Source organism: Arcticibacterium sp. SM2516, from assembly GCF_057914865.1.
The window spans coordinates 5,708,493-5,823,835 of sequence record NZ_CP195290.1 but is presented as its reverse complement, the minus strand read 5'-3'; the positions used below and the strand labels follow the sequence as shown (position 1 = coordinate 5,823,835).

Annotated in this window: 87 protein-coding genes, 1 tRNA gene and 1 pseudogene (2 of these 89 cut by a window edge); 49 read left to right on the top strand and 40 right to left on the bottom strand. The window is 37.6% G+C overall.

The annotated features are described in order from the left end of the window. From eboE to ACSBFT_RS23725, 5 genes and pseudogenes are all read right to left on the bottom strand, one after another. Positions 1 to 149, bottom strand: the beginning of a protein-coding gene (gene eboE / locus ACSBFT_RS23745) for a metabolite traffic protein EboE (protein ID WP_489602706.1). It extends 1,066 nt beyond the left edge of the window; the window shows 149 of its 1,215 coding nt (coding positions 1-149); its start codon is at positions 147 to 149; its stop codon lies beyond the left edge, outside the window. After that, a pseudogene (locus tag ACSBFT_RS23740) lies at positions 139 to 1,314 on the bottom strand (3-dehydroquinate synthase); the annotation flags it as partial. The pseudogene ACSBFT_RS23740 and the gene eboE, both read right to left, overlap by 11 nt. Before the next feature lie 48 nt (positions 1,315 to 1,362). Beyond that, complete coding sequence (gene eboC / locus ACSBFT_RS23735; protein ID WP_489602705.1) at positions 1,363 to 2,247, bottom strand: UbiA-like protein EboC; 885 nt, start codon at positions 2,245 to 2,247, stop codon at positions 1,363 to 1,365. Continuing rightward, positions 2,247 to 3,158: a TatD family hydrolase gene (locus ACSBFT_RS23730; RefSeq protein ID WP_489602704.1), complete on the bottom strand. Its 912-nt coding sequence runs from the start codon at positions 3,156 to 3,158 to the stop codon at positions 2,247 to 2,249. The genes eboC and ACSBFT_RS23730 overlap by 1 nt, the downstream gene beginning before the upstream one ends. A gap of 27 nt (positions 3,159 to 3,185) precedes the next feature. After that, complete coding sequence (locus tag ACSBFT_RS23725) at positions 3,186 to 4,046, bottom strand: EboA domain-containing protein (RefSeq protein WP_489602703.1); 861 nt, start codon at positions 4,044 to 4,046, stop codon at positions 3,186 to 3,188. A gap of 253 nt (positions 4,047 to 4,299) precedes the next feature. Between ACSBFT_RS23725 and ACSBFT_RS23720 the strand changes: the two genes are divergently transcribed. Then, a complete protein-coding gene (locus ACSBFT_RS23720; RefSeq protein WP_463048501.1) occupies positions 4,300 to 5,304 on the top strand; it encodes an NADP-dependent oxidoreductase in 1,005 nt (334 codons plus the stop codon). A 207-nt stretch (positions 5,305 to 5,511) separates the two neighbouring features. Then, a complete protein-coding gene (locus ACSBFT_RS23715; protein ID WP_489602702.1) occupies positions 5,512 to 6,048 on the top strand; it encodes a TlpA family protein disulfide reductase in 537 nt (178 codons plus the stop codon). Positions 6,049 to 6,160: 112 nt separating this feature from the next. Here ACSBFT_RS23715 and ACSBFT_RS23710 read toward each other — a convergent pair whose 3' ends face one another. The 6 genes from ACSBFT_RS23710 to ACSBFT_RS23685 form a co-directional block, all read right to left on the bottom strand. Then, the gene (locus ACSBFT_RS23710; protein ID WP_463048503.1) at positions 6,161 to 7,537 is read right to left on the bottom strand and encodes a Gfo/Idh/MocA family protein; all 1,377 of its coding nucleotides are present in this window, start codon (positions 7,535 to 7,537) and stop codon (positions 6,161 to 6,163) included. A 38-nt stretch (positions 7,538 to 7,575) separates the two neighbouring features. Next, the gene (locus ACSBFT_RS23705) at positions 7,576 to 8,652 is read right to left on the bottom strand and encodes a DUF6807 domain-containing protein (protein ID WP_489602701.1); all 1,077 of its coding nucleotides are present in this window, start codon (positions 8,650 to 8,652) and stop codon (positions 7,576 to 7,578) included. Between the two features lie 276 nt (positions 8,653 to 8,928). Then, positions 8,929 to 9,699, bottom strand: coding sequence for a glutamate 5-kinase (gene proB, locus ACSBFT_RS23700; protein ID WP_489602700.1), 771 nt, complete (start codon positions 9,697 to 9,699; stop codon positions 8,929 to 8,931). Positions 9,700 to 9,898: 199 nt separating this feature from the next. Beyond that, positions 9,899 to 9,985: transfer RNA gene (locus ACSBFT_RS23695), tRNA-Ser, on the bottom strand. A gap of 141 nt (positions 9,986 to 10,126) precedes the next feature. Then, a complete protein-coding gene (locus tag ACSBFT_RS23690; RefSeq protein WP_489602699.1) occupies positions 10,127 to 11,185 on the bottom strand; it encodes an asparaginase in 1,059 nt (352 codons plus the stop codon). Positions 11,186 to 11,290: 105 nt separating this feature from the next. Further along, positions 11,291 to 11,620: a tetratricopeptide repeat protein gene (locus tag ACSBFT_RS23685; RefSeq protein WP_463048507.1), complete on the bottom strand. Its 330-nt coding sequence runs from the start codon at positions 11,618 to 11,620 to the stop codon at positions 11,291 to 11,293. Between the two features lie 102 nt (positions 11,621 to 11,722). On the opposite strand from ACSBFT_RS23685, the gene ACSBFT_RS23680 reads away from it, so the two are divergent. From ACSBFT_RS23680 to ACSBFT_RS23665, 4 genes are all read left to right on the top strand, one after another. Continuing rightward, a complete protein-coding gene (locus ACSBFT_RS23680) occupies positions 11,723 to 12,457 on the top strand; it encodes an electron transfer flavoprotein subunit beta/FixA family protein (RefSeq protein ID WP_489602698.1) in 735 nt (244 codons plus the stop codon). Positions 12,458 to 12,715: 258 nt separating this feature from the next. Beyond that, entirely contained in the window at positions 12,716 to 13,678 is a 963-nt protein-coding gene (locus ACSBFT_RS23675; protein ID WP_489602697.1) for an electron transfer flavoprotein subunit alpha/FixB family protein, read from the top strand. Between the two features lie 133 nt (positions 13,679 to 13,811). Beyond that, the gene (locus ACSBFT_RS23670; protein ID WP_489602696.1) at positions 13,812 to 14,201 is read left to right on the top strand and encodes a hypothetical protein; all 390 of its coding nucleotides are present in this window, start codon (positions 13,812 to 13,814) and stop codon (positions 14,199 to 14,201) included. A 549-nt stretch (positions 14,202 to 14,750) separates the two neighbouring features. Next, complete coding sequence (locus tag ACSBFT_RS23665) at positions 14,751 to 15,080, top strand: hypothetical protein (protein ID WP_489602695.1); 330 nt, start codon at positions 14,751 to 14,753, stop codon at positions 15,078 to 15,080. A 9-nt stretch (positions 15,081 to 15,089) separates the two neighbouring features. Here ACSBFT_RS23665 and ACSBFT_RS23660 read toward each other — a convergent pair whose 3' ends face one another. Next, positions 15,090 to 16,076: a zinc dependent phospholipase C family protein gene (locus tag ACSBFT_RS23660; RefSeq protein ID WP_489602694.1), complete on the bottom strand. Its 987-nt coding sequence runs from the start codon at positions 16,074 to 16,076 to the stop codon at positions 15,090 to 15,092. Positions 16,077 to 16,248: 172 nt separating this feature from the next. Between ACSBFT_RS23660 and rpsT the strand changes: the two genes are divergently transcribed. The 6 genes from rpsT to ACSBFT_RS23630 all read left to right on the top strand — a co-directional run bounded on the left by rpsT (position 16,249) and on the right by ACSBFT_RS23630 (position 23,454). Beyond that, entirely contained in the window at positions 16,249 to 16,506 is a 258-nt protein-coding gene (gene rpsT / locus ACSBFT_RS23655; protein ID WP_463048512.1) for a 30S ribosomal protein S20, read from the top strand. 87 nt (positions 16,507 to 16,593) lie between these two features. Continuing rightward, positions 16,594 to 17,289 (top strand): RadC family protein, encoded by a 696-nt coding sequence (gene radC / locus ACSBFT_RS23650; protein ID WP_489602693.1) that lies wholly within the window; start codon positions 16,594 to 16,596, stop codon positions 17,287 to 17,289. Positions 17,290 to 17,294: 5 nt separating this feature from the next. Further along, on the top strand, positions 17,295 to 17,570 hold the full coding sequence (locus tag ACSBFT_RS23645; RefSeq protein ID WP_463048514.1) for a rhodanese-like domain-containing protein: 276 nt from the start codon (positions 17,295 to 17,297) through the stop codon (positions 17,568 to 17,570). Between the two features lie 356 nt (positions 17,571 to 17,926). Then, positions 17,927 to 18,970 (top strand): efflux RND transporter periplasmic adaptor subunit, encoded by a 1,044-nt coding sequence (locus ACSBFT_RS23640; protein WP_463048515.1) that lies wholly within the window; start codon positions 17,927 to 17,929, stop codon positions 18,968 to 18,970. Positions 18,971 to 18,977: 7 nt separating this feature from the next. After that, positions 18,978 to 22,070 (top strand): efflux RND transporter permease subunit, encoded by a 3,093-nt coding sequence (locus tag ACSBFT_RS23635; RefSeq protein WP_463048516.1) that lies wholly within the window; start codon positions 18,978 to 18,980, stop codon positions 22,068 to 22,070. Positions 22,071 to 22,122: 52 nt separating this feature from the next. Further along, on the top strand, positions 22,123 to 23,454 hold the full coding sequence (locus ACSBFT_RS23630; protein WP_489602692.1) for a TolC family protein: 1,332 nt from the start codon (positions 22,123 to 22,125) through the stop codon (positions 23,452 to 23,454). 876 nt (positions 23,455 to 24,330) lie between these two features. Here ACSBFT_RS23630 and ACSBFT_RS23625 read toward each other — a convergent pair. Next, positions 24,331 to 24,723, bottom strand: coding sequence for a GxxExxY protein (locus ACSBFT_RS23625; RefSeq protein ID WP_489602691.1), 393 nt, complete (start codon positions 24,721 to 24,723; stop codon positions 24,331 to 24,333). A 5-nt stretch (positions 24,724 to 24,728) separates the two neighbouring features. Next, positions 24,729 to 25,058 carry a single-stranded DNA-binding protein gene (locus ACSBFT_RS23620; protein ID WP_489602690.1) on the bottom strand — a complete coding sequence of 110 codons (330 nt, stop codon included), beginning with the start codon at positions 25,056 to 25,058 and terminating at the stop codon, positions 24,729 to 24,731. 249 nt (positions 25,059 to 25,307) lie between these two features. On the opposite strand from ACSBFT_RS23620, the gene ACSBFT_RS23615 reads away from it, so the two are divergent. From ACSBFT_RS23615 to ACSBFT_RS23605, 3 genes are all read left to right on the top strand, one after another. Continuing rightward, on the top strand, positions 25,308 to 25,805 hold the full coding sequence (locus ACSBFT_RS23615) for an RDD family protein (protein WP_489602689.1): 498 nt from the start codon (positions 25,308 to 25,310) through the stop codon (positions 25,803 to 25,805). 387 nt (positions 25,806 to 26,192) lie between these two features. After that, positions 26,193 to 26,879 (top strand): NAD(P)H-binding protein, encoded by a 687-nt coding sequence (locus ACSBFT_RS23610; protein ID WP_489602688.1) that lies wholly within the window; start codon positions 26,193 to 26,195, stop codon positions 26,877 to 26,879. A gap of 82 nt (positions 26,880 to 26,961) precedes the next feature. Beyond that, positions 26,962 to 27,342, top strand: coding sequence for a nuclear transport factor 2 family protein (locus ACSBFT_RS23605; RefSeq protein ID WP_489602687.1), 381 nt, complete (start codon positions 26,962 to 26,964; stop codon positions 27,340 to 27,342). Between the two features lie 263 nt (positions 27,343 to 27,605). Here the strand turns inward: ACSBFT_RS23605 and ACSBFT_RS23600 are convergent, their stop codons facing one another. Continuing rightward, the gene (locus ACSBFT_RS23600; RefSeq protein WP_463048523.1) at positions 27,606 to 27,935 is read right to left on the bottom strand and encodes a single-stranded DNA-binding protein; all 330 of its coding nucleotides are present in this window, start codon (positions 27,933 to 27,935) and stop codon (positions 27,606 to 27,608) included. 240 nt (positions 27,936 to 28,175) lie between these two features. Between ACSBFT_RS23600 and ACSBFT_RS23595 the strand changes: the two genes are divergently transcribed. After that, positions 28,176 to 29,021, top strand: a complete 846-nt coding sequence (locus ACSBFT_RS23595) for a hypothetical protein (RefSeq protein ID WP_463048524.1) — start codon at positions 28,176 to 28,178, stop codon at positions 29,019 to 29,021. A gap of 119 nt (positions 29,022 to 29,140) precedes the next feature. Continuing rightward, a complete protein-coding gene (locus ACSBFT_RS23590) occupies positions 29,141 to 29,500 on the top strand; it encodes a hypothetical protein (RefSeq protein WP_463048525.1) in 360 nt (119 codons plus the stop codon). Between the two features lie 72 nt (positions 29,501 to 29,572). On the opposite strand, the gene ACSBFT_RS23585 is transcribed toward ACSBFT_RS23590, so the two are convergent. The 4 genes from ACSBFT_RS23585 to ACSBFT_RS23570 all read right to left on the bottom strand — a co-directional run bounded on the left by ACSBFT_RS23585 (position 29,573) and on the right by ACSBFT_RS23570 (position 32,915). After that, a complete protein-coding gene (locus ACSBFT_RS23585) occupies positions 29,573 to 30,148 on the bottom strand; it encodes a hypothetical protein (protein WP_463048526.1) in 576 nt (191 codons plus the stop codon). 72 nt (positions 30,149 to 30,220) lie between these two features. Beyond that, positions 30,221 to 30,805 carry a DUF4126 domain-containing protein gene (locus tag ACSBFT_RS23580; RefSeq protein ID WP_463048527.1) on the bottom strand — a complete coding sequence of 195 codons (585 nt, stop codon included), beginning with the start codon at positions 30,803 to 30,805 and terminating at the stop codon, positions 30,221 to 30,223. Between the two features lie 56 nt (positions 30,806 to 30,861). Continuing rightward, entirely contained in the window at positions 30,862 to 31,746 is an 885-nt protein-coding gene (locus ACSBFT_RS23575) for a YicC/YloC family endoribonuclease (protein WP_463048528.1), read from the bottom strand. A gap of 134 nt (positions 31,747 to 31,880) precedes the next feature. Further along, positions 31,881 to 32,915, bottom strand: coding sequence for an NHL repeat-containing protein (locus ACSBFT_RS23570; protein WP_463048529.1), 1,035 nt, complete (start codon positions 32,913 to 32,915; stop codon positions 31,881 to 31,883). Positions 32,916 to 33,028: 113 nt separating this feature from the next. Between ACSBFT_RS23570 and argS the strand changes: the two genes are divergently transcribed. Beyond that, complete coding sequence (argS, locus tag ACSBFT_RS23565) at positions 33,029 to 34,804, top strand: arginine--tRNA ligase (RefSeq protein ID WP_489604857.1); 1,776 nt, start codon at positions 33,029 to 33,031, stop codon at positions 34,802 to 34,804. 24 nt (positions 34,805 to 34,828) lie between these two features. Here the strand turns inward: argS and ACSBFT_RS23560 are convergent, their stop codons facing one another. Continuing rightward, positions 34,829 to 35,347 (bottom strand): hypothetical protein, encoded by a 519-nt coding sequence (locus ACSBFT_RS23560; protein WP_463048530.1) that lies wholly within the window; start codon positions 35,345 to 35,347, stop codon positions 34,829 to 34,831. Between the two features lie 183 nt (positions 35,348 to 35,530). Here ACSBFT_RS23560 and ACSBFT_RS23555 point away from each other — a divergent pair, with 183 nt between their 5' ends. Continuing rightward, positions 35,531 to 36,496, top strand: a complete 966-nt coding sequence (locus ACSBFT_RS23555) for a glycosyl hydrolase family 18 protein (protein ID WP_489602686.1) — start codon at positions 35,531 to 35,533, stop codon at positions 36,494 to 36,496. Positions 36,497 to 36,500: 4 nt separating this feature from the next. Here ACSBFT_RS23555 and ACSBFT_RS23550 read toward each other — a convergent pair whose 3' ends face one another. Continuing rightward, on the bottom strand, positions 36,501 to 39,260 hold the full coding sequence (locus ACSBFT_RS23550; RefSeq protein ID WP_489602685.1) for a T9SS type A sorting domain-containing protein: 2,760 nt from the start codon (positions 39,258 to 39,260) through the stop codon (positions 36,501 to 36,503). A gap of 235 nt (positions 39,261 to 39,495) precedes the next feature. On the opposite strand from ACSBFT_RS23550, the gene ACSBFT_RS23545 reads away from it, so the two are divergent. Further along, positions 39,496 to 42,483 (top strand): CHAT domain-containing protein, encoded by a 2,988-nt coding sequence (locus ACSBFT_RS23545; RefSeq protein WP_489602684.1) that lies wholly within the window; start codon positions 39,496 to 39,498, stop codon positions 42,481 to 42,483. Here the strand turns inward: ACSBFT_RS23545 and ACSBFT_RS23540 are convergent. Together ACSBFT_RS23540 and ACSBFT_RS23535 are read right to left on the bottom strand one after the other, a co-directional pair. Further along, positions 42,466 to 43,191 carry a hypothetical protein gene (locus tag ACSBFT_RS23540; protein ID WP_489602683.1) on the bottom strand — a complete coding sequence of 242 codons (726 nt, stop codon included), beginning with the start codon at positions 43,189 to 43,191 and terminating at the stop codon, positions 42,466 to 42,468. The genes ACSBFT_RS23545 and ACSBFT_RS23540 overlap by 18 nt on opposite strands. Next, positions 43,188 to 43,706 (bottom strand): RNA polymerase sigma factor, encoded by a 519-nt coding sequence (locus ACSBFT_RS23535; protein WP_489602682.1) that lies wholly within the window; start codon positions 43,704 to 43,706, stop codon positions 43,188 to 43,190. The genes ACSBFT_RS23540 and ACSBFT_RS23535 overlap by 4 nt, the downstream gene beginning before the upstream one ends. Before the next feature lie 110 nt (positions 43,707 to 43,816). Between ACSBFT_RS23535 and ACSBFT_RS23530 the strand changes: the two genes are divergently transcribed. The 7 genes from ACSBFT_RS23530 (at position 43,817) to ACSBFT_RS23500 (ending at position 50,479) form a co-directional block, all read left to right on the top strand. Further along, positions 43,817 to 45,178, top strand: coding sequence for an OmpA family protein (locus tag ACSBFT_RS23530; protein ID WP_489602681.1), 1,362 nt, complete (start codon positions 43,817 to 43,819; stop codon positions 45,176 to 45,178). A 6-nt stretch (positions 45,179 to 45,184) separates the two neighbouring features. Next, positions 45,185 to 45,865 carry a hypothetical protein gene (locus ACSBFT_RS23525; protein ID WP_489602680.1) on the top strand — a complete coding sequence of 227 codons (681 nt, stop codon included), beginning with the start codon at positions 45,185 to 45,187 and terminating at the stop codon, positions 45,863 to 45,865. Between the two features lie 4 nt (positions 45,866 to 45,869). Further along, the gene (locus ACSBFT_RS23520; RefSeq protein ID WP_489602679.1) at positions 45,870 to 47,294 is read left to right on the top strand and encodes a hypothetical protein; all 1,425 of its coding nucleotides are present in this window, start codon (positions 45,870 to 45,872) and stop codon (positions 47,292 to 47,294) included. 1 nt (position 47,295) lies between these two features. Next, entirely contained in the window at positions 47,296 to 47,982 is a 687-nt protein-coding gene (locus ACSBFT_RS23515) for a TapB family protein (RefSeq protein ID WP_489602678.1), read from the top strand. 29 nt (positions 47,983 to 48,011) lie between these two features. Continuing rightward, complete coding sequence (locus ACSBFT_RS23510) at positions 48,012 to 48,650, top strand: hypothetical protein (RefSeq protein ID WP_489602677.1); 639 nt, start codon at positions 48,012 to 48,014, stop codon at positions 48,648 to 48,650. Between the two features lie 15 nt (positions 48,651 to 48,665). Continuing rightward, a complete protein-coding gene (locus ACSBFT_RS23505) occupies positions 48,666 to 49,400 on the top strand; it encodes a hypothetical protein (RefSeq protein WP_489602676.1) in 735 nt (244 codons plus the stop codon). A gap of 95 nt (positions 49,401 to 49,495) precedes the next feature. After that, positions 49,496 to 50,479 carry a polysaccharide deacetylase family protein gene (locus ACSBFT_RS23500; protein WP_463048543.1) on the top strand — a complete coding sequence of 328 codons (984 nt, stop codon included), beginning with the start codon at positions 49,496 to 49,498 and terminating at the stop codon, positions 50,477 to 50,479. Between the two features lie 87 nt (positions 50,480 to 50,566). On the opposite strand, the gene ACSBFT_RS23495 is transcribed toward ACSBFT_RS23500, so the two are convergent. Beyond that, positions 50,567 to 51,202 (bottom strand): DUF4230 domain-containing protein, encoded by a 636-nt coding sequence (locus ACSBFT_RS23495; RefSeq protein WP_463048544.1) that lies wholly within the window; start codon positions 51,200 to 51,202, stop codon positions 50,567 to 50,569. 65 nt (positions 51,203 to 51,267) lie between these two features. Between ACSBFT_RS23495 and miaA the strand changes: the two genes are divergently transcribed. From miaA to lpdA, 12 genes are all read left to right on the top strand, one after another. Then, a complete protein-coding gene (gene miaA, locus ACSBFT_RS23490; RefSeq protein WP_489602675.1) occupies positions 51,268 to 52,191 on the top strand; it encodes a tRNA (adenosine(37)-N6)-dimethylallyltransferase MiaA in 924 nt (307 codons plus the stop codon). Between the two features lie 69 nt (positions 52,192 to 52,260). Beyond that, positions 52,261 to 52,881 (top strand): YceI family protein, encoded by a 621-nt coding sequence (locus ACSBFT_RS23485; RefSeq protein WP_463048546.1) that lies wholly within the window; start codon positions 52,261 to 52,263, stop codon positions 52,879 to 52,881. 112 nt (positions 52,882 to 52,993) lie between these two features. Next, positions 52,994 to 53,692, top strand: coding sequence for a (d)CMP kinase (gene cmk, locus ACSBFT_RS23480; protein ID WP_489602674.1), 699 nt, complete (start codon positions 52,994 to 52,996; stop codon positions 53,690 to 53,692). After that, positions 53,682 to 54,740, top strand: coding sequence for an NAD(P)/FAD-dependent oxidoreductase (locus ACSBFT_RS23475; RefSeq protein ID WP_489602673.1), 1,059 nt, complete (start codon positions 53,682 to 53,684; stop codon positions 54,738 to 54,740). Before cmk ends, ACSBFT_RS23475 begins: the two co-directional genes overlap by 11 nt. 22 nt (positions 54,741 to 54,762) lie before the next feature. Further along, positions 54,763 to 57,051 (top strand): hypothetical protein, encoded by a 2,289-nt coding sequence (locus ACSBFT_RS23470; protein ID WP_489602672.1) that lies wholly within the window; start codon positions 54,763 to 54,765, stop codon positions 57,049 to 57,051. A 379-nt stretch (positions 57,052 to 57,430) separates the two neighbouring features. Further along, positions 57,431 to 66,097 carry an SdrD B-like domain-containing protein gene (locus ACSBFT_RS23465; RefSeq protein ID WP_489602671.1) on the top strand — a complete coding sequence of 2,889 codons (8,667 nt, stop codon included), beginning with the start codon at positions 57,431 to 57,433 and terminating at the stop codon, positions 66,095 to 66,097. Positions 66,098 to 66,261: 164 nt separating this feature from the next. Next, positions 66,262 to 67,239 (top strand): PorP/SprF family type IX secretion system membrane protein, encoded by a 978-nt coding sequence (locus ACSBFT_RS23460; RefSeq protein ID WP_489602670.1) that lies wholly within the window; start codon positions 66,262 to 66,264, stop codon positions 67,237 to 67,239. A 56-nt stretch (positions 67,240 to 67,295) separates the two neighbouring features. Next, the gene (locus ACSBFT_RS23455; protein ID WP_463048552.1) at positions 67,296 to 69,788 is read left to right on the top strand and encodes a carboxypeptidase regulatory-like domain-containing protein; all 2,493 of its coding nucleotides are present in this window, start codon (positions 67,296 to 67,298) and stop codon (positions 69,786 to 69,788) included. A gap of 118 nt (positions 69,789 to 69,906) precedes the next feature. Next, complete coding sequence (locus ACSBFT_RS23450; RefSeq protein WP_463048553.1) at positions 69,907 to 70,791, top strand: PorP/SprF family type IX secretion system membrane protein; 885 nt, start codon at positions 69,907 to 69,909, stop codon at positions 70,789 to 70,791. Between the two features lie 199 nt (positions 70,792 to 70,990). Further along, complete coding sequence (locus ACSBFT_RS23445) at positions 70,991 to 73,780, top strand: 2-oxoglutarate dehydrogenase E1 component (RefSeq protein ID WP_463048554.1); 2,790 nt, start codon at positions 70,991 to 70,993, stop codon at positions 73,778 to 73,780. Between the two features lie 3 nt (positions 73,781 to 73,783). Further along, positions 73,784 to 75,307 carry a 2-oxoglutarate dehydrogenase complex dihydrolipoyllysine-residue succinyltransferase gene (odhB, locus tag ACSBFT_RS23440; protein WP_489602669.1) on the top strand — a complete coding sequence of 508 codons (1,524 nt, stop codon included), beginning with the start codon at positions 73,784 to 73,786 and terminating at the stop codon, positions 75,305 to 75,307. Between the two features lie 167 nt (positions 75,308 to 75,474). Then, a complete protein-coding gene (gene lpdA, locus ACSBFT_RS23435; protein ID WP_463048600.1) occupies positions 75,475 to 76,881 on the top strand; it encodes a dihydrolipoyl dehydrogenase in 1,407 nt (468 codons plus the stop codon). A 141-nt stretch (positions 76,882 to 77,022) separates the two neighbouring features. On the opposite strand, the gene ACSBFT_RS23430 is transcribed toward lpdA, so the two are convergent. Beyond that, complete coding sequence (locus tag ACSBFT_RS23430; RefSeq protein ID WP_489602668.1) at positions 77,023 to 79,290, bottom strand: thrombospondin type 3 repeat-containing protein; 2,268 nt, start codon at positions 79,288 to 79,290, stop codon at positions 77,023 to 77,025. Between the two features lie 307 nt (positions 79,291 to 79,597). Here ACSBFT_RS23430 and ACSBFT_RS23425 point away from each other — a divergent pair, with 307 nt between their 5' ends. The 3 genes from ACSBFT_RS23425 (at position 79,598) to ACSBFT_RS23415 (ending at position 84,852) form a co-directional block, all read left to right on the top strand. Further along, complete coding sequence (locus tag ACSBFT_RS23425; protein WP_463048557.1) at positions 79,598 to 80,764, top strand: DUF4249 domain-containing protein; 1,167 nt, start codon at positions 79,598 to 79,600, stop codon at positions 80,762 to 80,764. A 3-nt stretch (positions 80,765 to 80,767) separates the two neighbouring features. Further along, positions 80,768 to 83,152: a TonB-dependent receptor gene (locus ACSBFT_RS23420; RefSeq protein ID WP_489602667.1), complete on the top strand. Its 2,385-nt coding sequence runs from the start codon at positions 80,768 to 80,770 to the stop codon at positions 83,150 to 83,152. A gap of 203 nt (positions 83,153 to 83,355) precedes the next feature. After that, entirely contained in the window at positions 83,356 to 84,852 is a 1,497-nt protein-coding gene (locus ACSBFT_RS23415) for an FG-GAP repeat domain-containing protein (RefSeq protein WP_489602666.1), read from the top strand. Positions 84,853 to 84,904: 52 nt separating this feature from the next. On the opposite strand, the gene ACSBFT_RS23410 is transcribed toward ACSBFT_RS23415, so the two are convergent. The 5 genes from ACSBFT_RS23410 to ACSBFT_RS23390 all read right to left on the bottom strand — a co-directional run bounded on the left by ACSBFT_RS23410 (position 84,905) and on the right by ACSBFT_RS23390 (position 96,287). Further along, positions 84,905 to 88,381 (bottom strand): VCBS repeat-containing protein, encoded by a 3,477-nt coding sequence (locus ACSBFT_RS23410; protein ID WP_463048560.1) that lies wholly within the window; start codon positions 88,379 to 88,381, stop codon positions 84,905 to 84,907. Between the two features lie 151 nt (positions 88,382 to 88,532). After that, positions 88,533 to 90,266 (bottom strand): RagB/SusD family nutrient uptake outer membrane protein, encoded by a 1,734-nt coding sequence (locus ACSBFT_RS23405; protein WP_489602665.1) that lies wholly within the window; start codon positions 90,264 to 90,266, stop codon positions 88,533 to 88,535. A gap of 31 nt (positions 90,267 to 90,297) precedes the next feature. Further along, positions 90,298 to 93,537, bottom strand: coding sequence for a SusC/RagA family TonB-linked outer membrane protein (locus ACSBFT_RS23400; RefSeq protein ID WP_489602664.1), 3,240 nt, complete (start codon positions 93,535 to 93,537; stop codon positions 90,298 to 90,300). Positions 93,538 to 93,680: 143 nt separating this feature from the next. Further along, positions 93,681 to 95,339, bottom strand: coding sequence for a lamin tail domain-containing protein (locus ACSBFT_RS23395; protein ID WP_489602663.1), 1,659 nt, complete (start codon positions 95,337 to 95,339; stop codon positions 93,681 to 93,683). Positions 95,340 to 95,390: 51 nt separating this feature from the next. Then, complete coding sequence (locus ACSBFT_RS23390; RefSeq protein ID WP_463048564.1) at positions 95,391 to 96,287, bottom strand: hydroxypyruvate isomerase family protein; 897 nt, start codon at positions 96,285 to 96,287, stop codon at positions 95,391 to 95,393. Between the two features lie 56 nt (positions 96,288 to 96,343). Between ACSBFT_RS23390 and ACSBFT_RS23385 the strand changes: the two genes are divergently transcribed. Beyond that, a complete protein-coding gene (locus ACSBFT_RS23385) occupies positions 96,344 to 97,201 on the top strand; it encodes a glycoside hydrolase family 16 protein (protein WP_489602662.1) in 858 nt (285 codons plus the stop codon). On the opposite strand, the gene ACSBFT_RS23380 is transcribed toward ACSBFT_RS23385, so the two are convergent. Further along, positions 97,198 to 98,532, bottom strand: a complete 1,335-nt coding sequence (locus ACSBFT_RS23380; RefSeq protein ID WP_489602661.1) for a hypothetical protein — start codon at positions 98,530 to 98,532, stop codon at positions 97,198 to 97,200. The two genes, ACSBFT_RS23385 and ACSBFT_RS23380, sit on opposite strands and share 4 nt — an antisense overlap. Positions 98,533 to 98,570: 38 nt before the next feature. Between ACSBFT_RS23380 and ACSBFT_RS23375 the strand changes: the two genes are divergently transcribed. After that, the gene (locus tag ACSBFT_RS23375) at positions 98,571 to 99,137 is read left to right on the top strand and encodes an RNA methyltransferase (RefSeq protein WP_463048567.1); all 567 of its coding nucleotides are present in this window, start codon (positions 98,571 to 98,573) and stop codon (positions 99,135 to 99,137) included. Here ACSBFT_RS23375 and ACSBFT_RS23370 read toward each other — a convergent pair. The 3 genes from ACSBFT_RS23370 to ACSBFT_RS23360 form a co-directional block, all read right to left on the bottom strand. Further along, positions 99,095 to 101,383, bottom strand: a complete 2,289-nt coding sequence (locus tag ACSBFT_RS23370) for a T9SS type A sorting domain-containing protein (protein ID WP_489602660.1) — start codon at positions 101,381 to 101,383, stop codon at positions 99,095 to 99,097. The two genes, ACSBFT_RS23375 and ACSBFT_RS23370, sit on opposite strands and share 43 nt — an antisense overlap. Before the next feature lie 27 nt (positions 101,384 to 101,410). After that, positions 101,411 to 102,439, bottom strand: coding sequence for a phenylalanine--tRNA ligase subunit alpha (pheS, locus tag ACSBFT_RS23365; RefSeq protein ID WP_489602659.1), 1,029 nt, complete (start codon positions 102,437 to 102,439; stop codon positions 101,411 to 101,413). 402 nt (positions 102,440 to 102,841) lie between these two features. Next, on the bottom strand, positions 102,842 to 103,516 hold the full coding sequence (locus tag ACSBFT_RS23360; protein WP_489602658.1) for a M15 family metallopeptidase: 675 nt from the start codon (positions 103,514 to 103,516) through the stop codon (positions 102,842 to 102,844). Positions 103,517 to 103,679: 163 nt separating this feature from the next. Here ACSBFT_RS23360 and ACSBFT_RS23355 point away from each other — a divergent pair, with 163 nt between their 5' ends. Further along, positions 103,680 to 104,918: a nucleoside recognition domain-containing protein gene (locus ACSBFT_RS23355; RefSeq protein ID WP_463048571.1), complete on the top strand. Its 1,239-nt coding sequence runs from the start codon at positions 103,680 to 103,682 to the stop codon at positions 104,916 to 104,918. Here ACSBFT_RS23355 and ACSBFT_RS23350 read toward each other — a convergent pair. Next, complete coding sequence (locus ACSBFT_RS23350) at positions 104,915 to 105,124, bottom strand: hypothetical protein (RefSeq protein ID WP_463048572.1); 210 nt, start codon at positions 105,122 to 105,124, stop codon at positions 104,915 to 104,917. The genes ACSBFT_RS23355 and ACSBFT_RS23350 overlap by 4 nt on opposite strands. 60 nt (positions 105,125 to 105,184) lie before the next feature. Here ACSBFT_RS23350 and ACSBFT_RS23345 point away from each other — a divergent pair, with 60 nt between their 5' ends. Together ACSBFT_RS23345 and ACSBFT_RS23340 are read left to right on the top strand one after the other, a co-directional pair. Continuing rightward, positions 105,185 to 105,622, top strand: coding sequence for a DM13 domain-containing protein (locus tag ACSBFT_RS23345; RefSeq protein WP_489602657.1), 438 nt, complete (start codon positions 105,185 to 105,187; stop codon positions 105,620 to 105,622). 139 nt (positions 105,623 to 105,761) lie between these two features. Then, the gene (locus ACSBFT_RS23340; protein WP_489602656.1) at positions 105,762 to 106,910 is read left to right on the top strand and encodes a hypothetical protein; all 1,149 of its coding nucleotides are present in this window, start codon (positions 105,762 to 105,764) and stop codon (positions 106,908 to 106,910) included. A 58-nt stretch (positions 106,911 to 106,968) separates the two neighbouring features. On the opposite strand, the gene ACSBFT_RS23335 is transcribed toward ACSBFT_RS23340, so the two are convergent. From ACSBFT_RS23335 to ACSBFT_RS23325, 3 genes are all read right to left on the bottom strand, one after another. Then, positions 106,969 to 108,522, bottom strand: a complete 1,554-nt coding sequence (locus tag ACSBFT_RS23335; RefSeq protein ID WP_463048575.1) for an Rne/Rng family ribonuclease — start codon at positions 108,520 to 108,522, stop codon at positions 106,969 to 106,971. Between the two features lie 341 nt (positions 108,523 to 108,863). Further along, on the bottom strand, positions 108,864 to 109,679 hold the full coding sequence (locus tag ACSBFT_RS23330) for a tetratricopeptide repeat protein (RefSeq protein ID WP_489602655.1): 816 nt from the start codon (positions 109,677 to 109,679) through the stop codon (positions 108,864 to 108,866). A gap of 6 nt (positions 109,680 to 109,685) precedes the next feature. Further along, complete coding sequence (locus ACSBFT_RS23325) at positions 109,686 to 109,970, bottom strand: HU family DNA-binding protein (protein WP_463048577.1); 285 nt, start codon at positions 109,968 to 109,970, stop codon at positions 109,686 to 109,688. A 193-nt stretch (positions 109,971 to 110,163) separates the two neighbouring features. Between ACSBFT_RS23325 and mutY the strand changes: the two genes are divergently transcribed. Next, positions 110,164 to 111,201 carry an A/G-specific adenine glycosylase gene (gene mutY, locus ACSBFT_RS23320; RefSeq protein WP_489602654.1) on the top strand — a complete coding sequence of 346 codons (1,038 nt, stop codon included), beginning with the start codon at positions 110,164 to 110,166 and terminating at the stop codon, positions 111,199 to 111,201. 42 nt (positions 111,202 to 111,243) lie between these two features. Beyond that, on the top strand, positions 111,244 to 111,702 hold the full coding sequence (locus ACSBFT_RS23315; RefSeq protein WP_463048579.1) for a single-stranded DNA-binding protein: 459 nt from the start codon (positions 111,244 to 111,246) through the stop codon (positions 111,700 to 111,702). On the opposite strand, the gene ACSBFT_RS23310 is transcribed toward ACSBFT_RS23315, so the two are convergent. Both ACSBFT_RS23310 and ACSBFT_RS23305 read right to left on the bottom strand, forming a co-directional pair. Next, entirely contained in the window at positions 111,699 to 114,173 is a 2,475-nt protein-coding gene (locus ACSBFT_RS23310; RefSeq protein WP_489602653.1) for an OmpA family protein, read from the bottom strand. The two genes, ACSBFT_RS23315 and ACSBFT_RS23310, sit on opposite strands and share 4 nt — an antisense overlap. Positions 114,174 to 114,298: 125 nt before the next feature. Then, a protein-coding gene (locus tag ACSBFT_RS23305) for a zinc-dependent metalloprotease (protein ID WP_489602652.1) crosses the window boundary here: on the bottom strand, positions 114,299 to 115,343 show its end. 1,526 nt of this gene lie beyond the right edge of the window; 1,045 of the gene's 2,571 nt are visible here — the last part of the coding sequence; its start codon lies off the right edge, out of view; it ends in the stop codon at positions 114,299 to 114,301.

The window sequence follows — 115,343 nt, the reverse complement described above, 5'->3', positions numbered from 1 at the left end:
CTTAAACCTATGCCAAAGCTTTTGGTTTTTAGGCCATCTCTAACTTTGGTGGTGTACTTTTTAAGGTTTTCAAAAGTGGCCGTCCAAGATTCCCCTGCGTGGATATTACTGCAGTAGCTTAAATGTGCCTGATGTTTATTAATACGCATGGGTCTCTTGCTTTTTCAATAGTGTTAAAGCGGCTTTTTCAATCCAGTCGGTGTTCATCTCGTGCACATCAAACTTCTCGCCTATTTTCTCTACCATGGTGATGGTGAGTTCGCCACCTAAATGCTCTCTAAATTCCTCTAGTCCTTTTAAAAGCTCTGTATTAATATGCGTGCCTGTTTCGTTTAGAAGCACGGGATGAAAAGTATCAAAACCTAAGTTTGATAGTACTTTTATAATGCGGTCTGCAGTCACTTCCGACATAAAACCGGCATACGTTCCATAAACGATATCTAAACCGATACCGATGGCTACCGCCTCACCATGTTTGATTCCAAAGTTTGTGATCTGCTCCATTTTATGAGCCGCCCAATGGCCAAAATCCAATGGTCTGGAAGAACCCATTTCAAAAGGGTCATTGCTATTAGAAATATGGTGGGTGTGCAATTTAGCACAATCGAAAACCAATTTCTCCATAGCCTCCAGATCTCTATTATTAAGAGCAATGGCATTCGCCTCTATCCAATCAAAAAATGCTTCATCCTTTATTAATGCCACTTTTACCGCTTCAGACATGCCTGCTCGCCAGTCACGCTCATCTAAAGACGTCAAAAAGTTCAGGTCATTTATCACCGCAAAAGGCGGAGCAAATGTTCCTAAGAAATTCTTTTTACCAAAATAGTTGATGCTGTTTTTTACACCTACACCAGAGTCGTTTTGAGATAAAACCGTAGTCGGGATTCTGATATGTCTGATACCTCTATGCCCAACGGCTGCTGCAAAACCCGCCATGTCTAAAACTGCTCCTCCGCCTATAGCTAAAAGGAAAGAATGACGGTCTATCTTGGCCTCGTTTATCATGGACAGTGTTTTCTCAAACTCCGACATGGTATTTTTGGCGTCTTCTCCTCCCGTCACTATAATGGGCTTACAGGCCAATTTTAATTTAGGAAAGGCGGACACATATTTTTCAATATTGTGTATAAGCTCTGGCTGACAATCATTCAATCCGCTGTCTATTACAAAAGACACTTGAATGGCCTTTGGCGATTCTTTTTGCTCATTTAAAACATCAAACAGCTCTGTGTTTGATACATCAAACATATTTCTCGTGAAGAGAATTTGATATTTATAATTGATGGAGAAATTCTGCTCTATATTCATTTTATATCTTTCCTGACGTCTATCTTAAAATCAAAAAACCTGGTTTTAAATTCAGGTTACAGCGAATTTTTTAGCCAATAATATGGAAACAGGTAAAAGGCATAATACGGCTAAACCGTATTTCCAGTCGCTAAAACCTGCTACATAGCTAGCATTCAGCGGTATTAAGGAGAGAACTCCCATCTTCACCGCATTCATAATGTTCTTAGGTTCGTTAAACCGAATGGCTTTGAGTTTGGCAAGCAAATTTATCCCTATCCAAAGCAGTACAAAAGGCAAAACCATCCAAAGATTCATTATTCCTTTAAAGCCCAAAGTTAAAACCACCGACGCTACCAGCACATCTAATATAAGGGCAAACGTCACGGCTAGTTTATTATTCCCCAAAACTTCACCTTGACTGGTCAAGGTAATGGCCGCTATAAAAACGATTGGAAGGAAAATCATCATCCACATTTCTGGCCATTGACCGTTGGCCAAAACACTCATCCCTAATGCCAAGTTTAAACCACGACATACACCCATAGCTAAAGGGCCAGCCACTAAATGATGCTTGGCGAATTTATCATATATCACCGCAAAAAGTGCCACTAAGGCCGCTATTACCCCACTCAGAACGCTTACAAAAGAGGCAGTGAATATAGCAATTACAAATAGAAATATACCGAATATTACCGCCTGACGCTGCGTCACTTTACCGCTTGGAATAATCCTTTCTGGTCGTTCTACTTTGTCTATTTCTAAATCAAAAACATCATTAAAAACAATACCTCCACCATAAAGACAGGCCGTAGCCAGTGCCAATAATAAGACCGAAGTCCATGGAAATGGTTGTAATAGAAACGCACCTGCAATGGCCGCTCCTGCCGCTATATCAGACACTGCCGTAATGACATTGGCAGGCCTGGTCATTGCTAAATAATAGAAAAGCTTCATTAATTTTCTATAATGACTGAGTCTGAAGCCTTTCCTTTTACAGGGTCTTGACCACGTAAAACGCTATTTCCGCCATAAAGTACCGACTGGTCAAAGGTAACACCATTCGCCCAATCACTTTCTTTCATGTTACCACTTTTGGCATAAGCATCTAATGCATTTTGGTAACAGGTCATGTGCACATCTTCCTTAGAAATGCCATTTGCCAACATAAGATGTGCAGTCTTAGGAACCGCCAGCGGGTCGCTTACACCCCAATCGGCTGAGCTATCCACTATGATTCTTTCTGAACCATACTGTTTCACAACCTCCACCATTCTTTCGCTACCCATTTTAGTTCTTGGGTAAATGGTGAATGCGGCCCAATAACCTCTATCTAAAACAGCTTTTGCTGTTTCTTCATTATTATGGTCTATAATCGCCATCGAAGGGTCTATCCCATGCTCTTCTAACACATCCATGCTGCGTAAAGTCCCGTTTTTCTTATCTCTATGCGGCGTATGTATCAGTATTGGCAAATTGACTTCTTTCGCGAGTTCTATCTGAGCTCTAAAAAATCTATCTTCTGCTTCCGTTTGGTCATCATAACCAATTTCGCCTATGGCCACCACATTATCTTTAGTGGCATATAATGGCAGTAATTCCATCACCTGCTCTGCCAAAGGCACATTATTAGCCTCTTTAGAATTCAGGCCAATGGTACAGTAATGTTTGATACCAAACTGAGAAGATCTGAAGGGCTCCCAACCTACTATACTGCTATAATAATCTTTAAAAGCTCCTTTTTCCGTTCTTGGCTGTCCCAACCAAAATGCTGGTTCTATTATCGCCACTATTCCCGCCTTCTGCATGGCTTGATAATCATCCGTAGTTCTGGACGACATGTGTACATGTGGGTCTATAAATTTCATATTTCTAAACTTTATTGGTTCGTATTTTTAAGCTTCCCATATTTCTTTACCAATTTCTTCCCATGTCTTTGTAACGGTAGATAAACCCTGACTTCTTAGCCAGTCTGTTTGATTGGCATCTTCTAAAACTTTTTGAGCGGCTGCTTTACCTAAACCTGTATCATTAAGCACGGCTTTTTTCAAATCGTCTATTATGGATTCGGTTGTAAAACCACTCAGTATTCGCCATAGTTCTGGAGTAACTAATCTTCCTGCGGCCCATCTTTCATGCACGAAATCCTGTAGAATTCCAGCTAGCTTGTCATTCTTTCGCTCGTCAATACCATAAATTCTATAAATTGGTCTTTCCATAAAAATGGCTTTTAAGACCATGTGATTCCAGGCGTCTTCACCGAAATAGGTGAAAGCGTAGTTGTTTTCTAAAGCAATGGCGTCAAAAACGTCAATCATATTGGTACGGATACCGTCAATGATATTCAACTTGAAATCTCCTGCGTTTTCTAAGTACGGTAGTGATCTATAAATGACTACTTGCTCCTTTATGTCGGCAGAGGCTAACAGCGTTTCTATTTTCTCTTTGATCGCCGAAGACTCCAAATGAAGCAAGAAGGCCAACCTGCAAAAGGAAACTAAGTCCCATTTTTTTTCAGAAAAGGCTGGATTAATTTTTTGCAAACGCTCCTTTAAATCTGGTAAAATGGTAACGCTCGAATTTTCCACCTTCCTATTTAGCATACCAAAGGCAAGAAAAAACGATGCGTTCGTTTCTGATTTCTGTACCTTTTCTTTAAACCAATCTAGCGATGATTGTTCCGCCAAGTTATTTAAGCAACACTTAAATACTTCTTCTTTTAAACTTGTAATTCCGCTCACACTCTCCTGCTGCATTCAGCTTTTTCAATGAAGACTTATTGTCAATAGGTTCAACAAAATTAAGGATTTTACGTTTCAAAACGGTCTATTTTCACCTCAATTCAATGCTTTCCGTCAAAAACAAAAGAAACATGGATGACTATACGAAATGTGAAGTTCTAAATAAGAAAAGAGGCTTTTTACAAACAGTAAGTGGAAAGAAAATCTGAATTTAATTTTCCATTGCCTAATTTTAGGGTGAACTCTTGAAAAACTTCAAAACAAACAAATGAACAAACAAATCTTATTGAAAGAACGCCCAGTAGGCTTACCTACGGCTTCTACCTGGACCTTAAACACTGCTGAAATACCTGAATTGGCCGAAGGTGAAATTTTAATCAAAACAGAATATATTTCTTTAGACCCTGCCATGAGAGGTTGGCTTAGAGATGTACGCTCTTATATACCGCCAGTTGGTATTAACGAGGTGATGCGTGCAGGCTCCTTAGGAAGAGTGGTAAAAGCCAATAATCATCCAAAATTCAAAGAAGGTGATGTACTAGTAGGTACTGGTGGTGTGCAGCAGTATATCGTTTCTAACGGAAAAGGATTTTTAAAAGTAGAAGAAGGTCATAGACCTTTAACAGAATACCTAGGCGTATTAGGCATGCCGGGCATGACCGCCTATTTTGGGATCTTGGAAGTAGGTGAACTAAAAGAAGGTGAAACCGTAGTGGTTTCTGGTGCTGCCGGTGCCGTAGGAAGTGTGGTAGGGCAAATTGCCAAAATCAAAGGCTGCAAAGTCATTGGAATAGCCGGCGGCAAAGCCAAATGCGACTATCTCGTAAACGAACTGGGCTTTGATGCCGCCATTGACTATAAATCTGATAACATTTATGCTGCCATAAAAGAGCATTGTCCGAAAGGCATTGATGTCTATTTTGACAATGTAGGTGGTGAAATTTTAGATGCCGCTCTTTCTAGACTGGCTATGCATGCTAGAATTGTTATTTGCGGAGCCATCTCTCAATATAATAATACTGAAAAAGTTAGTGGCCCAAGTAACTATATGTCCTTACTGGTCAACAGAGCCTCTATGAAAGGTATGGTGGTTTTTGATTATGCCAACCGCTACCATGAAGCCAGAGAGCAAATGGAAATTTGGCTGGACGAGGGCAAACTAAAAAGCAAAGAAGATATTTACCAAGGCATTGAAAACTTTAATGATACCTTGTTAAGGCTTTTTGACGGCAATAAACAAGGGAAATTAATATTGAAAGTTTCTGAAGATTAGAAACTAAAGAAACGCACAAGCTAAAAAGATTGTGCGTTTTAAAAATTAGCTAGTAGCACTTTTACCTCCTTTTGATTTCGCTTTATTTTCATGTGTTACGGTACCAATCTTTATCCGTATTCTTTTCATTCAGACACTTCCAATTATTAGGGACTTCTGTGACGCCAATCACAGACTAAAAACACAAAATGGCACATCTTTGCAGCTATGAAAAGAAATTGGAGCAATATACTCTTTGGAATATTTGTAGTATTATTAGTCATCCCCCAAACCGGAACCCCCATTAAGGTGGCCGTGAATAGACTTTTAGCTTTTAGTCCATCTGTAGAGAAGCCTGAGGATGTTAAACAATTGAGCAACTACGAATGGCAATTGATGGATTTAGATGGAAATTCTATCAACTTAAATGCCTTCGAAGGCAAAAAAATATTGATTAATTTTTGGGCTACTTGGTGCCCACCTTGCATTGCAGAGATGCCTAGCATGCAGGCCTTACATGACGATTATAAAGACAAGGCAGTATTTATTTTTGCGACCAATGACAATCCTGCCGCCATAGATAAGTTCCTCAAAAAATATGGCTATAAGCTACCCATCTATCAGATTACAAGTACCGCTCCTCCGGAATTACAAACAAATAGCCTGCCCACCACTTACTTCATAGATGAAAAAGGCAACATTTTAATTGACAAAACAGGTTCTGCTAACTGGAACAGCGATGAAGTAAGAAGCCTGTTGGATTAAAATCTAAGGTTCACGATTGGAGAAGCTTCCATATATGACCAACTATTGAACATAAAAAACCCCTTAAACAAACCAGTACAACCTGGGCATTTAAGGGGTTTAATTTTCCTAATTATACGTTTTGAGGAACGATATAAGGATATCTATACTTTCTGCTGAGCATTAAATCTGCTTCCTCATTATTGATAAACTCCTCAAATTCTCCATTAAATCTTAAAGTCTCTCCTACTCTGTAAGCGACGTTTGCAATCAGTGGCAATACCGTTGACATATGGCCAACCTCCACTTCGCAGTTCAAACCTTTGTTATTTCCTGCTTTTAAGGAATCAATAAAATTAGCGAAATGCCCATTACTATCTGGTGCTGTTCTGAAAGAACTATCCCCTCCAATGGCTGCACCCGCACCCATTCCAGAACCCGCAAAAGGCTCCTTCTCATCATTCTTATAGGCTTTCCAAGTGCTACCGTTTATCTCCATCCAGCCTTCTGTGCCATAGAACATATTACCTATCTTAATGCCTTCATTAGACTCGGCATTGGTAAACCTTCCTCTTGTTTCAAACTCCAACATTTTACCGTCGGCGTATTCAAAAACAGAAATCTGAGTATTAGGCGTTTCTTGAGAACATTCCGAAGGTGAAATACCAAAAATGTTACCCATAGACTGCACTTTAATAGGGTGTACTTTCTTATTTAAGCCCCAACGTGCCACATCAAATTGATGAGGACCTTGGTTTCCTGTATCTCCGTTTCCTGTATCCCAGTGCCAGTGCCAGTTGTAGTGACCTTTCTTCTCATTATACGGTCTGTATGTAGCTGGTCCTAACCATCTGTCGTAATCTAATGTAGACGGTGGTGTGCTATCTTTCGTTATTCCAAAAGAATTTCTAGGCTTAAAACAGGTACCTCTAGCCATGAAAACATCACCTATTCCGCCATCATGTAAGAATGCAATCGCTTGCATAACATTAGAAATAGATCTGTTTTGAAAACCTACTTGAACTATCCTGTCATATTTCCTTGCAGCTTCCACCATTTTTCTACCTTCCCATACATTATGAGAACTTGGTTTTTCTACATACACGTGCTTACCCGCCTGACAAGCCCAAATGGCAGAAAGTGCATGCCAATGATTTGGCGTAGCCACCACCACTGCATCTATTTCTTTATCATCAAACAGCTTACGCATGTCTGTCGCTGTACCCGGTTTGTTACCATTCTGATTTTTAGCTGAAAGTGCTTGTCTCTCGGCAAAAAACTTGGAGTCTACATCACATATCGTTTTTATGGTTACCCCATCTTTATACATGCTAGAAAAGCTACCTAAAAGGTCTTTTCCTCTTCCTCCAATTCCCACAGAACCTAATATGACTCTGTCGTTGGCACCTAAAATGTTTCTATACGATTTTGCGGATAATGCTGAGGTTCCAAAAACAACCCCAGAGGTCGCCAGTGTAGCCTTTTTAATAAATTCTCTTCTGTTACTCATGTTTGATTTTTCTATTTTATAGGTTTGAATAGTATTATTTATTGGGCCGAAAATTCCGTAAACCTTTTATCCAAGATTTCTTTATTTAAAGCACTGCTAGCAATGATTACTCTATGTTTGAAAGTAACACTTTCCTTATCTGCCAATTTAAGGTTCAACTTCTCTTTTCCATCACTGAAAACCTCTTGACCAAGAGGATTGGCGGCAAATAAGCCGTAACCTCTAGCATGCCAGTAGGTAGGGTAACCCACGTTTTCTTTATGGTCTAGTATAGCCAGAGAAATTTCTTCGTTTCCAATTTTAGAGCCTAAGTTCATCCAATTAGATCTCAATCCCCAACAAGCTTCACCTTCTACACCTTCCGCATTTAAGTAATGACCATTTACACCTTCATTATTCAATGCTTTTACGGTCGTAGCTATACCATTAGCATCTGTAAAAATGTCTGGTTTGTCAGAAGGATGTTCCATCTCACGGGTAAGCCTGATGCCTAGGACACCCTCTTTATTATCCTTAAAGTTTACCTCACCATTAGCCGCAGTCAGTTTTGTAATGCGGTCAATTGAATATTCGTTATCTAAAGCTCTAAAAATAAATGTAGTATTTTCTTTAAGTAAAACAGTGCCATCAGGTCCTACCCAGTCCATGGCCACTTCTAATTGAGCTTCATCGTCACCATCTTTTGCAGACACTATTTCTTTATGAACAATAGTCCCATAATGCTCTCTCTTTTCTTCTGGAATAGAATCTGAATTATTCCAAAAATCTAAACCATTTACATCACCATAATTAAACCACATACCTACATGGTGAGGATGGTCTACACGCTCGCCAACAGAAGGCTCCAAAGGAAACTTCCTTGTTATTTTTGTTCCCTTTGGAGTAATTAAAGGATACAAAACTGGCTTTTTAATGGTAGATGGGTAAATGTAAGAAGTGAATAAATTTCCGTCAATCATCACATCTACTTTCTGCTCAGATGCATTTTGTACGAGTTGAATTCGTGGTGCTTTTTCTTCTTCAGTAGACTTGCTTTCATTAGCACCACAGGAGAATAACAGGAGTGTAAGAACAAATGCCGAATAAGTAGACAAGCTACTTTTTAAGTTTTTCATTGATATTATTTAAATGGGTTGAGATAAATACAAGTCAAATATATTGAAAACTTAAGTTTTACAGGTCGATTACTTCATCAGTTTGAAACAATTTCACTTAAAGCTTAATATTCGCTCGACCAAATCAAGAAAAACGCAACTCTAGTTTTCACATGCCTAAACCTATACCATTTTAAGACACTCAAAATAAGCTTAACAATAATGTCAAGAATCCTATATAAACAAAAACGGGCTACCTCACCTTTGTGAAATAGCCCGTTTTTAAGTAGGAACCAATTATAGGGACACTCTAGTGCCTATGGCTTCGCCATGGACAATATCAATTATGACATTCGGCCTATTTCCATTGGCTATGATTGTAGGAATATTTTTAGCTGCAGTAGCCTTTGCCATGTTCAATTTGGAAGCCATTCCTCCTCTCCCTTCTCCTTCTCCTTTAGCCTTATCCTCCACGTATTTCTCTACGTTTTCACCCACGCTTACATTTTTTATAAGCTTAGTATGTTGAGCATCCGGGTCTCCGTCATAAAGACCATCGGTACTCGTCAAAATAATAAGCATATCTGCACTTATCAACTCTGCCACTAGCGATGCCAATTCATCGTTATCCGAAAACATTGAACTGGTTATAGAAACAGCATCGTCTTCATTGGCAATAGGAATTACCCCTTCAGAAAGTAAACCCTCATAACAGTTAATCATGTTTTCACGATGCCTCCCAGGATTAAAATCTCTTTTGGTAGCTAGCACCTGAGCACAATTCATTCCATATCTACTAAAAATATTGTAGTAATGAAGCATCATTCTTGGCTGGCCTACAGAAGAATACACCTGTCTTTTTTGGGCTTTGTCTTGAATTTTGATTCTTCCTAAAATCTCTCTACCAGCAATCACAGAACCTGAAGACACCAACACACAGATAATATCCTCTTCAAATAAAGCAGCAATTTGCTGTACCAAACCTTCCAAAACAGGCTTAACAAGCCTCCTGGATTTATTGACCATGACATTTGTACCGACTTTTACAACAATTCGTTTTTTATACATAATAACAAAGAAAAACAACCAAGAACAAAATTCTTGGTTACGACTTAAATAAATTTTCAAAGATGTAAGCTGAGATGTTCTTAGAATTAAACATCAAACTGATTTTCCAGCTTTCTCCATAGAGCGGAATATCCTGAAAGTTCCGTGAGGAACCCCTTAGCAAAACCTGCTAAAAACTCTATAAATAATGAAAAAAAAGCAGAGGGAGCGGGATTCGAACCCGCGAAGCCATTGCTGACTTACACGCTTTCCAAGCGTGCTCCTTCAGCCACTCGGACATCCCTCTGTGTTGCTTTTTTTGGTAAATTAACCTACCAAAATCAGCTGCTTTTAGTTTCGGCTTGCAAATTTAACAGTTTCTTTTCATTCCGACAAAATAAAGCTAAGATTAGCATGAACTTTAGGCTATTTTCCTTAAATTATGGGATTAATCTACCACTTCCCCCCTTAAATTTGATTCTAGCATTTCTTTTAGGCGTGGACTAGCCAAATTCTGACTTAGCAAAAACATGAGTTTACATACAGCTGCCTCCGTGGTCATATCTTTTCCACTAATTACCCCAGCAGCTTGAAGACCTTTTCCGGTATCATAGTCGCCTTGACGCACCTCTCCCCCACTGCACTGCGAAACATTTAAAATAATAATGCCACGCTCAGAAGCATCTTGGAGAATTCCTAAAAATTCAGGATCAGACGACGCATTTCCAGAACCAAAAGTCTCTAGAACTACAGCCTCTAAATTTTCCGTGGCCAACAAGTGTTTTACAAATAAATTTGAAAGCCCAGGAAAGAGTTTTAAAATCAAAACATTAGTGTTTAAATGGGCATAACAAGTAAATTCCCTCTCCGGCTTTGGCATCATATAAGGTCTGTTATAAACACAATAAATACCCACTTCTGCCAGCATTGGATAGTTTTCCGACTGAAAGGCATCAAACTGGGAACTTTCATATTTTTTAGCCCTGTTTCCTCTCAGTAACCTTCCATTGAAATAAATGCAGACATCGAATAAAATAGTTTCACCATCCACTTTGTCTGCCGCTAGTTCTAAAGCCGTCATCATATTCTCCCTAGCATCTGTTCTGGCCACGCCTATGGGAAGCTGAGCTCCCGTTAAAATGATTGGCTTTGCCAAGTTCTCAAACAAAAAACTCAAAGCGGACGCCGTATGAGCCATAGTATCGGTTCCATGTAGTATTACGAAACCATCATATTCATGATAATTATCCTCAATCATTTTTGCCAACTCCAGCCAGATGGCAGGGCTCATGTTAGACGAATCAATAGGTGGCTCTAAAGGGATAATGGTTAATTCAGACTCAAAACGCTCTAGCTCAGGAATGTTTTTTTGAATTTCATCAAAATCAAAAGGCACTAAGGTTTTCTTCTGCTTATCATAAACCATTCCTAAGGTCCCTCCAGTATAAATCATCAAAATCCTTGACGCTCCATTTCCACTGGTATTCACTTTTAACTTTTTATACATCACTATAACTTATTTTACACTAAACATCATTTAAAACAACACTCGACCTTAGCTGAGACATTCAAAGGAGACTTAGCCACCCGATAGTGGCTGAAGCACTCGAAGCTACCATTCCTCCATTTCATCCTTCAGCATCTCATAAGCTCCTTCCAATTCCCTTTGAATCTTCCCGTTATTTTGAGATTTCGCTAAAGCAATGCCTCCTAAATATATTTGCTCTGCTTCTTCTAAATCGTCACTATCAAAGTAGATTTTTGCCAACTGATAATAAGTCGGCAGGTAATCTGGAAACTCCTTCACCAGACGCTCTAAATGGCTTTTTGCTCTTTTCAAATCTCCTTTTAATAGCTCCATAGCTACAGCATACCTATTAAATGGATCCTCAGGATCTGCTTCTAAAAATTCCAATAATAATTTCAAACGGTCTTCTTGCATTCTCTTAATGGGCTCGTTACATTTGTAATGTTATGCATGCATAACAATTTTGAATCTTTTGATTCAAATATCTATATTTCAATTTAACAAATTTTAATAAGCATGAAAATACTCGTTTGTATTTCAAGTGTTCCTGATACAACTTCCAAAATCAGTTTTACAGATAATAATACCGCCTTTGATACCAACGGGGTTACTTACATAATAGGCCCCTATGACGATTATGCTCTAGCCAGAGCGGTGGAACTTAAAGAACAAACTGGTGGAACGTTGACTGTCATTAATGTAGGCACCGCATCTTCTGACCCTCAAATAAGAAAAGCACTAGCCATTGGAGCAGACGACGCCATCAGAGTGGATGCTGAACCTACAGACTCTTACTTTGTAGCGGAGCAAATAGCCCATATAGCCAAAGATGCCGGATACGACTTGATCATGATGGGAAGAGAAACGACAGATTATAACTCTGGCGTGGTGCATGGCATCGTTGGAGAACTTTTGGGTATTCCTTCTTTATCTCCCGTAATGGAATTGACCATAGATGGTAACAAAGCTAAAATCTCCAGAGAAATAGAAGGTGGAAAAGAGAAGATTGAAGCTACACTTCCTCTAGTTTTAGGATGTCAAGAACCCATAGCGGAATGGAAAATTGCTAGCATGAGAGGTATTATGACCGCCAGAAAGAAACCACTTAATGTAGTTCAGCCGATTGGCGAGAGCTTAACTAGCGTTTCTTCTTATACATTGCCTCCTGCCAAAGGAGCTTGTAAAATGATTCCAGCAGAAGAAGCCGAAAAGTTGATTGAGCTTTTAAGAACGGAAGCTAAGGTGATTTAACTTGTCCTGTGATAGATATCGGATGATTGAAGTTTAAATTTTCAATCATAAGAATGGTTTCCTAAATTACTTGGATATGCATTAGCCAAAGTAGTCACATGCTTACCACAAAGAAGAAAATATATAAATGCAAATCGGTTCATTAAACAGGAAGCAGAAGCATTTTATTTGATGAATATGATGATTGCATTTAACAAAACAATAGATTAAAACGCTGGAAAACAGACATCCAGTCTCAAACATTAAACAAAAAACATCATGTCAATTTTAGTATTTGCAGAATTAGCAGATGGAGCAGTAAAAAAGACCTCTTTAGAAGCCGTTTATTATGGAGCCAAAGTAGCGGAAATGATGGGTGGCACCAATACGGTCATAGCGATAGGAAACACCACGGAAGCTGAATTAGCAAAATTAGGCAACTACGGGGCAACTAAAGTATTACACGCAGATGACAGTAAACTAGAATCTGCCAGTATTATGGCATATTCTGAAGTACTAATCGCGGCAGCCAAAAGCACAGGTGCTAAGGTTATTATTACAGCAAAGTCTTCCTTAGCAGATGCCGTAACGGCAAGAACTGCGGGGGCACTTAAGGCAGGCGTGGTAGGCAATGTAACAGACTTACCAAACCTAGACAACGGCTTTACGGTTACCAGAAGTATTTTCACAGGAAAAGCCTTTGCAGAAACGTCTATAAGCACAGACATCAAAGTTCTAGCTTTAAAGAAGAACGCCATCACTCCTGTAGTTTCGGATGCCACTGCAACGGTAGAAGCATTTCAAGCGGATGTTAATGAGGCTGCCTTTGGTGCAAAAATCACCGAAACACTTAAAGCTACAGGAACGGTTCCTTTACCAGAAGCAGATTTAGTAGTCTCTGGAGGAAGGGGCATGAAAGGGCCGGAAAACTGGCAACCACTATTGGACCTAGCGGAAGCTTTAGGAGCCACCACAGCGTGCTCTAAACCAGTGTCTGACCTAGACTGGAGGCCTCATCACGAACACGTAGGACAAACAGGCGTTAAAGTTTCACCAAATCTTTATATCGCTTGTGGAATATCAGGAGCCATTCAGCACTTAGCTGGCGTTAACTCCTCTAAAGTGATTGTAGTGATCAATACTGACCCAGAGGCACCTTTCTTTAAGGCGGCAGATTACGGTATTGTAGGAGACGTTTTTGATGTTCTCCCTAAATTGACAGCAGCTGTAAAAGCGGGTTAAAACTAACTCAAAAAAAAGAATCAAAAAAAAGCCTGATCTTAGCGGATCAGGCTTTTTACGTATAAACATATCCTGATTTTATTGAAATTGTCCCATAATCTAAATGACTTTATAGTAAAGCATCTATATCGTTATGAAAAACATTAAACTGCATTTATTAATAATTTCCCCCTTTCTGTTTTTAGTCAGTTCATGTAAAAAAACAAGCTCCGATAACACACCTATTCCCATAGAAGACGAACCAGAAGTAAAAAAAGAAGTAGAAAAATTTGAATTTACGCTGGCCAAAACTTCTCGTGACTTTGACAATCCTGAAACGACCATTACCAATTCCTATACCTTTGAATATTCAGAAGGTAATTTTTCAGAAAGAGGCAGAAAAGCAAAAGCATTAAAAGTTGAGAAGATTAGCACAAAGGGTCTCATTGACATCCCAATAACTGTTACCCCCGATTTAGAATTCACCAATAAGGACATCAAAAAACTTCTCCCTCAAAGTTCGCCGATTGCACTGCGTGTATAAATCAGCCCCAATCATGTTTCATTTAGGGATATGGGTAGCCCAACAAACTTAGATATAGAGCTGATTCCACTTATTCCTTCAAACGGAAACGCTTATGGAGCATAGCTTTCAAATGGTTCAACCCGGATTATGTGTTGGGGAGTAGTTAAAGTACAATAAATCAGATAATTAAAGGAAATTAGCATAGCACCGCTATAGTGATTGAGTTTAAATGGGTTTACGTACTGATTTGAAGCAATTTAACTACGGTCCCGATAAAATCGGGAGATTACCTAATGCATAAAGCGGGTTCAACTTACTTTACCTAAAAACTTAGAAAAACTGAATTTGAAATAGAATTGGTCATTATTAGTGATGAAACACCCCTTGGAACTATTACTTTACACTTTCAGGAGATACCAGAGTTACCATTTCCTAAATGGCTCTATAACAAAATCTCCAAATGTAAATTAGCCAAGTGAAGTCTTTCCCGACTTGCTCATTGATGCAAACTCCAATCCTTTTGATTTTCTGTTCTTTGAGCATGGTGTTGGGAGCGATGGATGTCCTATGTCATTATTTAACTTCGATCTAAGTGTTGGCAATTCAATTCCTGGAGATGTACGAGATAATTTCATTTATGTTATCACAGACCTTAATGGAACTGACGCTATTAACATTTTCACTAACTCAAATCATACACCAACCTCTATTGTGCTTAACGGAAATACGTACACTTACAACCAGACAGAAAAGGAAGACGCATTTAGCACCTCATGGGAGTTTAACTGTGTCATAGCGGCCGATGTAAATGCCCAAACTTACCTGAGTTTAATGTACAAAAATGGCGATAAATACATAGATGTAATGTTTAAAGAGCTACCCATAAGTATAGGATAAGAGATAGCATCAAATATCATCAGCCTCTCTTCTCACTTTTAATATTTGGCGAAGCCATGCTTTTTTAAGCTCCACCTCTTCTTCACCAGAACTTTCAAAATCGTAAACACCGAGGTCATCCAAATTGGGCTGGCCAGCATCTACCCAGCAGGTGAACCAAAAATCTCCTATCATTTTCACGGAAGAACGCATTCTTTTTTCTACCTGACCTTCTAGCATCTTGTGATATTTCTTGGAAAAGTCCTTAGAGTACTCTCGTACCGTTTGTCCATTCCGCTCTCCTACAGAAAACTTCTTATCGTCATTCATCTTCAGGGTTACTTCTTTCTCAAAAGCAAACACAGAATCTAAGGCAGCATGAGAACTAAAAACCACGCCCCAAATACGCTTAGGCACATTTTCAATGTAAGAAGCCTGTCCCAACCAAAAGGAATACTTGCCTGAAAAGAGTTCTGGTAACCTGGACTCCCAAAAACCATGAATACCAATTTGATTGGTCATTTGTCCATTATAATTTTCTGTGGTATGCAGCGGAACATGTGCATCTGCTATATAATGTCCCACGTCAGCAGAAAGCCTAAGAATATTTTTGACATCCTTTTTGGTAAAAGCTTCTGTTAACTGATACTTCATTCTTATTACTTGCCAAGGCACCACGCCATAAGCCATTAAAGAATCTTCCGAATACTTTTCTACGGCTTTAGACCAACTCAAAGTTGCCAAATCTTCTTGGATGGCCTTAGGATAGACATCTAAATCAATATAATGACGAGGAGCTTCTCCTTCAACCGCGTAACGTCGTTTATCAGGATTGACGGCATTCTCTGTAACGTAATCTATATTGCTCTTAAAAAAACCAAGCATCTCTACTGGCAGGGTGTAAACCGCCAACCTATTTATCTGCTGATGGGCATAAAAACCCCAAATAAAAGAACTGCAAACCGTAAAAATGACAAGAACAAGACTAGTAATAAAGAATTTGTTTTTTCTTACCAATGGACAAAAAGCTTAGATGAGTACTAATTTTAGTCATTTTAAAGTATTTGACGGTAATCAAATGAATTATTTTATTAAACTTTCACTTTTTTACAAGATAGATTAGCAAATTATTTTCTTTCTTTTTATCTTTGCACCCCGAAAGAAGACGAATCGTAAATATTTTATATAAATGGCAAATCATAAGTCAGCATTAAAAAGAATCAGGTCTAACGAAGCTAAGACTTTAAGAAATAAATATCAGCACAAAACTACGCGTACTGCAGTAAGAAAATTACGTGCGGCTACGGATGCAGTAGAAGCTACTGAGCAGTTGAAAGCTGTTTCTGCAATGCTTGATAAATTAGCTCGTAAGAACGTAATTCACAAAAACAAAGCTGCTAACATCAAGTCTTCATTGACTAAGTTAGTAAACGGTTTAGCTGCATAAGCCAAAGCTCCGGTGAAAAAGATATCTTAAGTCGCTCTCTATGAGGGTGGCTTTTTTGTTTTGGAATAAAACGGTGTATATTTCAAAATGCAATACACACACAAACCCGCTATCTCTCAATGGGCTGAAGAAGACAGACCTAGAGAAAAACTACTACTCAAAGGAAGAAGTGCTCTTTCAAATTCTGAAATCATAGCCATTCTTATAGGCTCTGGTAGTCGAGAGAAATCTGCCGTAGAACTAGCTAGGGAGATTTTAGATTTTTTCCAAAACGATATCAACAAATTAGCCAAAGCCTCCATACCAGAGCTGATGAATTTCAAAGGCATAGGGGAAGCTAAAGCCATTTCAATAGTTTCAGCCTTAGAGTTAGGTAGAAGACGAAAAATAGAAAATACAGAAAAGATCCAGAAAGTAGACTCTCCACAGAAAGCCTACGAGTTCTTCAAACCCATTTTATCTGATTTATTACACGAGGAGTTTTGGATTTTACTTTTAGACCAAGGCAGAAGACCCATAAAACACTATAAGATTGGACAGGGCGGTGTTGCATCTGTTTTAGCAGACCCTAAAATTGTCTTTAAAATCGCTGTTGAAAATCTAGCTAGTAGCATTGTGCTTATTCATAATCATCCGTCTGGTAGGGCCCGACCTAGCCAGCCAGACATTCAGCTTACTAAAAAAATGAAACTTGCTGCTGAGCTATTAGATATGCTAATTGCCGACCATATCATTTACACCGATTCCGGTTTTTATAGCTTTGCAAACGAAAACGCACTTTAAATAATATGCAGCAGATTAACCAGAAAGAAATGTTTGAGATTTTGAAGAACGAAAACGCCACAATAGTGGATGTAAGAGAAACCTCAGAATTTCTAGACTTTAATATAGGAGGTATAAACATTCCCGCTCATTTAATCAATGAACATTTAAAGGAACTTGCAAATTTTGACACACTAATTATAGCATGTTCAAATGGTAGCCGTAGCCACATTTTAACTAGGGTGTTTCAAAAGAAACTACCTAATAAGAATATCCTACACTTAGAAGAAGGAATTTTTTAAAAACCCTTGTACTTTCTATCGTTCTTAACCAACCACTTTCCAACAACGAAAGCACCTGCTAATAGAAGAACGAAAAACAATATTGGTAACCAAGTAGGAAACTGATAATTAAACATGCCTTTTTGCTTTTTTAAATTAGTGCCACAAAAGTACAAAGCTTTCAAAAAGAAGCCACAAATAATAGGAAAAAAATGTAAAAATGGCGGTGAAAAGGGTATATCCACAGAAGTATATACAAACAATCCTTTGGTCTATTCATTACTTAGCTCCATCCATATAAAGTATCCTGTACTATTCAAAGGAGTTAATTTGGCAAAATTAATAATCACTATAATATAGAATAACACTCCATTTATATGAAACCCTTGATAATTGTTGGTGTGCTTTTGGCACTGTTGGTTATAGGAAAAATATTTTTCTGGAATGACTCAGATGCTTCTCCAGCCGCTTCCGGTGCTGGAAAAGGGCCCAATGCCACATTTGTAAGTACGATTCCGGTTTCAATTGACAATTCCGATCAACTGGTTTATTCCTCTGGAACACTCGCTCCCAATGAGGAAGTAGAACTAAGAAGTGAAACCTCTGGAAGATTGGTTCAATTAAATCTCCGTGAAGGTTCATATGTTCAGAAGGGTGCCTTAATTGCAAAAATTAAAGATGACGACATTCGTGCTCAACTGAAGAAAGTGGCGATTGAAGAACAACTTGCAAACCAAATTGAAGCTCGTCAGAAAAAACTACTTTTAATAGAAGCCATCAGTAAAGAAGAATATGAAATTTCCGCCAGTAGAGTAAGCACTTTAAAAGCAGACAAAGAACTACTAGAAGTAGAACTTGCTAAAACGGAAGTCAAAGCACCTTTTTCTGGTAGAATAGGTTTGAAAAATATTTCTGTAGGAGCTTATGTTACGCCTAATACATTGATAGCCACTTTGGTTCAAACCAATCCTTTAAAGATAGACTTTTCCATTCCAGAGAAATATCTGACCAAAGTAAAAGTAGGACAGGTCGTTTCATTTTCTATTGATGGTACCGTGGAAGAATTCAACTCCAAAATATTGGCAGTAGACCCAAAAATAGACGAAACCTTAAGAACGTTGAAGATAAGAGGTATGACGAATAACTCCAGCGGCAAATTATTGCCTGGTATGTTTGTTAAAGTAAAATTGAACTTAGGCCAAGAACGCTCATTAATGATTCCTTCTGAAACCATAATTCCTGTGTTAGAGGGTAAGAAAGTTTACCTTAAAAGAAATGGAAAGGTAGAAGAAGTCATTATTGTAACCGGACTAAGAAATGAGAAAATGGTTCAGGTATTGAGTGGGTTAAGCGAAGGAGACTCCCTTATTACCACAGCTCTCCAGACGTTAAAAGCTGGTACAGTAGTAACTTCTAACTAGAATTAATATGTCGATATCAACGCTCTCCATAAAAAGACCCGTCTTGGCCATTGTGATGAATCTTCTGATTCTTCTCTTTGGAATAGTTAGTTTTCAGTATCTGGGTGTTAGAGAATACCCATCTGTGGATCCTCCTGTAGTAACGGTCAGCACCAGCTACCCTGGTGCTAATGCCGATATTATAGAATCACAGATCACGGAACCTTTAGAAAAAGCTCTAAATAGTGTAGAAGGTATACGTTCCGTAAGTTCTTCAAGTAATCAAGGCTCTAGTAGAATTACCATAGAGTTTAAACTTGGTCACGACATGGAACGTGCCGCCAACGATGTGAGAGACAAAGTTTCTCAGGCGGTTAGGCAGCTACCAAACGACATTGACGGTTTGCCCAACGTAAGTAAGGCGGATGCTGACTCGGAAACTATCCTTTCTTTCACCCTACAAAGCGATAAAAGAGACATGCTGGAGATTTCTGATTATGCAGAAAATGTCATTTCTCCAAGGTTTGAAACGATTGAGGGTGTAAGCTCCGTAAGAATTTGGGGTTTTAAAAGGTATGCCATGAGGCTCTGGATGAACCCAGATAAAATGGCTTCTCAAGGCGTCACCACTCAAGATGTAAAAACAGCTCTGGATAGAGAAAACGTAGAATTACCTTCTGGAAAACTTCAAGGAAACAATACGGAACTGGTGGTGAAGACCATCGGGAAGTTTACCAATGAAGAAGATTTCAACAACATGATTGTCAGAAATCAAGGGCAACAAATTATTCGTTTTAAAGACATTGGCTTTGCAGAGTTAGGACCTGAAAACCCTGAAACTCTTTTAAGATGGAATGGCGTACCCATGGTAGGAATTGCCATTACTCCACAGCCAGGCTCCAACTACCTGAGTATTTCAGAAGAAGCCCATAAAAGAGCCGACCAAGTTAAAGCCATGCTTCCAGACGATTATTCTATGGAAACAATTATGGATAACACCGTTTTTGTGAAACAATCTGTCGAAGAAGTAGCAGAGACTATATTAATAGCCATATGTCTAGTGGTGGTCATCATCTTCCTTTTCTTTAGAGACTGGATAGTGGCCATAAGACCGTTGATTGATATTCCAGTTTCTCTGGTAGGAACCTTCTTTATTATGTGGATTTTTGGATTTTCTATCAATGTGCTCACACTTCTGGCCATAGTGCTAGCCACTGGTTTGGTGGTGGATGACGGTATAGTAGTCACGGAAAATATTTACAAGAAAATAGAAGCGGGTATGAGACCCGTGGAAGCAGCCATAAAAGGATCCAACGAAATTCTATTTGCGGTTTTGTCCACCTCCATAACATTGGCAGCGGTATTCTTACCCGTTATTTTCATGGAGGGTTTCGTAGGTAAACTTTTCCAAGAATTCGGCATCGTATTGGCTTCTGCCGTAATGATTTCAGCCTTTGTGTCTCTTACATTGACACCAATTCTTAATGCCTACATGAACAGAAAGGTGATTAAGAAAACAAAGTTCTGGACTATGACAGAGCCTTTCTATAGTAAAATGGAACTTAATTATAAAAACAGCCTTACCAACTTTCTTAATAAAAAAGTGGTAGCGGTTTTAATTCTTCTTTCTACTTTTGGTTTAACGTATTATTTCGGAAGTAATCTTGACTCGGAGCTAGCTCCCTTAGACGACCGCAGCGATTTAAGCTTAAGGATGACGGGTCCCGAAGGTTCTTCTTTTGAATACATGGATAACTTTATGCAGAAAGTTTCTCAGCGTGTTATGGATTCTATTCCCGAGATAACCGGAATTTTAAGTGTTACCTCTCCAGGATTTTCTGGTTCTGGTGCGGCCAATTCTGGTTTTGGTGCTGTAAAACTAAAGCCTAAAAACGAACGAAAAAAATCACAATCTGAATGGGCTGATTATTTAAACTCCCAACTTAAATCCATTCCAGATGCAAAAGCATTTGTGAGTGAAAGACAGACTATCGCATTAAATAAAAGAGGGGGCTTACCAGTTCAGTACGTCATTCAGGCTCCTGGCTTTGAAAAGCTGAGAGAGTATTTACCTGCTTTTGCGGAAGCCGTCCAAAACGACCCTACTTTCACTATTGTAGATCAAGATTTAAAGTTTAGTAAACCTGAACTTTCTATTACCATCGACAGAGAAAAAGCGAAAAGTATGAACGTGGCAGTGGCTGATGTGGCACAAAGTATGCAGTTGGCCTTTGCAGGGCAGCGTTTTAGTTATTTCAACATGAACGGAAGGCAATACCAAGTGATTGGCCAGTTTGACAGAAGCAATAGAAACGAACCTATTGACCTCCGCAGCATGTATGTAAAAAATGCACAAGGGGATCTCATTCAGCTCGACAATATTGTAAAAACCGAAGAACAAAGTAGCCCTCCTCAGCTCTATCATTATGACAGGTATATGTCTGCCACCATTTCCGCAGGCTTGGCCCCAGGAAAAACCATAGCCGATGGCATAGCCGCAATGGACAGAATTAGAGACAACATAGGGGACGAAGCCATTCTTACTTCTTTAGCTGGCTCTTCCAGAGATTTTCAGGAAAGCTCTAGTAATACCCTCTTTTCTTTCATTCTAGCATTGGTATTGGTCTACCTCATTCTTTCGGCTCAATTTGAGAGTTTTATTGACCCGTTTATCATCATGCTAACGGTACCTTTGGCCATTGCGGGTGCTGTGATATCCCTATGGCTATTTGACCAAACACTTAATATTTTTAGCCAAATAGGTATTATTATGTTGATTGGTCTTGTCACCAAAAACGGAATTCTTATTGTAGAATTTGCCAATCAATTGAGAGAACAGGGATTTTCAAAGTCGGAAGCCGTTATTCAAGCGTCTAGTGCCAGATTCAGACCTATTTTAATGACCACCCTAGCTACTGTTTTTGGTGCCCTGCCTATTGCCTTAGCTTTGGGTTCGGCCGGAGAAAGCCGAAGAGCCATGGGTATCGTGGTTATTGGAGGTTTAATGCTTTCATTAATGCTGACGCTTTATGTTATTCCTGCCATGTATTTATACTTGAGCAAAAAGAAGGATTTCCAACGTCAGAAAGAAATAGAAGAGATGACTGTAGAGTTCGCTTAAATCATTTCTTTTTCAAAAAATATATCTAACAGCAAAGCTTTAAGAAAGCCGCATGTATACAAAAAATAAGATTTTTCAGAAGTTCAATTTCGTTTCAAAGGTATTTATCGTATTCTTTGTCTGCTCTCATTCCGTATTTTCTCAGAATGTTATCACTTTAGAAAATGCTATCTCGGAGGCTTTAACAGGGAATTTTAATGTTCAAATAGCCCAAAAGCAAGTAGACGCAGCCGAAAACCAGATTTACAAAGGGAATGCGGGTATGACACCCATTATAAATTGGAACACAGGCATCACCACCAACTTTAGTCAAGTGAACCAAGTTTTTCTGGATGATAGAAAAATCAACAGATTTGGTCAATCCTTCGCCCCTTCTACCAACCTAGCTCTTAATTGGACCCTTTATGATGGCAGAAGAATGCAAGTGCTTTATGACAAACTTCAGTATCAAGGCCAGCAAAGTATTTTAGAAAAAAAGCTGGTGGTGCAAAATGCCGTAGCCAATGTGATGCAGACTTATTATGAAATACTGCGTCAGAAGAAATCTGTAGAATACTTAACCACTATTATTGGTTACTATAATGAAAGACTAAAAATAACCGAAGAAAGGTGGCAGATAGGCCGAGGTTCCAAACTGGATTTTTTACAGTCAAAAGCCGACCTCAACACCCAGCAGTCAAGCTTGGTGAATGCTAAAAACGAACTTAAAAATGCCAAAATTAGGCTCAATAATATCTTAGGGGCTGAAGCCGATAGGGTATTCGATATAGCGGAAGTGGATGTGATGAACACGCAATATACCTTGGCAGAGATTCTTCAAACCGCAAAAACCTCAAATCAAGATCTTATAGTGCTGAATAAAGCCATGGAAATAAGTATGCTAGACCAGAGGGAGATGGAGTCTTTCAGAAAGCCACGAATAGCCCTTAACTCCTCTTTTGGATACGCCCTAAGTAAAAACAATGCGGGCTTTTTAGCTCTTAACCAAAGTTTAGGTTTAAACACAGGAATATCGGCCTCTTGGACGATATTTAATGGTCAAGTGACTCAAAGAAACATTCAGCTTTCTAAAATAAACACAGACATCATCTCTAAACAAAAGGAGGGTTTATTAAACCAGTTGGAATCTGACATTTCTGCTGCTTATTATCAATTTCAGACTGACCGTGAATTATTGACACTTGAAAATGAGAATAAAGATGTGGCTCAAGAAAATTTGACCATTTCATTAGAGAAATTTAAACTTGGAAGTAGCACTATTTTAGAATTAAATGATGCCCAAAGAAGGTTTGATGATTCGTTAAACAGACTTGTCAATGCTCAATATAACGAACGTGTATCAGAACTGGAATTGCTTAGGTTAAGTGGGGCTTTGGTGGAATAGGTTCTTTGTGGTAAAAATGACAACTGCTAAGTTTACTTTCTAACTGGAAAGTTTCATGGAGAAAAAAACAACCGCTGAGTCGCTAGGACGCTAAGTTTGTTCTGAGTCTGGATATTTTCATGGTAAAGAAAGCTAACCGCTAAGTCGCTGGGACGCTAAGTTTGTTTTGTGTCTGGATATTTTCATGGTAAAGTAAGCTAACCGCTAAGTCGCTAGGACGCTAAGTTTGTTCTGAGTCTGGATATTTTCATGGTAAAGAAAGCTAACCGCTAAGTCGCTAGGACGCTAAGTTTGTTATAAGTCTGGATATTTTCATGGTAAAGAAAGCTCAACGCTGAGTCGCTAGGACGCTAAGTTTGTTATAAGTCTGGATATTTTCATGGTAAAAAAAGCTCAACGCTAGGACGCTAAGTTTGTTTTGTGTCTGGATATTTTCATGGTAAAGAAAGCTAACCGCTAAGTCGCTAGGACGCTAAGTTTGTTATAAGTCTGGATATTTTCATGGTAAAGAAAGCTAACCGCTAAGTCGCTAGGACGCTAAGTTTGTTCTGAGTCTGGATATTTTCATGGTAAAAAAAGCTCAACGCTAAGTCGCTAGGACGCTAAGTTTGTTCTGAGTCTGGATATTTTCATGGTAAAAAAAGCTCAACGCTAAGTCGCTAGGACGCTAAGTTTGATTTCTACTTGGACATTTTCATGGAGAAAAAGACAACCGCTGAGTCGCTAAGTTTCCTTTCTACTTGGACAGCTTCGTGGAGAAAAAGACACAACCGCTAAGACGCCAGGACGCTATATGTTTTCTTCCTTCATGCCTTGGCGTATGCTTTCACTGGTCCTTAAAAATCCTCACGGTGAAAAGTCTGCACCGCTATGAAACTAAACGCCCTCATAATTATTCACAAACCGCTTTATTCCATTTTTAATTAAAGGCACATTAAAATTTATTAAGAAACCGATCTGCTTGTCCGACAGTTTTAAATAAGACAGTAATTGAGCATGATGAACTGGCATCACATATTCAATGGCTTTTAATTCTACCAGGATCTCCCCTCCTACCAACAAATCAATTCTATATTCCTTATCCAATGTTTGTCCTTTATATATGATTGGCACTGGTACTTGAGCATAAACGGGAATATTCTGAAGCTCAAACTCTTTCAACATACAGGTTTCATAGACCGACTCCAACAAACCAGGACCCATATTTTTATGAACTTCGAAAGCAGCATTCACCACCTTCGAAGCCCAATATTCTTTACTAATTTTCATCCTGCTTATGCTTGACTTTTCTCAGAAACAACCTCTTCCACTTTGTAGGCTTGAATCTCGGTCACATAAACTTTTTGATTGTCTTTGTTCATGTAGTTTCTGTAGACCAACTTACCCTCTACTTTTACAAATTTCCCTTTGGCGATCAAGGCCTCACATTGTTCCGCCGTTTTGCCCCAGGCTATAATGTTGTGCCAGCTGGTTATGGTCTTCTCCTCGTTATTTTGCATGAACCTTTCGTTTGTAGCCAAGCTAAAACTTGCCTTCTTTGACTTATCAAATTTTAAGATTTCTACATTTCCACCTGCGTTTCCAATTAACTTTACTGTGTTCATAATTGATACTGTTATATTTAAATGAATGTTTGATTATGATGCCGATAAGTCTTTGTTTCAAATCGACGATACAAAGGTGCGATGGCTGTCAAGCGTTAGTCGGTATTTAAACACTTGTATTCGAATAAAAGCATTTGTAAGCGTTTGTTGTCGAATTTTGATTCTTTATATACAACTGAAATACAGCACCTTACAAAACATCATGAGTAGAACCACATTTTATAAATCAGTTGAAAAAAATAATTAAAAATGGGGATACAGCAAAATTTAGCAGAAAAAGGAAAAAGATTATCTGCATATTTAATTGATATAATTCCTATTGTTCTTATAGTTTTTGGAGTCTTTTACATGTTTTTTGATTTCGATAAAACATTAAGTGAATATTTAAACCGAGGAGCCAATGTTGAACCAAGAATAAAGTTTTTAAGAGAAAGGAATTGGATTAGGGATATATCATTTTTCATTTGGGTTATTTATTGTGTTGCAATGGAGTCTTCAAAGTTGCAGGGAACTTTTGGAAAATACGCAGTCGGGATAAAAGTTATAGATGAAAGCGGAAATCGAATGACATTAGGGAAATCAATAAAGAGAAATGCAAGTAAGATTTTATCGTACTTGGTTGTATTCTTTGGATTTCTTTGGATTTTATTTGATAAAAACAGACAAGGGTGGCATGATAAATTGAACAAAACTTTTGTTGTGAACAAAGATTTTAATTATATAAATCTGGAGAGTAAAATTAACTAATGACATTAAAATCGCTACAAAAGAGCTATTCTAGATTTAAATGCAGCAAGAAAATATTTATAAAACCACAATAAGGGCAGCAATTTCGACGAGAAAGGTTTCAAGTTCAACGATGCTAAAACAGATTTATAATACGAGGCTTGAAGTAATACTGGCGGATGTGAAATTTGAAAGTTTATCACCATTTGAAACATCGACAAATCTTTGAAGCCCGTAATGAACTTGCCTAAGTGTGGCACATTTATTTAAAAACCTAAAGGAATCAAAGACGAGCGGCTCAGCTATTAAATCACACTACCTAAAAAGCCCAATCGCTACCTACAAGGCTGAAAGAACAACAGACAAAGATTTGACAACAAAAATAATATCAAACAAATAAAAAAAGCTATGACTTCAAAATCCAATCAAATATCGATAGTAATGGTGGGAGCAAGTGGTGCGGTTGGCACAGCAAGCTTACAAGCCTTACTTCAAGTAAAGAACATTCGTCAGTTGACATTACTTGGTAGAAACCCCATTCCAAATATAAATATTGATTTTGTTCAACAGCACAAAATTAGCGTAACTGATACCAGTTCTTACCAGCATTATTTACCTGGTCATACTGCAGCTATATGTACTTTAGGTGTTGGCGAACCTTCAAAAATGAGTAAAGAAGAATTTATAAAAATTGATAAAACAGCCGTATTAAATTTTGCCGAAGAATGTAAAAAAGCGGGCATTCAGCATTTTGAACTATTAGCTTCTGTTGGCATAAATCCAAAATCAAAATCCTTTTATTTAAGAACAAAAGGCGAACTGGTAGAGGAGTTAAAAGCACTAAATTTTGACAGATTAAGTATTTTTCAGCCTTCCATGATTTTAACTCCAACCAATAGGTACGGTATTGCTCAAGCCATTACCTTGAAAGTTTGGCCACTTTTAAAACCCTTTTTTATCGGAAGTTTGCGAAAATACCGTGGAATTTCGGTGAGTGTTCTTGGGCAATCAATGGTAAAAAATATTTTTAATGAAGGTAAAGGATACGAAATATTACAATGGGACGAATTTTATTCCACAATTAACCCAGCATAAGTAAAAGCCTAGCAGGTAACGGTGTTGGTTAGCATAACAGACGACCCAACGAGTAAAATGACAATTGAATTTATTTTGACAAATGGCAAAAATTAACGTAGCACCCGACTGTGGAAATGCTCCGAGAAAACTGTTTTTAAAAGCCCTGAATATTGCTATAGCAAATGGCGACAGTGATTTTATCACAAAAAATATTCAGGACAGCATAACTTGGGAAATTGTTGGGCTTTACCAAGTGACAGGAAAAGAAAACTATTATAAAGCTATTGTTGAACACAAGCTTTGGCAAACTAAAGAACTTAACATTGACACCATCATTACGCATGGACCTGACGCCTCCGTAAGCGGACAAATTATAACGGCCGACAATTCAGCATATACTTTTTGTGAAATTTACCGATTTAAGGGAGCGGGTGGGACAACAATAAATTCAATTAAGACTTTCCTTATTAAACAAAGTTGACAAGCAATAAAAGACCACATACATGCGACTTGAAGACAGCATACCCGACCCATCAATGGAAAATGATGCTCTCACATCACAATTCCATTGCGGCCTTCTTACGAGACTCGTACTGTGCTGTTCATGGTGATCTTTCATTTCTGATAGCTATCGGAAGGGCTTTCGGTTACCTAGCTCTTCTAAGCCCAACATTCTTGTAACACGGGGCGGCGAACCGCTCGTTTGAATTGGTCCAAATCCTAGCCTGAGTGGGATGGTGTCGCTTATGCTTGGCTTTTCTCAGAAACAACCTCTTCCACTTTATAGGCTTGAATCTCCGTTACATAAACTTTTTGATGGTCTTTGTTCATGTAGTTTCTGTAGACCAACTTACCCTCTACTTTTACAAACTTCCCTTTGGCGATCAAGGCCTCACATTGTTCCGCCGTTTTGCCCCAGGCTATGATATTGTGCCAGCTTGTTATGGTCTTCTCCTCGTTATTCTGCATGAATCTTTCGTTGGTAGCCAAGCTAAAACTGGCCTTCTTTGACTTATCAAATTTTAAGATTTCTACTTTTCCACCTGCGTTTCCAATTAATTTTACTGTGTTCATAATTGATACTGTTATATTTAAATGAATGTTTGATTATGATGCCGATAAGTCTTTGTTTCAAATCGACGATACAAAGGTGAACTGGCTGTCAAGCGTTAGTCGGTATTTAAACACTTGTATTCGGATAAAAACATTTGTAAGCGTTTGTTGTCGGATTAGTTTATTATATTTAACTGAAATACAACAATTTATAACGACGAGTGCGTAAATCCACATTTTAGAGTACGGACATTGACAACTATGTTTGGAGAGCATATGCTAATTGGCAAGAATAATTATAAGTTAATTGCTTTAGATACTAATGTGCTTAGAGAAGTCTGTATGGATAATGAGGAGTATAAGAAGCGTCTCTTCAAGAAGTTCGTTTTATCTGAAGAGAAGTATGCATTCTGTTTTTCGATATATAATGTATTAGAGCTAAGGCCATATCAGGATATCTTTGAGAGGTTTATTGAGTTCTTTTGCCAGCTGCCAGCTCTAATGTTTTTTCCGTATAGCTTAATACTGAAGAAAGAAGCTGAATGTTATAAAACTGGTTTGGATTTTAAGATTGATAATAGTATTGCTAATGCATTTAGCTCAGAAGGAAAGGAGATAAGCTACAATTTCAGAGGATTTCTTAATGGAATGTTTGAGAATGATGGAATTCGAAAGAACATACAAAAAGAATTAAACCAACTTAAAGGATTCGCCGATACATGGAATAAGCAAAGAGATGATACTATAGAAATGCTTACAAAAAAGGGTTATCCATTGGATATGATTAATGAAAAGTTTTATCGAATACAGGAAGAAGCAACAATTAGGAGGGATTTAGAGTTGCGAGGTATCAGTATAAATATCGGCTCTGACTTCATAAGATTTCCAGCTGCACGTATGATGGAGTATTCACAATTTAACAGAGTTCATTTGACCAAGAAAAAAATAACGTCTAATGATGTTGTCGATGTACAGTTAAGTGCAATGTCACCTTATGTAGATTCGGTTGTTACAGAGAAATTTCAGGCTAATGTGTATAAGAAAGCCAAGAAATTCATAATAGAATTAAAGCAACTTGAAGTTTACACTTTGAAGGATTTAAGGTAGTGCCTGGAGCCTTTGTGAACGCCCTCTAACAATGAATCCCGTAGTCTACCGGATTAAGGAACGTGAAAAGGGAAGAATGAGACTTGTAAACATGGAAATTTACCAAACGTTTTAAAAACATGAATCAAAAATGCTTAGTTTGTGAAACACCTTTCTCTGGCAGAATAGACAAGAAATTTTGCTCTGACTTATGTAGAAATTCTTATAACAACCAACAAAACTCTGACAAGGTAAACCTGGTAAGAAACACCAATAATGCCCTTAGGAAAAACCGAAGAATTTTAGAGAAAATATGCCCTGAAGATAAAGCCAAGACCACTAGAAACTCACTTATGGATAAAGGCTTTGATTTTAACCTAATTACCTCGTTAAGAACCACCAAAAAAGGCAGTACCTATTACTTTGTATACGATTACGGATATCTGGAATTGGACAATGATTTCTTCTTAGTGGTGAAGGATAATAGAATAGACAGTTAAAGGTATGGCTTCTAGCCCACAAAAAACCTCCATACTTTCGCATGAAGGCTTTAAAAAGACTATTTATAAACGTTATAATAATCCATTTAATAGATTTAAGGAAGACCCCAATTTCTTTCCAATAACCTTTTGAGCCATATTAGCAGCCATGCCTGTTTTATCTAAATTATCACTTTTACTACGGACTACATCCAGCATTTTAGATAGCTTGCTCACCGATGCTCCTGAGCCTAATGCACCCAAACCAGTCTGTAAAATATTGACATTACTGCCTACTTGAGAACCCTTACCCAGAAGGCTCCCTCCCAGAAGATTCTTAAGTCGCTGTGCAGCCACTAAGGTTTTTATTGTACTTATCACTTTTTGAATTAGATTCATATCCGCATTTCCATTTCTAATAGACGGGATTAATCCTCCTAAAGCTGTAGCTTGGCCTAAAAGCTTAGTAGCAAAGTCTCCATTTGATTTTTTAGCTTCGTCTTTAAGACTTAAAGTGGCATCGCTTAAAATACCAGCTACCTTCTTATTATCTCCACTATTTATCATGCTCATGGCATTATCTAAAACACCTAAATCAAAAGATTGAGCTTGTAGATCTTCTAAATTTATGAATACGATAAAAGCGAGTAGAATTGTTATTTTCTTCATGTTAAAAATTTAAGGTTTGTTTACTTTAAGACCTCAAATTTTGAATAAGTAACAAGAAATCGTACAAATAACCTATCTAGTGACCTTCTTGCGTCTTTGATTAATGAGCTTTCGCCAAATCCAGATCACAAAATAGAGCACTATGGCTCCTATAAAAAGGGGAAGTGCCAGAGCCAAAATTGACAAAATAACGGACAGGCCGTTTTCTACACTTGCTAAAATGTTATTTCCTAAACCGCCCGTAAACTTGGTACTGCCCAACCTTAATAATGAAGTGCCCGCCTGAATGGTTCCTGCCACACCACCACCAGCTACTAAGCTTAAACCCCACTGTAGCATTGGGTCTTCTACTCTTAAAAAAGAAGAAGTTAAAACCGTACCCGCCACCACAGCGGCAGGCATGGCTAAACTATCTAAAAGATTATCTACCACCGGTATATAATATGCTGCTAGCTCAAAAACGGCAGCTATAGCCAAAACTATGGTAGTGGGTGTATCAGCCATCCAAGACATATTATCGGCCAACTCATATACCCCAAATTTACCGGCTAAATTACCAACTAAAAGAGGCATGAATACCCTGAATCCAGAAGCGGCACTGAGGGCTATCCCCAACATAAGGGGTGGCAAAAATTGAAGTATTTGTTCAAATTCCATTACACCAGAGCTTTTAAGAATTGATGGCTCTTTTTAAAACTAAATATCTTTTACTATTAAACAATATTCAAAGTCTGCTCTTTAATCTTCTCCAGTTCATCTTTCATTTGAACTACTAATCTTTGAATGACAGCATCGTTTGCCTTAGAACCAATCGTGTTAATTTCTCTTCCTATTTCTTGAGAAATAAAGTTAAGACGCTTACCGTTGGTGCCCTTTTCTAATTCTGCAACAAAATAAGTCAAGTGGTTACCTAGTCTTACCTTCTCTTCAGAAATGTCGTATTTCTCTACATAATATACCAGCTCTTGTTCAAACCTATCTTGGTTGAAATTCTCATTTTGCACCAATTCAGAAATAGCTTTTTCAATCCGTTCTCTTATGACAGGAATTCTAGTAGGGTCTTGCTCCGCTACCTGATCTAGACAGCTGCTAATATTAGCAATATACTCCTTAAACTTCTCCGCTGTTACATTTCCTTCTTGGGCTCTAAACTCTTGGCATTTAATGATGGCAGCCTTAACGGTTTCCAAAATCATACTCCACTCCTCTTCTGCAGCCTCTTCCTTTACGCCATTGGCATTATAAGCATTAGGCATCATCGTGGCCATTCTTAACACTTCCGTTGGGGTGGCCTCAAAGCCAAGTTCATTGGCAGTGCTCATTAAATCTTTAAAATAAGCCTTTACCAGTACTCTGTTTACGGTAGTACCTGCCACGCTTTCGTCTTTAGGCACCACATTAAGAGAAAGCTCAATTTTACCTCTTTGAAGCTCAGTAGTAAGCAAATTCCTCAATTCCACTTCCTTATCGGAATAGGCTCTGGGCATTCTACAAAAAATATCGGTGAACTTTGAATTTAGCGTTTTAACTTCTGCAGATACAGCAAGTTTATCGTTCTCTATAGCGGCCGAGCCGAAGCCCGTCATTGATTGCAGCATTCTTTATTTATTATAATTTACTAACCAAAATTATGAAATGTATGGTGTCTATCACTACAAAAAAAATATAAGTACCTCTATTTGGGCAAATTATATGACGTATAGTCTCTTTTGAAGCACAGCAGTGCCTATTTTTAATTTGAACTGCTCACCGTCGCTAGCCTTAAACCATCTGGCGTACCTATATAAATATCGCCTTTGCTATTCACAGCCATGGCAGAAGGATATTCAAAAGAAGCATCTGGCCCCACTCCATCTGTATTGCAATCGGCTAATATTCCTCCTGCTAGCGTAGTCACCTGGCCATCTAAAGAAAGGCTTCGAAGTCTAATTCTTCCTGTTAATTTAAACTGGTCTAAGAAGTAAAGGTTGCCCTGAGGGTCTGATGCCAACAAACTTACGTTGCCCACAAATGCATTAGGAATAAGACCATCTCCAAAGTTAGATGTGGTTTCATCTCCGAAACTAAAATTCTCCGACTGAACATAATGTTTCTGAAAGTCTTTATCTAAATAGGCCAAAACCGCATCATTAAAAATCCCTTCAAAGCCTGATAATTTATAGTAACTCCTGCCTCCTCCAGATGCAAAAATATTACCTTCTAGCTGCACGCCATCAAGCTCCACCGCTTCAGCAATCTTAACCCAGTTTTCTCCATCTTGCCTGTAAACCTCAGAAGCATATCCCAATATATTATTGCCTGAGGCATCGCCGGTAAGAAAATTAATATTGGAATAGAAATCGCTCTCTTGGTTTAAAGGATTTGGAATCGCTTTGATTTCTCCACCCTCTTTATAAGAAAAATAGAGTACATCCGCTTTCTGAAAAAGCCCAACAATACACAGCTCGTCATTAGCACCTATGAAAAGACGATTCGGGCTGTCATACTTAAAAATTTCATCTGAAGACTTTGGGAGTACGGTTATACTACCATCTGTTGACATTTTGAATACCCTATCAGAAGCATCTATTGTGAAATACAGATTATCTTTTGAATCAAAAACCATCGACCTTATATCTGTAGGCTCAAAGCCGTTAATATTGACAAAACCTGTTAATGTCTGTACCGAATAATGTGTGGAAGGACTTACTTCTGCTGGAGTTTTACCGCACGAAAATAAAAATGTTATGAATAAAACGAGGTAGATGTAGTTAATTAGATGTTTCATGATTGTGCTATTAGTAATTAAAAAGCTGCAAAAATATCAGTCTTAAAACACCCAGCCTAGAATTCTCTCCCTAAAAGTTCTAATTTTGCCATTCATTTTCTAAAACACGTATGATGAACATTGAACTACAGCTTCAAAATGATATTTCTAACGCTTTAAAGTCGCTTTTTGCTGAAGAAAGTGAAGTGATCTTACAGCCTACTAGGAAAGATTTTGAAGGCACTTATACTTTTGTGGTTTTCCCTTTGGTTAAAAAACTCAAGAAAAGTCCTGTAGAAATTGGTAAAAACTTAGGAGAATACCTTCAAGAGCATTCTAGTCTCATTTCTGGCTTTAATGTGGTTCAGGGTTTTCTGAATTTAGTTTTAGCAGAATCTGTCTGGTCAGATGTTTTCAATGTTCAGTTGGCCACTAAAAATGAGGCGGCTTTTGAAAAGAAAAACGCAGGTGTATTGGTAGAGTTTTCTTCTCCAAACACCAACAAACCTTTGCATTTAGGCCACTTAAGAAATAACTTTTTAGGCTCTGCCGTCTCAGATATCTTAAAAGCCAATGGCTACGATGTTAATAAGGTTTGTTTGGTAAACGACCGTGGCATCCATATTTGTAAATCCATGATTGCCTATCAATTATTTGGCAATGGTGAAACGCCAGAAAGTGCTGGCATAAAAGGAGACCACCTAGCCGGAAAATACTATGTGGCTTTTGATAAAGCTTATAAAGCAGAAATAACAACAATAGTAGCAGAAGGCCAAACAGAAGACGAAGCCAAAAAAAATTCTCCGCTCATGAAAGAGGCTCAATCCATGCTCATCAAATGGGAAAATGGTGATGAGGAAGTGATTGACCTTTGGAAAAAAATGAACGGCTGGGTATATGATGGATTCAATGCCACCTACAAAAAAATAGGTGTGAGTTTTGATAAAACCTATTACGAATCCGACACCTACGTATTGGGAAAAGATCTAGTAGATGAAGGCTTAGAAAAAGGCGTTTTCTTCAAAAAAGAAGACAATTCTGTTTGGATAGATTTGACCGAGGAAGGGATGGACGAAAAACTGGTACTCCGTGGAGACGGCACATCGGTTTACATTACCCAGGACCTAGGAACCACCGAGCTTAAGTTTCAAGATTATAATTCTGAAAAGGCCATTTGGGTAGTAGGAAACGAGCAAGACTACCACTTCAAGGTACTTTTTGCTATTCTGAAAAAACTAGGCAGAAAATATGCTGAGGGCTGTTATCACCTGAGCTACGGCATGGTAGATTTACCCTCTGGCAAAATGAAATCTAGAGAGGGAACGGTAGTGGATGCAGACGATTTAGTGGCAGAAATGATAGCTACCGCCAAAACCTCTACAGAAGAAAAAGGAAAAGTTGATAGCTTTACCGAAGCGGAGAAACAGGAGCTGTTTGAAATGCTGGCTTTAGGTGCTTTAAAGTATTTCTTACTGAAAGTAGAGCCTAAAAAGCGAATGCTTTTCAACCCTGAGGAATCTATAGACTTCCAAGGCCATACAGGACCTTTTATTCAATATACCCATGCCAGAATAAAATCTATTCTAAGAAAAGCTGCTACCGAAGGACTTTCTGTTCCTGAAAAAATAGACGCTATTTCTATGGCAGGAATTGAAACCGACTTAGTGTATTTACTGGGAGATTACAAATCTACTATTGATAAGTCGGCTGCTGAATTTGCACCATCTATCATGGCAAATTACTGTTACGATTTAGCCAAGACGTTTAACTCTTTCTACTCAGAATTATCTGTCATGAATGAGACTGATTTGGCAAAAAGAGATTTCAGATTAGCACTTATTCAACAGGTAGCTTCTACCCTTAAAAAGGGAATGAAACTTCTAGGAATAGATGTTCCAGAAAGAATGTAAATCATTCTTTCTGAAGAACTTATTTCACTTTCTCACTCTGGAGAAATATATAATCTTTTTAAGAGAGGTGGAGTTTCTTATTTCCTTTTCTGGTAGCTGTCCTTCCAATAAGAACACGGCATCCTGAATGAGATTACCCTCTGAACTATTGTGAGAATAATCAAAAGAAAGGCTTTGAACAACTGGAGAAACAGCCTCCAGTGCGTCATCGGTAATATTCAATAAATAAATCTCTGGATAAATTTTATATCCTGTAATAGTTACCTTGCCTTCGCTAGGGTTGAAATCGTAGTTCTCTGAAATGGTTCTTGAATTGAGAACCTCCTCTAAAAGGTTGTTTTCCTTAAAATTCCAAACCAATTGGCTGATTTCGGCTAAATACAGTTTTCTGGTTTCTGCTTGGAATGACTTGCCGTCAATCACAAAGCTAATTCCGTTAATCTCCCATTCGCCTAAAAGTTTTAAACTTTTAAGGTCGTCTTTTGAATCTACATTACAAGAAATAAGAAAAGATGAAAGTAGAAGAAGTATGGCTAATCTCACTAATTAAAAGTTTTATGGTTCTAATGAATAGACAATTTAAATGCCATATTTAAATATTCGTTATAGAAATAAAGACTTTTTTCACAAAGTTGTACTTTAAAAAGAATTTAGCCTTGAACATGAGGTTTGACGCAGGCTTTTGAAAGCTATTTTTATAAATTGAACGTTAAATAAAATTCAACTATGATTAAAAAAAGTACAGGCTGCGTAATTGGTCTTTTACTGCTCTGCAACTTAAGTTTTGCACAGCAAAAATTTAAGACGATAGCTTATTATACACCAAACACAAATCCAGAGGATATACCTTTTGATAACATCACGCATCTCAATTATTCGTTTGCAATACCTTCCAAAACTGGAGATACCTTAGAGCCATTGAAGGATGATAGCATTTTGAAGAAATTAGTACCAATAGCACATAAAAATGGTGTAGAAGTATTTATTTCTATTGGTGGCTGGAGTATTGGAGACGGCGGCGGAGAAGATAGCAGATTTCATAGAATGTCCGAAACGGTAGAAGGAAGAGCCAAATTCATCAAAGCAACCATGGATTTTGTAATAAAATATAACCTAGACGGCGTGGATCTAGATTGGGAATACCCAGACCCAAACCACCGCTCTGCAGACGATTATATTTTACTTTGCAAAGACTTACATACCGCGTTACATAAAAGAGGTGGTAAACTAACCGCCGCTGTGGTTTCTCAGGGTAAACAAGCTTACGGAATTAAGGAAGCCGTATATCCCTATATGGACTGGCTAAACATTATGGTATACGATGGCGACTACGGTCCTGCAGAACTTAAGCATCATTCGCCATATTCTATGGCGGTTAAGTGTATTGACTTTTGGTTAAATGAGCGAAACTTACCTGCTGAGAAATGTATATTGGGCTTACCTTTTTATGCAAAGAAAGGACACGGCAATTTTGGATTTACCTACAAGCAACTGCTAGAAGCTGGAGCAAGCCATTATGACGACTACTGGAACGGGCACTATTATAATGGAACCATCACCATTGCTAATAAAACCAAACTGGCTATGGACAAAAACTTAGGTGGCGTCATGGTGTGGGAGCTAAGCTGTGACACTACAGACGAGTATTCCCTTTTCAAAACCATACATGACACCATTTTAGAGCATAAATAGAATATTACTCTAGCATTAATTTATAAACATGCTTCTTATTACGCTCCGTAAGTGACAAAATATGTACACCCGGAGCGTAATGAGGAACATGAAGTTCCAGTCCCCTTTCTACCATTTCATAGGTAAAATGGATTTGTTGTCCTCGCATATTCACCAATTGTACTTTCGAAATGTTTTCATCATTTAACGGGACAAGAAAACCACCCCTATTAGGATTAGGGTAAGGTAATACATCCCTAAATGTCATCTCATTTGCTAGTGGACTTAGAACATCTAAAAGCAGATATTCTTCTGCTGAAGTGTAATAATCATTCCTCTCAACTCGTAAATAAAGTCCAAGTTTATTCGATGATCTATTGGGATTGACTTGAATACTATCTGCATATTCAGTTCCGCCAATACCTAATTTTACATAAACCGGTTCACCAGAAGACGACGAAAATTTCAACCATGTTGGTCCCTGAAATGCATATAAGTCTGGCAAATCATATATAAAAAAAGGAGTTGCTTTATTAATATTAATGTAGTTCCTATAACTAAAATAACCATTTTCAGTATTGATGTCTACCGTAGCATAGCCTGGTTTGGAATCTATGTAAAGACTATCATTTTCGATTTTGGCGTTGTTTGACAATGTAATGGTATAGAGCTCATCCGTTGAGTGAACTTTAAAAAAAGTAGGCCCCAACTGGTTCCAAGAGATATTGCTTTTTACATCAGACTCTACATGAAAATAAGGAGCTTCCTTTTTGTCATTTTTAATAAATCTATACAGTCCTGAGGAAGTTATCGTGAATAATGTGTCCGCATTTTGTTGAGAAAAATGGTTAATGGGTTCTTTACTTAAAATGGCAAAATTATTATCAACATGACCATTGGGCAAAAGCTTTATCGAATTAGAGCCTACCGAACCATTTTCCTCCCTTATGGTTAAGGCATTGATAATTAAAGAACCATCCTGATTTAGGGAATAAAACTGCCCTCCAGAAATAGATTTTGTTTCAAAAATCGCATCCACTGCACCTTCTGTATTAATCTTGGTCAGTTCATAAGAGTATGAACCAGTCCCACCAACTCTAACATTCTTAAGATAAATGCCCTCTTCCGTTGGAATTAATTCTAAATACCTATTTAAACTAAAGTCCTTATTTACATTGGGAACCACCTTTAATACCCCGGCAGTCTCTATATTAAAAAAGTCGATACTTGGTTCTGAAAGCATGGTAAACAAAGCCAATTCATTAGAACTAGGTAAAAACTGAAATGAAGAATAATTTGAAGTGGACTTAAGTACAAAATCTGTATTTCTTATACCTTCTAAATCGGTTTCGATTATTTCATAATAGTTTAATTCGTTTTCATTAAATCTATTTTCATAAAAAACATTTCCGTTCTTCAGGTCGAACTGAGCATTTGTTGGCCACTTGTTATCGTACTCTGTCAAAACATCTGAATTGCCTAAAACATAAACCTTCTCCTTACCTCGAATTAAAATGTGCTCACCCTGCTCCGAACAGTTCCATGTACTTTCATCATCATACAGTTCTCTTATTTCTTCCCCTATCTCATTAAATATTTTTAAAAGAGAAGGATAATACGAATGATAGAACAGAAAGGGATATTGTTCGTTTCTAGTATATTCTACCAACCTGAGACCATTCTCTGAAGCAAAAACCTTAGTTGGTTTAAACTCTAATTTTTCAGTAAAGCTTAATGCTATTTTCCATCGTTCACTACTAACTAAATCTGTTTCAAAAACCTCTACCCCATCTCGTGTTAGGAATAAGCCATTCTTCTGGAAATTTATAATTCCGAGTTCCTTCGGGTAGATTTTATGTGAACCGTCGGTATTAATCTTTATCCAGTCATTGTCGTAAAATTTAAAAGCCAAATCTCCACCATCAGACGAGAATATTTCGGGAATAGAAGACATGAAATTACCTACCTTGCCAAAACTCACATCTCTGATTTGATTTCCATCTGCGTCAAATTCGAACAGATGATTTTCTTCATCATTAAGACTAGAGGTATACAAATAAAGCTTATTTCCAAGATTGAAAAGCTTATTTTGAGGGGCAGAACGATTATCCAATGAAGGTAAACTAAAATCCTTAGGATTGGCTAAAAAAGCATCTGTTCTTTTTATAATGACTTTTCCAGAGTCATTTTGTACCAACAAAAGATAGTAAAAGCCATCTAAGAAAACCACATCATTTAAAGTGGTATTACCCTCAAATCCAAGCGAGAATAAACTTTCAAACTTTCCAGAAGCAGAATAAATCTTATAAGAGCCATCACCAAAACGAGCAAGGATTTTTCCTTCCGCCAGCTCCATCACTTGATATAGAAAGCCCTCCTCTTTGAAATCGAAACCGGCAATTTTATTTCCTTCGAAGTCGATTTTCAACAAGGAGCTTTCTGTAATGCCATTATCTGTATATGAAATAGACTTGTAAAACAGAAACGCCCCTGTATTGGATAGTTGAGAATTATACAAAGGTCCGTTACTATCATTTTTAAAAGCCTCAAAAGGTTCTATTTTATCGACTTTTGGCTCCCAAACAAAAGTGGTCATTTGAAGTGAGTCGTTGACAAAAGTACCCTCATGGTTAAAAATAACTTTACCGCTAGGTAAATTGATAGCCGACACCCTTTTGCTAGTCACAAACTTGGTAAGACCAGAAAACTCAAAACTCATGTCTTGCTCAAAAACTTGTGAGAAAGCAGAATGAACTACTAAAAGGAAGAAAATTGTGTTACGCATGGATAAAATACATCTTAATTACTATAAAATTAATCCTTTAAAATCGCAATATTTGTTTTACGCATTCGGTTTTTTCTTGTTGGCTTTATCAGCTAAACAGTACAAAATCGGATATGTCAATTTCACATACAATGCAAAGACCTAGAATAGTCCAATTGGTATAGAAAATGGATTCAAAGCCTTTGCATATTGAAAACTTTATAATTTTCCTGAATCTACCGAATAGCAAGTCCAAATGAGTAAAATCACTTTTTTTATTCTTTTCTTCTTCAGCTTTTTACTTTCTGCACAAGAAAAAACCAAACGCCTCCTTCTGAAAGCAGATAGCCTTGCGTTATGCGGTTACTTCAAAGAGGAAATAATTTTAAGAAAGGAAATAGTCTCTCTGGAAGAAACTAGAAAAAAAGAAGCCGTACTAATACTACATATAGCCCAGCTGAATCAATTAAAAAAAGAATATAAAGAAACCGAATCCGCTAAGCTGTATGAACAAATTTTAGGTAAATACAATCAGCTTCCCAAAGAAAGTCAAAACAGGATATCTTATGAAATCAACATGCTTAAGGCTCATGCGTTTATAGAAAAAGAACAATACGAGGAAGGACTGTCCTTGTTTCAGAAAGAACTTTCTTCTGCAAAAAAGAACTCCATAGCAGCTGGCAGCATTCATTTAAATGTAGCTCAATATTTTGCCCGTGTTTATAATTATTACGACGCCATAAAGCACTTTCAAAAGGCCATTGAAATATTTCAAAAGAATGGCATGCAGCATCATTATGCCATGGCACTGGCTTATAATGACTTGGCTTTGGCCTATGACTACGCCAATATTGAACAAGAAATGCTTCCTACTTTTGATAAAGCTTTAAACATTTGGAGGAAATATTATGCCCAAGATGCCGAAATAGTTTCGGTGGCCTATAACGACGCTATTTTTGCCGCATTAGAATACGGCGATAGAGAAAAATGTGCTACTTATCAGCTTGGTTTTGAAAAGTATATGGCGGATTATATCCATCCAAAAAACAAAAATTTCTATAAAGCCACCACTCCCTTTAGCGACTTCCACGCCAAAGCCATGTATAGGCTTAATAATTTAAGATATTATAATTTTGAGTTTAACGAATCCAAACTCTTAGAAAACCTCAAAGAAATAGAAATCCTCTTTGCTCAAGCTCCCAAAGTAGCAAAAGACAAAGAGTGGAATGTCCTCATGGCTTCTTATGACGAAATTTCTCATGCGTTTTACGTAAATTATGAATCGGAAAGGGCTTTAGCCTATACCAACACGCTTGAAAAACTAGCCCGAGAAGATTTCTATAGAATGAAGGCATCGGCCAATAGAGCCATGCTCTATTATTACAAATTTGATTATCCCGAAGCTCTAAAACATACCGAAAAGTCTCTAAACTTCTTGGAAATCTTAGGCTACAGATCTAGCTACCTCACCTTGTTGGTTTTAAAGGCTGAGCTCCTAGCCAATCTCAACAAAACGGAAGAAGCAAAGGCCGCTTTAAAGGAACTATACTTTAGGCAGTTTGAAAAGCATATTGAATTTCAGAAAATTAAAAACAAAGATTTCGGAGACATCAATAATTCTTCTTTTATAAACATATTTATACATTCTGGATTGGCGTACCGCAAAATTTATGAAAGCACAGGAAAGAAAAAAACAGACCTTTTAAAGATTAGAAACTTCTATGGCTTGGCGGCTGAAATGTTTCAGAACTACTATAAAAAAGGTTTTTTTAATCCTGATTTAGAAAGGCAACTCAATAACATAAAAGAGGGTTTACTTTATGTGGGATTAGAAAACCCCTCCGACCAAAATTTCATAGCCACAAGCTTAAGTGACATAGAAAATATGGGCTCCCAGCACCTTTGGAAACAGTTTATATCCAAGTATAGCGAAAACCTAAATCTTCCGAAGGCAGTTATAAACCAGCGAAACGAACTACTCTTAAAGCTGAATTTTTTCGAAAACCAAGAAGAGCTTAGCACAGAAGAAAAAAATAAAGTAAGCCGTTTAGAAAACGAAATTAACCAGATTAACGAAAAAATAAATCAAGAATACCCCGTTTATGAAAAATACAGCAAAGCCAATTTTGACATAAAAGATTTACAGAAAAACTTAAAGTTAAATCAAGTGGTGCTTAAATATGCGGTAACGGACAGCTCCGTTTTTGCCCATAAAATCTCGTCTACCGCTATTGAACTCTTCTATCTTGGAAAAAGAAATGAAACAGAGGAGCTCACCAGAAAATACTACCAAAACCTCAACAACATTAGCTCAGAATATTTAAAAGAGGCTAAGCAACTTCACGGAATCTTGATTGAAAAACTAAAGATCAAGAAAAACGATAAGCTCATTATCGTTCCAGAAAACTTCTTGAGTTTTTTGCCTTTTGAAACACTTTATGGAAAAGAGATTCTGGCTCAGAACCATTTTATAGCATATGCTACCTCCCTAAAATTTCTAAATCCAGTAGAGCATGCCACAAAAAAATACGCTTATAACTTGGTAGGTTTTGCTCCAAAGTACGGTAAGCGTGTAGTGCCAGAAAGAAGCAGTAATGGCGAGCTTATTTATACCGCTAGGGAGCTGGAACTAATCAGTTCTATTTTTAATAAATCCAACTTGTTTTTCAGTGAAGAAGCTACCAAAGCCAACTTTATCAACTCTCTAGGCGAAAGTAACATCCATCATTTGGCCATGCATTCTTTACTGGATGAAAAAGACTATAGCCACTCCAGTTTATTATTCCAAAACGAAGAAAAACTATACTTTAACGAACTGTACGCCCTAAACTTCCCATCTGACTTGGTGGTTTTAAGTGCCTGTAATACGGGTGTGGGAGAATATTTAAGCGGTGAAGGTTTCATGAGCATCGCTAGGGCTTTAAATTATGCTGGGGTCAAATCTACCGTTTACAGCCTTTGGCAAGTGCCCGATAAAGAAACCTCTGTTTTGATGGGCTTTTTCTATAATTTCTTATCCAAGGGTTATCCAAAAGACGAAGCTTTAAGCTTAGCAAAAAGGAAATTCCTTAATGAAAATCCCTTAAAAAGCCATCCTTATTTCTGGGCAGGTTTTGTTTTGAATGGCGACACCTCCGCCCTTTCTATAAATCAGAATTACTGGTTCATAATTGGAATAATTGCTTTTCTACTTCTAGCTGGTCTAGCAGTTTATTATTTTAAAAAATCAAGGAAGACGCTTTAATAACTCTTCACCCATTTTCTCTTGCTGGTATGCCGTTTTACTTAACTCATCTAAAAGCGTTTTTGCCTTGGCGGTTTCTCCTACTTTTAGATAATTTAAGGCCAAATACCACTGTCTATTGGTTTCAAAAGGATAAGGTTCGTCGCTAAATCTATTGGATTCTAGCAACTCAATGGCACTGCTTGAATCGTCCAGCTCTAGGTAACAAAGGGCCTCATAAAACACAGCAAAGTCTGAAGGTTGTTCTTTATGGAGTTGCTGAAACAAACGGAGTCCCATCTGGTAATCTTCTTTATCATAGGCACTAAATGCTTGCTGTTTTAAGGTACTGCCGTTTTCTCCCCTAACCGTGGGCGAAACCACATTAGGATATGTCTGATAGTACTCCTGAAAAAGGTTTTCGTGGTTCTTTGCTTTAAAGATAAATTGGTACGCAAAAGCCCCCACCAAAAACATGGATGCAGCCGCGGCTAAAACCCACCATGGCTTTATAACCTTTCCTTTAGGAATATTGGTTTCAATGGCTTTAAGCTCCATTTTCAACTTAGCTCTTTCTTTATTTCTTAAAGCATTTTTCAGTGCAAGCTGCATAGCTACTTCTAGAGCAAAATCTTCCTGCTCCCCTATTAAAGCATCAAACTTTTGCTGTTCTTCTGGGCTTAGCTTTCCTTCAAAATACTTATCTATAAGCTCTTCTTTTAGGCTCATTTTCTTAAAATTATTTCTTTCAATTGCTTTAAGCAACGCCACTTTTGGCTTTTCAACACATCTTTATTGGGGTAGTTCATTAGGTTTACAATCTCTTCAGACTTTTTAGACTCAAAATAAAAGAGCTTTAAAATCTTATAACACTGTTCTCCTAAACTCTCCAAAGCCAGCTCTAGCTTAACCGTTAAGTCTGGATTATCATCTTCCTCCTCCCACTCAAACCAGCCCTTCAGCTCTTCGGAAACTTCTCTGGCCTTTTGATTATTTTTTATCCTCTTAAAAATCATATACTTGCCTATGGCAAATAAATAGGTTTTTAGATCGGCCTTAAGATGGTCCATTTTGCCCTTTTTAGCATTCTCTACCATCGCTAAAATGGCATCCTGATAGATGTCTAAAATATCTTCATGCTCTAAATTATATTTTGACGCAAAGCTTACAAAGCTTAAACGATGCTTTGTATAAATCTCTCGTAAAACCTGACCGTCATTTGCTTTTAGAAGTGGAATACTCACGCTTCTCTGTTTAGTGTTATTTCTTGCTTAAAGTAAACCTAAATATTTTTTATTTTATGGCGGTTTACTTTTTAAGTTTTTAAAGACTAAGAGAAAAATGAAATCTAAAAATGAAAAAAATCATCTTTCTCTTAAGCCTTTTTGCCTATTCTTTTTCTCAAGCCCAAATTATTGACCCTAAAGATACGGCAAAAAGAAAAGTAACAGACCGTACCAATAGTGGCATAGACCGTGGTATTGACAAAGGCCTAGACAAGATAGAAGAAGGCATTGGTAGTATTTTCAAGAAAAAAGATAAGACAAAATCAAGTTCAGATAATGGTGAATATGATACTGAGGAAACACAATCAAACGCTCCATCAAACTCTGAATCTGAGAAGGCTTCAGAAAATAAAACCCCTACATCCTCAAAACAAGAAGCCAAAACTACTTTTACCGCCAACTCCAAATTTGATTTTGTCTCTGGAGAAAAGGTAATTGGTTTTGAGGATTTTTCAGAAACCAGCGTGGGCGACTTCCCTTTGGGCTGGAACACCAACTCTTCCGCAGAAATCATAACCTTTAACGACAGCCCAGAAAAATGGCTCTATATGTCTCAAGACGGCTTTTTTCAGCCTGATTTTGTGAAAGACATGCCAGATAACTTTACGCTAGAATATGACATTTTTACGCGTTATCGCAGCAGCAACATACTTCGTTATTATTTCTACATCTACGCAAGCGACAATGTACGCAGAGACTTTGCCAGTGAGTATATACAAAAAGGTATCATATTCAATTGGCTCGGTGGTATGGACGAGGCCGCTTTTATGGTGTATGAAGCTGGAGAAGTTATCAATAAAAACGAAGGCCTCAATGTTAAAGCATTAAAGTGCGAAGGTGAATATGGATCAGAACCTAGCAAAGTACATTTCTCTCTATGGAGACAAAAGAATAGACTCCGCGTTTATGTAAATGAAGTAAAGGTGCTGGATTTGCCACAGGCATTTGACCCAAAAGCAGCATATAATGCCTTTAAGTTAGGCTCACAGTATATGAATTTTGCGACAGCCGATAACAAAGATGAATACATGGTGGCCAATGTACGCTACGCAGTAGGAGCACCAGATACCAGAAGTAAACTAATAACAGAAGGGAAATTCTCCACCACCGGAATATTATTTGACGTGAACTCAGACCGTATCAAACAATCTTCTGAAGGCACATTGAAAGAAATAGCCAAAGTTCTTACTGAAAACCCAGCAGTGAAAGTGAAAATAATAGGTCACACAGATGCAGATGGTTCAGATGGTGCGAACTTAACCCTATCCGCAAAACGTGCCGAAAGTGTAAAAGACGCCTTGGCCAATAGCTTTGGAATAGAGGCCACTAGAATGACTACAGAAGGTAAAGGCGAAAGCCAACCTGTAGATAAAAATGATACGCCTCAAGGAAAGGCAAATAACAGGAGAGTAGAATTTATTAAACTTTAATAAATCATGAATAGAATAATTTTAGCATTACTCTTAGCATTAACATTTAGTTTTTGCCATGCCCAATCCGTCACCATTGAACCATCTAAAAGTGCGTTTCAACAAGATAGTACAAATGGTGTTCATATTAACAGTAAAGAAAGCATCCCTTTAAAGCTGAGTACAGAAAAGCCTAATATGTATCTGCCTTTTTATACCTATAATACACTTATAAACAAAAAAGAAGGTGAAATAATGGCTGGTTTTGGTGGAATGAGTATCCAAGGTACAGAACTCTTACAATTCGGAACTAGAGGTTATACCTCAGTAAAAATTGACACCATCGGCAAACTAAAAGTTGGCAGCCCGACTCGCTCGTCTGGTCTGGAAGTATACTCTTTCACCAAACTTGGTTCAGAAGCCCCTGCAATAAAAATAAAGAGATTCTCAACCTTAACATCTAGTAGTGCAGGTGACTGTTCAACTTTTGTAACATTAGATGGAATTCCAAATTCAAAAATACTTTCATATCAAGTTCTGATTGACTGGCAGTCCACTGACTGGATAAAAGAGGGCTATACTTTTGACCCCGGTCAAGAATTCTACACCTATCATAAAGATGGGCAGATAAAAATATGCCTTGTAGCTGGTAATAGCCAAAACATTATCAGTAAACCTGTTCGAGTTTTAGTCACCTACGAAGAATAAGCCCATGAAAAAGCTATTAAAATTGGCTCTCATTTATCTGATAAGCATCAGTTCATTTTCACAATCGGTCACCATTGAGCCAACCTTGTCGGGTTTCATTGGAAGTAATTTTGAGATTCATGGAAACAGCAATTCTTCTACCCCCCTAAAGCTGTTTTCAAACAGCCAATATAACTTCTTACGATTTTATACAGCAGGCGGAGAAGAGCAAGGACAAATCTATTCCGAAAGCGGAATTATAGGGATTAATGGTTTAGGAAAGACCGCCCTAATGGTTAATACTAATCCGAAATTAATAGTTAGTTCAGCCGGGAATATTGGAATAGGCGATAATTATGACGGAGATACCTACAAACTAAGTGTAAAATCTAGTAATAGCTCAATAGCTTCCTTTTTAAACGAAGACCCAAACGCCAATATCAACATTAACTATCAAAATAAACATTTCTTGCAGGTTAGCCCTACAAAAGCAACCTATTATGGTGCAGTAGACTTTGAGTTTCAGGCTAACAACACAATTGATTTTCAGACCAGTGGTACATCCAGGCTTTTCCTTGGCGGAAATCAAGGAAATGTGGGAATTGGAACTACTACGCCCTCGGAGAAATTAGATGTAAATGGTAACATAAAGGCTAAAGGATTAAGTGTTGGAAATAACAACCTGGTTTTTGGAGATTATTCGGTTGCATTTGGTAATCAGACATTTGGCTTATCAAAATCTTCTTTAACAATTGGCGAATTCAATGATATTTCTGATACTCCAGATGCAGCAATTTCGGGAGTGACCGACCGAGTATTTCAGATAGGTAATGGTTCATCCGATCTTGTAAGGTCAAATGCATTAACAGTCTTGAGAAATGGTAAAACCGGAATTGGTGTACTTGCACCCACGTCTAAGCTAGAAGTAAACGGAGATATTAAGTCAACAGAACTAGGTTTTGTAGGGACTACAGACCGCAGACCGGTTTTTGCAAATAAAGATGGCATTCTTAATATTGAAAATACCTCTAACCACTACATGAGTTATAATTTCACGAGTGTTCTGCCACAAAATTATGACGACCCACTTATTAGAGGTAGCGGCTATGCTTGGTTCAATAGCACTACCAGCCCCAAAACTTTGTATTTGCCTGTAAATCTGCCAGATGGCGTTAAAGTAACCAATGTGAAATTGTATTTACGAGATAACTCCGCCTCTAATTTATCATTTGATTTCAACAACTATTCTCATACCGTGAATGCTTATTTAACATTAGCTACTGCTACGAGTTCCGGTAGTAGTGCCAATATTGTGAATATCAACAGTAATGCCTCTGCAATCATTGACAACCTAAATTATTCCTATTATATAAACATCTCGTCTGCAGGAAACTGGACAGGAAACACGCTTCAATTTCACAGTTTAGTTATTACTTATCAATACCAATAAAATGAAAAAAATAAGCATCCTTTTTCTCTTATTAATCATTAGCCCGTTCTGTTTTTCGCAGCAATGCAGCAATTACTTTCTTCTAAAAGAAGGCTCTAAAATAGAGATGCAAAACCTTGACAAAAAAGGAAATATAAGCTCCATTTTGAAATATAATGTGCAGCAGCTAAAACCTGTCAATGGTGGGTTTTCTATACAAATGCTCACGGAAACGTACGACCCCAAAGGCAAACTTATTGTAAAAGGTGAAGCCGTAGGAAAATGTATTAACGGCGACCTTTATACCGATGTTCAAAACATTAGCTCAGATATGTTTTCAAAGTCTTCTGATATAAAAATGAGCATAGACGGAGACCAGCTAGTATACCCTGCCAATATGAAAAAAGGCGATATACTGAAAGATGCCAAAATCTCTATTCGTTCTTCTCTTCCTTCTGGTGCCTCTTTAATGAATGTCAGTGTGAACATTACCAACAGAAAAGTAGAAGGCTCAGAAACCGTGGAGACACCAGCTGGCAAATTTGATTGCATTAAAATGTCTTATGATTTAAGCCTAAAATTGATTGTAAAAAAAGAAGTACATGTGGTAGAGTATTTCTACAACGGCATAGGCGTGGTAAAAAGCGACACCTTCGACGCAAAAGGAAAAATGGAGTCCTCTTTGGTTTTAAGCAAACTCGACAAATAAGAGATTTATCAATCAATCAAAATAAACGCATGAAAACAAAAATAGCTCTTTTAGCCACTGTAATAAGCATAAATGCCTGTCAGTCTGCCAAAGAAAGTGCTCAGGATGGTGTCACTTCGGCTCTAGAAAAACTAGTTGAAAGTCAGACAGGTCAAGAAATTGATTTAGCAGATGTGGCCAGTTATGGTGACCAAAAAACTGACATCATTTATGAATTTGATGGAAAGTCTCAAATAAATAAAGAGGACTTTACGGGCTCCATAATAGCCCTAAAAGAAAATGAAAAACTAAATATCTCATTCCAAGTAGTGAACCAGAGCGGGCATTCGCTAATGGGTGTTTTTTCTAACGTTCCACTCGATTTCACTTTGCCCCTAACGGCCAAGTTTACATTGAATGAAAGTGAGCTAGAAGGAAAGCCAAAGGCCACTTTGGTTTTTATGAAAGTATCTGAAACAGGGATGGAAGCCACACCAATGCCTTATGAAGGCACCATGACCATAACCAAGTTAAATGAAACGGTGGCAGCATTTGAAATAAAAGGAAAGGGTGGTCAGTCTTCTGAAATTGAAAACCCTGCAGCCTGGAAAAACCTTAATGGAAATGTTAAAATGACCTCCCCTGTCATCCAAAGTATGGGACTTTCTAAAGACGAGTTTTTGAAATAATTAAACCATACCATCATGATGACTAAAAACATACTTTTCGCAACAGCCTTTTGCTCTCTACTATTATCCTGTTCTGGAAACTCTGAAAATAAAACCGAAAACAAGGAAACAGAACTTCAAAACCCCTCCAAAGCAACCTGCATCTTTGACTATGTCGGTAAATACGACCAACTCTTGTCTCTAGAAACGATAAAAAAGCATTATACCGGAGAAATGACCAATGCTAAAATGAAGTATGAGGTAAGCCCCAAGCCGAAAGACCAACTAAGAGATACCTACAAGTACTCTTGGGAAAGTGACAGAATTAGAAAAATAAAAATGGGTAATACGACCTTAGAAATGCCAGTATACAATGAAATAGGTATTAAATGGTTAGGTGATGACTTATACAAGATTATGGACCGCGAAAACAGTGTAGCTTCTTTCCAGGCTTTCTATCGTAATGTGTCGCAAGAAGAACTCGACAATGCTCTAGGTAAAGCAGAAGAGAAGATTTCTGAAAACAAGGAGATACCAGAAAGCACTAAAAATCAGGCCATGGACATGGCCAAAGGAATGGCAACTACAAATAATTTTGAAGCCGTTAACGTAGTGGGCGATGCCGCATCATGGAACTTTAAGGAAAACAGTTTAATCGTATTGGTAGGCGACAAAACCTTTCAGATTTTGGCAGATGTTAGTTCAGATGCTGATTTCAACAAAGACTTGGCTATAAATCTGGCTAAAGAAGTTTTGGCTTTCTGTAATTAAGAATCCCTTATTTTCAATATCTAAAAAAAGCCCTCTCATGAAATCTGCTTAAATGTGAAATTTAAGCTATTTTTGAATAGTATAAAACAACAAACATGAGACTAACCCTTACATTATTATTCCTTTTTTCACTCAACTCCTTTGCCCAAGAAAGCTATGCCGATAAACTCGGATATCCTGAAGGTTCCAAAGTTTTAATTCTCCATATTGACGACGTAGGCATGAGCTATGACTCCAATTTAGGAGCCATAAAAGCCATGGATGAAGGTGTAGCAAATTCTCTCAGTATGATGATGCCATGCCCATGGATACCAGGATTTTTCAAATACCTAAAAAAACATCCAAACACAGACGCCGGTTTGCACTTAACCCTAACTTCGGAGTGGGGTGATTATAGATGGGGACCTTTGGCAGGAAAACCAATGGTACCTGGTTTGGTTGACAAACAAGGGGCTATATGGCCGTCTGTAGTGGCCACCGCTACCCATGCCAATCCAGACGAAATTGAAACAGAAATAAGAGCTCAACTTGAGAGAAGCCGTACTATGGGTTGGGAACCCACCCATTTAGATTCTCATATGGGAACGCTATTTGCCACCAAAGATTACTTGGAAAGATATTTAAAGGTGGGGATGACAGAAGGTATTCCTGTGATGTTTCCTGGAGGTCATAATACCATGATAGCACAAACCACTGCCGCAACTGGGTTGACACAAGAAATGACCACTACCATAGGACAACAACTGTGGAATGCTGGACTACCAGTTCTTGATGATCTTCATAATATTTCTTACGATTGGAAAGGTGAGGAAAACATGACAGACGCTCAGCTTCAAACCTACAAAACCGAACGATACATCAATACCATCAATGAATTAAAGCCAGGTATTACAATGGTGATAATGCATTGTACGTGGCCTACGGAAGTTTTTGGAGAAATTTCTACCTCCGGTGTAACACGAAAAGGAGACATGCTGGCCATGATGGATCCGGCATTCAAGAAGTATATAAAAGATAATAAGATAGTGCTCACCACCTGGAGAGAGCTTAAAAAGAGAAGAGATGCTTTAAATAACTAAAGTTTAGACTCTTCGATTGGATAAATATTAACCTCTAGTGAAGCATCTCAAGTCTAAGTTTCCTAGAGGTTTTTAATGTCTTAGCAACTATACTTTCAAATATCCTTTAATAGCCTCTTTCAAAGTTCTGGATTTATTGGTCTTTTCTTCTATGATGTCCACTTCCCAGTTCATGGAACTGGCAAGCTGGGTAACCATTAATTTTATTTGACGATCAGCCGAAACTGGCAAATCGCTTTCCATGGCTTTTTCCAGCATGAGTTCTTTAGCTTCGCCAATAATCTTGGTGTAATCCTCAGGCTTGAATTTACTCAAAAGTCCCTGATTGATGTCATAAAATTTATACTGGGGGTCAATGGAAAGCACTTCCGCCTCTGGAAAATGTTCAATGATAATCTTTTGGGTACCTTCTTCTACCCTCCATTTCATTTTAGAGAAATCGAAGCCTATAGACACCTTGGCCTTAGCCACAATCAAAGCTTTTTTATGTGTTTCAAAAAGACCCCAAAAGTCCTTCTTATGGCTATGGTCGTAGATTTCGGAGAAATAACCTTCTGACAAAATCACTTTAAAAACCTTCTCGATTCGTTCTAAAAGAATATTAGATTCTGTTTCAATACGCTCCTTCTTTTTACGTTTACTTACACCAAAACGCCAAGCAAATATTTGCCAAGTGGCTAAACCACCTATGCCCAAAGCAATAATAAAAAGTAGGGATTCCATTTTGTTATTAATTAATTCAAATAGCCTTTAACTATCTTTGTGACGTTAATTTACTATTTCCGTCATTGAAAAAAGAAAAATATTTAGTTTTGGTGGTTGGTCCTACTGCCGTAGGGAAAACAGATTTATGTATTAATCTGGCACAAAAACTAGATGCCGAAATCTTCTCTTGCGACTCTAGACAGTTTTATAAAGAAATGAGTATTGGCACTGCCAAACCAACAGATGAAGAACTCGCTAAAGTTCCACATCACTTTATTGACAATCTCAGTATTAAAGATAGTTACTCCGTATCAGATTTTGAAAAAGAGGCACTAAAAGATTTAGAGAACTATTTTCAAAAGAAAGATGTGGCTATTATGACTGGTGGTTCTGGATTATTTGTAAAAGCCATTACCCATGGTTTTGACGACATCCCAGATATTCCAAAAGAAATTAGGGCGACTTTAAAACAAAGATTGGAAAACGAAGGAATAGATAATCTTGTTTCCGAGCTTAAAGAACTGGATCCCGACTACTGTTCAACTTCCGATTTGTCGAACAAACAACGGGTAATAAGAGCTTTAGAGGTTGCTCTATTTACTAAGAAGCCATTTTCTTTCTGGCAAAAAAAGCAAACAAATCGTCGTACTTTTCAAATCATCAAAATAGGATTAGAGAGACCACGAGAAGAACTTTATGAAAGAATCAATCATAGAGTAGATCTAATGATAGCAGCCGGACTAGAAGAGGAAGTTAAAAACTTAATAGATTTTAGAGACAAAAACGCCTTACAAACCGTAGGTTACAAAGAGGTGTTTGCTTTTTTTGATAAAGAGATAAATTACGAGACCATGCTTGAACTGATAAAAAGAAATTCCAGACGTTATGCTAAAAGGCAGTTAACTTGGTTTAGAAACCAAGATCAGTTTAATTGGTTTAAACCTTCTGAGCAAGAGCAGATTTTCAAATTTGTTATAGAACAAAAAAAGAAATTTGCAATACACTAAACTATTTTCTGGAAAAGTTGTTAAGTGATTGTGTGTTCTTACATACAATTAAATTTAAAATAGAAAAAAATGAAAAAAATCACTCTTTTAGGCCTTGCCTTAGTATCAGCACTTTCTTTTCAATCTTGTACTTCTTCTTCAACTGAAACTACCGAAACAGAAGAAACAGTTGCAACATTAGCAGACGGAACTGCAAACTTAGATTTAGCATCCAGTACCGTAGAATGGACAGGTGTTATGCTTGGAGTAAAAGAACATACAGGTAATGTAAATATTACTGAAGGTACTTTAGAAATTAAAGACGGAGCAGTAGCTGGTGGTAGATTTGTTGTTGATCTTTCTTCAATTGCTCCTACTGACACTGTTTATGACGAAAAACAAACTAAAGAAAAATTAGTAGGTCACTTATCTTCTCCAGACTTCTTTAACGTAGCAGAGTTTCCAACGGCTACTTTTGAAATCACTGGCACTGAAGGTACTTCTGTATTGGGTAACCTTACTGTAAGAGGTATCACTAACCCAGAAACAGTTAAAGATGTTGTTATTGAAACAGTAGGTGATGTAACTAACATTACTGGAACGCTAACTTTCGACCGTAAGAAATATGATGTCTCTTTTGACGTTCCTATGAAAGAAATGGTTATTTCTAACGACGTTGAGTTAGACATCAACTTGGTAGTGGCTAAGTAATTTAGGCACATCCTTCTAAGAAATATAAAAAAGCCACTTCCAAAAGGAGGTGGCTTTTGGTTTTATTAGGGTCTTAAAAACTATCCCGTTATTTTTGAACAAATAATTCTGAATGTACAAAATCATAATAGCGATAGACGGCTATTCCAGCTGTGGAAAATCATCAACTGCAAAAGGTGCAGCCGCCCATTTAGGCTATGCCTATATAGACACGGGAGCCATGTATAGAGCCGTAACACTCTATTTCCACGAAAAACACATCTCTCTGTCGGATAGCAAACAAATCAAAAAAGCTTTAGACGAAATCTCTATAGAGTTTAGAAGGAATAAGTTTGGAGAAAACCAGACCTACCTCAACGGCCTAAACGTGGAGAATGAAATTAGAAAGCTCTATGTGGCCAATAAAGTAAGTGAAGTAAGTGCCATAGCCGAAGTAAGACATGCTTTAGTGGCTCAACAACGTAAAATGGGAGAAAAGAAAGGAGTGGTTATGGATGGAAGAGACATTTCCTCTGTTGTTTTTCCAGATGCAGAACTAAAAATTTTCATGACCGCAGATCCATTGATAAGAGCCCAAAGGAGGCAAATTGAATTAATGGAGAAAAAAGAAATTCAAAGCATAGAGGATATACTTTCTAACATTGAAAAAAGAGATCAAATAGACACGACCAGGAAAGAAAGTCCACTAACCCAAGTACCTGATGCCCAAGTAATAGACACTTCTTATATGACTCTTGACGAGCAAATTGAAATGGTGTGTATTATGGCAGACGAAGCTCTTTCAATAAAAATAAGAAACGATGAAGGCTGAGTTCCTAATTATAGGTCAAGGTATAGCTGGAACATGCCTGGCACATCAACTTCTTGCAAAAGGAAAGACGGTCAAAATACTTCATAACAGCAATTTAGCCAGTAGCTCTAAAGTAGCTGGAGGAATGTTTAATCCAGTTACTGGAAAAAGACTGGCGAAAACATGGATGCAGGAGGAAATATTTGCTTTCATGGATCAGTTTTATTCCAATCTGGAAGTGTTAATGGAGGAATCATTCCTTCATAAAATGCAAATATATAGGCCCTTTAAAAACGAGAATCAGAAGTCACAATTCCTCAGAGCTATTGAGCACAAAGAGCTTGGAAACCTTATAGAATATGTAGCTCACAACGAGTCCTTAAAAGGCATTATAAATGAACCATTAGGAGGAATAAGTACCTCAGAAAGTGGCAGGTTAGATGTACCCTTATTTTTGGAAAAGTCGGCTCAATACTTTCATTCAAAACAAATTCTGGAAGAAGGGGATTTTAAAATAGATGGTCTAATTAGACATACGGAACACATTGAATATAAGGGAGAACAGTATAAATATGTTATTTTCTGCGAGGGCGTGCATGTTAAAAGCAACCCTTATTTCAATTGGCTTCCATTTAATCCTGTAAAAGGAGAAACACTGGATATAACATTAGAAGGCTCACAATTTGATTTTATTGTAAACCAAGGCTCTTGGATAATGCCCATTGGCCAAGGGAAATATAAAATGGGTTCTACCTATGATTGGGATAATTTGAATTTTGAAACAACGGCCGACGCAAGAGCATCCATCTTAGAAAAATCTAAAAGCTTCCTGATTCCAGAAATCAAAGTAATAGCTCAGCACGCTGGGATAAGACCTGCTGTAGAAGACCGAAGACCCATCCTAGGAGACCATCCTATTCACAAAAATATTCTCATTTTTAATGGTCTAGGTACAAAGGGCGTTTCGTTGGCTCCTTTCTTTGCAAACCAACTTGTAGAATACATTATTGAAGGAAAAGAAATTGACCGGGAATCAACTATTGAGCGTTATTATCCGTTATATTCGTAAGCATTATTTTTAAGTCTGTACTATGAAAAAAGTTTTTACGCTACTTCTTATTTTAGGGAGTGTGACGGCATTCTCGCAAGGGTATTACTCCGTTTCACAAGAAACCTTTGGTAGAAATAGAATTCAGCTTCGGAAGCTAGATTGGAAAACTATAAATAGTAACAACTTTGAATTCAACTATTATAGAGGTGGGCAAGAGATTGCCATGAAAGCCGCCAAAATAGCTGAAGGTGAATACAGGAAAATAACCGAGATACTGGGTTATACCCCTTTCACTTCCATGAAAATATTCCTTTATAATACTCCTAAGCAAATGGAGCAGAGTAATATTGGGCTTACCACTCCTATAGAATATGATGGCGGAATATTAAACCTTTCAAGGGCTAGAATAGAAATTCCGTATACTGGAAACGACAGTATTTTTAAGACAGAATTAGTTAATCAAATTTCTGGACTTTTTGTTTACGACATGCTTTTTGGTGGCTCTTTAAAGGAAGTTCTCCAGAGTTCTTTATTACTTACTGTACCAGAATGGTATATGAGCGGTATATCATCTTACATCTCTAAAGACGGTATGTCTGAGCAAGATCTGGCTGAGATAAAAGAGGCTTTGCTTAGGAATGACAACAAAAAACTTAACAATCTTAGCTCCGCAGATGCCAAAATTCTCGGTAGATCTATTTGGCATTATATAGCCGAAAAATATGGAAGGGATAACATTTCAAACATTCTCAACCTCACCAGAATAATTAGAGCCGAGCAGAGTAGCATCACCAGTACTTTAGGAATTTCCTTTGGAAGATTTATCCAAGAATGGAAAGCCTACTACCTATCAAATGGCTCTGTGATCTCTAAAAAAGATATTCCAATTGAGGAGAAACGTCCTAACTTTAGCAGTACAGGAAATCAAATCCCCAAACTCACCAACTTAAAAGATGATGAGATAGATACAGAATACTACGAGTTTGAAGAGGTTAACGTTCTTAAAGCTACGGAGCTTGTCAGTCAAGTTCTTCCTGAACAAACCAGTACTTTTAATAGAAATAGATTAATAAGAGGCAACGAAGAGTTTAAAATATCAACGCCAAAAGCATATCAAAATCTACTCCTCACGCAAGACCTTAAAACAGACTTTTATAATGACCCTGTTAGAAAGCTAGGAATGAATAATTCCTTATCTCTAAACGACTTACTGGAGAATCATGTTATAAAATTCGACTTATTCATTACACCAACTGTCAAAAATCATGACATTAAGGCGAGCTACACCAATTACAAAAAAAGAGTAGATTGGGGAATTGCTTTTGAAAGAAGATCTATTATTGTGGATCCTAGAACAGAAAAACAGTTCTATATTCTGAACCCTTTGAATATTGCACTGAGAAGAGAAACGCTTAATAGAAGAATATACCTCCACAATATTATAGGAACCATTTCTTATCCGCTAAGTCCTAACCTTAAGGTGAATGTAATGCCTTCTTTGTTTTTCAATAATGATATAGATTATTATGAAGTAGCCAGAGACGTGCAAAAAAATTCCTACGGTGGAGTAAAAACGGAAATTGTTTACGACAACACAAAGAAACTACTAGGAGATGGCTTTTTGTCTGGTACAAGAGCCAAAATCTCTTATCAAAAGAACCTGGCTTTTGGAGATCCTAATGAAAGCTTTAATGGCCTTTATATTGACGCCAGGCATTATCAGAATATCACTTCTGGACTTCAATTTGCCGCCAGGTTTAACTACGGTAGCTCGACAGGGAATAGTCCCAAGTACACCTTCTTAGGAGGGATGGAGAATACATTAAATAGAGATATTTACAGTACTAACAACCAAATAGGAGGAACACCAGGTAATTTAAAAGATATTGTTTTTTATAATTATGCAGGGAACTTAAGAGGCTTTGATTTTGCCAAACTTTACGGTACCAAACACATCTTGGTTAACCTTGAATTAAGATTATCTCTTGCGGGGTATTTCTCAAAAAATACTGTTACTTCTAGCATGATTAGAAACCTACAGCTGGTAGTATTTAATGATATAGGTACGGCATGGATGGGAGATAAAGGCCCGTGGAGTCGCGAAAATAGCCTTAATACCCAAGTCATAGGAGGTTCTAAAATTGAGGGCATCAACAACCCCTTTTATGCCGTGGTTACTAATTTCAAGAACCCTTTCTTATCTGGATACGGAGGTGGTATAAGAACCACCATTTTAGGCTTTTTCGTAAAGGCTGACTATGCCTTTGGGCTTGAAAATAAGGAGTTCAGCAAGGGTAAATTCTACTTATCATTGGGTCATGAATTCTAGAAAATTCACCAATTAATCATACTTAATATTTACTTATTCAAAGTAATAAAGAACCTCAATAAATCTGTAAATCAAGATCATAGATTCTTTTTGGCACAATTTTAGTGCAAGCCATATATAGTGATTCCAAGCTAAATTTGGTAAATTCATGCAATATTCCGTGTTAATTCAAGCACAGGAGTGGTATGTATTAATTCACTAGCAATCAGGAGCTTAAATTATTATTCATCGTAAGAAACATGAAAAGACCAGGACAATCGCCCTTTGGCATAATTTTCGTTTCAATTAATGTGATTCAAGAAAGATCTGTGCCGACTATTGACCAAAATCAATTTTCACATTATTTTCTTGACGAAAAATCTGACATCAGATGCTTACAATGTTTACTTTAAAAACTAACCAAAAGAACGAAAGTTCCTCGTTGTTATCAACGAACACCAAGATCGGTGGCCCTATAGCTACGCCAGACCTTGGCTATAATAGTTTTAAGGCATCCAAAGTCTCCACTTTTGACCATTCTTTTCTAACCAACAGAAAAGAAGATAATTACCTAACCAAATCTTGGACAGATAATTCAAGTCTAGCATCGATTATAGCTTCACCTGCTTTAAAAAACTTAAGGACTATTGTTCCATCGTGCAAAAGCCTAAAAAATATGATATCAAATTTTACAATCGTCAATCGTCATTTAAGCTTTATCACCACTTTGGTCATGTTGCTAACAATATCCGCGATGAACCTGTATGGTCAAGACACAGATCTAGCTTTGAGGCATGCTATTAGTAAGTCAACGCCAAATGTTGGTGAAGATATTAAATACACGCTTTATGTAAAAAATGAAGGTGCCAACCCAGCCACAGGGGTGGTGGTCAATGACCAAACCCCCTTTGGAGGAATTACCAATGTAGTTCTGAACGCTCAGGAAGGTACCGCTTCATATAATGCGGCAAATGGCCTGGTGATTTGGAATATCGCAAACATTGCTGCTGGAGATTCTGCTAAATTAGAAATCTCTGCTAAAACGAGTCAACAAGGCGTTTACTTCAGTATCGCTGAAATAATGGCTCTAGACCAAAACGATACAGATTCAAGCCCCGGTAATAATTCGCTATCGGAAGACGATATGAAAAATTCTTGCTTCAGCATACCAGTTACTTGGTATCCAGGAGATGAATACGAGCTTAGCATTCCCCAACCATTTAATAATGGCTTAGGAATTAAATGGTTTAAGAATGGGACAGAAATTAATAATAATACAGCTGGAACTACTTTAAACCCGAACGGGACTTTGGCTGTTTCCAGTGTTGGATCTTATACTTTTGAAGCCTCTAACAGTGTTTGCCCTTCTGGTGGATGCTGTCCTTTTGTATTGTTTGAAGGACCATATGGCTCTATTGGAGACTTTGTTTGGACCGATACAAATTCTAATGGTATTCAGGATGTAGGAGAAACGGGTTTAAATAACGTTACGGTTTATTTGCTAAATGAATTAAATGTTAAAATTGATAGTACCATATCTGGTCCGAACGGAAGTTATCTTTTCGATAGCCTGATCACTGGCACTTACCAAGTTCAATTCAAAAATGCTCCAGAATATGTTTTTTCTCCTAAAGATGTTGTAAACGACGCTGTTGATAATGACGTTGATCCTGCCACAGGAAAAACAGGCTCCATAAGTATTGATACCTCTTTACCTATTGGTAATAAAGGAAGAAATAATAATGATGTGGATGCTGGTTTACACCTGCAAACCGAATGTCCAGAAATTGTAACCATATCTGTAGTGGCTGATAACCTTTGTGTAGGAGATTCCACTTATTTGGAAGCTAGTTCTACAAATACGGGGGATATTTCTTGGTACTATAGCTCGGCAGGCGGTACACCAATATTTGTTACCCAAAGTGGTCAAAAACATTTAATTTTCCCTACTACCACCACTACCTATTACGCACAATTAGCATCTGCCCCATTGGCATGTGTTAATCCAAGAGTCCCTGTGGCGGTAATTTTAAACGCAAGACCCTCTAATCCGTCTTGCTTCAATATCATAGAAGTTTGCCTAGGCGAAACCACCAACCTCAACGAATTAATCATTAACGCCATTACCACTCCCGGTGGTAAATTTGAGTGGCATACAGGCCCGCTATCCAGTTCTGCTAAAGTTTCAAATACGGCTTCGGCAACGCCTGGGAAATATTATCTATTTGAAAAATCTGGTGCAGGATGTTACAGTAATCCGGCAGTGGCTGTGATTGTGGAAAAATCTTGTGACATGTTCGTTGATCTGGATTTAATTAAATTTGCAGATTCTAGAGTGGTAGCTCAAAATGATATAGTAAACTACACCATCAGAGTTTCCAATAGCGGACCTAATGCGGCAACCAATGTTAAAGTAAGAGACGTATTACCCGCTGGCCTTGTGTTTGTTTCAAGTTCAGACTTGAGCAATACATCTGGAACGTTAGAAGCTAGTATTGCATCTATAGCTGTAAACCAAACCATCACGCTAAGATATGCTGCCCGTGTAATTGGCTCGGGAAATATAATTAACGTTGCCGAAGTTATGAGTGCAGATCAAGTGGATCTGGATTCTACTCCAGGAAATGCCATAACATTAAATGAGGACGATGACGATGACGAAATTATTACGGTAATTTCCAATGACCCTGAAGCTGATTTAAGTCTACAAAAATTAGTAAGTAGTAATTCTCCTTCTTCTGGTGATGTTATCAACTATACCATTAGAGTTAATAATGCCGGCCCAGATGCCGCAACTAATGTAGAAGTTACGGATGTTTTACCAGCTGGATTAAGTTACGTTTCCTCGGTTGGATCAAGCGGAATCACCGTAACAGACAACCTTATCAAAGCACGCTTTGACGCAATTGCTAGCGGACAAACACTACAATTCTCTATTAAAGCAAAAGTTACTGCAACAGAAGGACTTGTTACCAACAGGGCCGAAATTACTGCTGCCGACCAAAATGACCCAGATTCTAAACCGGCAAGTGGTGTAAACGAAGATGATGAGGATACTGCAGATATTACGGTAATTCCAGCTTGTAATCCATTAACGCCTATTATATCTAGCAATAAGTTAGAAATATGCCAAGGTCAAAGTACTACTTTAGTAGCCGTTGGATGTACTGGAACTGTGGAATGGTCTAATGGTTCTGTGGGAGCCTCTATTTCAGTTAGCCCGGCTGCCATCACTAATTATACTGCCGTTTGTAGAGTAAATACATGCGTTAGCCAAGAGTCTAATTTATTAGCCATCATTGTAGGCTCTCCATCTGTTCCTACCGTAAAAGCAAATAACACCAATATTTGTTCTGGCGAAGTCGTAACATTAACCGCTACTTCATGCAATGGTTCCGTTAAATGGAGCAACGGCATGACTGGCACATCTATTAATGTAACACCAACCGCTACCACGACCTACTCTGCTACTTGTTCTGTAGGTACTTGTATTAGTGGAGCCTCAGGTAACATAACCATAGAAGTAGGTTCTGGTCAATCACCGATAATAACTGCCACTTCAAACAACATTTGTTCTGGAGATACAGTAACCTTAACAGTTACAAACTGCTCTGGAGCCTTTACCTGGAACACGAATGCAACCTCAGCTAGCATTAAAGTAAATCCGACAGTAACCACTACCTATTCTGTAACATGTGGCTCTAGCTCTTGTTCAGGAACTGCTTTTGAAACCGTTACCGTTGGTAGCGGGGTTAAACCAACTGTTACGGCCTCCAATAATGAGATTTGCGTGGGCGGTAGTACTACATTGACTGCTTCGAACTGTTCATCTAACTTACTATGGAGTACGGGTGCTAGTACAACTTCTATTTCTGTAAGCCCTGCAGTTACTACGACATACACAGTAACATGTGGTTCTGGAAATTGTACTGGAACAGCCTCTGTGAGTATAAAAGTAACCAACGGAACCCCTCCAGTTATTGCTGCTTCGTCTAATCAATTATGTGAAGCCGGTGATGTAACACTTACTGCCACGGGTTGTAATGGAACAGTAAAGTGGTCAAATGGTAAAACGGGAGCATCAATTACAGCCAATATCGCAGCAAACACTTCTTTCACGGCAACATGTTCTAACGCCTCGTGTACAAGTGGAAACTCAAATACAGTGAATATCACTATAGGCACTTTGGAATCTCCAAATGTGACTACAAGCGGAAATACAGTTTGTTCAAGTTCAAAAGTGACATTAACCGCCACGGGTTGCTCAGGAACAGTGCTTTGGTCTGGAGGTCAAACCGGAAATATAATCGAAGTCTCTCCATCTTTTAAAACCACTTATACTGCAAATTGTAAAATTGGAACATGTACTTCTGGAGCATCTAACCCTGTAGTTATAAATGTTATTACAGCTCCTACTTCTCCAGTAATCAGCTGTAGTGCATCAAGAATATGTCCTGGTGAGTCTATCACCTTAAATGGTCTTGGTTGTGAAGGAACAGTGAGCTGGAGTAATGGTTCTGTAGGAAATTCTATAACGGTAACTCCTACCCAAACCACAGTTTATACGGCATCTTGTTGGATAGGAACTTGTGAAAGTCAAGTTTCTGCACCTGCTACCATCAATGTAGGCAACCCGTTCCCGCCACAAGTCAAATGTCAAAATACACAGATTTGTTTGGGAGCATCTACCACTTTAGAAGCTGCAGGATGTGTAGGGACTATTGTATGGAACACTGGTGAAACAGGACCAGTTATAAATGTATCTCCTACCACCATGACTAGCTACTCCGCTATATGTAAAGGTTCCACTTGTCAAAGTGAAGAATCTAACACCGTTACGGTAGGTGTTACCAATAACAGTATTGTAGCTCCAACGGTAAGCACACTGACAAATGTTTGTCCAGTGGAAACCGTCAATCTTAATAATGCCGTTACAAGTTCCGTCAAAACAGTAGGTGGAAGTTTTGTATTCCGCACCGCAAACTCTCCTAATTCTCCTGCTGTATCGAATATTACGAGCATAGCCACTTCTGGTACATTCTATGTATTTGAAGACGGAGGAAATGGATGTTATAGTTCAGGCTCTAAAATTGAAGTCGGAATAATAGCCTGTGAATCTCCCGTTGATTGTATCATTAAACCTGCTACCGCTTCGGCTGGGAAGGACTCCACAGTATGTTTAGCTGGAGATACTTTCCCACTAAATGGTAAAATTGGAGGCTCCGCCCAAACGGGAACATGGACTACTTCTGGTACGGGTACTTTTGCAAATGCACTAAACCCAATTACGACCTATAAGTATAGCTTGGCAGATGTTACAAATGGTTCGGTAACATTAACACTAACCACCAACGACCCAGATAACGAAGGTTCTTGTGTGGCTGCTAAAGCTTCTCTGGTATTAACAATAAATGGAGTTAAGACGAAACCAACCATAACAAGTAGCAAATCACCTGTTATTTGTTTAGGAGATTCTGTAACTCTTGAAGCCAACGAAACCGCTGCATCATACCTTTGGAGCAACGGCCAAACGACAAAGAGCATTAAAGTAGGTCTTGCAGGAGAGTTTTCTGTTAAACTTATCAATGCAAATGGCTGTGCCTCTATAAGCTCAGAGAAAATAGAAGTAACCAATATGTCCGGTATTGCTGGACCATCAGTCAACTCTCAAGCTAAAAACGTTTGTCCAGCGACTACGGTTAACTTAAATGCTAATGTAACAAGCACTCCAGCGTCTGAAAACGGTACATTTGAATTCCATACGGGCTCTACCCCTACATCTCCAATGCTAGGAAATGTGTCGGCCATGCCATCCGGTGATTACTATGTATTTGAAAGAAGTGAGTTAGGTTGCTATAGCAACGCCTCTAAGATATCAGTGGTCATCGACGATTGTAATATTAACGCATCCGATGCTGAGGTAGGAATATTGATAGTTGGAAACAAAACTTCAGTTTCGCTTGGAGACCAAGTGGTTTACACCATTACAGTAAAAAACAACGGACCTGATACTGCAACAAATATTGATATCGAAAATATACTTCCTGCCGGATTAGAAATAGTTAGCTCTACACCAGGCCTAACCAATCTTAATGGAAAGTTGACAACCACCATTCCAGAATTAGCCAAAGGTGCTTCAAGAACATTCATCTATACGGCTAAAATTAATAAGTCGGGTATCGTGTCTAATGTGGTTAAAATAACAGACCTTGACCAGACAGACCCAATTAAGAGTAACAACTCGAGCAAGTTTGACCTAGAGTGTGCTACTTGTCAGGAGTCTTGTATTGCTACGGCACTAAAAGCTGATTCCACGAGACAAGGAGATGGTACCTACAACATCAAGTTCACTGCTCTAATTCAGAACTGTGGAAACGCAAATCTGACGGGACTTAGTCTTGTAGCTAATATGAAAAGCATGTTTGGTAACACAGCTACCTATGCACTCATTCAGCAGCCAACTGCCAATTCTGGTAGCTCTTTAGTTCCAAATGAAAATTACGATGGAAACGGCGTCACTGAATTGCTTAAGATTACGACAAGTTCTTTAGGAACAGGAATAACGGATACGGTAACATGGGTTGTAAACCTAGTACCGAACGGAACCGAAGGCCCATATAGTGTCAACGCCGTGGCCTCTGGTGTTGCTCAGACCATATTCAATATCCCTCAAGATATATCAGATGTCTCTAATGATGGAATATTTATCGACGCTCCTAGCGGAACTCCAACGGTGGTTAAACTTTACAAAACACCAAGTATTGGCTTATCGCTTGCCATCATAGATACCTTGACAGAAGTGGACGGTTCACTAAACGTAACATTCCAAGCTTTGGTTAAAAACAACGGTTCGTTGGCACTGTCCAATGTAATTGTAAGTGATACTTTGAGTAATACATTTAAGTTACCATCCACATATTCAATACTAGGTTTGCCAATTATTAATGCAGGAAGTGGATTAGTGGTGAACACAAACTTTGATGGAAAAGCAAATCCTGAATTAACACTTCCAAGCAGTACTTTAGCTTTAGGCGTTACAGATACTATAATTTTCAAAGTAAACGTGAACGCCAACGAGGTTAAGAAATTCTTAAACCAAGCCATAGCCCAGGGTACTGGCACATTGACTGGAGGTGGAAGCTCTACCGTAGTAGATGTATCAAATACAGGATACAATCCTGACGAACCAGGTGCTAAGCCTACGGAGCTTAACCTAGAGAAAGAAGAAGATTCTAACTCTGTTCAGGACGTTTGTTTAGGTGTAGCTCTTTATGTCTCAGATTCAACGAAGTTGGTAGATGGTTCATTTGACATTACTTACACAGCTTTGATATCAAACTGTGGCAATGCCAACTTGACAGACATAAGCTTATGCGATACACTTTCTAGCTCTTTTGGTGCCCCAGCAGTGGTAACTCTTAAGGATGCTCCAAGCCTTGGTCTTAACAGTACTTTGGCTCTGAATACTACTTATGATGGAATCACCAACTTCTGCATGTTAAATACCAGCAGTAGCTCAATTGCTCCAAATAAGGTGGATACGGTGAGATGGACCATTAATCTTACATTGAATAGTAATAATGGACCGTTCAGAAAGAATATAACTGTAACAGCGGTTACGCCAAACGACAGTACCATCTCTGATAAGTCTAATGACGGAACTAACCCATCACCAGTAGGCGAAAATCCAACTGTACTTAACTTTAATAATCTGGCTCCAGACTTAATTGGTCTGTCTAAAGAGATGGTGAGTATAGCGATGGTGAGTGAAAATATTTATGACGTTGTATTTAAGTTCAACGTTAAAAACTATGGTATTATTGATTTCACCGGTGTTCAGGTTCAAGATAACTTGGCCGAGACCTTTGGACCTAATGTAATCATAGACAGTGTCAGGATATTTGATGTGTCTGCGGGCTTAACAGTTAATCCTAACTTCACAGGAAAAGGAATATTGATAGACATGCTAGTAGATAGTACCAGTACGCTACCTGTTAAAACTACCCGAAGCCTTTCCATGCTGACAAGGTTAGACCTATCACAGTCTGATACCTCTAAGTATGAAAACATGGCCTTAGCAATAGGATATCAAAATGGAAGCTCTACAGATGATTTATCTACGGTAGGTTCTAATCCAGACCCTGATGCAGACGGTACTCCAGAAAATAACAGTAATCCTACTCCAATTGACTTTGGCGGTATGATTCAGCCAGGCGGCAATGTAACACCGCTAGGAATAGCCAAGTCTATGACAGACACCGTGGCTATAGTAGATGGTAGTTACCAAATCACTTATAAAGTCGTCGTTAAAAACTATGGTGATGTGAAATTGACCAATATCCAACTCACTGATTCACTTTCAAAAGTATTTAATGACAGTACAGACTTTGCTATGATTGGAAGCCCGTCATTGACGGCTAACAGCACTTTAATATTGAATCCAGACTTTGATGGTGTTGTCGACTTGGATTTCTTATTGTCTCAAAACAGTAGCTTGGCAGCCGGAGCCTCTGACACACTTACTTTCAAAGTAAAAGTTAGAAACAACAGAGGAAGCAATGCCACTTATAATAACACCATATACGGAACGGCAATTTCGGGTTCTGGAACGGTGACAGATAAGTCTACAGAAGGTGTTAACCCAGATACAGATGGTGATAACAACCCAGGTAATAACAATACGCCGACGGCGGTAACACTGAAAAGTGGAAAGGATAATAACCCAACCAATTTGGCAGTGTCTATACCTGGCGGTATATCTCCAAACGACGATGGACTTAACGATAAATTGGTAATATCTGGAATTACAGAAAATGACCAAGTGACCTTAAGAGTCTATAACAGATGGGGTGAACTAGTTTTTGAATCTTTAAACTACAAAAAACAATTCCCTGGAAGCAGCGACGGCTGGAACGGTACTGCTAATACAGGAATTAGACCTAGCAAAATAGAAACTAAGTTGCCTGATGGTACTTACTTCTTCAGTGCTGAAAGTAGCAATAGCGAAGTATTTAAGGGTAAAATATATTATAACTTCATAACCATAGCGGGAGGAAGTAAAAAATAAAAAATCTATCAAAGGAGGTGTATAGCCTCTTTTGACGATTTAATAAGCAAGCGAATTTAATTTTACAAAACATTGAATTTCAGAACATTGAACACTTCTGAAGAGCGAAAGTTGAATCTATAGAATAATACAAAATGAGAGGTTTAAAATTGTTAATTGGAAAAATGGCTTTACTTCTAGTTGGTGCATTATCAGCTTTACAGTCAAATGCCCAGCAGGAGGTTATGTATTCACAATACATGTTTAACACTCTGGCTATCAACCCATCTTACGCAGGTAGTAGAGATGTCTTAAGTCTAACCGCCCTTGGTAGATACCAATGGATCGGCGTGAATGGCTCCCCAACCACCTATTCATTTACACTGGATATGCCCTTTAAAAATGAAAAAATGGGGCTGGGACTTACAGCATATACCGATGCTATTGGTGTAAGTAGAACCACGGGAATAAATATACCTTATGCATACCGGGTAAAAGTAGGTGCTAAATCTACCTTGGCTTTAGGTGTGCAGCTAGGCTTAGACTATGTCAGTAACAACCTCTCTAGCGTTGCTAATGTAGGCCTTGGCGACAACGTGTTTGACGGCTCCAATGATGTCAACAAAATGTTCCCAAATGCTGGACTAGGTCTCTTCTTTAGTACAGATAGAGGTTATATCGGCCTCTCTGTGCCAAAAATCATTGAGAATCAACTTTCTTCTTATGTCTCCAATGGAGAAACTTACGAAAGTAAACAAAGAAGACACTATTTTGCTATGCTGGGCTTTGTAGTAGGTAAAGGAAATGTAAAAATCAAGCCTTCCACCATGCTGAGATATACTAAAGGTGCCCCATTAGGAATAGATGGAAATATAAATGTATGGTTTAGAGATAAAATTGCCGTTGGGTTCTCTGCTAGAAAATCTCAAGCAACATTATCTGGTCAAGATGTAATGGATGCCTTAATAGGAATTTTTGAACTTCAGTTAACACCTCAACTAAGACTAGGTTATTCTTATGATTATAATATGACTTCTTTAAATTCTGAGAATTCCAATTCAAAAGTAACCACTAGGTTAACCGGAACACCAACACATGAAGGTCTTTTACGTTATGAGTTTGGTTATACCAAAAACAAAATCCTTACACCGCGTTACTTCTAATTTAACTATTGCAAGAAAAACTGTCCATTAATTTGGGTCTATAAATTGAACAAAACATGTTAGCCATAATCAAAAAAAATATTCTTTTGGTGATGCTAGGTTTTATAGTCACATTAAGTGCCTCAGCCCAGCAGTCCTTGCTTAAAATGGCAGAACACCATTACGACAACCTATCTTATGTTAGAGCGATTGAGGCATACGAGCAAGCTTTAACAAAAAAGAACATAGAGCCTGATGATGCTAGATCGGCTAGAATCAAACTGGCAGACAGTTATACCAAACTTAAAGACAATGGTAATGCAGAAAGAGTTTTTGCAGAACTGTTCTCTTCTGGAGCAGAGCTTCCAGATACAGAATCAATGGTTTATCTGAAATATGCTCAGGTGCTTGCTAGTAATGGCAAATACCAAGAGTCTCAGACGATGTATGATACCTATACTCAGAAAGCTCAAAATGACCCAAGAGGTCAAGGTTTCTCAAAGCTCTATAATGACGTTTCCGTTTTGTCTAAAAACGCAAGCTGTTATAATGTAGATTATCTTTCTATAAATACCACTGCATCAGACTTCAGCCCTTCTTATTTCAGAAACGGTTTAGTTTTCGTTTCCAACAGAAAAAATACTTCCGGCGTAAGTAGAGTGTTTCAATGGAGTGAGACACCATTTTTAGATTTATTTTTTCTTGAAGATTTGGCCGAACTAGGAAGTAATTCCTCTGCTGGCTTGGGTGGAAGTAGTTCTGCAAATAATTCTTCAAAAAATAGTAAGAAAAAAAGAACAGGCGTGGTTGGTGATGATGAATACACCTCCCCTACCGCTAACGACTCTAAAACCATTGGTTCATTCGGTGGTACCAGTATTTCTGCTGGTCACGGATACGGAGACAGTCCAGAAACAGAATCTGAAAGATTAAGTGGTTCTATAAACTCAAAATATCATGAAGGACCTTCTGCATTCTTTAAAGATGGTCAAAGGGTCATTTTCACAAGAAATAATTTTGTTAAAGGAAAAGCGGAAAAAAGCTCTGATGGCATCAATAAACTAAAACTATATATTGCCAACGCCGACAAAAAAGGATGGGCAGATATCGCTGAATTACCATTTAACAGTGACGAATACTCCACGGGTCACCCTACTTTATCTCCGAACGAAGATTATCTATTCTTTGCTTCTGACATGCCTGGTGGTTATGGAGGAACGGATATTTATGCAGCCAAAATAGACAATGGAAACTGGTCGCAGCCAATTAACTTGGGTCCAGAAATTAACACAAAAGGAAATGAAATGTTTCCATATGTAGACGAGAATGGAAACCTTTACTTTTCTTCCGAAGGTCTTCCAGGTCTTGGAGGATTGGACATTTTCTTTGTGCAATTAAACGCCACTAAAGTTCAGGGTGCTCCTATAAATTTAGGAACTCCAATTAACTCTAGCAATGACGACTTTGGTATGCTTACGGATGGTTTGAGAAAAAGTGGCTACTTCAGCTCCAATAGAAAAAGAGGAGGAGACGATGACGACATCTACAAATTTGAAAGAGAATGTGAAATTCAGGAAGGTTGCGATTTGATTTTAGCGGTGTATGATGCTGAAACAAAAATGCCCCTTGATAACGTAACCATTAAATATACGGATGCTTCCGGAAATATTCAGGAAGCAATGACAGATGAAGACGGAAGTTTAACGCTGAAGAACCTTAGTCAAAATACGGAATACACTTTCTCTGCCAGTAGAGATGGCTATAACGCAAATATCGTAAGCTTAACCACAGAAAACTGCGACAACGAACCGTCAAGACTTGAAATACCAATGACTCCTCCTGTTCCGGCTAATCAGCAAGACGGCATTGCCAAAAACAACAATGGAAAAGGCGTACAAGGCCCTACCAGTGGTCTTTCGGAAAGTGGTTTCTCCAACAATAAAACCTGTATTATAAAAGGTAGAGTGTTAATGCAAAACACGGATAAGCCTATGGCTGGTGTATTGGTTTCTTTAAAAAATGAGTGTGATGCGAGCACACAAACTGCCTACACCGACGAATCTGGCTATTACGAATTTACAGTGGCTGAAGGTTGTGATTACACATTAACGGGTGCCAAAAGCAACTTAGCCTCACAAGATAAAACCGTCAGTAAATTAAGCTGTGCTGATGGTGGAGTTACCGCAAATGTTTTCATGTTTGGTTCAGGAGATATCGTTGAAATTGAAAATATTTATTTTGACTATGGAAAACATAACATTAGAGCCGATGCTCGAGAAGGCATTGATAAGCTTGTGAAAGTAATGAGAGAACACCCAGGTATGAAGATTGCCTTGGCTTCACATACAGATAGCCGTAGCCCGAAAGACTTCAATCAGAAACTTTCAGAAGGTAGAGCTAGTGAATCTGCTGAATACCTTTTCAAAAGAGGGATTAGCAGAAGTAGAGTAACCTTTGCAGGATATGGAGAATCAAAAATACTCAATGGTTGCGTGGATGGTGTTAAATGTACCGAAGCTCAGCATCAAAAAAATAGAAGAACGGAGTTTGAAATAGTTCAAATGAACTAAGGACACAAATAGATGAATTAGAAAACCGCTTGCCACAACAAGCGGTTTTTTTTATACCTAAAATGATTTCTTGACACATTTTTGAGTAGGTTCGCAGGAGTTATTTGAATAAACCTTTATGAAGAAAACAATCCTTCTTTTCTTATTAATCGGACACACGGCATTTAGTCAATTTGGTCTTTCAGACCAATACCAGTTTAACCTTCTAGCGGTAAATCCTGCGTTTGCAGGAGAAAGAGGAAACCTAGGGGTGACCGCTATGCTCGGAAACCAATTTAGTGGCAACTTTAAACCCAACTTGATTTCTCAGATAGTTTCACTAGAAGGTAAACTGGGTACCAGTAACAGCTCTCTTGGATTTCAAGGGTTCAGAAATACTTTAACAGGCAATACAAGTAATGGATTAAACCTTTCGTACTCCTATGCTATAAAAAGAGAAGCAGTGAGAATTAATCTCGGTCTCAACGGTGGTTTTGTGGTAACTCCAAACCTCATTGGCTCTCAGAATTTCACCCAGCAGCTATCTCCTATTTTTGGATTAGGTATTTCTGCCATTACCGATGATGCTTTTTTGAGTATCTCCGCCCCTACGCTTATTTCTGAAAGTAACTTCTATACACTCGTCTATAAACCCATCTATTTAATGGCAGGCTATAGACTACCTATAGCGGAGAACATTGCCCTCAATTTGAGTGCATTAGCGGGTTTAGACATAGAATATGACAATACCAATCATCTTCATTTGAATCCTAAATTATGGTTGGCAGATAGACTCGGAATTGGAGCTAGTTTTAGATTGAGACAAAATACCGAAATGAGTATTATTACCACAGCCGAGCTGAAAATATCAGAATCATCAAAAGTTGGCATCTCTTATGACCCTCATCCTTTGAGACTATTAACCACTTCTGGATTAATAAACCCAAACGGTTTATTTCAGCTTATGTTTAGATATGATGTTTTTGGAGTACATGAAAAAAGTCCACTTTTAAATTCATTCTAACAAAAGATAGACTTAGAAAAATCCAATAAAATCTTGTAAATCAATACTCTTCTCCATTAATAATGATTTCTTGACTTTAAATTTAAATAAAAAGACATATTTCATTGAGAAAATAGGTTTATTGTTACTTCGTTTTAAAAGCAAATTTTAACTTTGCCTTTCCTATCTTATCAGAGCATTAAGCATTATTAAAAAATCAATGGACCAGTACTCTTACTTGGCAAATGCAGACGTCTCAGCTATAGAATCAATCTATGAGCAGTTCAAAGAAAATCCAGAATCAGTAGATGAAAGCTGGCAAAACTTTTTCAAGGGTTTCGAATTTTCGGAACAATGGAAGAGTAATGGCACGGCTACTACCGCATCAGGCGATAAGTCTAATGAGCACGTACGCAAAGAAATTGAGGTAGTTCACCTCATTCGTGGTATTCGTGCCCGTGGGCACATGGCAGCCAAAATCAACCCGCTGTGGCCAGAAAGAAAACACGACCCTAGTTTAAATCTCGAAGACTTCAAATTATCAGAGGCTGATCTTGACACGGTTTTTGAAGCCGGAATTGAAGTCCTTGGTAGACCAGGCACCCTAAGAGAAATCAATGATACCCTTAGAAAGGTATATCTAGGGCCTATAGGTTTTGAATATCAATATATTAGGGACCGTAAAATCAAAGGTTGGTTTAGAAGGAAAATTGAAGGTGAATATCTTAAATTCAAACCCTCTGTAGAACAACAGAAAAGGATCCTGAAGAAGTTAAATCAAGCTGCGGCTTTTGAAAACTTTTTACATACCAAATACTTAGGAAAAAAACGTTTCTCTATAGAAGGAGGTGAATCCACAATTCCAGCTCTAGATGCAGCCATTTTGAAAGGTGCAGAACTAGGTGTGGAAGAAGTGGTCATTGGAATGGCACATAGAGGTAGGCTAAATGTTTTAACAAACATTATGCAAAAACCTTACGAGCAAATTTTCAATGAATTTGAAGAAAACATAGAAGAAGAAGAGTATAGCGATGGTGATGTAAAATATCACATGGGATATACTTCCCAGGTTTTAACACCTGCTGGCAAAAGAGTGAGTTTAAAACTAATGGCTAATCCATCTCACTTAGAGGCGGTAGACCCTGTGGTTTTAGGTTATGCCCGAGCTAGAGCAGATGCTCACTATGAGAGTAGTGGTAGAAAAATAAATGATTTCGACGACATATATGACCGTATTCTTCCTATCATTATTCATGGAGATGCTTCTCTAGCTGGTCAGGGTATCGTTTACGAAATCACCCAAATGTCTAACCTACCTGGATATTATGTAGGTGGTTCTATTCATTTTATCATTAATAATCAGGTTGGTTTTACTACTGATAATGATGACGCAAGATCTAGCTTATACTGCTCCGATGTTGCCAAAATTCTAGATACACCTATTTTCCACGTCAATGGAGACGATCCGGAAGCGGTAGTTTATGCTATGCAGCTGGCGATTGAGTTTAGACAAGAATTTAATAGAGACGTATTTATTGATATGATTTGCTATCGTAAATATGGTCATAATGAAGCTGATGAGCCAAGGTTCACGCAGCCATCTATGTATAAATTTATAAACGACCATCAAAACCCTCGTGACGTTTATTTACAAAAGTTAAAAGAACAGGGCGAAGACAATATTGGTCTAGCCAAGCAATTGAAAGCTTCTTTTGATAGTAATTTACAAGAGCTACTTTCTAAGGTTAAGCAAAGACAACTTCCTTATGAGCTTCCTAAACTGGAGCAAGAATGGCAGCTGTTAAGAAAATCAAAAAAAGAAGACTTCCTTTTCTCTCCAAAAACTGGAATTGACAAAGAAGCTATTGCCTTAATTGGAGCAGCATTATCTAACATTCCAAAAGGTTTTAATGCCATCAAACAGATAAGCAAAGTTCTTGAAGAGAGAAGTAGCATTTTTGCTGGTGAGAAAGAATTTAACTGGGCTGCGGCAGAACTAATGGCCTTCGGGTCTATTCTGAACGACGGAAAATGGTTAAGAATGACGGGACAGGATGTTCAAAGAGGGACTTTCTCTCATAGACATGCGGTTCTTCATGACATAGAGACCAATGCCAATTATAATAACTTAGAGCATATTAGAGAAGGACAAGGTAAAATTGAGCTTTATAACTCTCTTTTATCTGAATATGCCGTTATGGGTTATGAATATGGTTATGCTATGGCGAATCCAAATGCCTTAGTGATTTGGGAAGCTCAGTTTGGAGATTTTGCAAATGGTGCCCAGACCATGATTGACCAATTTATCTCCGCTGCGGAGTCTAAATGGAAAACTCAAAATGGTTTGGTATTGTTATTACCTCATGGATATGAAGGACAAGGACCAGAGCATTCTAACGCAAGACCTGAGCGATTTTTGCAACTGTCGGCAGAGTATAACATGTATGTATGTGCATGTACCACACCTGCAAACATATTCCATATGTTAAGAAGACAGCTGGCACTTCCTTTCAGAAAGCCTTGTGTGCATATGTCTCCAAAATCTATGCTACGTCATCCTGGAGCTATTTCAAAAATGGAAGAGTTCCTACCTGGCACTAGCTTTAGAGAGACCATTGGTGATGATTATGCCGATGCCAAAAAAGTAAAAAGAGTGTTGCTTTGTTCTGGAAAGGTTTTTTATGACTTACTAGAGAAACAACAAAAAGACGAGATAAAAGATATCGCAATTATTCGTGTAGAACAATTGCACCCGTTCCCAAAAGATCAAATTCAAGAACTTTTAGGTCAGTATCCTGCCAAAGCAGAAACTATTTGGGTACAGGAAGAACCTCAGAATATGGGAGCTTGGTCTTTCATATTAAGAGAATTCCCTGAGATTGGCATTTCTGATGTAATTGCGAGAAAGAAGAGTGCCTCTCCGGCCACTGGTTACACCAAATACCATCAGCAAGGCCAAACTGAAATTATTAATAAAGCATTTGATTTGACTAAAAAAGACAATAAATAGATCATGGCAGTTGAAATGAAAGTACCCTCGGTAGGTGAGTCTGTAACGGAAGTTACAATAGCCTCTTGGGTAAAGAAAGATGGTGATTTTGTAAACATGGATGAAATCATCTGTGAACTAGAGTCTGATAAGGCTACTTTTGAACTTCCAGCTGAAGCTTCAGGAATTTTAAGAATAGTGGCTCAAGAAGATGAAACTCTTGAAATAGGTGCATTAGTTTGTAGAATTGAAGAATCTGCAAAATCAACGCCTGAAGCATCAGCTCCAGCTCCAGCTACACCTGCTACTGAAGCAGCAGCTCCTGTAGCAAATACTTCTACTGGGGAAGTAATTAACGTAACCATCCCTACCGTAGGTGAATCTATTACTGAAGTTACTTTAAGCTCATGGGTTAAGAAAGATGGAGACTTCGTGGAAATGGATGAAATCATCTGCGAACTAGAATCCGATAAAGCCACTTTTGAACTCCCATCTCCAAGTGCCGGAATTATCAGTATCATTGCTGAAGAAGGTGCCGTAATACCTGTAGGTGATATTGTAGCCAAGATTGCCGTAGGGGCGTCTTCTGCTCCTGCAGCCACAGCTCCTCAAGCTGCCGCTGCCCCTGTAGCAGCCGCCGCAGGAAATGACACCTATGCTTCTGGACATCCTTCTCCATCTGCCGCTAAATTACTTTCTGAAAAAGGAATAGATGCTGCATCCGTAAAAGGAACTGGTGTAGATGGAAGAGTAACGAAAGAAGATGCTCAAAATGCACAAAAATCTGCTCCAGCAAAACCTAGCCCTGCTCCTACTCCAACCAAATCTGCAGAAATACCTGAAGGAGATAGAGGCCAAAGAAGAGAGAAGATGACTTCTCTTAGAAAAACTATAGCCAAAAGATTGGTGTCGGTTAAAAATGAAACCGCCATGCTTACTACTTTTAACGAAGTAGACATGAAGCCAATTATGGACTTAAGAAAAAGCTATAAAGATAAATTTAAGGAGATTCACGGCGTAGGTCTTGGTTTCATGTCTTTCTTTACTAAGGCATGTTCTATTGCTCTTCAAGAATTCCCGACTATCAATGCATATATTGACGGTGAGGAAATTGTATTTAATGATTTCGCTGATATTTCAATTGCAGTTTCTGCCCCTAAAGGATTAGTAGTTCCCGTTATTAGAAATGCTGAGAAATTGTCTTTTGCAGGTATTGAATCTGAAGTAGTGCGTTTAGCCATAAAAGCTAGAGATGGCAAGTTAACCATCCCTGAAATGACTGGTGGAACTTTCACGATAACCAATGGTGGTATTTTTGGTTCTATGCTTTCTACACCAATTATTAATGCTCCGCAATCTGCTATTCTAGGAATGCATAATATTGTAGAAAGACCTGTAGCTATAAATGGTCAAGTAGAAATTAGACCTATCATGTATTTGGCTCTTTCTTATGACCATAGAACTATTGACGGAAAACAATCTGTTAGTTTCTTAGTAAGACTGAAACAGCTATTGGAGGATCCAATGAGAATGATGCTGGAAGTTTAAGCTTCGAGTGCATGAGCTTACAGTGAACCGAGAGCCGCAACTTACAGTAAGTCGAGTGCCTCAGCTTACATTGAGCCGAGTGTCTCAGTTAGCTTATATTTTGAAAGAAGGGGATAATATTTTAATTAAAAATTATGGGCACTGAGCCTGTAACAAATGAAAGAATTATGGATTTTGACATTATAGTTATTGGTTCTGGACCTGGCGGTTATGTTGCGGCTATTCGCTCGGCACAGCTGGGAAAAAAGGTGGCAATTGTAGAGAAATACAATGTTCTAGGAGGTACTTGCCTTAACGTTGGATGTATACCTTCAAAAGCTCTTTTAGACTCTTCAGAACATTTTCATAACGCTACACATCATTTTGCAGAACATGGAATTAAAATCAGTGCTCCAAAGGTGGATCTGAAAACCATGATAGGCAGGAAAAACGACGTGGTGACCAAAATGAATAATGGTGTTGAGTTTTTGATGAAAAAAAACAAAATTACCGTATTTAATGGATTCGGTTCTTTTGTAGACAAAAACACGGTCAAAGTAACCAAGACAGACGGGACAGAAGAGCAAATAAAAGGAACCAATGTTATCATAGCCACTGGTTCTAAACCTACTATTCTTCCGTTCATGAACTTTGACGGGAAAAGAATTATCACTTCTACAGAAGCTTTAAATCTTACAGAAGTACCTAAGAACCTGTTAGTTATTGGTGCTGGAGTAATTGGTGCAGAATTAGGTTCTGTTTATGCACGATTAGGAGCTAAAGTGACCTTTATTGAGTTTGCAGGAGGTATGATACCAACAATGGATGGTACACTTGGAAAAGAACTTCAAAAAGTGCTTAAAAAGCAGCATGATGCAGAATTCAACTTCAATACCAAAGTGACCAATATCACTAACACTGGGAAAGAAGTAGAAGTAACTGCGGAAAACAGTAAAGGTGAAACAGTAACGTTTAAAGGTGACTACTGTTTAGTGGCCATAGGTAGAAAAGCTTATACTGATAAACTTAATTTAGAAGCCATAGGAATTACGCCAGATAAGAGAGGGATGATTGAGGTCAACGATCATACTTTAGAAACATCAGTTTCTGGTATTTATGCTATTGGCGATGTCATTAAAGGAGCCATGCTGGCTCATAAAGCAGAAGAAGAAGGCGTATTAGTGGCAGAAACTATCCTTGGTCAAAAGCCCCATATTCATTACAACTTAATTCCGGGTGTAGTTTATACATGGCCAGAGGTCGCATCTGTAGGAGCCACTGAAGAAGAACTAAAGGCTTCGGGTAGAGCATACAAAAAAGGGCAATTCCCTTTCAAAGCATTAGGACGTGCCACAGCAAGTGGAGATACCGATGGTCTCGTGAAAGTATTGGCAGATAAAGATACCGATGAGGTTTTAGGAATACATATCATTGGAGCTAGAGCGGCAGATATGATAGCCGAGGGTGTAACCGCAATGGAATTTAGAGCCAGTGCAGAAGACCTTGGAAGAATATCTCATGCCCATCCTACATACATGGAGGCCATAAAAGAAGCAGCCCTAGCAGCTACAGATAATAGGTCTCTTCATTCGTAAAAAAACAATATTTACGCATAGAAAAAGGTCGGTTTTCACCGACCTTTTTCTATTTCAACGCTACAACCTTTTCGACCGTTACTTTTTGATTAACTTTTGAGTCAAAACCGTCTCATTGGCTTTATTGAAAAATAACAACACCTAGTTTCCTTCCGCCACGCCATTTAAATCAATCTGGCCTTCATTACGCCTTAAAACAAATTCTCTAAGAAGTTGACCATGGATAGTATACAACTCAACCCTGTGGACATCCTGCTTTGATAAGGAATAATTTAAATTATTTAAAGTTGGGTTCGGATATATGACAGACTTATATTCTTCTTTTTGACCAAGAGTTATATCAAAAGCACTTACCCATAATGAATTCGATACTAAGCTATTACATCCATGTTTATCCCCTATAAACACAGCATACTCTGCTGAATCTCTTACGATATATAGATTATCTAATGTGGTTTCACTATAATGCCCATTGACGACCCAATGATAGGCTTTGGCAGGTATAGATGAAGAAACAAGGTTTCCGTCTTCTACTAGGAGCTCAGGTCTATCAGGGTTTATTTGGAGTAAACAATTGTCTTCTTCATCAGGTACTAAGTCTCCATCAGAATCAGGATCACAGACATCCCCAATCCCATCATTATCAAAATCGGACTGCATTAAATTTTTCCTATTTATACAATTGTCCCACGCATCAGGAATACCGTCTTGGTCGGTATCCAATATCTTCTTACCACTTAAATCAAAAGCCACAGCTTCAGACTCGGAGAGTAAACTTGTATATTTTAAAACAAGGATATCAGAGTTTGTTAAACTTTTAAACTCAATCTTCAATTTGTCATTAGCAAAAGTTTTCAAAAACACTAGACCATTATCTGTCAAATGATAAATCTCAAGTTCACAACTCCCGCACTCCTTTGCCCTAGATTCATTCATAAATAAGTTAAATGAACTTGAACTAAAAGACGAGCTATCAACAATTGGCCTTAACAGCTCTTTCTGAATCTCTACATCGTAAAACGTAAGGGCAGGAACTTCATCCTTATTTTTAATAAAAGGTCCTCCAAAAGGCTTCCCCTGAGGATCATTAAAAAAGCCTGGTAGGTAAGTGAGTTTATTTGATGGCAGTTGATCATAATTTAGGAATAGGTTTTTACCCTCCCTTTCTATAGATTTTATAAATCCGGAAATTCTATCAGCGAAGAATTGGTCCTTTATATAGCTAAAGTAATAGCCGAAATTTAGACTATCTTTTACAACAACCTCTTGATTAAAAACCAATTTGAGTCTTTTTTGTTCTTTCTGATCTATTAGTTTTTGTAGATCAGGGGTTTCATAGTTCTTTTCCCCTTTTTCAAAGGCCCAAAAACTTCTAAAAAGCCAATCCGCAAGAATACCATAACCTTCCAGACTATAATGAAGTCCATCAAAATACCAATAACTTATCCCAGTAGCAGGTACTACAGAAACGTCAGGATATATTCTGGTTAGCTGTCGTTTAAACTCTCTAAGTTTTCCTGCTTCCCAAAGAGCATGCGTATTCATCACGCCTAACTGATAAACATAAAATCTTTCTATTGCGGGCATGTCTAGTCCCAAATTTATTTTGAACTCATCAAATAAACCTGGATAGCTATTAACATCATCAAGACTGGTATTTGACTCTGATTCTCCCTGAAGAAAAACAAAACCCTTGATAGTCTTCACTTTGCTATCCAAAACTCTTTTTAACATTAAGCCATAAGGGGTGTGAACATCATATAGAAGTTCTGGATTTCTTTTGATAAGATATTTAAGGTCTACACCACCCAATGACGCATTAATCATCAAAATAGGCACTTCCATTTTCTCCGTATAGTTTTTAATAAACCATTTACCAAGACTTCCAACCTCAGGAAAAGTAGCATCATGCCAACCATCATCCTTATGACTCTTCAAAAAATAATGCGTATAATTTCTAGTATATTTCTTAGATATACTGTCATTCAAAACCCAATAGTTTGCATAAGAAACGGCGTTAGATTGACCATAAATAATAAAGGCATCTCCACATAATACCTTTTTCGCAGATTTTACCAACAAGGAGTCTTTTGCATTTTTAAGCCAAAACTCAAAGGAATACTCTGATAATTGAGCTTTTATAGGAATCTTAATCTGTATGTTAGAACCTGCCTTTAATTCCCCAACAACGGTACTTGAAGAAAAAACATTATCAATAAATAACTTCACTTCGGCTCTTTGATAATCTGTACTCAACATTTTACCAGAAATCTCTACGAGTGCCATATCTTTTTCATCGCGGGAATAGAGCTGCATGTTTTCGGGAAACGCTGTAAAGCTTACTTGTGCGAAGAGCAGACTACTTTCAAAAAACAAAAATAAAGTAGCGATTGTCCGGATAGATTTCATGGTTATGCGAATAGTTAAATTCAAAACTAATCAATCCATTATACATTAAAATCAACACCGCCTGTCCTGTAAAGAAATATTATTATACGGTAACAACAAGACGAAATTCCTTTATAGAAAACTATCCGTTAAAACACCTTTAGAAAGGTTCCATTATTCAAACAATTGTTCAATTAAGTGTTGAATTATCCCTAAAACGATAGAATCAAGCAATTTGTAAACCGTTAAAGAACTATCTCAGAATCTCTTGGGTTGGTCTTTAATTATATGCTTATATTCATCCTTTCAACCCTAGACTTAATGATAAATGAGGCTTAAAATTCCGCCGCTTTTACAAAAATTATGTGTAGTCGTCTTACTTTTCAGTATTGCCTGCGTAGACCCCTATTCAAAAAATTTCATAGTTGGTAAAACCATTTTTATAGTTGATGGAAAATTGACAAATAACGCGTCAAGCAATTACGTAAAACTTACCGAATCTACTCCAAACTCAGGGCTAAGCATTAGCTACTTACCCGTGGAAGGGGCTACCGTAAAAGTTATAGAAAATGGCACTAGAGATATAAACCTTACCGAAATCAAGGCTGGATATTACACTTATCCGAATGATTTTACCGGAAAAATTGGAAATACGTATAAGCTTGAATTCAGCACAAAAAATGGCAAGTACTTTGAATCTATGGAAGAAACGATGATTTCATCTGCCTCCATTGATAAAATTTATCATGCCTTTGATCAAAATGCTGTTCAAACCGCTACTGAGACCTTCCCTGGTCAAAAAGTATATATAGATACATCAGACCCCGCTTCTAGCATAGATTATTATATGTGGGATTGGGTTCTTTATGAATCTCAAGCCTATTGTAAAAGTTGCACAGACGCTTTATACTATAACGACGAAAGCACCGGCCCTTTAGGAGAATGTAGGGCTACCAGATTCTCAAGAGATGTAACTTACGACTATAATTGTTCTGGGGATTGCTGGGATAAGATAACATCAGAAAAAATCAATGTGATGAGCGATGAGTTTTCAAATGGGAAACCCATTAAAGCTCGATTAGTTGCCGAAATTCCTGTTTATCAGAAGGTTGGAGCATTATTAGAGGTTAGGCAATACGGAATTCCTAAAAGAGTTTATGACTATTTAAAATTAGTGGCTTCTCAAGGGCAAAATACTGGTGGACTGGCAGACACCCCTCCAGCTACTTTATCTGGTAATATTTCCAGTCCTGGAGATTTAGACCAGGCAGTTGCGGGATATTTCATTGTGTCTTCCGTGTCTCGAACCTTATATTGGTTGGATAAAAGCGATATCCCAGATAAGGTAATTGCCACGGGACTTTTTAACGGCAGAAAAGTAAATCCAGAACCGGCTGGAAACGATACAACCAGACCTCCTATGGCACCTTGTTTAGAAAGTGATACTAGAACACCATTTCAACCAGAAGGCTGGAGCAGCAAAGGACAAATTTAAGTTATGAAATATATTTTAATCCTACTCATAAGTCTAGGCTCTTTTGGTATTGCACTATCACAGCAGCGTTATATTCTTAAAGGTTCGGTACTAGACAGTGCCAATAAAGAACCACTGATAGGAGCTACAGTAACCATAGATTACGGAGACCAAACTGATTTTGTCAAAGAAGATGGTAGCTTCACTTTTGTTTTACCACGCAAAGATGTTGTTATTATTGTTAGGTATATCGGTTACATCCCTTTTAGAAAGAACCTAACACTTCCTGTAAGTGACTTGGTCGTTGAACTAAAGCTCGTAGAAAATACACTAGAAGAGGTGATTGTAAGTGGCACAGGTAATGAAAACGTTAAAAGGCCTATGATGGGCGTAAGTTCTTTGAACATGAAAACGGTAGAGAAACTCCCTTCGGCCTTAGGAGAAGTGGATCTCCTTAAAGGACTCCAAATGTTACCCGGGGTGTCCAGCGTAGGTGAAGCCTCTAACGGAGTGAATGTAAGAGGCGGAACTACAGACCAAAACCTCTTTTTATTGGATGATGCTCCTATCTTTAATCCAACCCATATGTTCGGTCTCTTTTCTGCATTCCCAGCCGAGGCCATATCGAAATTTGACCTTTATAAAGGAAATATACCCGCTCGTTTTGGTGGGAGAGCGGCCGCCGTTTTAGATGTAAAGCTACTTAATCCTTCCATGGACAAGTTTAAGATGTCTGGTGGTATTAGTTTAGTCTCCAATAAACTGATGGCTGAAATTCCCATTATCAAAAACAAAATGGCCTTAATGGTATCTGGACGAGGTTCATTTAATGATTTCCTCTTTCCTATAGTATCAGACAGACTTAAGGATTTAAAAGCAAAATTTGCAGACGGTGCCGCTAAACTCTTTTACCAAGTCAATGAAAAAAATACGATTTCTCTTTCTGCCTATTACAGTTATGACTTTTTCCAAACAGAAATGTTAGGCACCATAGCCAACATCAATGCCTCTGCTTCTCAGTTTCAATATGAAACTACCAATTTCTCAGGAAAATGGTTTTATAATATCAGCAATACTGCCAACATCCAAACCACAATAGTAAGTTCTTATTATCAGCCAAACACATTATTACCAGAAGTTAATAGTGATAACACTGTAAAAATCAAACAAAGTGTTGACTATAAACAGATAAAATCTAACCTTAATCTATATAAAGGCAAGCATAATTTTGAAATCGGGGTTGATGCTGTAAAATATGTTATTAACCCGGGAAATATTGAGCCAGGAAAAAGCGAAAGCGTACTGCCTATTAACACTCCTATAGAACATGGGCTGGAATTAGGAGCGAGCTTTGAGGATGTTATTACCATTAATGCTAAGACAAATCTTTCTTTAGGTCTCAGATACTCCCAATTTTTATCACTGGGTCCATCAAGTGTCAATGTATACAAAGAAAATGAACCCCGAGATGTGGTATCATTGATGGAAACGTTAACATACAATAAAGGCCAAGTGGCCCAAACCTATGGTGGTTTTGAGCCAAGAATTGGGTTCAGTTTCTTGATAGATGATAAGAATAGCATTAAAGCCGGTTATAATGTGGCTAGGCAGTATTTGCAGATTGTATCAAACACCACCACTCCCATTCCTACATCAAGGTGGAAATTATCTGATTTGAATATTTCGCCACAAGTAAGTCAACTGGCTTCTTTAGGCTATTTCAGAAACTCTCAAGGTAATGTGTTTGAGTACGCTGTAGAAGGTTACTTTAGAAAAACCAATAATATAATAGATTATAAACCTGGTGCCGACTTTCTATTAAATCAAACGCCTGAAACGGAAATTTTACAAGGTATAAATTCCTCGTACGGTGCAGAATTAATGGTTTCTAAGAAAAAAGGTGAAGTTACCGGCTGGGTAAATTACACTTATGCTCGCTCTATAAATCAAGTGGATGAAGGTCCTTTACTAGACCAACGGGTGAATTATGGACAAAAATATGCAGCTAATTATGACCGCCCACATACTTTAAATGCTGCAGTGGTCATAAATCAAGGTTCGCATCATGACTTCTCCTTTAACTTTACTTATTCCACCGGCAGACCCTTTACCTCACCTCAAGGTTATATTAAATACAGTGGTCAGGTATTACCTTTCTATTTCTTAAGAAACGACAGCAGATTACCTGATTATCATCGCTTAGACTTTGCTTGGAACATATATAACCCAAAACTTAGGAATAGAAAGTTCAAAGGTAATTTCGCCTTTTCCGTGTATAACCTTTATGGTCGAAAAAATGCCTATTCCATATTTTTCAGGTCCGAAGGAAACCTATTAAAACCCTATAAGTTGACTATTTTTGGGGCTCCAATACTTTCTTTATCCTACAAATTCACTTTTAATCATTAGAGAATACTAGAATAAACTAGTTTATCCAAAAGCTCATAATCAACATTTTCCAAAAAATGATTTTGAAAAGTATTTAAGAAGAGTTTCCATTTATGTTTTTAATGAATATCTCGTTCATTATTCCAAGGATGATTTTTTACGTATAAAGCCCAAACCATTATATTTTCATTTCTTTGTCAAATTAACGATGCACTTCCCAAAAAATGAATTTTAAACTTATCCAAGCCTCTTTTTTATTTTTAGTTTTCGTCCAATTTTCATGCACCCAAAAGCAGAAAGGAGAAAAGTTAGCAGAAAGGAGTTGCGGAAGTTGTCACCAATTTCCCAAGCCCGAATTATTAGATAAAGCTACATGGCAAGAGCACGTTTTGCCAAGAATGGGGGCTTGGCTAGGTATGCCAGATAAAAGTCTCCTTCTAACAGACATGAAAGGCGAGTCTTTATATACTGATGGTATATCGGAAAATCTAATTCCGCATGAGCCTCAAATATCAGAAAATGACTGGCAACTGATCCAGAACTACTATCTAGAAAATGCCCCGTCCAGTATAAGTTTCGAAACTGAGCCTGCTTCTTTTGCTAATCTGGAAGATAAATTTGATTTCACTACCAAAAAGCTAAACACACTTAAAAGACCCGCGTCAAACACTTTAATTCATTTTGACAAAAACAGCAACCAATTTTATATCTCAGACCAAGCAGGCCTATTGAGCATATACGATAAAAATTTACGCCTCATAGATTCTATCCAATACGCTAGCACAATGTCCTCTATTGTGTTAAACAAGAACGGCGGATTTGAGCCCTTGTTAATGGGAAAAATTAGGCCAAATAATGAACCTATCGGCACCTTGGTTAACAAGGATAAAAAGGAAATTATTACTGGATTGTTTAGACCCGTAAGTGTAGAAAAACTTGACCTCAACCAAGATAACCAAGACGACTATCTCATCTGTAGTTTTGGTTATCATATCGGAAGATTGTCATGGTATGAAAAGCTTGACAACAGTTTTGAAGAACATATTTTAATGCCAGTAGCTGGTTCCATTAAGACCATTACAGAGGATATCAATAAAGATGGATTAATTGATATTCTAGTTCTCATGACGCAAGGTAATGAAGCCGTATATTACTTTGAAAACCTTGGAAAGGGAGAATTTAAATTAAAGCCATGGCTAACCTTACCTCCGGTTTATGGTTCTTCGGATTTTGAATGGACAGACGTCAATAATGATGGATTCAAGGACATTGTTATTGCTTCAGGAGATAATGGCGACTTCACTTTAATCAGAAAAGCTTACCATGGTGTCCGTATTTTTATTAATAACGGAAAGAATCAATTCACTGAAAAACTATTTTTACCACTCCAGGGTGCCACAGGACTAGAAATTAACGACTTTGACGGCGATGGCGATATGGATATTGCAGTCATTGCCAACTTTGCAGACTTTTCAAAGAAACCGCATAGAGGCTTTGTGCTTTATGACAACTTAGGCGATTTAAAGTTCAAACCATATATTTCCGACAAAACTGACGTAGGAAGATGGCTGATTATGGAAAAAGGTGATTTTGATTCAGACGGTGATACCGACATTATTCTGGGTTCACATCTTATTAACCTCATGGTTGACAGAACAGAACTCATTAAATGGAAAGACGCCCAAACAGACCTTTTAATTCTGAAGAACAAAAGCAAATAGGTCTATTCGCAATTTGATTGCGAACAGACCTACTTTCGGATTACTTTTCCTTTTATTTAATAACAATATTGGTGGCTCCTTTTGGAATAATCAGCTTTCTGGAAGACTGAGAAAGGAACGATGAACCAAAGTACGTTTCCATAAAAACTTTATGTCCGTTTAGCTCATATCTTATTTGTGAATCACTATCCTTTAAGTTATACAGCTCCCCTCTTTTTGGTATTTTGTATAACCTGGCTTTTGACTTATTTTGTGAAGCAAGAACCAGCTCCTCCTTATTGGCACTCATTAACTTCACCAAACTCCTAGCATCACCAGAGATATTCAATCCGCTGTTTTTGGCAACCTTAAACCCTCCTTTACCATCTCCTAATAACAAAATCCCATTAGAGGCATCAAGCTCTCCAACCAACAATTCATTGCCAAAATTATTTCCAATCATAAGGACGTCTAGGAAACCATCGCTATTATAATCATCTGTTAACAATCCATTTATTGGAGCAAATTGGACCTCTCTAGGTAAATCCTTGAGAGAAAACTTCCCGCCTCCCAAGTTCTCAATATAAGAGCTGGAGTTATGATTTAAGTAATGCGTCTTTGCCATATCCATTTCCTCTTTGGTTAAGGTATTTTCAAAGGTGGCAGAAGAAAACTCTTTATAAGTTGTAAAACGTGTCCGGAATGCATTGTACTGACGACTAATATCCCCTTTACCATTATATGGAGCCAATATTTGTCCGCCCTTCCCATCTGGAAAATATCTAAAAGGCAAAACGTCATATCTGTCGTTTTTATCGAAGTCTCCAGAAAGCAGCATGGCTGGGTATTTTTGAGAACCTTTAAACAGGACATTTTCTCCAATATTACCGACGATGTAATCTATATCACCGTCTTGATCAAAATCTCCACTCGTTATGCTATTCCAAACACCGCTAAAATCTTCTAAACCAGAGTTTTCAAGCTTCTTTAACTTTCCATCAATATTTTCAAAAAATGTAATGACCGAAAAATCACCCGCTACCAATAAATCTCTGTCCCCATCATTATCATAATCTGTCCAAAGGGCATCGCAAACCATACCAAAATCTATCAGCTCGGGAGCCATTAGTTCAGTGACATTAGTGAATTTAGGTGCTCCTGATTTAGAATCATTCCTCAGAATTAAACTAGATGTGGCTTTAGGATATTCCATGGGCGAATTTCTCCCGGAAACAAATAGATCTAGATCTCCATCCATATCCATATCGGCAGCTCTAACACATGCCCCGCTAATGGTAAAGTTTGGTAGAGCAGATTTTACTTCCACAAAAGTCCCATTTCTGTTTTCATAGAATCTATCTTGGAAAGATGCTGCATTGGGAAAATCTTCATTTCCCCCACTAACCACATAGAGATCATTATCACCGTCTCCGTCGGCATCAAAAAGTAACACCCCTGTATCTTCCGAACGCTTCTGCGTAGTGTCTATCGCAGGTAATAAATCTTGCTCCTCAAAACCTCCAGATTGGTTCTGCATCAGAAACACACCCTTTTTAAATTTCGCACCGCCTATAAAAACATCATCTAAACCATCTCCATTAATATCGCCCACGGCCATTCCAGGTCCCATTTGTGCTACACTGAAAGGCATTGAACTTTGAATATTAAAGTCTAAGAAAGGAAACTCCTTATGTACGAAATTAAAGCTCTCCACTTCTTCAAAAACAGTATCTACTTTCTTTTTTGACCAGTCAAAGTCCTCCTTTGCATCTGCTATATCGAGGCTTAGAAACTGATTGGCTGCAATATTATCTAAAACCTGAAATTTACCATTAGGCCATACCACCTTTAATTGCTTTAGATGGGTGAGCTTACCTAAACCTATGTGGCATTCTGATGAGATAGTGGATTTATAGCCTCTATAAGGGTTTAATTCAAAGAAATAATCATTCTCTTCATTTATTGTTCCAATTAAAATCACACCTGTTCCGCCAGGATTCCGATTTTCCCCCTTAAAACTAAAATTCAAGAAATTGCTATGCTCCGGAGACTGTTCTCTAGTCCTATTTTCATAGATAAAAGCTAAGTCGTTGGTGTTATTGACCACGTAATCTAAATCGCCGTCATTATCCAAATCCGCGTAAGAAGCTCCGCTAGAAAAGCTTGGCATTTTCATTCCCCAGCTATTTGTCACATCCTCAAATCTTAAGCCATCCACATTTCTGTAAGCATAGTTACTAATTCGAACTTCTGGAATTTGACTCAACAGAAAATCCTTACTTGCTATTTTTGAAGCTTCTGATCGGTAAGTCACAAAATCTTTATCCGTTACATCTTTAGGAAAGCCATTGGTTATGAATAAATCTCTAAATCCGTCATTATCAAAATCTGCCAAGGACGGCGTCCAGCTCCAATCCGTTTCTGCAACTCCAGAAAAAAGTCCTATTTCCAAGAAATCCTTATCCAAACCGCTGTTCAGCTGTAAGGTATTTCTCATATACTGATTGGTATAATCAAACTGTTCAGAAGCTCTAAATTTGTCTGGATTAGTTTCTGATACAAACATCTTCTTTCTATAATTATCTTCGGGCATCATGTCCAAGGACACCATATCTGCCAGTCCGTCATTATTAATATCTGCTACGTCGTTTCCCATAGCATTATTACTGGTATGCTTAAAATAGGCTTTGGCATTATCCGTGAAAGTACCATTCTTGTTATTGATATATAGAATGTCATCTGCGGCATAATCATTGGTCACATAGATATCTTTCCAACCGTCTCTATTAATATCTGTTATGTTTACTCCAAGCCCAAACCCCTCTATTAAAATACCCGCCTCATTACTCACATCCGTAAAAACTGAATGACCCTTTTCTTCATCCCAATCGTTTCTAAACAATTGGTCATTATTAGGATAAGAACCATCTACTACCTTTTTTCGATAATAATTAGGGGTATGGTCTATGACGTTATTAAGAACATATAAATCTAAGTCGCCATCATTATCGTAATCAAAAAACGCTGCACCTTCTGTAAAACTATTACTGTTGACCCCATAAGCAGCTCCAGCCTCTTCAAATCTAAATTCTCCTTCTGCACCTTTATTAATGTATAATAAATTTTCTCTATCTGAGGCCAAACTATTATTGGTAGAACTCGCAGGAACATAAATATCCATCCAACCATCATTATTAATATCGACGGCCACCGCGGCGGTACACCATCTTTTAGTAGCCGCTATTCCGACAGCTTCCGTAACATTATCAAACTTCAGTTCTCCTTTATTTAAATAAAGCTTGTTTCCAGTCATGTTTGCACTGAAAAAGATGTCCTTCAAACCATCATTATTAAAATCAGCAATGGCTACTCCGCCCCCATTATAGGTATAATCATAGGTTAGGATATTAATAGAATCATTCTCTATGATTTGATTGTTAAAATCAACTCCCGTATGCTCACTGCTTAGTAATTTAAAACGAGAATTATTCCCTGAACAGGCCGTCAATAATATGCCTGTAAAAAGAAATATGAGAGGTTTGATATACATATTAAATGCGTTAATGATGAGTATAAAAAATAATTATGGCAATAAAAATCAACAAAATGACATGTATGTTGTATAAGGTTATGTAGTTAAATTGACATAAAAAAAGTGGCTAAACAAGTTTAGCCACTTTAATAAAATCAACTACTTAAATTTAATATCCAGGATTCTGCGTTAAAGCAGGCTGAATATCAATCTGTGATTGAGGTATTGGTAAATACTCATTTTTCCCAGCAGTAAATTTAGCACCACCAAATTTGGTAATTAATAACTTGCTATCATATGGTAAATACACTGTATTCAAGAACGTAGCCGCGTCTCCCCATCTAACCAAGTCAGGATAACGGTGTCCTTCTTGAGCTAGCTCAAGCAATCTCTCAAACTTCAAAGCTTTCATAGCCTCTTCCTTACCACTGAAAGAAGTATAAAGAGCTATTTCATACTTTGCAGCTGGACCACTTCCATCATATTCCATCACCCATCCTGCAGGATTTGCAGCACGAGCTCTAACTTTATTGATATGCTCTACAGCTTTAGCAAGACTACCTGCTTGAATTTCTGCTTCAGCAGCCATAAGTAAAACATCCGCGAAACGAATAATTGGAACGTTCATAGTGGCATATCCACGAGTCCAAGAGCTACCATCTGTAAAAGTATTTTCTTGAGTCTTGTAATAAACAAATTTCTTAGGAGAATATGGCCCTGCATAAGTTTGATCACGAATCCAAGCTTTACCTGGATGCTCTTGCCAATCTAAATAAGGTATACCTCTACGACCTACAGTGTGGTCTAAGCGAGGATCCACTGGACCTGCGTCTTCCGTAAAAGAAGCACTGGCTTCTATTCTGAAATCATTCTTAACCGGATTAGTACCCGAGTTATAAGAACCGTCTAGTAATGGTAGACCATTTTTAGTACGGAACTGATTCACCATTGTAAAAGTAGGTTGGTTAAATCCACAGCAGTTACCTGGTCCGTTTGTTCCAGTGTTATAAGGATAATTCAAATCATCAAACCAGTTAGCATTATTAACACTACCTGTGTTGTTTGAAGATTGAACAGCCCAAACAGCCTCTTCGTGGTTGTCATTCTCTGCATTGAAAATTTGAGAGAAATCCGGCACTAAACCATATTTCTTACCATTAGTCGTTTGACCGTTAGCAATTACTTGATCAAATATCGCTTTCGCCTCAGCATACTTACCATCATAGATATAAGCCTTACCTAAATAAGCCGCAGCTGCCCATTTGTTCACTCTACCAGCATCTCCTTGAGTTTCTGGTAAATTGTTCATACCAAATAAGAAATCCGCTTCAATAGGTCCTAGAAGTGCCGTGGTATTAGGAACATCTGGCAAATCTGAATCCGCAACGGTTTCATCAAAATATGGTGCTGAATTAAACATTCTTTTAAGATCAAAGTAGTAGTGACCTCTAAGAACTCTAGCTTCTGCTATAATTCTGGTACGCACAGCGGCAGAAATTTGCGTAGATGCCGTTGCCAATCTAATCGTAGAATTGGCTCTTGCGATCCCTTCAAATTTAGAACCCCATAGTCCACCAATTTCACCACTGTTAGAGTTTACTTCATATCGCTGGATAGAATTCATTTGTGAGTAATCACCCGCATCTGTACCCTTATTGGATTCACCACCAAGTATGGAACCCATCCAGTTATTTGGACCAGCCGAACGGCCAAATCCTTTACCATTCAGCATCGAGTAAGCTCCAATCAAAGCTCCCTCAACACCCGCTTGGCTGTATAGTTGGGCTTCTCCTAAAGAACCCGTTGGAAGAACTTCTAGAAAGGAGTCTTTACAAGAAAACGTAAGCATAGTAACAGCCATTGCTGTTAATGCACCTTTCTTTATATTTTTTATATTCATCATTTTTATATTAAAATCAATAATGATCTGTTAATTAAAATCCAAGATTTAACACAACGTTAAAACTTCTTGTAACTGGAAAGTTACCTACATCGATACCAAAGTTAGTATCTGCATCTCCACCTACTCCTGGATCAAGTCCTGAGTAACCTGTAAGCGTAAATAAGTTATTTCCAGATACCGCGATTCTAGCTCTAGTCAAACCTAATTTGCTAGCTATTGTTTGGTCAAGCGTATATCCTACTGAAAGGTTTTGCATTCTGAAATAAGAACCATCTTCAATGTACCAAGAGTTCTCAGCACCAGAAGTACTAAGATTAGTAGCTGATTCCCATATAGGAGCCAATGCATCATTTCCTAATTCTGGAGTCCAAGATTGTTTAGCTCTTACACCTTTACCAGCACCTTCGAAAGTACCGTGGAAATCAGTAAACCATTTAGACTGGTTCCAAATATCGTTTCCAATAAAAGTGTTGAAGTAAGAGTTCACATCCCAGTTTCCGAATTCAATACCGAAGTTAATACCTCCCGTAAAGTCAGGTACTGGAGATCCTAGGAATGTTCTATCATCTGGCGTAATTTTACCATCACCATTCACATCTTCGTACTTAAATCTACCCACAGCAGCTCCATCTTGAGCTGGATGGCTATCCACTTCACCTTGTGTATTAAAGTAACCAATCATCTTGTATCCAAAGAAAGAAGAAATTGGTTGACCTGGCTGATTTCTAATTGGGCTAATTCCACGATAAGCAGAACCACCAAAGTAAGGAATACCAGGAGCTAATTTAACAATCTCATTTTTCAAGAAAGAACCGTTAACCGTTAAGTTATACTTTATAGCGTTAGTAAGGTTACCTCTATTGATTAATTGAATATCAATACCTTGATTTAACATTTCACCTACATTCACAGATGGTGCAGCAGAATTAGGTCCTACAACAGCTGGAAGAGGTACTGCATAAAGTAAATCACGCGTAACTTTTTTCCAAACATCTAAAACTGCTTCAAATTTACCGTTAGCAAAAGTTGCATCGAAACCTATATTAGAAGTTTCTGATGTCTCCCACTTAGCATTTGGATTACCAATTCTTGACTTGTAATATCCAGGATCAGCACCTGAGCTTTGACCCGCAATCGGATATAAAGAAGTACCAGTTCCTTGAGCATAAAGAGAATACTGATTATTTGGATCAACATTATTAGAGTTACCCATAAGTCCCCATCCTCCACGGATTTTCAAGTCTGTGATGAAAGAAAGATCTTTCATGAATTCTTCATCAGAAAGTCTCCAACCTGCAGAGAAGGCAGGGAACACTCCGTATCTATTATTAGCACCAAATCTAGAAGCACCATCACGACGAACCAACGCAGTAACAAAGTACTTGTCTAATAACTTATAATCCAATTTACCGAAGTAAGAAGAGAAGTTAACACCACTGTATAGGTTTGAGTTTACTACTGGGCTCTGTACTAAAGTAAGGTTTACATAGTCCAAATCCATCGTAAATGGATTGATACCAGAACCATTAATACTTCTACCTCTACCCGTGTTAAGTGCCTCTTGACCTACTAAAAGGTTGATTTTATTGACACCTAAATCCATTTTATAATTGGCGGTATTTGTCAATACCCACTGAATATTGAAGTTAGAACCTTCATTGAAAGAGTTTGATGCTTGTGGCTCAGAATCACCTAAGTATCTGTAATTGTATCCATAATAATAGCCATTAGAAATACTTCCTCCTAAACTACTACGAAGAGTTAAGTTTTTGATAGGATCTATTTCTAAATAAACATTACCAAAACCGCTGAAACCAAATCCTTGATCATTTTCAACATCATTCACTAATGATCTTACTGGGTTTCTTGGATTGTTAAAACCTGCAGCTTTAGTAGAAGCAAAGCTACCAAATTCATCATATACAGGTATTACTGTCGGCATACGATAAGCTGCCAACAACTGAGACTCATCATCTGCAGAACCTTGACCATTGCTACCACCTTGCTGTCCTTTAATACTAACATAAGTAAACTGGATGTTTTCTCCAAAGCGAACTCTTTTTCCTAAGTCAAACTCGGAGTTAACACGCATACCATAACGTTTGAAATCATTATTAATAATAATTCCTTTTTGGTCTTGAAGGTTTAAACCGATGTAGTAACGGCCATTTTCTGTACCTCCATTAAAACCTAAGCTATGTCTGTTAAGCTGAGCCACTCTTGTAATAGCATCATACCAGTTTGTACCAGCTAAATTTGGCTTAATCAAGAAAACGTTTTCTGGATTAGCATCATAAGCCGCCTGAATAGCAGCTAAATCTACAGAACCTCTTACACCGTTAGCTCCATTAGCATGAAGATAATCAGGTAAAGTGGCTTGAGCAGAACTACCATACTGAGGATGGGTATACTGAACAGTTGTTCCGTTTGCTGCCGCATTATTTCTATAGGCAACGTGTGTCCAGTCTGCCTGCTCTTGAGGAGTAAGCATCTGAGGTGCTCCACTAACGTTAGGGTCAGTTGCACCATATAAACCATCATAAGAAATATCTAAGGCTCTTTTACCTTTAGCACCTTTCTTAGTAGTATATACAATTACACCGTTGGCTGCACGAGCACCATAAATAGAAGCCGCCGCTGCATCTTTCAATACAGTAGTAGTTTCGATATCATCTGGTGACAAGAAATTAGAAGAACCTGTAGGAACTCCATCAACAATGATTAAAGGCTCATTACCTCCAAAAGCACCAAAACCACGAACACGAATGGTCGAGTTGGTACCTGGTTGACCGTTAGTAATAACAGTTACACCAGCAACACGACCAGCCAATTGCTGCTCAACGTTTCCTGATGGTACCGCTCTTAAATCTTTAGCTTTAACGATTGAAACTGCAGCTGTTGATTCCTTTTTATTCGTTGTAGAATAACCGGTCACAATAATCTCGTCAAGAGAAGCAGCGTCAGGTGCTAAAGAAACATTAATAATTGATTGTCCTCCAACTTTAATCTGCTGGGAAGAATAACCAACAAAACTGAAAATCAAAACATCATCAGAGTTCCTAGTTTGAATAGCATAATTCCCGTCCATGTCTGTGGTTACACCAGTGGTTGTTCCTTGAATAACTACTGAGGCTCCCGGAACACCAAGGCCGTCATCCGCTCCGATGACTTTACCACTCACTCTCTGGTTTTGTGCAAAAGCTCCACTGAAAGTCAGTGTTAGCCCTAGCATAACCATAAGTAAGTATCTTGAGTAAAGGTTTACTTTCATAAAAAAAAATGGTTAATGGTTTAATTAATTAAAGCCAATTAAAAATTGACTAAGTGCAATATTAAACATTCGTACCGTTAGAATCCAATTTTATGATTGGAAAATCTTTTTTAACGGTTAAAAAAGTGCAAATGTTTGCACATTCATCTCTGAACCAGTAAAAACTTCTGCTTATTTTCATACAAATGGTCCGATGTTCGGAACTCAGAGTACAAGATATAGTACCCAGAAGGTAAGTACTCCATAGTACCATTATAACCCTTCCAGCTAATTTTGACAGCATTTTTCATGTATTGGTTGCTGGCCAAACTGGTAATTAACTTACCATTAATGTCATAGATTTTGGAACTTAAACTACCACTTTCAATCGATGAATAATTAACAATTATTTCATCTTTATGACCCAATAGACTTGATGAATTTAAGTCATTCTGCACAATAACTTTAAAATTGGTTCTCTGAGTATCATTCGAAATTTCATATCCCGGAGTAGCATAGTTTTCAGATGACGATGCAGACAACCATAAAGACGTTATTTTTTGATAAGAAGCTCGCTCTAATGAAATGCCGTCTCGAATATCTAAAGACGAATGATGCATCTTTTCATCGTATTCAAAACTATCCAAAACTTCTTGATTGGCATTTAACAAAAAAACATGCCCTTTATCATTATTGAAGGCTGGCAATCTGTTCACTTCTATAATATTTTCAGATACCGCATTTGGGTAAATCTTTATAAGGGAGGTCTTATCTGTAGTGAAACAAAGAAATTGATTAGGTTTAATTGTTTGACTTTTATCAAAAAGCACGTCCACCTCCTCCAAATCACCGGTACTACCCAATCTAGAAAGGCCAAGGCCTTTTAGATTAAGTAATTTTCCAGAGTGATTATAAATTTCCACAAAATCTTTCCCTCCAGACTTTGGGTTAAACAAAATCTCAGATAACCATAAATCACCAAGTGCTGGATAAGCAATATTTCCTATGGAAACCTTAATGGGCTCCGCAACATTTTTTGAACAATCTGAAACGGTATTGAAAATCAAGTCGTAGGATGTGTCTTCTTCCATACCCTTTTCCAATTCCAGAAAGATGGAAGATTTATCATTTGCAGAAAAATAAATCCTTTTAATTGCTAAATCGGTAGCTTCTACCGAAAGGCTTTCTTCCGAATTATCAAGTTTTTCCGAAAATACGAACTGAAAAATTTTAGGCCCCACTACGTTATAGCTTATTAAACTAGGTGGTGTAAGGTCTGGCAAATTTGAAGAAGATGCATTACTTTTTCCTGGGGTCCCTCCTATTATCGCAAAAGATGAGGTCCAATTCGCTTTTTCTCTACAAGGATAATTAATGTCAATCATTTCTAAGGAATAGCCCTGTTCCTTACCGTCTGCATACCAATCTGGGCTATAATTAACTTCATACACCAGTATCCCTGTGGCATCAACCAAACTTAAAGCCGTGCCAGAATTTAAAAGAGAAAACTTACTTAGCCCTATCGTTTTTCCATAAGGCTGAAAGAGCGATACATTGTTTTCTCTACAAACAATAACATACTCACCCGACGAAATCACAAATTCAGGAAAACTAACGTTACTGGAATTATAAAAAAGCTGATATCCCTCTAAATTTATCTCATTGCCAGTATTATTATAAATCTCTATAAACTCCTTATCTGGGAGGCCGTGGCTGGGTGTTGGATCAGCAAAAATCTCAGTTATAATTATTCCATTAGTAGCTTGGGCATTAACACCAAAATATTGAAAGAGGAAAATGGAATATATAAATAATTGCTTCAAATCACTTTAAATGGTTCATGAAAAATATCTAAATCTGGTAAACTCAGACTTCTAAACATCGCATATATGGACACCCTGTTTTAAGGAATCTAGTTTATCTGGCCTTTTGGGAAGAAATTCTTGACCGACAAAACCTTTATAGCCCGTTTCTAAAACGGCTTTCATTATAGCAGGATAATTCAATTCTTGAGAATCATCAATTTCATTTCTACCAGGAACACCACCCGTATGGTAGTGGGCAATGTATGAATGGTTTTCCTTTATTGTCCTTATCACATCCCCTTCCATTATCTGCATGTGGTAGATATCATAAAGGAGTTTAAAGTTATCAGAACCTATTTGCTTGCATAATTCCACACCCCAGTCGGTATGATCACACATATAATTTGGGTGATTCACTTTTGAATTAAGCAACTCCATTACCAGTGTAACCTTCTTCTTTTCAGCATAACTCATAATCTGTTTAAGACCTGTAGCACACACTTCTAGACCTTGCTCGTCTCCTAGATTAGTTTCTCTATTACCAGAAAAAACAATAATGTTTTTCAAACCAGCAGCTGCCGCGTCATCTATTTCCATTTTGTAAACTTCTAGCATTCCAGCATGGTTTTCCTTTTTATTCCAACCGTTACCTATCCCATAATTACCTCTAGACGCCGATACCATAGCACAAGATAAACCATACTTCTGAATCTTCTTAAATTCGCTGATTTTCAACAACTCAATAGAACTTAAACCTATCTCCACAGCGGCTTTAGCCAAATCTTCGAGCTCAATGTCTTTATAACACCATCTGCATACCGAGTGATTCACCAAACCCTTGGTTCCAGATAGCAAAACCTTATCAGCCGCAGAAATTCTCTGGCTAAGACCAGAGGCCAATGATAAGCCCGCTGTACCCACAATAGCAGTTAAAGCTTTTCTCCGAGAAGATTTTTTTTCGTTCATTTGTCTTTTACTTATATATATGTAAGCTAAAAAATATTATTTAAAATATTGAATAAATGAAAAAAACAATCCTTATTCTTCTTCCTCTTTTTGGATTTATTCTAACGCTTTGCTCTTCATCAAAAACACCCGAACCAAAAAGACTTGTACCAGAATCTGAGACGCCAGCAACCAAATCTTACACTTTTGCTAAGGAAGCCAAATGGGTAGATGAGTTCGACGTTGATGGCATACCTGACTCCAATATTTGGGGCTACGACCTAGGTGGGCATGGATGGGGAAATAACGAATCTCAAAACTATACGGACAACCTAGAGAACGCCAGAATAGAAAATGGAAATTTGATCATTGAAGCTATAAAAAAGAACTCTTCTTACACTTCTGCTAGATTAGTTACTAAAAATAAAAAGGATTTTTTATATGGTAGAATGGAGGTGAAAGCTCTACTCCCAACTGGAAGGGGTACATGGCCAGCCATATGGACTTTAGCCACAAAACATACCTATGGAGAAAATTACTGGCCAGATAATGGCGAATTAGACATTATGGAGCATGTAGGAATGGACCAAAACAGAATTCATGCTAACATCCATACCAAGGCCTTCAATCATTCTATTGGTACAAATAAAGGAGCCAATAAAATTCTGCTTAAAGCTTCAGAAGAATATCATTTATATAGATTAGACTGGTACCCTGATAAGATTCAGTTTTATATAGACGATCTACTTTTGTTTGAATTTAAGAAAGAGAAAAGTTACACCTATGCAGAATGGCCTTTTGATAAAGCCCAACATCTTTTACTCAATATTGCAGTAGGTGGAGACTGGGGTGGCCAAAAAGGTGTTGACGATACCATTTTTCCTCAAAAAATGGTAATTGACTATGTAAGATATTATGAGTTAATCGAAAGTTAATTTATTGATGGTCGTTTCACTTTTACTATCACTCTATCATTGATGGTATTTCCATGATAAGTTTTAGCAGCAAACTGATAATCACCATCTGGCAAGTATCCCAAATCAAACACATTCCCAAACTGTTCAATGTTATTATAACTTTGACCAGTATTCACATTTACCAAGATTTGGTTTGTGTCCCAGTTTATACCTTGTACAGATACGGTTACTCTTCCATCATGCCTAGTCATAGTGGTTACGGTACTCCAGTGACCACCTTGATAATTTCTATATACGGTATATCTAGAGGCAGACTGGTAACCGTCATCGGAAATATCCATTATAAAATCTTTGGCCACATAAATAGACGGCGTCACCATCATATCTCTATTGGGTCTTACCTGAAATAATGGGTAAGTGTAAATCTCAAAACCAAAAAACTGTGACCCATTTATTCTAACATTTAGATTTGGTATATTTCTATCCGCATAAAGGTTATAGATAGGAATGTCACCCCATACATTTTGACGACCTTCTAACTCGGAGTTAACCATAATATAGTAATCTTTAACTGCTGGATTATTAAGAGGCCCTACCGTTGGCAAATCTATCCAAGGCTCTAAAGTATTGGTATATACCTTCTGGCTCCTTACGTCTCTATACTCTGGACAGCCCGCTTTTGTTCTTAATATGGTATTTCTTTCCCAACCATCGAAAGGCTCCTGATAATAATGATATTTAATATTCGAACCTGGAATTACAGGGCCGGCTGTTGTCATCAATTTCCAATCTGTTAAACCCTCTACCTTGTATTCTGGAGTATATTTTGCAATTAAATTGCCCACAAAAGAATTTGAAGAGTAATTGGCATATAAATGAGGGTTAGTAGCTCCATGATTAGAAAAGTCTTCGCATTGCTTCTCCTCTGTTGGATCTGGCGTAGGTGTTGGTGTTGGATCTGGCGTAGGCGTTGGATCTGGTGTTGGTGTCGGATCTGGCGTTGGCTCCGGTTCTGGATTTCCTCCTGGGATCTGAGAAACTATTTGAGCATCAAAGTTACTGCCATATTCAGAGTCAAAAAACTCATCTAAGTCTATATAGTCTGTTGCTTTAATTTCTAAACAACCAGCCGTCCAACCTGTGATAACAGTATTTGAAACCTTTACTTCATTTCCATAATCCGTTTGACAATTAGGGTCAGACACGGTCTTTGAAACCTGAACCTGTTGATTGGTTACCGTATTATTTAGAGCATCATTATTTTGTGCATACGGTTCTGTTGAGGTACTTTGCGACCTTGCGTTGAAACCGAGAGAAATGAAAATTGAAACTATTATTAAAACACGCATATTTATTCTTTCCTGTTAAAGAAAACAACTCAATTATTATGCCATCAACAGAAATTAGAAAAACAAGTATGGACGAACTGGGCAGAATAAGCCCTGAAGAATTCAAAAAAAGTTCTAAATCTCCTATATGTCTCGTTTTAGATAATATCAGAAGTTTACAAAATGTAGGCTCCATATTTAGAACCGCAGACGCCTTTAGAGTAAATAAGATCTACTTATGTGGAATAACAGGTCAACCGCCAAATAAAGAAATGGAAAAGACCGCATTAGGTGCTACGGATACCGTAGAATTTAAGTATTTCGGAAACACTATGGATGCTATAAAAGAACTTAAAGATGATGGTTATCAAATAGCTTCTATAGAACAAACAAATAATAGTATTGGACTCGATCTTTTCAAAACCGAACCAAGCACCAAATACGCATTTGTATTTGGAAACGAAGTTTTTGGTGTTTCCGACGAAGTAATTCTTGCCTCAGATTGTGTTATTGAAATTCCACAATTTGGAACCAAACATTCCCTAAACGTTAGTATAACAGCAGGGATAGTGATATGGGACTATTATTCAAAAAATAGTTTAAACCTTTTTCCTAGCCCATCATAGTCTACCGTTAAGATATATGTTCCAGCTGGCAGTGTAGAAGACATTTTCAGTGCTCTAGGTAGCTCTAAATCTTTCACGACAAACGGTGGAATAATAGTTCTTCCTTTGATATCTTTCAGCGAAAGAACGGCTGACAAAGGAACATCAGAAGCTACAAAAAAAGTTTTATCAACAACGGGATTAGGATAAGCCACAATACCCGTATCATTTTCTTTTCTCTCAAACAAGAATAGTCCCGAGGCATTTGATAAACAAGATGCCACATATGGCTGCTCATGAACTTCTAAACCTTTAACGGTATAAAAGCCATTTTGACTCGCTAAAATTTCTGCCCCAGAATACAAATCCAGTTTTTGACCTTCATATGACCATTCATAACCTTTGTATGTTTCTTCATTTAAAACTCCTATACTATAAGGTCCAGACTTTATAATAGTTGGAGGTACTGGTTTACTAAATATTTTGATTGCTACTGGTTCTGAGAAATCAGATTCGCAACCATTATCAGTTATCGTCAAAGCTTGATACTCTCTTTCACCCACTCCACCAATAATAATCTGCTGAGAAGTTTCACCCGTACTCCATCTAAATCTTTTATTATCTGATTTGGCAATTAATGCGATTAGGTCTCCTTCACATGCACCATAACTATTAAAAAGGCTGGTTATTACTGGAGGTTGTGGCGTAGGCGTAAAACTCGCCCTTAACGCTGAAGATCGCTCTGATCTACATCCATACTGATCTATCTGAACAGCATAAACAGCCTCTGTTGTTGAGGTATAAAAGTTATAACCAGAAGAGCCGTCTGCCCATTCCACGTTATTCGCAGTAGAGTTTATATAAAATCTAGCCGATTTCCCAATACAAGCTATTCCGCCATTCTCCGCTAAAACTTTCGGAGCTGGCGGTAGCAAACCGTTAACACTAAGTTTTTCTGTCAGGTGATAATTACCATTCTGGTCTCTCAGAACTCCAGAAACAGTTCCACTAAATATTTGAGCAGAGCTAGTTGTGGAGCCTGTACTCCACACAAACTCTTTAAAATTATTTTTTATAGGGGAAACTTTAACAAGGCTCCCCGATACGCATCCATATGTCAATGGTTCAATTTCAGCACCAAGAGATGGTACCATTGAATTAAGAACCGATGTCGTTAAGTCCCTGTTAAAGGCATGGGCCAATTCCGTTATGCCATCATAAGACAAATGAACACCATCTGTCCTAGGGTTTTGAATTCTATCTGTAAAAGGACCTGAAAAAACATTACTATTATCTGCAATAACTTGATCTTGAGCAGAAATGATTTGCCCATAAACCCTGTCAAAAATATAAGAAGTCCTTGCCACCATCCAATTCACATTTTTGCCAACATCTTGAGAAACTTTATTTACCAAAAAGTTTAAATCTCTTCTATAATCCGATTGAGAAGTATCAAAATCATTCTCCCCTTGCATCCATAAAATACTCCTTAATCCATATACGGAACCATGATTTTGAAGAATAATCCTTAACGGAGAGTATGGTGTTTGATTGGTATAAGGTGTCCCTAAACCGGCATTAGTGGTAGGAAGTCCTTTAGAACTACTCACCCAATTTTCTATGGTTGTTCCTTCATAAGCCGCATTAAAAAAAAGAACTGGAACATTCAATTTAGCAACAAGTAAGTCTCCTAGAATTCCCCAAGCCCAAGAACTTTGACCATGCGGCCCTAAATTTAACTCACGATATAATGGCAATATATTAGTTAAGGATGGGTTTTCTGGAATGGAAACGGAATTATAATATCCATAACCATTTACCCTATCGTCACTGGCTCCAGTGGGAGGATTAAAGCTCAAAAAGCCTTGTGCATTAGATTGACCGGCCACAATGAACACCTCTCCGATGCCCACTTTATTAACTGCATAATTAGAAACCACAACACCATTTACCTTTGCCCTTACCTCAACGGTATACCATCCACCCTTTCCTGATATTTTACCAGAATAGGCTCCATTTAATAAATTGGTATCTATAACCTGCCAATCTGTAGCAGTACCTTGACCGTTAACAAACGGGGTTAATCGACCTTCAATAACATCCGCATTCACTGGTCCAATACCATAAACGGGAATAAAACCGTTATTACTGTTATCTCGCTGAAACACCGCCCTCGCAGAAGGGAATTCAATATTTAATTGCGAAAATGCTGGAATTTGAAAGCCCAGAAAAACCAGTAATAAAAAAACAGACTTTTTAATAATCATTATCAACTTACTATAACAACCTTAGAATTATGCCCCTTGAAACTGTCTAAGAAACCTTACGTCGTTATCGAAGAACAATCTGATATCGTTTACGTCATATTTTAACATCGCGATTCTTTCTATTCCCATACCGAAAGCAAATCCAGTATACTCTTCCGGGTCAATATTTGCACTAATTAAAACATTAGGGTCTACCATTCCAGAGCCACCAATTTCAACCCAACCCGTCTTTTTACAAATATTACAACCCTCACCTTTACAGATAAAGCATGAAATATCAATCTCTGCACTAGGTTCAGTAAAAGGAAAATAACTAGGACGAAGCCTTATTTTAGTATCTTTTCCAAACATTTCCTTAGCGAAATGGAGTAAGGTATTTTTCAGATCTAAAAAACTTACATTCTTATCTACATATAAACCTTCAGCCTGATGAAACTGGCAATGTGCTCTTGCAGAAATAGCTTCATTTCTATAAACTCTCCCAATCATTATCGAACGAATAGGTGGTTTATTATTTTCCATTAATCTCACCTGAACATTTGAAGTGTGCGTTCTTAAAAGCACATCATCCTTCTGTTCTTTTCCTTTAGAAATGAAAAAAGTATCTTGCATTTCTCTGGCAGGATGATTTTCCGCAAAATTAAGTGCCGTAAAATTATATCTATCTGTTTCTATTTCTGGACCATCCTCACTGCTAAAACCCATTCTAGCAAAAATCTCCGTGATTCTTCTTTTAACAAGCGTTAAAGGATGCAGTGCACCCAGCCCATTAGGCAGTTCAGGTAAAAATAAATCTGGCCTGTCTTCAATGTTCTCAACCTGAACAATACCCTCTTGAAGATCCTTAAATTTATTATCTAAGAAAGATTTTAACTTATTCAGTTCTTGGCCAAATTCCCTTTTCTGGTCACGAGAAACAGATTTAAATTCCTCGAAGAGTTCATTTAATTCTCCCTTCTTACTTAAATACTTTAATCTAAACTTTTCAAGATCTTCAGAATTTTTCACATTCCATTCCTCTGCCCCTTTTAATATCCTATTTATAGATTCTAACACTGAAATTTTATTTAAATAAAAAAGTTCACAAAGATAAACATAAACTTAAAAGGATGTCAACCTATTTCTTATTCAAATATGCACCCCACACTCCCTAATGTATAAACCTGATTTAAAATGCACAACTATACGTACCTAATTTATAGTTTACCGAACAATAAATTTCCCTTGCATCCTCCGCAAATAAAACCTAAAATTGTATAGTTGATAAAATATTGAATTCTAAAAGGCACTTTAAAGCTTTTATTTTCAACTAAATAGATCAACATATTTACTATATAAACTTCGATACATGAATGAGATCTGATGGTGGCAAAAGAGGTTAAATAGCAGATATAAAATATTAAGAAACTTTAGTGGTTAGGTGATTTGAAAGCAGTTGTTCATTTGAATGACTGTTTTTTATTTTATCAAGGCATAATCCCTTTTTGCTCTAGCTAAAGAAGTACTGTTAAAATGCCACCATTCACTTGTTATTGGAAGAAAACCAGCTCCAATCATCACTTTCCTTAATATATCTCTGTTTTGAACCTGAGTTTTTGTGAGTTGACCCGTCTCCAACATTTCTTTTTCTTTTCTTGGATACGCCAAATATCCAAAGAAATCATATGCAGTACCCATATCTAGAAGCGAATCCGTTTTTAAATCATATATACTTAAATCTATTGCACAGCCATAATTATGTAAAGATCCTTCAGCAGGATCTGCCACATATGCTTTTCTCACACCTGGAGGTATACTATCCAATGCCTCCCAAAGAACTTCCTGAACCGAATGCGGTCTAACGGCATCAAACACCATTAACCTAAAATCAGGATAATTGCTCATCAGCGAGTCGCTAGCTACAAATAATTTTTCAGCGGTAATCACAGGAAGAAAGGCCTTCGTCAACGTACCATATACGTCGCGTTTAAAAAAATTATCTGTGGTAGAATATTTTAAATCTATCAATACATTTGGCGACACATCTTGAATATTAACAAGTCCTTGAGCAATAAGGCTTTCTTCCAGTTCTCCAACTTCTGTTTTTTCAATTTTGGGCAAAACCTCTAAGTCCTTTATTGGTGTATAAGCCACATTCTTTTTCCTAGATTCCGAGCTACATGAACAGACAAAAATTATCAAAAATAAAATAAATGATTTTTCTCTCAAAAAAGTCCTGCAATGCATCAATATCCGTGTTTTATAAAGTAATTTGCTCTAAATTTCGTCAAATAATTCTAAAGACTAATCTCTTTCAATGGTTTTAAATTACGTCTGGTCTGGGTTCTTCATCGTTGCCATGATAGTGGCTTTAATTAAATATTTTTTCTTTGGCGATCAATTGATTTTTGAAACACTGGTCGCAGGAATTTTCGATTCTGCCAAAGTAGGTTTTGAAATATCATTAGCCCTAACAGGCATTATGACTTTATTTCTAGGGATTTTAAAAATAGGAGAAGAAGCTGGAGCCATCAGATTTATGTCTAGAATTGTTGGTCCGTTTTTTAATAAATTATTCCCAGAGGTTCCGAAAGACCACCCGGCTCATGGTCAAATGATTATGAACTTCTCTGCCAACATGCTAAACTTAGACAATGCCGCTACACCTTTTGGTTTAAAAGCTATGGAAAGTTTGCAAGAGCTAAACCCAAATAAAGACACCGCTTCCAATTCTCAAATAATGTTTCTAGTTCTTCAAACCTCAGGTTTGACCCTAATTCCTATTAACATTATGACTTACAGAGCCTCCATGGGAGCCGCCGACCCTTCAGATGTCTTTATTCCCTTATTAATAAGTACCTACTTTGCCACTGTCATTAGTTTAATATTTCTAATGTTCAAGCAAAAGATAAAGATTTGGGATAAAACCATACTTGGCTGGATAGGAGGAATCTCCGCAGTTATTCTCCTTTTGCTTTGGTATCTATCAAAGCTTAGCCAAGGAGAAATAGAAGGGTTTTCGAAAGTCTACAGTAATCTCATTTTATTCTCCGTCATAGTGGTTTTCATCTTAGGAGGTCTAAGAAAAAAGATTGACATTTTTGATACCTTCATACAGGGAGCAAAAGAAGGTTTTCAAGTGGCCGTAAAAATTATTCCTTACCTTGTAGGAATGCTAGTTGCCATTAGTGTTTTAAGAAATTCTGGTGTACTGAGTGCTTTCACAGACGCTCTGGGTTTCGTAATAGCCAGTATTGGATTGGACACACGTTTCGTAGAAGCTCTTCCTGTAGCCATTATGAGACCTCTTTCTGGAAGTGGTGCTAGAGGTTTAATGCTAGAAGCTATGGCTCCAGAAAATGGAGGTCCGGATTCTTTTGTCGGAAGATTGGTTTGTATATTTCAAGGAACCACTGATACTACATTTTATATCGTAGCTTTATATTTTGGCTCCGTCGGCGTTACTAAGGTAAGATATGCCATACAATATGGCCTTCTTGCAGATTTCATTGGTATCGTTGCTGCTATTCTTATTGGCTATATGTTTTTCGCTTAATGCCTTCTTCTATAATTAAAAGTATTGGGTTTACGGCATTCTCCACTACTACAACCTACATTTAAAAGTGTTTGAGCCAAAAAGCCAACACCCAAAATGTAGAGAAAAATACTGTGCCCGTAATTAAATGCTAGGCCAATTAAAACTATTGACACTATTAAATACGTAAATCGAGTAACTGTCCAATTTTTAAATAGATTATTCATATTTTTACCTGTTCTATACTTTTATATACGATATTTCTTAAAACTAAGTTCTCCTGCTTTATGAAAAATCCTTTATACATCCTTATTTTTCTCATCCCAATAGTATTTTCTGGCTGCACTAAAATGGATATTAATCCACCCATGGTGATTTCTGATGAACAACCGTTATTGAATGATGAAGGGGCAACTGTATTATACCTAGGAGATTTCAAAAGAGATGCTCATGCCACCTCAGGAATGGTGCAAATTTTTGAAGACAATGGCGTAAAAAAACTAAAATTCACTAATTTCAAAACGGACTCTGGGCCAGACTTACGTGTTTATTTGGCGGAAAATACGAATGCCAAGAATTTTATCCAGATTAGCAACAAAGTAGAAAACGGGAATTTAATTTATGACCTTCCTGCAGAAGTTGATTTAACTAAACAGAAATACGTTTTAATCTGGTGCAAACTCTTCAAAGTTAATTTCGGGAGTGCCGAACTAATGATGAAATAGTTCTTAAACGACTATATTATACCGTTTTATAAATTCCATTGAAGTTTATAATGATTTGTTAAGTCGTTTCTTAACTTTGAAAATCTCCCTTAATGTCACCTAAATTGTTTGAGATTTCAATTTTAACCTTATTCAAATCATGAGAATTAAACTAAAACATCTACTATTAACCATCCCATTTCTAGTGTCGTCCGCCTGCAGTAAAAGTGGAACTAAGGCTTTAGACAAGGGAGATTACTATAATGCCGTACTACAATCTGTTGAAAAGCTAAAAAAAGATATTGACAACGATAAATCATTAGCTGTTCTTCCAGAAGCCTATAACAATGCCGCAAAAGAGCTTCTCTCAGATATTTCAATTGCAAAAAATGCCGACCAACAGTTTAAATGGGAAAGAGTTTTGGAGGACTATTCCAAGCTTAACAAAATGCATGATCTCATTGCCAAGTGCACCGCCTGTAGAAGAGTGGTGAGTCCTAAATCCTTCTTTAAAGAAACAGAGCAAGCCAGAGATTTAGCGGCCACGGAAAGATACATATATGCTTCTGAAATGCTAAGGAAAGGTACAATTGAAAGCGGAAGAGCATCATTTGACGCTTTTGAGAAATTATTCCAATTTGCTCCAAACTACAAAGATACTAGGGAAAAGATGGACGAGGCTCTTAATCTTGGCTCCTATCATGTTGTGGTAGAACAGCCTTCTGTAAATTCTAGAACTTATGCATTAAGCCATCAATACTTTCAAGATAGAATTGATGAATTTCTCAAAGAAAACAAAAGAATAAATAAGTTTATAAGATTTTACTCCCCCTCTGAAGCAGGATCACTCCACCTTAAACCGGACCATGTGGTCAGATTAGAGTTTGTTGATTTTGTGGTAGGAGAAACTTATCTAGAAAGAAAAGAAAGTACTCTAACCAGTGTGGATAGTGTAAAAACTGGAACTGCCAAAATTAAGGGAGAAACCGTAGATGTTTACGGTAAAGTAAATGCCAAATACTCCTTTAATAAAAAGATTGTAAGCTCTAAAGGTTTACTTCTCATGGAAATAACGGACTTCAAAAATAAGACTATTCTAAAAAAAGAAGAGTTCCCTGGCGAGTTTATATGGGTCAATGAATGGTCTAGCTATAATGGAGATCAAAGAGCACTGACAGAAAAGGAACTGGCACTCACCAAAAATAGAGAAGAACTCCCTCCTGCCCCTCAGCAGTTATTCATTGAATTCTCTAAACCTATTTATGAGCAATTTACTAGAAGAGTAAAAAAGTTTTATGACAATTATTAATGCAAAAGTCCCTTTGAATAAATACTCAAAGGGACTTCAAATTTCTTTAATTAACTTCTTAAGCTAATTCTATTTCTTCTCCGTGTGAATTAATAAAGTGAAAATCTGTAACTCCTAAAGATGAATCTTTAGTAAGCTTAATCCATTTCTTATATTTTATAAACCATTTCATTTGCCTAGATAGGAATCCCTCTCTATAATATGCATATATAAATGGATGTAAAATAATACTAAGACCAGGTTCATTCTGCTTCTCCATAAGATGCTCTAAATGATTCTGTATGGTATCTGTTACAGCAATACTAGCCTGAATATTACCTGTACCACTACATGTAGGGCACTTTTCTTTGGTAATGATATTCATCTCTGGCCTTACTCTCTGACGCGTAATCTGAGCTAATCCAAATTTTGTAATAGGCAAAATAGTATACTTAGACCTATCTCCTTTCATTTCAGCTTTCAGAACGTCGTTAATCTCACGTCTGTTCTGTGCCTTTTTCATGTCAATGAAATCAACCACCACTATACCACCCATGTCTCTAAGACGTAGCTGGCGAGCTATTTCTTTGGCTGCTTCTGTATTAACATTTATTGCAGTAGCTTCTTGGTCTTCCTCTTTGGTAGATTTATTACCGCTATTTACATCAATAACGTGTAAAGCCTCTGTATGCTCAATAATCAAATAGCCACCGCTAGGCAAACTAACAGATTTACCAAAACAAGATTTCAACTGTTTTTCAATACCGTAGTGCTCATAAAGTTTGGTTTTGCCATTATGCAGCTTTAATATCTTGGCCTTTTCAGGTGCAATATTTTGCAAAAATGAACTGATTTTGTCGTAATTGCCACTATCGTCAACTACAATATTGTCAAAATCATCATTAAGCATATCTCTTAAAAGAGATGCTGCTCTGTCCATTTCGGTTACTATCCTGTCTCTAGCTTTAGCTCCTTTTAGAGCTGCTATACCTGCTTCCCATTTCTCTACGCACTCTTCTAAATCACGCTGTAGCTCTTGTATATCCTTATTTTCTGCAACAGTTCTTACTATAACTCCAAAATTATCCGGCTTAACAGAATACAATAACTTGTGAAGTCTTTGTCTTTCTTGTTTACTGGTAATTTTCTTGGAAATATTAACTGCATTAGCGAAGGGCACCAAAACCACATATCTTCCAGCAATGGAGATATCGCATGATAATCTAGGTCCTTTAGAAGAAATCGGTTCCTTAACCACCTGAACCAAAATAGGTTGCCCTTTGGTTAAGACATCCGAAATTTTTCCTAATTTATCTATCTGAGGCTGTAGTTTAAAACCTTTTAACCTAGGACTAAATGGCTTCTTATTAAGAATACCTTTAGTGTAGGCGTTTAAGGATTTAATATTGGGGCTGAGATCATGATAATGCAAGAAAGCATCTTTCTCATAACCAATATCTATGAAAGCGGCATTTAAGCCCGAAACTACTTTTTTGACCGTCCCTAAATATATATCCCCAACAGCAAAATGGCTTTCTGCATTGTCAAAGTGATATTCAATAAGACGTTTATCCTGCAAAAGAGCTATTCGCTCACCTTTTTGCGTGGAACTTATAAATAATTCGTTGCTCAAATTTGAGTTAGAATTAAGGGTGATAAAATCATAATGTAATTTAAATAAAAAAGCAGTAAACAGATCAGATCTATATAAAAAATAGCTCCTCTGCTAACTGCTAATTTATTTAGAAGAATTAAATATATGGTAGCAAAAGAAGATTATTTCTTCTTGTGTCTATTTTTTCTTAAACGCTTCTTTCTTTTGTGAGTAGACATTTTATGTCTTTTTCTTTTCTTTCCGCAAGGCATATTTTATAAGCTAAACACCCAATCCCACTGGGTTGATTTTAAAATAATTTCTTTGAAATAACACCTTATGGGAAAAGGCTAGTTATTATCGAACCGCAAAAGTAAAAATTAGTTTAAACTTTTCAAAGTGTTGTTGATTTCATTTTGCAGAACATCACCAACATTTTGTTTTGACAAGTCTAATAAAAGAGCTTTTGCTTTCTCTTTCTCTCCTACTTCTATCCAGCTGTAAGCAAGTCCCAATTGGGCGTTTAAATTCCCTGGAGCTATACCCAAAACTTGTTGAAATCTCGAAACCGCTTTATCATATTGACCAGACTGCATAGAAAGTGCCCCTAGGCTCATTAAGGCAGGAACAAATCTTGGCTCTTGATCCAAAACTTGTCTTAACAAAAGCACCGCCTGCATAGGAGAGCTAGATGTACTATAGGTCATCGCCATATTTGTCTTGGCTTGCAACTGATTTGGATTAAGCGTCAAAACTTTCTGATAAACCGATCTGGTTTTCTCAGCCAATTCTTCCCTTTTAACAGGATTTAAACTTAATGAATAAGCTTGATAGTAATAATCACCAGCTTTTAGCCAGCTTTCTTCAGAATTAGTAGCTTCTGCTATTATACCCGTATAATAACCTGCACTATCAAAAACATTTTGCTCGCTAAAAAAATCAACCAAAGATTGATTCTTTTCTTCCCCTGACAAATTTGAGGCTTTTATAGTCTTAAGTTTTTGTTCTTGCTCTGCATTAAGAACTGCGTGGTCACTTCCCTTCCCTTCTGGAGAAGTAGAGCTGGCGGAGTTTCCATCCGTAGCAACTTCGTTTTTAACAACCGTTTTTGGCAAGAAATATAACCCTAAAGAGAGTAAAACTCCTACTAATAAAACAATCCCAAAGTGACTTATAGGTTTCAATCCGCCAGACATTTAATGTTACTTAATATTTTCCTTAATCATATCAACAAATTCCTTAGCAGGTTTAAAACTAGGGATATGGTGCTCAGGTACAGTAACTGTAGTTTTCTTTGAGATGTTTCTGGCCTTTTTAGCGGCTCTTTTCTTATTTACAAAACTTCCAAACCCTCTTACATAAAGAGCTTCACCACTACCTAAGGTGTCTTTTACGGTTACAAAAAAGGCTTCTAATGTTGTAGAAACGCTGGCTTTATCGATGCCAGTCTTGTCAGATATTGCTGCTATTGCTTCTGCTTTAGTCACTTTATTAAATTATTTTAGTTATACTTAAGAGATTATTAAGATGCTTTAGCATCTTAAATACTTTAATGGGTTTGCAAAGATAGCCTAATTGATTTTACACACACAAATTAATACAAATATTTTAACCTAGTTAATTTACTACAAGACAGTTACCGTGGGGGCTACATTTAAGTAAATTTTATTAAACTTCATCATGCTTTCGAAACAAATTATCAAATGGTATCAATTAAATAAAAGGGACTTACCATGGCGAAATACCAACGATCCTTATAAAATCTGGCTTTCAGAGATTATTTTACAACAGACAAGAGTTGATCAAGGTTTACCTTATTACTTGACATTCATTACCAAGTTTGAAACGGTAAACGAATTGGCAGAAGCAGAAGAATCTGAGGTGCTTAGAACTTGGCAAGGTTTGGGCTATTATTCTAGGGCTAGGAACCTACATTCTGCGGCAAAATTTGTAGTGGAAGAGTGCCAAGGAGTGTTCCCAAAAAGCTATAAAGATTTGTTAAAACTCAAAGGAGTTGGAGCCTACACGGCGGCGGCAATCTCCTCTATTTCATACGGAGAAGCTAAAGCCGTCGTTGACGGAAATGTCTACAGAGTACTATCAAGGATATACGAAATTCATACTCCTGTCAACTCATCAAATGGCATAAGAGAATTTTCAGAGCTTGCTCAAAGTTTAATTGACCATGACAATCCTGCTGATTTTAATCAAGGAATGATGGAATTAGGAGCCACTGTTTGCACGCCTAAAAACCCTTCATGTGAGGTTTGCCCAGTACAAATTCATTGTGGATCTTTTAAGGCAAAAAGCCAGAAAGCTTACCCAGTAAAACTAAAAAAGACTTCAATTAAAAATAGATTTTTCAACTATCTCGTACTCAAAAATGAAGGTAAATATTTCTTGGAAAAGCGTGAAAAGCAGGATATTTGGAAAGGGTTATATGAATTTTATCTCATTGAAACAGAGAATAAAACAGAAGTAATTGATGATTTAAAGTCATTATTCCCTGAGTGGGTGTCCACTACAATGAGTATTGGAACACCCATTTTCAGTAAGCAAATCTTAACTCACCAAAGGATACATACCTTTTTCTGGCCCATTGAACTAAAAAATATTCCACAAGAACTCCGTTCTTTTTTCTATGAACTTGAGGATATTGAACAATTGCCCAAGCATAAATTGATAGAAAAGTATATATTGGACATTACCATAGAGTGATGTATCTTTATCAATTATCAATAACTGAAGTAAATAAACACCATGGCGGGATTAAACAAGGTAATATTAATAGGCAATGTAGGTGGTGATCCAGAAATAAGAACGCTACCAAGTGGCTCCAAAGTGGCTAACTTTTCGCTAGCCACCACAGAGACTTATACTGACAGAACTGGCCAAAAACAAAGTCAAACCGAATGGCATAGAATAGAAATCTGGGAAGGTTTAGCCAGTGTGGTGGAGCAGTATGTAAAAAAAGGTGACCCCTTATATATAGAAGGAAAAATAAGAACCGAAAAATGGACAGACCAGAATGGCCAAGAAAAAACGGGCGTGAGAATAAGAGCTAATAATATGCAGATGTTAGGCGGGAGACCTGGGGGCGAAAGCAGTTCTGGAAGCAACTCCTCAAGTAATTATGGCAATCAAACGTCTCAAAGCTCTTCAGAACCTTCTCCTGAGCAAATACCAAATGGAAGTGATGAAGACGACTTACCTTTTTAAATCCTTTCAATCTGTAAAATCTTAAACTCTGTTCTTCTATTGCGTCGGTATTCGGCCTCTGTGCACTGAATACCGTCGCCACATTTATTTATAGGCGACTCCTCTCCCATCCCAACGGCTTTTATTCTAGAAGAGTCTACTCCTCTACCTGTAAGGTATCCTTTAACTGCGTCCGCTCTTTTCTGGGATAAAATGAGATTGGCACCAGCTTCTCCTCTTGAATCTGTATGTGAGAAAACCTCAATTACCATGGCTGGATAAGCCCTCATCACTAAAACCAATTGGTCTAAATCATTTTTAGAATTAGAAGCAAGTTCATAGTCTTTGGTTTCATAATAAATATTATCCAACTTCACAAAATCGCCAACCTTAAAAACCTTTGGGTCAAAGAATGACTCCGATTCTTTTTTTGATTTCACAGCGACTTTACTACCAATAGCTACTGCATCAGACTTAACACCGGCTTTTAAAGTGCTTGGTACAAATTCATAATTAGTGGCATAGCCCGCTTTTATTGCTGTAAATTCATAGTCACAGCTTGGGTCTCTTATAAAATCATACTGACCGTTTTTCGCAGTCAATAGTTCGATTGTTTCATCTGTGCATTTATTAATAAACCGCACTCTAATCCCAGCCAATGGTTGTGTTACATCTCCCAAGAAAACAATACCTCTATATCTCCTTTCGTCACTCAAGTCTCTCTGACGAGCCATAACTTGCGGCTGAAGAATATTAGGTTTAATCGGCTCTAGCCTTTCACTTAAGATAATTTCAAAAGGAGTTTCTCTAAAGTCCGAAATCCCTTTGGTGTGAAAATGTACTTTGGGACTTTTAAAATCTTTATCGGAAAACTCGAAGTAATAATTAGACTCCGCATTTAGACATAATTTAACATTACCGTAGTTATCTGTCTTTGCTTTCTTCTTTTCATTAGGACTCAAAGACTCATAATAGACGAAATCTAGACCTGCGATTGTTTTCCCATTATTGTCATTTTTAACGGTTACCAAGACATCCTTACAACCAAACTTTTCTCCTATTCTGGTAAAACTATAAATGTCATCATCGCCTCCGCCACGCTTTCTATTACTACTAAAATAACCTTTTTTCAAATCGGAGTCTGTAAGGATACCGAAATCGTCTGCAGCCGAATTTAAAGGTGCCCCTAAATTATGCATTCCAGATATTGGAATTCCCTCACTATTCAAAGAAACCGTAAAAATATCTAATCCGCCAAGACCCGGATGACCATCTGAAGAGAAGTAAAGATTGTTTTGTTCATCTATATAGGGAAACATTTCATTTCCCTCCGTATTAACGGTTATGCCAGCATTTTGTGGCTCCAACCACTCGCCATTATGAAATTTAGAAAAATAAATATCTACCCCACCAAAACCGCCGGGCATATCTGATGCAAAAAACAAAATATTCTCGTCTGGCATAAACGCTGGATGTCCAGTAGAATAATTGCCGTCGTTATACGGAAAGCCTTCTAAATTCCCCCACTGATCCCCTATCTTTTTAGCCATATAAAGATGAATCCTATTGACACCATCTTCTGAAACATAATCTAAATTTCTAATGCCATTTCTTGTAAAAATGACGCTTTCCCCATTATTATAAAATTGACAAGGTCCGTCATGATAACTTGAGTTTATTGCACCATTCATCCTATCCGACTCTAGCTTAGGTTTTGTTAAAAAACCTAAAGCACTTTTCAAACCTAAAGTTGGACCATCGTTGGCCGTTTGCGTAGTAAAATAATCAGCTCTTAAATCAGGTTCTGCTATTGAAGCCGTTGCACTAGAGCTTAAACCTGCAGAGGAGCTGGAATTTAGTTGACTTTCGTCATCCAAATAAAACAAATCAAGGAAAGACGAATTATCCCAAGCAAATACACGCTTAATGGGGGTGTTTTTCCCTCTACCTGAAACAAAAACAAGCCCACCGGCATATCTTGTAGGGCTAAAATCTGCATGATTGGTATTTATTGGAAGTAGATATGTTTCATAACTTGCTGCATTCCTTATGAGCGGTTCAGTATTTGACTGTAGTGCGGTAAAATCACCTGCTCTTAAATCTTTAGGATTTCGCTCACCGTACTTACTCCAAACCTTGGAAGACTGAGCATGTTTTCCATTCCCTGCTAAAACTTTAGCATATTTCAAAAGAATGTCATTGTCTTCCTTTGTATTATCTTGTGCCAAACTTGCCAAACTCTGAAAATATTCTTCCGCTTGCTTGTAATCATTGATATTATAAAGCGAATACGAAAGCTTACTTAGCACCTCTTTTCTTTGAGCATCTGTCAAAGAATTATCTCTTTTTAAAATGGTTTTAGCGTCCGTAATAACTCTCTGGTAGGATAATTTCGCATAATCCTGACCCAATTTGTCCACCTGCCAATTACCACTTTGGGCAAAAGACGAGATAGTCAAGAGCATTAATCCGACGATAAGTAAGCGATTCAACAGTGCGTTTTTAAATGTAAGACTTTAACGCTAAACTAAGCAAAAATCGTGCCCCTGATAAACATATATCAAAAAAAATCTGTCGTTAAAATTAACGACAGATTCCTATAAAATCCCGAAATAAGCTATTTTGGGTCTAAAGCTAACTCCACTCTTTCTAACAAATCTTTGTAATGAAAAGCGGATAATTTATCACTAACCCTTTGAGCAACAATAAGTTTACTTTTTATTGCAACTAAATGCCCTCTAGCAATTGAAGGAAGGTCTGTTTCGTTCAAGTTCACTGTTTGACTTTCAAAACCATAAGTCACCCCTACCGGTATAGATCTCATTACAGCTTTACCTGGCTCCAAAAGACCTATTAACTCTGTAACATATACTTTATGTAAATTTCTTCTGTATTGATCTGCCTTACTTGCCAATTTCAGCTCGCCTAAAATGCCAGTTTCTAAATCCGTTAGTAGTTCATCCACTGAATAGTTGTCGGTAGACAATGCACTATATTCTAATATTCTGGCAAGCCTTTCCCCCTCCAACACTTGACCTAAAGTAGCCGACTGTAAACTCTTTATCGCTTCCACACCTGTTTCTACTTTGGTTTTGCTATAAATTCCTGATGGGTATAACCAGTTTGGTGTTTTAAACAACTGCTCGTTAAGAAAACTTACAGCTTCTTTTTGTGTACTTTTTGGTACCACAGTAAATTGCTCACCTTCCATATCGTAAGTTTTTGGTGAATCATAAACTCCGCCAATATTCTTGGTGACATGCCCCATATATCTTTTAAACTGAGTGGTTACTTGCACATGTAATTCTCTTAATTCTTTGTATGATTCAGCGTCCTTTTTGCTCCAGTTTTCTAAATTCGGCACGATTCTCTTCATGTTTTTAATTCCATAAGAAGAGGCCAGCATGGCATTATCTCCCAAATCTTCTGTTTGATATCTAGGGTCATAAGGACTAATTTCTGTACCAAACCTTAATCTAGGTGTTTTATTAGCCTCCTTCGTCCATTCATTTAACAGTAACTTTTCTTGCTCTTCATCAGCAGCATCTACAAAGTAACTATAACCCCACTTAATAGCCCATTTGTCATAAACACCTATTCCAGCAAACAAATGCGTAACGCTATCTTCTGGCTGGGCTACATAATTAAATCTAGCATAATCC

Coding starts and splice junctions, on each gene's coding strand:
- eboC (WP_489602705.1), bottom strand. CDS start 2,247: ATGAAGCTTTTCTATTATTTAGCAATGACCAGGCCTGCCAATGTCATT.
- ACSBFT_RS23730 (WP_489602704.1), bottom strand. CDS start 3,158: ATGAAATTTATAGACCCACATGTACACATGTCGTCCAGAACTACGGAT.
- ACSBFT_RS23725 (WP_489602703.1), bottom strand. CDS start 4,046: ATGCAGCAGGAGAGTGTGAGCGGAATTACAAGTTTAAAAGAAGAAGTA.
- ACSBFT_RS23720 (WP_463048501.1), top strand. CDS start 4,300: ATGAACAAACAAATCTTATTGAAAGAACGCCCAGTAGGCTTACCTACG.
- ACSBFT_RS23715 (WP_489602702.1), top strand. CDS start 5,512: ATGAAAAGAAATTGGAGCAATATACTCTTTGGAATATTTGTAGTATTA.
- ACSBFT_RS23710 (WP_463048503.1), bottom strand. CDS start 7,537: ATGAGTAACAGAAGAGAATTTATTAAAAAGGCTACACTGGCGACCTCT.
- ACSBFT_RS23705 (WP_489602701.1), bottom strand. CDS start 8,652: ATGAAAAACTTAAAAAGTAGCTTGTCTACTTATTCGGCATTTGTTCTT.
- proB (WP_489602700.1), bottom strand. CDS start 9,699: ATGTATAAAAAACGAATTGTTGTAAAAGTCGGTACAAATGTCATGGTC.
- ACSBFT_RS23690 (WP_489602699.1), bottom strand. CDS start 11,185: ATGTATAAAAAGTTAAAAGTGAATACCAGTGGAAATGGAGCGTCAAGG.
- ACSBFT_RS23685 (WP_463048507.1), bottom strand. CDS start 11,620: ATGCAAGAAGACCGTTTGAAATTATTATTGGAATTTTTAGAAGCAGAT.
- ACSBFT_RS23680 (WP_489602698.1), top strand. CDS start 11,723: ATGAAAATACTCGTTTGTATTTCAAGTGTTCCTGATACAACTTCCAAA.
- ACSBFT_RS23675 (WP_489602697.1), top strand. CDS start 12,716: ATGTCAATTTTAGTATTTGCAGAATTAGCAGATGGAGCAGTAAAAAAG.
- ACSBFT_RS23670 (WP_489602696.1), top strand. CDS start 13,812: ATGAAAAACATTAAACTGCATTTATTAATAATTTCCCCCTTTCTGTTT.
- ACSBFT_RS23665 (WP_489602695.1), top strand. CDS start 14,751: ATGTCATTATTTAACTTCGATCTAAGTGTTGGCAATTCAATTCCTGGA.
- rpsT (WP_463048512.1), top strand. CDS start 16,249: ATGGCAAATCATAAGTCAGCATTAAAAAGAATCAGGTCTAACGAAGCT.
- radC (WP_489602693.1), top strand. CDS start 16,594: ATGCAATACACACACAAACCCGCTATCTCTCAATGGGCTGAAGAAGAC.
- ACSBFT_RS23645 (WP_463048514.1), top strand. CDS start 17,295: ATGCAGCAGATTAACCAGAAAGAAATGTTTGAGATTTTGAAGAACGAA.
- ACSBFT_RS23640 (WP_463048515.1), top strand. CDS start 17,927: ATGAAACCCTTGATAATTGTTGGTGTGCTTTTGGCACTGTTGGTTATA.
- ACSBFT_RS23635 (WP_463048516.1), top strand. CDS start 18,978: ATGTCGATATCAACGCTCTCCATAAAAAGACCCGTCTTGGCCATTGTG.
- ACSBFT_RS23630 (WP_489602692.1), top strand. CDS start 22,123: ATGTATACAAAAAATAAGATTTTTCAGAAGTTCAATTTCGTTTCAAAG.
- ACSBFT_RS23625 (WP_489602691.1), bottom strand. CDS start 24,723: ATGAAAATTAGTAAAGAATATTGGGCTTCGAAGGTGGTGAATGCTGCT.
- ACSBFT_RS23620 (WP_489602690.1), bottom strand. CDS start 25,058: ATGAACACAGTAAAGTTAATTGGAAACGCAGGTGGAAATGTAGAAATC.
- ACSBFT_RS23615 (WP_489602689.1), top strand. CDS start 25,308: ATGGGGATACAGCAAAATTTAGCAGAAAAAGGAAAAAGATTATCTGCA.
- ACSBFT_RS23610 (WP_489602688.1), top strand. CDS start 26,193: ATGACTTCAAAATCCAATCAAATATCGATAGTAATGGTGGGAGCAAGT.
- ACSBFT_RS23605 (WP_489602687.1), top strand. CDS start 26,962: ATGGCAAAAATTAACGTAGCACCCGACTGTGGAAATGCTCCGAGAAAA.
- ACSBFT_RS23600 (WP_463048523.1), bottom strand. CDS start 27,935: ATGAACACAGTAAAATTAATTGGAAACGCAGGTGGAAAAGTAGAAATC.
- ACSBFT_RS23595 (WP_463048524.1), top strand. CDS start 28,176: ATGTTTGGAGAGCATATGCTAATTGGCAAGAATAATTATAAGTTAATT.
- ACSBFT_RS23590 (WP_463048525.1), top strand. CDS start 29,141: ATGAATCAAAAATGCTTAGTTTGTGAAACACCTTTCTCTGGCAGAATA.
- ACSBFT_RS23585 (WP_463048526.1), bottom strand. CDS start 30,148: ATGAAGAAAATAACAATTCTACTCGCTTTTATCGTATTCATAAATTTA.
- ACSBFT_RS23580 (WP_463048527.1), bottom strand. CDS start 30,805: ATGGAATTTGAACAAATACTTCAATTTTTGCCACCCCTTATGTTGGGG.
- ACSBFT_RS23575 (WP_463048528.1), bottom strand. CDS start 31,746: ATGCTGCAATCAATGACGGGCTTCGGCTCGGCCGCTATAGAGAACGAT.
- ACSBFT_RS23570 (WP_463048529.1), bottom strand. CDS start 32,915: ATGAAACATCTAATTAACTACATCTACCTCGTTTTATTCATAACATTT.
- argS (WP_489604857.1), top strand. CDS start 33,029: ATGAACATTGAACTACAGCTTCAAAATGATATTTCTAACGCTTTAAAG.
- ACSBFT_RS23555 (WP_489602686.1), top strand. CDS start 35,531: ATGATTAAAAAAAGTACAGGCTGCGTAATTGGTCTTTTACTGCTCTGC.
- ACSBFT_RS23550 (WP_489602685.1), bottom strand. CDS start 39,260: ATGCGTAACACAATTTTCTTCCTTTTAGTAGTTCATTCTGCTTTCTCA.
- ACSBFT_RS23545 (WP_489602684.1), top strand. CDS start 39,496: ATGAGTAAAATCACTTTTTTTATTCTTTTCTTCTTCAGCTTTTTACTT.
- ACSBFT_RS23540 (WP_489602683.1), bottom strand. CDS start 43,191: ATGAGCCTAAAAGAAGAGCTTATAGATAAGTATTTTGAAGGAAAGCTA.
- ACSBFT_RS23530 (WP_489602681.1), top strand. CDS start 43,817: ATGAAAAAAATCATCTTTCTCTTAAGCCTTTTTGCCTATTCTTTTTCT.
- ACSBFT_RS23525 (WP_489602680.1), top strand. CDS start 45,185: ATGAATAGAATAATTTTAGCATTACTCTTAGCATTAACATTTAGTTTT.
- ACSBFT_RS23520 (WP_489602679.1), top strand. CDS start 45,870: ATGAAAAAGCTATTAAAATTGGCTCTCATTTATCTGATAAGCATCAGT.
- ACSBFT_RS23515 (WP_489602678.1), top strand. CDS start 47,296: ATGAAAAAAATAAGCATCCTTTTTCTCTTATTAATCATTAGCCCGTTC.
- ACSBFT_RS23510 (WP_489602677.1), top strand. CDS start 48,012: ATGAAAACAAAAATAGCTCTTTTAGCCACTGTAATAAGCATAAATGCC.
- ACSBFT_RS23505 (WP_489602676.1), top strand. CDS start 48,666: ATGATGACTAAAAACATACTTTTCGCAACAGCCTTTTGCTCTCTACTA.
- ACSBFT_RS23500 (WP_463048543.1), top strand. CDS start 49,496: ATGAGACTAACCCTTACATTATTATTCCTTTTTTCACTCAACTCCTTT.
- ACSBFT_RS23495 (WP_463048544.1), bottom strand. CDS start 51,202: ATGGAATCCCTACTTTTTATTATTGCTTTGGGCATAGGTGGTTTAGCC.
- ACSBFT_RS23485 (WP_463048546.1), top strand. CDS start 52,261: ATGAAAAAAATCACTCTTTTAGGCCTTGCCTTAGTATCAGCACTTTCT.
- cmk (WP_489602674.1), top strand. CDS start 52,994: ATGTACAAAATCATAATAGCGATAGACGGCTATTCCAGCTGTGGAAAA.
- ACSBFT_RS23475 (WP_489602673.1), top strand. CDS start 53,682: ATGAAGGCTGAGTTCCTAATTATAGGTCAAGGTATAGCTGGAACATGC.
- ACSBFT_RS23470 (WP_489602672.1), top strand. CDS start 54,763: ATGAAAAAAGTTTTTACGCTACTTCTTATTTTAGGGAGTGTGACGGCA.
- ACSBFT_RS23465 (WP_489602671.1), top strand. CDS start 57,431: ATGTTTACTTTAAAAACTAACCAAAAGAACGAAAGTTCCTCGTTGTTA.
- ACSBFT_RS23460 (WP_489602670.1), top strand. CDS start 66,262: ATGGCTTTACTTCTAGTTGGTGCATTATCAGCTTTACAGTCAAATGCC.
- ACSBFT_RS23455 (WP_463048552.1), top strand. CDS start 67,296: ATGTTAGCCATAATCAAAAAAAATATTCTTTTGGTGATGCTAGGTTTT.
- ACSBFT_RS23450 (WP_463048553.1), top strand. CDS start 69,907: ATGAAGAAAACAATCCTTCTTTTCTTATTAATCGGACACACGGCATTT.
- ACSBFT_RS23445 (WP_463048554.1), top strand. CDS start 70,991: ATGGACCAGTACTCTTACTTGGCAAATGCAGACGTCTCAGCTATAGAA.
- odhB (WP_489602669.1), top strand. CDS start 73,784: ATGGCAGTTGAAATGAAAGTACCCTCGGTAGGTGAGTCTGTAACGGAA.
- lpdA (WP_463048600.1), top strand. CDS start 75,475: ATGGATTTTGACATTATAGTTATTGGTTCTGGACCTGGCGGTTATGTT.
- ACSBFT_RS23430 (WP_489602668.1), bottom strand. CDS start 79,290: ATGAAATCTATCCGGACAATCGCTACTTTATTTTTGTTTTTTGAAAGT.
- ACSBFT_RS23425 (WP_463048557.1), top strand. CDS start 79,598: ATGAGGCTTAAAATTCCGCCGCTTTTACAAAAATTATGTGTAGTCGTC.
- ACSBFT_RS23420 (WP_489602667.1), top strand. CDS start 80,768: ATGAAATATATTTTAATCCTACTCATAAGTCTAGGCTCTTTTGGTATT.
- ACSBFT_RS23415 (WP_489602666.1), top strand. CDS start 83,356: ATGAATTTTAAACTTATCCAAGCCTCTTTTTTATTTTTAGTTTTCGTC.
- ACSBFT_RS23410 (WP_463048560.1), bottom strand. CDS start 88,381: ATGTATATCAAACCTCTCATATTTCTTTTTACAGGCATATTATTGACG.
- ACSBFT_RS23405 (WP_489602665.1), bottom strand. CDS start 90,266: ATGATGAATATAAAAAATATAAAGAAAGGTGCATTAACAGCAATGGCT.
- ACSBFT_RS23400 (WP_489602664.1), bottom strand. CDS start 93,537: ATGAAAGTAAACCTTTACTCAAGATACTTACTTATGGTTATGCTAGGG.
- ACSBFT_RS23390 (WP_463048564.1), bottom strand. CDS start 96,287: ATGAACGAAAAAAAATCTTCTCGGAGAAAAGCTTTAACTGCTATTGTG.
- ACSBFT_RS23385 (WP_489602662.1), top strand. CDS start 96,344: ATGAAAAAAACAATCCTTATTCTTCTTCCTCTTTTTGGATTTATTCTA.
- ACSBFT_RS23380 (WP_489602661.1), bottom strand. CDS start 98,532: ATGCGTGTTTTAATAATAGTTTCAATTTTCATTTCTCTCGGTTTCAAC.
- ACSBFT_RS23375 (WP_463048567.1), top strand. CDS start 98,571: ATGCCATCAACAGAAATTAGAAAAACAAGTATGGACGAACTGGGCAGA.
- ACSBFT_RS23370 (WP_489602660.1), bottom strand. CDS start 101,383: ATGATTATTAAAAAGTCTGTTTTTTTATTACTGGTTTTTCTGGGCTTT.
- ACSBFT_RS23355 (WP_463048571.1), top strand. CDS start 103,680: ATGGTTTTAAATTACGTCTGGTCTGGGTTCTTCATCGTTGCCATGATA.
- ACSBFT_RS23350 (WP_463048572.1), bottom strand. CDS start 105,124: ATGAATAATCTATTTAAAAATTGGACAGTTACTCGATTTACGTATTTA.
- ACSBFT_RS23345 (WP_489602657.1), top strand. CDS start 105,185: ATGAAAAATCCTTTATACATCCTTATTTTTCTCATCCCAATAGTATTT.
- ACSBFT_RS23340 (WP_489602656.1), top strand. CDS start 105,762: ATGAGAATTAAACTAAAACATCTACTATTAACCATCCCATTTCTAGTG.
- ACSBFT_RS23330 (WP_489602655.1), bottom strand. CDS start 109,679: ATGTCTGGCGGATTGAAACCTATAAGTCACTTTGGGATTGTTTTATTA.
- mutY (WP_489602654.1), top strand. CDS start 110,164: ATGCTTTCGAAACAAATTATCAAATGGTATCAATTAAATAAAAGGGAC.
- ACSBFT_RS23315 (WP_463048579.1), top strand. CDS start 111,244: ATGGCGGGATTAAACAAGGTAATATTAATAGGCAATGTAGGTGGTGAT.